This window comes from Leptospira haakeii, assembly GCF_002812045.1.
In the GTDB taxonomy this organism is placed as follows: domain Bacteria; phylum Spirochaetota; class Leptospiria; order Leptospirales; family Leptospiraceae; genus Leptospira_B; species Leptospira_B haakeii.
Genome location: NZ_NPEG01000003.1, coordinates 115,343 through 230,685, shown reverse-complemented (window position 1 = coordinate 230,685; position 115,343 = coordinate 115,343). Strand labels below are relative to the sequence as shown.

Genomic DNA, 115,343 nt, shown 5'->3' with positions numbered 1-115,343 from the left:
CTTTTTCCGGTTTTAATTTCCCATTACGAATCGCTTTTAAGATAAGCTTTTCAGTTTTTGCCCAGATCTCTTCAGGATCGTGTTCCACCCAACCTGGTTTAGGAAAATGTTGTTTAAATTCGGAATATGCGCTTGAGACCACTGTCCCGGATTTACTAAAACAAAAAGTACGTATACCTGTGGTACCAGCATCAATTCCGATGATATATTCACTCATTCGATTACTCCCTGATCGATTGAATTAAAGATTAAATTTGGATTTCCAGACCTTCTCTTGCCATGATGATCTCTAATTGGTTATCCGGATCAAACATTTCTTTGTATTTAATCGCGCGCAGATAAACTGCATCCAATTTTTCGTCATCATAAGAAGGATCATGGTGGAACATTACTAATTTTTTAACATTCGCTCTTAGAGCGATGTCTGTCGCCATGGAAGCAGTACTATGCCCCCAATCGATTTTCTGTAAGGACTCTTCGAAAGTATATTGAGTATCGAATACCAGAACATCTGCTCCTCTGAAATAGTTCAGATAATCTTCTATATTCTCCATCTCGTCCAGATTGAATTCTGCATCTGAAGCAAAAATAAGAGCTTTGCCATCTTCTTCAAACCTATAGGAAAAACTTCCGCCTGGATGGCGGACTGCTTTAGAAATGGAAGTTATAGAATCTGTTACTCTGAATGCCCTACCTTCCGGAACATGGCGGAAAATTTTCTCCGCTTGGAAACCGTCGAAAGGAACCGGGAAATGAGTGAAGGTGTGTTGGTATCTCAATCTTTCTTCTAAATTTTCTACAGAACTTACGAATTCGAATTTATTGCCCGGAGTATACAAAGGAACGAAAAATGGGATTCCTTGGATATGGTCCCAATGAGTATGAGTGAAGATCCAAACCGCCTTCCCTTTTCCGGAAGCGTAACCTTCGTGCAAGATGGAGTTTCCCAGTTCTCTTAAACCGGTACCTCCGTCTATGATAACAAGTTTATCGTCTTTATCTCGGATCTCTATGCAGGTAGTATTTCCGCCATAGGTGCTCCAATTGGAAAGAGCCAAGGAGTCTAAAAAATCCTCGATTGCCTCCGGACTTTGGAGGTCGGACGGAGATGCCAAGCTTAGTATCCTAAGAATTTTAGATCGAATCAGGTCTCCCTGAACGGGGGAAGAAATGGAGCCCCGCACTCCCCAGAATTTGATCCGCATACAGTTTTAAATATCGTCCGAAACCTGTAGTTTCGGTAGAAAATCGAGCACTCAGTTTTACTGAATCAGTAGTTTTTGCGAGCGATTTCTTATTTTATTTGAAATAGATTTAGATCAGTTTTTGTTCTAAAAAAGAGTTTACCTCCTCTTTGCCACAAATTAGTCTATTGGATCGGGTTCCCTCCCGGTTTAGAAATTAATTCCGAGAATTCTTTCGGAGATCCGTTGTTTTCTTAACCCGAGGATAGTCAGAGAAATAGAGATCGGAGCCACTCATTGGAAGGTTTTCAAACAGACGTATCCCTAGAACAAGGATCTTGTGTAGTTAAGATCCAGGGCAATGTAAGCCTGAAAAACGCATTTGCGTTAAAGGAACTCATCATTCGCCAGTTCGACGAAGGCCATAAGGATATCATCCTGGACTTTGAGGGGGATGTATACCTAGACTCTTCCGGGATCGGTGCCATCTTCAATACACAAAAGTACGTCACAGAAAGACATGGTCATCTGAAGCTTAGAAACCTAAGCAGAGACGTAATGACTATTTTAAGGATCGCAAATCTAGATAAACATCTGGATATTATCCAATAACAAACCTAGTTTCCCTTTTCAAAAGCCTATGTTAGAAGTTCTTAGGATCTATACGGATAGTCCTCTCAGAAATTTTACTTACCTGGTCCGAGAACCAAATTCTAAAAAAACACTTTCTATAGATCCGTATGATCCGGACCAAATTTCTCAGGTTTTGGAGAATAAGTCCTGGGGCCTTGACTATATTTTAAACACACATGAGCATAATGATCATACCTGCGGGAATGATGGTCTTGTTTCCAAATATAAAGCTAAGGTTTTAACCCATCCTGCTGGGCTTGGAAAAATCCCTCATGCTTCTCATTCCCTGACAGAAGGAGAAAAAATTTTAGAGAGTCCTGACGGAAATTCTTATCTGAAAATAATTTATACACCTGGTCATACATTCGCTCATGTTTGCCTTTTGCAGATTGAAAATGGATCTACCTATGCAGTGTTCACCGGAGATACTATCTTTAATTCAGGTGTGGGAAATTGCACCAGAGGTGGGGATCCTAAAACTCTATATGAAACCGTTCTCAAAGAATTTCAAAATCTTCCGGGAAACGTTAGACTATACCCTGGGCATGATTATCTCAAAAACAATCTGAAATTCAGCCTTTCTATTGATCCTAAAAATGAGGCAGCAATCAAAGCCTTATCCAAAGTGGAAGGTATGAAAGAAGACCGAGAATTTTGGACTACAAACTTCTCGGAAGAAAGGACATTCAACCCATTCTTTCTTGTTTTTGATCCGAAAGAAAATTTGGTGTCCGGTATTAGGGAAAAAATGCAGGACCAATCCATGTCGTCGGATCCTCAAACTCTATTTATTGCTTTAAGATCTCTCCGGGATAAATGGTAGAAGAGCCCCATTCCTTCTCCTTTTTATTTTCCCGAAATCAGTACAAACAATATCTAATATTTTGTGAATAAGAGAGAATACTATGGTAAATTTTTGAGATTTATCTGAGGCTCTCTCCAAAAGAATTCTTTTCGTTTAGAAGTATCCCATTCTCCATTGAATTAACCGCATGAAAAAGTATGATATTTTAGTAATAGGCTCTGGAGGAGGAACAAAGCTAGTCACTCCTCCTTCAAAACTTGGCTATAAGGTAGCAATTTTAGAAAAAGATCGTTTGGGGGGAACCTGTTTAAATAGGGGTTGTATTCCTTCTAAGATGCTCATCCATCCCGCGGAAATTTTAGCACAAGCAAAGGATGCCTCCAAATTTCAATTGGGAATCCCAGGCCCTTTCTCGGTCGATTTTAAAACTTTGGTGGAAAGAGTTTCTGCAACAGTAGATGCGGACTCCGACAGTATTATCCCTGCTTACGAAAAAAACCCGAATATAGACTTTTATCCTTACGAAGGTAGATTCGTAGAGAACAAGGTAGTAAAAGTAAACGGTGAACTACTCACTGCTGATCGTATTTTTATCGCTGCTGGATGTAGGCCTTCTATCCCAAATATTCCCGGGCTTGCAGGAACTCCATATATGACCAGCAGAGAAGCACTTAGAAGGACCGAACTTCCTAAAAAACTTTTGGTCATAGGTGGAGGATATATTGGTCTGGAACTTGGATTTGCATATTCCGCATTCGGTTCTAAAACCACTTTTATCGTTCGAAACAGAATGCTTTCTCATGAAGATAAGGATATTATAGACGGTTTCGAAAAAGCATTTTCGAAAAGGGAGGATGTTCGTTTAGGAACAGAAGTGACAAAGGTAGATTATAAAGATGGAATCTTCCGCCTTGAGTGTAAAAATTCTTCGGAAACTTATACATTAGAAGGGGATGCGTTACTTGTCGCCACAGGGATCAAACCGAATACGGATTGGTTGGACCTCCAACACACTAATATCCAAACGGATGAAAAAGGTTATATAAAGACAAACGAGTATTTCGAAACTACTGCTGACGGTGTTTATGCCTTGGGAGATATTATTGGAAAATATTTCTTCCGACATTCAGTAAACTTTGAGGGAGAGTTCCTATATAACTCCTTATATGTGGACAAACATAGAACTCCGGTCGAATATCCACCTGTTCCCCATTCAGTATTTACCCATCCTCAAGTAGCAGCTGTGGGCAAAACAGAGCAACAATTGAAGGAAGAAGGGACCGAATATCTCTCAGTAATACATCCTTATTCAGGAAGTGCCACAGGAATGGCTAGACTATCCGAAGACCAATTCGTCAAAATATTAGTAAGCCCAAAAACCAGGAAAGTCCTGGGAGCCCATATCATAGGCGATGAGGCCTCTAATCTCATTCATCTTTTTATACTCCTGATGACCATGGGTGGGACTCTAGATGACTTGCTAAAGATGATTTATGTTCATCCCGCTTTGCCTGAAATCGCAAGAAATGCAGCCAGGAAAGCAAGAGAAATCTTAAGCTCTTCCTAAAGCCAAAAGATTGTCGAAACAGGGCTTGTTCAAAATCATAGAATTGGAGCGATTTTTCAGGAATGAACAAAGCCTTAGAGATAAAAAATTTGGTGAAGACCTATGCCGGGGGGGTGCAGGCCTTAAAAGGGATTGATCTGACTGTGGACGAAGGGGACTTTTTTGCCCTTTTAGGTCCAAACGGTGCGGGAAAGTCCACTACGATCGGTATCTTAAGTTCCCTAATAAATAAAACTTCTGGAGAAGTGAAAATTTACGGGGCCGACATAGACAAAGAACTTACATTAGCAAAATCTTATATTGGTGTGGTTCCGCAAGAATTCAATTTTAATATTTTCGAAAGAGTAGAACAGATAGTCGCCAACCAGGGCGGTTATTACGGTCTTTCTAGAAAAGTGGCTGTAGAAAGAACTCATAATTATTTAAGCCAATTAGGTCTCTACGAAAAGAGAAAGGAAGGCGCAGGCAGACTTTCCGGTGGAATGAAAAGAAGGCTGATGATCGCTAGAGCCTTAGTTCATAATCCAAAAGTTCTGATCTTGGATGAGCCAACCGCGGGAGTGGATATAGAGTTTAGAAGATCTCTTTGGGACTTCTTAGTTAAACTGAACGAATCAGGGATCACGATCATTCTCACCACTCACTACTTGGAAGAAGCCGAAAATCTCTGTAAGAAGATAGCAATCATAGACCAAGGAAAGATCGTAGAGAACACTTCTATGAAGGAACTTTTGGTCAAACTAGACAGCCAGACATTTATACTGGATCTAAAACAACCTGTATCTTCTACTATCGATCTAAATGGCTTCCATTTAAATAAATTGGATGACCTAACATTAGAAGTGGATATAGGTAAGAATAATTCGTTAAACGAGTTATTCCGACTATTAGATAAAAGCGGAATCCAAATATCAAGTATGAGAAACAAGTCCAATCGATTGGAGGAATTATTTTTGAAATTAGTGGAGAAAAAATTATGAACTTCCAAGAAAAATTAAACGCGTTCTCCACAATCGTTCGAAAAGAAACTGTTCGTATCCTAAGAATTTGGATCCAAACATTGATCCCTCCAGGCATTACAATTTCATTATATTTCCTTATCTTTGGAAAATTAGTAGGTTCTCAAATTGGGGACGTAGGTGGTCATACCTATATCCAATTTATAGTTCCTGGACTCGTGATGATGTCAGTGATACTGAACGCTTATAATAATGTGGTATCTTCCTTTTTTGGAGCAAAATTCGGAAAGAATATAGAAGAACTATTAGTTTCCCCTACCCCAGCTTATTTGATCGTTCTTGGATATTCCATCGGAGGAGTCGTCCGAGGAGTTTTAGTCGGTTTTATAGTAACACTTGTGTCCCTATTTTTCACTGAAATAAAATTATATGATGTAGGGATCGTAATCATCACAGTGGCACTTTCCGCTTTGATGTTCTCTATGGGAGGATTTTTGAATGCGCTTTACGCTAAAAAATTCGATGATGTAACCATCATTCCAACATTCATACTGACACCTCTTACCTATTTGGGTGGAATATTCTATTCTATCAAAATGCTTCCGGATGCATGGCAAATCGTCTCTAAGTTTAATCCTATTTTATATATGGTGAACGCTTTCCGTTATGGATTTTTAGGAGTCAGCGATATTGATCCAGCAGAGGCGATCGGACTTTTAGTGGTAGGGACAATTTTCCTTTATTCCCTCTCCGTATTTTTGCTCAGCCGTGGTTATGGAACAAGGACCTAAAATGCAAGATATGTTTATAGAAATGGAAAGGCTTTTAAGAAATGGACTATCTCCTTCCGAATTAAAGATCGAAGATTTTTCAGAACAACATGCAGGACATTCTGGGAACCCTACCCGAAAAAAAAGAGGGACCCATATTCGGATCTTTATCACGAGCCCAGAATTCCAAGGAAAATCACTTTTAGAACAACATCGTTCCGTTTACCAGATTATGGATCCATTCCTAAAAGAATGGGGTGTCCATGCGCTGGAATTAAAGACCTCCACCCCTTAGAAAAAAGATTGTCCGGGAAGAGATTCTAAAAAGTGCTGATACTATAAGAGTCTAAGATATAACAGATGACTGTCCAAGAAATTCAGGAAAAAATCCAAACGGGACTTCCAGGCTCGGAAGTAGAGATCCAAGATCCGTACAATGACGGAGTACATATCAAAGCGATTGTAAAATTTTCCGGATTTGCCGGAAAGTCCATCGTGGAACAACACAGAATGGTGTACGCCACATTAAAGGACGAACTAAAGGCAGAAGTCCATGCATTAGGACTGGAAACCAAAGTATCATAATTATCAGATAGGAACAAGTATCATGGATAAAGAATTACAAGATAAGATAGAAGGATTGATCGCTTCTAAAAAAATATTTCTGTTTATGAAGGGAACTCCTGACGCTCCAATGTGCGGTTTTTCCGCAGGAGTAACCAATGTTCTAAGAAGTTTAGGTGCAGACTACAATTCATTCAACGTTCTTTCCGACATGTCTGTCAGAGAAGGGATTAAAGAATTCGCGAACTGGCCAACCATTCCTCAGTTATATATCGACGGGGAATTTGTCGGCGGTCACGATATCGTTGTAGAAATGGCAAGAAGCGGAGAACTTCAAAAAAAGATCGGCGTTTAATATGATGAAACTCTTCCAATACGATACCTGTCCATATTGCGCCTTTGTTCGCGGTCATTTTTCCGAAATGGGTCTGAAAGAAGGTAAGGACTACGAATTGGTTGAAGCCAGTCGAGGAACCCCTGGCAGAGAGGAGGTCCTACGTTTAGGAGGACTCTCCCAGGTTCCTTTTCTGGTAGATGGTGATATCAAAATGTATGAGTCCAGAGATATCGTGGACTATGTAAAAAGTAAAATTCAAAAATTAGGAACTGTAACCTAATACGTCTAAAATCCTCTCTCCTACCTTCCTATTCTTCCCTGAATAAGGATAATTATGAATATATAATACAGGATTAAAGTTTAATTCTAAGATCCTGTATTCTCCTGCGGACTCCAATTCTTTTACTATAATATCCACACCACAGATCTTTGCATCAACCGCTTTTGCGGCTTGTACAGCCAGTTTTTTATAAGAAGAATGTGCAATATCCGTTACATCTACTGAGTCGCCACCAGTACTGATATTCGAATTTTTGCGAACAAAAACCTTTTCACCGGAACCGGGAATAGATTCTGGAGTTTTGCCAGATTCTTTAAGAACGTTTAGCTCTGTATCATCTAATCTGATCTTTTCCAAAGGAGTCACATGCCCTACTCCTCTTCTTGGATCTGAATTTTTTTCTTCGATCAGTTCACGAATGGTCTTTTTGCCGTCACCTGTCACGTTCGCGGGAATACGATTGCATACTGCTACACATTCATCACCGATCACTAAAAACCTATATTCGTTTCCTTCCGCAAATTCCTCAACAATTGCAGTTTCAGAAAATCCAAGTGCAATTTCTAATGCCTTCTTCTTTTCTTCATTTGAAGAAGAAGGAGGAAGAATGCTGATCCCGATCCCGAAATTAGTAGTAACAGGTTTTACTACCATCTTCCTATCAGAGTTTTTATTTAAGAAATCTAAGCCGGAGTTGAGATCCGAAACTGCCGTTCCTCTCGGAACTAATATATTCGATTCTTCTAAAATACGCTTAGTGATGGTTTTGTTTTCCATTACTAAGAAGGTCATATAAGAGTCCAGTTCCGTTTTGGAGGCCTCTTTTACGAGTCTTATGATCCCTTTACCTGAAAGTCTAATAAAATGGCTTGGACGGTCTAAAACTTCTACTTCCAACCCTCGATTGAGCGCATCTCGGATCACTATTTGAGTGGAAATTTCTAGATCTTCGAATCCTTTTAAGATAAATTCATTCGGATCTAATTTTTGCCCAGCTTCCAGTTTATATTTCAATGGTTGCAGATCCTTGCAGTCGGGTTCTTTTTTACTTTTTCGGATTCTTCTATTTTGACTCTTTCTGCCAGAGACTTTTGCACTTCTTTGGCAAACATAGCGAATTTACCAGGTGTAAGCTCCATCTGGGATTGATTCCTATAATTTTCTTTAGCTAAATGGATTCCCAGATCCCTAAACTCCCAGCCCTCGTTAATGATCCGGTCCATTAGTTTTCCGGAAGGAGTACACGAAGCGTCTTCCCAACGTTTATTCATGATATTCAAAATTTCTTGGTAGAATCTTTTTCCAGTGTGACGATCCAATTCCTCCGCAATAGGTAAAAGGTTCTGGGTGAATTCTTTTCCTCTAGTTAGAAAATCCTGCTCTTCTCCATCTTCTCCCAAAACTTTTAAACTTGGTCTTCTTCCTTCCCAGATAATCCGCTTTGTATTTTCCCTGATCCTAAGTTTTTCTTTTTGATCAATAGATTTACTTTCTTTTAATAAACCATCTATAAGAACCATTTGAATATAACCAAGGCTTGGCTTATGAATTCCGGTTGGAGATTCAGGTTGAAGGTCTAAACAACGGATCTCAATGTATTGGATCCCTCGACTTTGGAGCGCATCCAATGGTCTTTCATCATTTTTAGGTATTTGTTTAGGCCTAATAGGAGAATAAAATTCGTTTTCTATCTGAAGATAATGATCATTTAACTGGTTTGGAATTCCACCATAAGATTGGTATTTGGTATAAGGAGTGCTGACAGCATAACACATTCCATCTATATATTCCTTTAAAGAATTATAATTGATCGGAAGCTCATCCTGAACCTTGCTAGTATATCCTATCTCGCTCATTCTTAAAGAAGTAGCGTAAGGAGCGTAATAAGTATGGTTTTTATGTTTTACGAAAGGAAAATCACTAGGCACAGGTAAGAATGTTTCATCAAAAACCGGAGTCGCACCCGTTAAATAAAGAATTTCAGGAACTCTTCTCATAAAATTGCGAGTAACTGAAAGATATAACTCTGAAATTTCCTCTTTAGTGAATGAATGTATCTCTTTCCCTAAAATTTGTTTTAAGAACAGATTGGAAAAAGAGAAATTATAATGAACTCCGGAAATTGTCTGCATCCTTCTTCCGTAACGAAGACCTAAACCGTTTCGATAGACTGTTTTCCATTCGCCCGAAAACGAATGACCATACTGTCCCAAAGGAATATCCTTATCTTCTTTAGGAAGAATAGGAGGCATACTAAAAGGCCAAATCCATTCTTCTTTTAAATGTCTGGAAGTAAATATATGCAAATCTTGCAATTCTCTTACTATCGCTTCAATACGAGGACGAGGGTTCGTTGCGAATTCAAGTTGAGGTTCCGAAAAATCAGTCTTAATGAAATGGTTTGTAAGACTGGAACCTAAGGATTCCGGATGAGGAGTAGTAGCAATTTTTCCGTCGAAAAATATACGCATACTTTCCTTTTCCAAACCATGTTTTGCTTTTACAGCATGACGCAGATTTGGAAATACCGGAGATTTGGCGGATCGATTCATTTTATATTCCTAATTCTATTTTAATATTATTCCCCCAGAGGGATTCCATCTCCCCTTGGGTCTGCCGCGCCATACAATGTACCATTCTCTCTTTTAACACAGAATAGTTTTGCCATATTATTACCTAGTCTTACTTCGTGTTTTTTCGCCTTTAATTGATTGAAAGTCGCTGTATCAGTCGCGGGACCTTCAATAGAAAGTGCATCAGGAAAGAATTGATGATGTATCCTTCCCCTCGCTACAGATTCGTATAGAGTGAGATTTAAGTCCAAGGTAAACAATATGGATTGTAAAACTGCATTCACTATATAAGAGCCACCCGGTGCGCCTGTGACCAAAAATGTTTCTCCATTTTTTAGAACGATAGTAGGAGACATGGAGCTGAGAGGTGTTTTTCCAGGCTGAATGGAATTTGCCTCAGCACCGATAAGCCCGTATACATTCGGCTCTCCTGGAGAACGACTGAAATCATCCATAGTATCATTCAGAACGAAACCATATCCGTCCAACACGACTGCAGCACCAAATCTATAATTGATAGAATGTGTGGTAGAAACCGCATTTCCTTCCGCATCCACAACCGAAATATGAGTGGTCTGAGGAGATTCAGCTTTTAGGTTCAATCTGCTTAAGTAAGTGGAACTCGGAGTCGCTTTCCCAGGATTAAAGTCGGAAATTTTCTCTTTTGCATAGTCGGAAGAGATCAAAGTTTCCACTGGAATTTTGGTAAATCCAGGATCTCCGCCTAGAACCGCACGATCAGAATATCCTCTTCTCATGACTTCTGCCAAAAAATGATAATAATCACTTTGAGAAAAATCGAACATAGAATGCAGTTCTTTTGTTTCTAACATCTTTAACATCGTAAAAAGATGAACTCCGGAAGAAGGAGGAAACATAGTTCGAATATTATAATTTCTGTAATTGATCTCTAAAGGTTTTTCTTCTCTTACCTTATAGTTTTTTAGATCGCTCGAATGAATTGCTCCACCGTTTGCGGAAACTTCCTCCGCCAGAGCTTTTGCAATTGCTCCAGTATAAAAATCCTTGTCTCCTGTTTCGGAGATGATCTTAAGAGTTTTTGCCAGATCTTTTTGGACAAATACCTCACCTGACTCAGGGATTTTTCCTCCTGGCACAAAAATCTTTTTCATTCCAGGACTCATGTCCTGTTCTGATTCCTGGATTGCCTCCGAAAGATCCGGATAAACTATAAATCCCTCATCCGCCAATCGAATCGCTGGAGCCAGAACCTCCTTTAAAGGAAGTTTTCCGAATTTTTTATGGATCTGTACAAGACCCGCCACCATTCCAGGAACTCCTACCGATTTGTATCCGAGCAAGGATTCTTCCTTGGGGCGTCCCTTATACATATTACGACTTGCTAATAAAGGTGCTCTTTCTCTGAAATCGAAAGCGTATGACTTTCCGGACTTAGCATGATGATAGACCAGAAACCCTCCACCACCAATACCCGTTGAAGAAGGTCGAGTAACGGAAACTGCAAAGGAAGAAGCGACTGCAACATCAATCGTGTTTCCCCCTTTTTTATAAATTTCCAGACCTACCTTAGAGGCATCTATAGAATCCGTAGAGATCATGATCTTTTTGGATTCCGCAAATAAAGTATTTGGGTCTATTCCGAATTTAGGAGCTACCAAGTTCTGGGTAGAAACTTCTCTACCTTCGATGAATAGTATGTTCTTCTTGCAGGATCCGAAAACAAGAAGAATCAAAATAGAATATAGGAAGAAACTTTTGGGACTAGGTCTAACCGTTCTAAAAGACATTATTTTTCTCTAGAACGGAAGACTAATTTAAGTTCCTCGTTTTGTATTTCCAAATTCACATCTCCGCCGTTTTTTAATTCTCCGAATAAGATCTCTTCGGATAGTTTTTTGGAAATATTGGAATCTATCCACCTTTGGACAGGCCTTGCCCCGAAAAGTGGATCATAGGATTTTTTAGCGATCCAGATCAGAACATCGTCTCCATAATGGAGCTGGATATTTTTCTCCTTCAGTCTCACTTCAAGAAGCTCCAGCTGTTTACGGACCACCTTGGAAACAGTCCCTTCATCCAATGATGCAAACTCGATCACTGCAGTTAACCTATTTCGGAACTCAGGAGAGAACTGCTTTTCGATAGCTTTCAGGCCTCTATCGGTCAAAGCAGTATTATCAAATCCTAATGGATTGGAAGCCCTCTCTCTGGCACCGGTATTAGTGGTCATGATCAGAATGACCTGTTTGAAATCAGCCTTTCTGCCATTATTATCCGTGAGAGTAGCATGGTCCATAATCTGGAGAAGAATATTATAAATATCCTCATGCGCCTTTTCGATCTCATCTAATAGAAGAACACAATGAGGTGTGCGAACTATCGCATCCGTCAACTGCCCTCCTTGTTCAAAACCTACATAACCTGGAGGAGAACCGATTAAGCGAGAAACAGTATGTTTTTCCATGTATTCACTCATATCGAATCGGATGAATTCCACACCTAGTATTGCGGCGAGTTGTTTAGATAATTCCGTTTTTCCAACACCGGTAGGCCCTGCGAATAGGAAAGATCCAACAGGTTTTCCGGGTTCAGAGAGTCCACTTCTAGAGAGTCGGATTGCTTGGACTAGCTCAATTACGGCTTTGTCTTGGCCGTAAATTTTGCCTTTTAATTCTTCGTCCAAGTTCTTAAGCTTTTCCCTATCATCCGCTTTAACGGTTCTTGGAGGAATTTTAGAAATTTTAGATACTAATTCTTCAATTTCTTTTACACTCACGATCTTTGATTTGGAACTTTCTCTAAGTTTTACTTTTGCTCCTGCCTCATCTATCAGATCAATTGCTTTGTCTGGAAGTTTACGATCTAAAATATAACGTTCCGCGAGTTTTGCCGCTTCTTCTACTGCTCCAGCAGAATATTTTACTGAGTGGAATTGTTCGTATTTTGGAAGAAGACCCTTTAAGATCTGAATAGTCTCTTCTACACTTGGCTCATTTACTTCTAATTTTTGGAATCTTCTAGAAAGTGCATGGTCTTTCTCAAAGATCGCTTTGTATTCTTTATATGTTGTAGTTCCAATACAACGAAGCTCTCCATTAGAAAGAGCAGGTTTCAGAAGATTAGAAGCATCTAAAGATCCCCCTGACACCGCGCCCGCGCCAATAATAGTATGGATCTCATCCACAAAAAGTACATTGTCCGGATCGGAAGAAATAGCCTGCACTACATTCTTCAGTCTCTCCTCGAATTCTCCTCTGAACTTAGTCCCTGCCAAAAGTAATCCCATATCCAAAGAATATACTTTCGTATTTTTTAATACATCTGGGACTTTTCCATTTACTATTTGAAGAGCGAGCCCTTCTACAATAGCGGTTTTTCCAACCCCGGCATCTCCCACAAAGATAGGATTGTTTTTACGGCGTCTTGCAAGAATATGAATCGTCCGTTCAATCTCTTCTGCTCTTCCTACCAGAGGATCTAATTTACCAAGACTTGCTTTTTCAGTCAAATTTACGCAGAAATCCGCTAGTGCATCTCCACTTTGTTTTTTAGAAGTCTCGTCACTAGAATTCCCTTCTCCGACCTTCTCCCCTGACTTTTTAATTCCATGAGAAATATAACGAACCACATCGAAACGGGAAATATCCTGTCTTCCTAAAAAGAAAACTGCATGGGATTGATCTTCTCTGAATAGAGAGGCTAATACATAACCTCCATCTAATTTTTTCTTTTCCGTAGACTGGACATGGAAAGCTGCTAATTGCAGAACTCTTTGAGCACCAATTGTATATTCAGGCTCTATCTCGCCAAAGGACTCCGGAACCGATTCCATCTCAGTATCTAAGTATTCTTTTAATTCGGAGCGTAACTGATCCAGATCGGCACCACAAGCAAGAAGGACTTCCGCTGCAACAGGATCATAAGTTAAGGAAAGAAGAATATGCTCAAGAGTGATGTATTCGTTTCTTCTTTTGAGGGCTTCCGTTCTCGCTTGGTTCAGTGATTTCTCTAGTTCTTCGGATAATGTCATGATTCTTCCCCCTCTTCAATTTCCATCTGGCAATGCAAAGGATGTCCATGTTCCTCTGCAAGCATATGAGTCTCATTCACTTTCGTTCTGGCAACGTCATGAGAATAGACTCCACAAAGTGCCTTTCCGGTTGTATGCGCTTGCAACATTATTTGTTCACTCTCGACCTGAGTCCGATAAAATACCACGCGAAGTATCCAAACCACAAACTCCATAGGAGTATAATCATCATTCAAGATCACTACCCTATACTTGGCTGGTTTTTTAAGTTTCAGTTTCTCTTTTGTGAGAACCTGCTCTTCTGTTTTTAAATCGCTCATTGGTCTTCGGATTCTCCCCTCACGGCCTCGTCCTTAAGTGGGGAAGATAGATTTGTTTCCCTTATCATCTCTTGCATTTGCATTCTTTCGCTTTCTAAAAAACGTTCAATCGCATTTCGAGCCTGGTCATGGAAAATAAAATGGGAGCTATAAGTTGGAACGGCAGGAAATCCTCTTAAAAACTTCTGCTCTCCTTGGGCCCCTGCTTCAAAAATTTCGAAACCATTCTTGATCGCGTATTCAATCGGAGCATAATAACAACATTCGAAATGTAGAAACGGATAATGTGAAGAAGATCCCCAGTATCTTCCATACAACTTCTTTCCCTTTTTCAAGTTGAATGTTCCGCCTATCGTGTCCCCGTCTTTTTGAGCTAAAAATAATACCAGATTTTGGGAAAACTTCTCCAAAATGATCTTAAAAAATTTTCGATTCAAATATGGAGATCCCCATTTTCTGGAGTAGGTCTCCGTATAAAAAGAATAGATAGAATCCATATCTTTCTCGGAAATATCTTTGCCTTCTTTACATAAGATTTGGATGCCCGATTCTTTGATGGTCTCTCTTTCCTTTTTGATCTGTATCCTTTTTTTGGATCTGAAATCCCCTAAAAAATTTTCGAAATCTGTATAAGCTCTATTCTTCCAATGGAATTGGTGGGTGATCCGAGTGGAAAATCCCTTTCTTTCTAATGCTCTCGCTTCTTCTTCCTCTAAAAACAGAAAATGGATACTGGAGAGACCTTCTGTTTTTGCATTTTCTAATAACGGAGGAAGTAGGATATCCAACGCTTCTTCCGCTGAGACATTCTTTCTTCTTAATATTTTTTTACCGTTCACAGGAGTGAATGGATACGCAACAAGCCCCTTAGGATAATAAGAAAGCCCGTTTTGAGAGAAAAAATTGGCCCAGGAATGATCGAAAATATACTCACCATAAGAATCGTATTTATAATAAAAAGGAAGAGAGGAATGTATTCCAACTTCGTCCTCGGCCACCCAATACTCGGGATGCCAACTGGTCCTTCCACCTACACAGGAAGAAAGTTCCAGAGAATGTAAAAATTCATGATTGGAAAAAGGATTTTCAGGATCTCCCAGAAGATTCCAATCCTCCGCTGAAATTTCTTGGAGAGAGGATATCCTGGTGATCTTTGTTTTGCCGGGCATTTTCTATTTCTTGGACGTTTTTGAGCCTTCTATCGTTCTCTCAGACTCGGAAAAAAATCGTTTTAACTTTTCCAGAGAACGATGGACGATCACTTTTACATTGGATTCTGAAAGTCCAGTGGTTTCCGAAATTTCCCTGACCGACTTCCCCTCTAGCTTAGCCATCGTAAGAATCCGTCTCTGTCTAGGTTCTAATACATTTAGCCAGGATTCTAGTCCTTGTTGGACCTCCCACTTATCCTCTACAGAAGTTTTTTCTTCCTGGGCAAATCCTTCCATCTCCGTAGAGACTAGCCTATCCCTGGTTCCTTTCCTGCGGATATAGTCTATGGTCTTATATCTGGCAATGGAGAAAAACCAGGGTGCAAACGGTTTTTCTTTCCGGTACGTAGCCCTGGCTTTGTGGATTCCTATCAGAATATCCTGGATCAGGTCCTCCCTATCTTCCTTGTCACGAACCTTTGAGCTCAAATGATTGTTTAAGATTTCCCTACATTTGGAAAGTAGGAGTTCGTATTGTTTGGAATCTCCTTCTTGGGCTAAGCGCATTCTTTCCGAAAGAATTTGCCAGATTTCTTGCTTTTCCGCCATGTAACCTTATGCAGTTTGACTCGAATGAATCAATGAGTCGTATAAAGAAAAGCTATTGGACTGGATTTTTTAAGGATGTCCAATCTTTCTTACTTTAAAGCGGAAAATCTAAACCAGGAGGAAGAATGTCAAATTCAGAATCGGACAAGACAAAACAACTGATCCAAACCTTGAGTTCCGACCTGGAAAAAGGAAGCCTAAACATTTATACCCTCTTCCTTTCCTGTTTGGGTTTAGTGATTTTCGGAATTATCTTGGGCTGGTCCGTTTCCAATCTAATAGGCAGAACGAACGCATTTCCTGGCTGGTGGCCGGAACCTACATTATTGCTAATTTGGGGAATTGTATCTGCTTATCTATTCTGCAGACTAGCCTTTCCCGAGGAGAGATCCGCTTGGGCATTCTGGGGGGCAGGAGCTTTTCTATTTATTTGGATCGTATTTATACTAACTAGGTTTTTTACGGAAGAAGCTCCGGGCCATGTTCATGTAGGACTTTGTTCTGTAATAATAGCATCTAGTTCTATCTTATTTGGAGCTGGGTCCTGGTTTCTTTTAAAAAATACCGCAAGTTCCAGGCCAGGACTTTCAGGTTTTCTATTTTTAAACCTTTTATTAGCAAGTTCTAATCTATGTTTGAAGTTTGTATGCTCTGTCCAAGATCCTTCTCATATTCTGATCTCTCATTTGGCATTTACATTGGTTTGGATTGGGGTTTTATATATTCCAATCCGGAAAAAATTCAGTTGGTAAGTTTAGTCTAAAAACTCCCAGGCAGTCCTAAGTTCTCCTGCCAATTCCACAGTCTCAAGTAGATCTTTAAAAAAATCATTTTGCCCTAAGGTGGAGCCGTCGCCAACCATCACTAAAAGTTTTTTGGCTCTGGTCATTCCCACATTCCATCTTCTTGTTTCAGACAAAAATCCAATCTGACCTTGCGGATTGGAACGAACCAGACTAAATATCACTGCATCTGATTCTCTACCTTGGAAAGAATCCACCGTCTCGACTTCCAACTGGGAAGAATGTTCCGGAAGTATTTCCTCTAATTTTTGTTTCAAAAGATACCTTTGGTATCTGTATGGAGAAAGAAGGATCAGATTTTTAGGATCCCATCCTGAATCGATAATCCTTTTTACAATGTTTACGGTGAATTCAGCTTCCCAAGGATTTCCTAAACTTCCTTCCGAATTTTCTTCTGCAGTATCCGTCCCCGAGCTATCTAAAAATACCAAACTGGAACCGAATGGTTCTCCAGAATCAAAAGGGATTTTTTCTCTAAGATTTTCCTCTAATCCTGATTTTAGTCGATTATCGTAAAATTTCAAATTTGGGAATGTCTGGATCGGATCGGTCATTCTATACTGAGTATCTAATAGAAATACCCTTTCTTTCTCTTGGAATACGGGAAGAAGTCTCTCCATTAGAGAAACCTTAAGCAATGGATCTTCCGAGATCACAGTCGGAGGAAGCTGGAATGGATCTCCTGCGATCACAAACTTCTCCGCTTTTAAGATCGGGATCCAGGAAGAAGGTTCAATCGCCTGGCTACCCTCATCTAAAATCGCATAATCAAATTCTAAATTATGAAGTTGGTAAGAAGAAGCCCCAGTATGTGTACAAACGATCACAGGGTGGGATTCGAGTAGATATCGGATCAGCACCTTTTGTCTTTCTTTAATACTTTTTCGCAAAGAGTCCGCCTCTTTATAAAGACTTCTTCTTTCTTCTGCTTCTTCTTTCCCAAAACTTCTTTTGTATTTGCGAGCCTTCTTCAATAATTCTTGGACTTCTTTTCTGTCTCTCTCTATCAGCTTAGCTTCAGGAGAATGATTCAATTTCATCTCCAAGGAATTTTGGATAATATCAGGATGCATCCGAGCAGGATGGCCAATTCTCAAAACAGGAACTTTGAGTTTTTCCAAAGATTCTACGAGAAGATCAGAAGCGGAATTAGTAGGAGCAGAAGCGAGAATTCGTTTACCCTCGGAAGCTAATAGTCGAATCGCTTCTACGATTGTTTTAGTCTTACCGGTTCCGGGAGGCCCATGTACTAAAATAAAATCTTCCGTTTGTAAAATCGCAGATACTGCCTTTTTCTGAGAATCGTTCAGGATCTCCGGAAGATTGGTGAGAGGTTTAAAATTGGGTTTAGAAACTTCTAATTGATTGGAAAATAGATCCGCAAAATATTTTTCTCTGGAACCTTTTTTAGCGGAGATTACTTTCTCTAAGGCTCTGTCCCATTCTTTAAAGCTTGTCTCGTCCGGAAGGATTTCTAGCGCGAGTTTCCCTTCTTCTACCCAGTCAGGAACTTCTTCCATATAAACTAAGTATGAATCTTCGTTTGCTTTGAGTAAAACTGAGATATATTCTTCTGATTCTTTTATGATCCGAACTGGTGTTCCTGGTCGGAATAGTTCTGGAATATTTTTGGATTTTGTGGGTTTAAGTAGGACTTTCCAGTTTCCATCAGCACTTAATTCAGCATCTTCGAATACTAATGGAAATACGGTGAATCCGTCTTGGATCCTTTGGTTAAGATCGGAGGAGGAAATTTCTTCCTTATACTTATCCAGCTCCGCCTTTCTTTCTTTTTTTAAAGATTCACGTAAGGCGGAATAATAAGATCCTTCCATTCCAATTAAAGTCGGTCAGGAGAAAGTACTACGATCTTATAGCTAGGAGTTTTCTGGTCTTCGCGAGTAGGAAGACTTTCCGCATAATGGATTGCGGAAGCCAATGTGGTTCCAGTAGTCAGTCCCGCAAAAATTCCTTCTTTTTGGTAGAGTTCAGATTGATAACGAAGAGCCTCATCTCTATCCACTCCAATGTATTGGTCAGTCACTTTCGGATCAAAAGATTCAGGAAGTCGGATACTGGAATCACCTTGGATCATTTTGCGGATGAAGCGAGAATTTTTACTTACTCCCATGATCACTCTAAGAGAAGGTTTTTTGCTTTTTAAATATCTTCCTACACCGGAAAGAGTTCCACCAGAACCTCCACCTGCAACGAATGCATCTACATTCCCAGCAAGATCTCTCCAGATCTCGGGTCCGGTAAATAAGAAGTGTGCATTTGTATTTGCCATGTCCTTGAATTCATTCAAGATCACGCTGTTTTTCTCTTTGTCTTTGGCTGCTTTTGCAGTTTCTAAAAGGGAATCATCCCAATTACCTTTTGCAAGTTGTACAACTTCGACACTAGCACCGTAGGATTTTAATTCTTTGATCTTTTCCTGATCCGTATCAGGAGCTAAAAATACTTTGAACTTGTATTGGCGAAGAGTGGAGATCCAAGCCAAAGAGATTGCAGTCGTATTATAACCCGCTTGGAAAATAGAACCACCTGGTTTTAATTCCCCTCTTCTTTCTGCAGCAAGTATCATAGAAAGTGCAGTTCTATCTTTTACACTTCCAGTTGGATTACAGAATTCTGCTTTTAGATAAATTTCCACATTCGGAATATGAGAACCAATCTGATTCAGTTTGATAAGAGGAGTATTGCCGATCATCTGGAGAACATTCTCCTTGATCGGTTTGGCTACGCTTAGCTCTCTTCCGAAAGCGTTTTGGACATTATTCAAAGCCCCAAGAAGGCTATTGCCGAATTCATCTATGGAGCGTGAAATTTCGTCGAACATAGTCTTCTAGAGTCCTGTATTTAGAAAATTACTTATGAGAAGCGTACAACCAAGGAACATCTTTTCGATTTTTCTCTTCGTAAGTAGAGATCTCTGCAGCGTGTTGCAGAGTTAAACCGATATCGTCCAAACCATTGAACAAACAATACTTACGGAAAGAATCCACTTCAAAATTGTAAACGTTTCCGGAAGGACTGATCACATTCTGTTTGTCCAGATCGATCTTAATTTTGGCTCCCGGAGTCTTATCTACGATCTTGAAAATTTCGTCCACTTCTTCCGGCTTTAGAACAACTGGAAGCATGCCGTTTTTGAAACAATTATTGTAAAAAATATCAGCGTACGAAGGAGCAATAATCGCTCTAAATCCGTAATCTTCCAATGCCCAAGGAGCATGCTCTCTGGAAGAACCACATCCAAAATTGTCTCTGGTTACAAGAACGGAAGCTCCTTTGTATCTGTCTTGGTTCAGACTGAATTCAGGATTCGGTTTAGTGCCTTCATCGTCCAGATATCTCCAGTCATGGAATAAATGGATCCCGAAACCGGTACGTTCAATCTTCTTTAAAAACTGTTTAGGGATGATTGCATCCGTATCTATATTTGGGCGATCAATTAGGACCGCTAAACCTTCGTGTTGAGTAAAGGGTTTCATGAGTCAGTATCCTTATTTCCAGTTCCGAATATCTACAAAATGTCCTTCGACAGCAGCAGCGGCAGCCATTGCAGGACCGACTAGGTGAGTTCTTCCGCCTTTTCCTTGTCTTCCTTCGAAGTTACGATTGGAGGTAGACGCGCATCTATCTCCTGGTTGTAAAACGTCGTCATTCATAGCGAGGCACATGGAACAACCTGGTTGTCTCCACTCAAAGCCCGCTTCTATGAAAATTTTATCTAGTCCTTCTGATTCGGCTTGGCGTTTCACTCTTCCCGAACCAGGAACAACAATTGCTTGGACCTTGCTGGAAACCTTCTTACCTTTTACGGTCGTGGCTGCCACTCTCAGGTCTTCAATTCTAGAGTTTGTACAAGAACCGATGAATACCTTGTTCACAAAGACATCTTCCATCTTTTGTCCAGGTTTCAGGTCCATATACTTAAGTGCGTTTTCGATACTGATCTTTTCTACAGCATCAGGTGCATCTTTTGGATCAGGAACAATCCCTGTTACAGGAACTACTTGTCCTGGAGAAGTTCCCCAAGTAACTTGAGGAGCAATCTCTTCCGCTTTTAATACAATACTAGTGTCGAATTTTGCTCCCTCGTCTGTCACATAACGTTTCCATCTTTGGACAGCGAGATCCCATTCTGCGCCTTTAGGTGCGAAATCTTTTCCTTTCAGATAATCAAAAGTGGTTTGGTCTGGTGCGATAAGCCCTGCTCTTGCACCAGCCTCGATAGACATATTACAAACAGTCATACGAGCTTCCATACTTAAGGAAGAAATTGCAGAACCTCTATATTCAATTACGTATCCGGTCGCACCATCTGTGCCGATCTTTCCGATGATCGCAAGAACGATATCCTTAGCGGTTACATGAGGAGAAAGTTGACCATCTACTCTGATCTCCATGGTCTTAGCTCTTCTTTGCAAAAGAGTTTGAGTAGCAAGCACATGTTCTACTTCGGAAGTTCCAATTCCAAAAGCGAGTGCTCCAAAAGCTCCATGAGTAGAAGTGTGAGAATCCCCACAAACGATAGTCATACCCGGATGTGTGAGTCCCATCTCAGGAGCGATCACATGGATGATCCCTTGGTCAGGATGGTTTAGATCATAAAGAGTAATTCCATTCTCATTACAATTCTTGATAAGAGTTTTCATCTGGTTTGCAGAGATCGGATCTCCCAATTCCAGGTCACGGATCCGAGTGGAAACGTTATGGTCCATGGTAGCAAAAGTAGCTTCCGGACGGCGGACCTTTCTTTGCGCCATACGAATGCCGTCAAAAGCCTGGGGACTAGTTACCTCATGGATCAGATGCCTATCTATATAGAGTAGATAAGACCCTCCTTCCAATTCACCGACCAAATGGTCTTCCCAGATTTTTTCGAACATCGTTTTCATGGTGCGCAGATCCCCCAGGGGGTAATTCAAGAGTAAAGATTAGACTTCCTTACGGAAGCTCTCTTCCATGCTAAAAATCAGGTGTTTTTCGTAAAGAAGGTTCCGAGAAGAAGGCCCCGAATCTATCATTTGCCTCGGAAAACGAGTAAAGCCTTACCGATTCCGATCTCGTCAAAATCGTACAAGATCCTTGGTCTCAGAATTTTTTTACCGTTTAAGAAGGTCCCGGATTCCGAAACCAGATCGTATAGAATATAGCGGTTACGAACCTTTCTGATCCTTGCATGATTTTTACTGACAGATTGTTCATATAAAACCAGATCACAAAGGTCTGAATTTCCGATATTGATCTCTGCTCTTGCAAGTGAGTATTGTTTACCTGGATTTCTTCCTTCTTTAAAAACAAGTGTAGCCTTTTCGTACGATTCACCTTGTTCGAATTCTTTTAGAGCAACGGGAGCCGCCCTTTCGGTTTCGATCCTGTCTTCTTCCGAATAAACGAGCTGGTACTGGTTTCCGTACATTTTACGGTAAGCGTCTTGTTCGAATTCTATGGTATGAAGTCTCTCTTCCGGGCTTACAGTCCCTTCCGGATTCTGTTTTTTGCCTTTTTTCAAAACTACGATCAAAGCTACCAGAGTGAGAATTAATAGAAAAGTAAAACTAGGAAGAAAGATTGAAGGATGTAATAAGAAAACGAGTAGCCTAGTTCTAAATGGAAGGTCATAAGAAAAACTAAGTCGCCTGGAATTTTTAGTTTCCAGTTCCACTTCTAAATTTCCATTTCCTTGGAATTGCCATTCATCTTGGAAAGGAGAATCATAAACCAAGGACCAAGGTTCCTTTCTGAAATAATCCAAGTCTCCGAACGCTTGGGTTCTAAAATCAGGACTATTTAAGGAGTAGAATGTTCCGCCATATCTTTTGGCCAAAAATTTTGCACCGTTAGAAGGAAAAGAAAGAACATTGATCGGAATATTCGGAGTATATTCTCCGTTCTGTGCTTCATTAGAAGGGATTAGATCTTGGTCATAAAATAAGGTCAAAATATAATCGGTCTCTTTCAAACGAGAAGAAATCTTTTGGAAAACATAGTCCAAATTTGCGGAAGTATTCCTGTTGGATTTCCCACCCGGGACCTTAGCTTCTTTTAAGGCATCCGACTTACTCAGATCATATTTTGAAAAAAATACATCATCCGTAAAAAATACAAAACTGAATCTGTCGGCTGAATCCGCTCTTTCGACAATCGTCTTTAAGATCTCTGTGGCTTGCACATTATGATCAAATGAATTCGTCATCTGTGTGATGAGATAAATATGGACTGGCCTTGTGCCTTCCGGTCTATGAATCTTTAGAGGACCTACTCTTCTGGAACGATTTTCTTTTTGTTCCGAAACTGTGAGTATCTCCTGGTCCAGAGATACGTTTTTTCCCGCCCTCAGCTTCAATTCTACTTTAGGATATTTGGAAATATCATATTCTTCTAAATGGATACTTTCCGCCCCGATAAACGTTGGATATACGAAAGCCGCAAAGATCAGAAAGTATAAGTAGAAGGAGCGGATCATAAGGTTTTGCAATTTAAGCGGGATTTTCATCCAAAGTAAACAGTTTTCTGGAATACTCCAAATGAGGATCCCAAGACCCAAGTTTTTTTACGGTCTCAAGTTTCTCTCCGCTTCTCATTACAGTTATAGTATCGGCTAACTCCCTGGCAGAACTAAGATCATGACTGATAAATAGAAGCCCGGCTCCGAGGTCTTTGACCCTGGATTTCAAAAGATCCAGAATCGATTTCCCTGTGATCGGATCCAAAGCGGAAGTGGGCTCATCTGCCAGAATGAGTTCTGCTCCGGAATACACCGAAAGTAGTATTAAAATCCGTTGCCTTTCCCCTCCGGAAAGTTGGTGAGGCCTCGCCTTCCAAGCCGCATCCGGATCGGAAAGTCCAAATTCCTTTAAGAGTCTAATTCCAGTTTCTTGATTTGCAAGCTCCGGTTGGATGAGAGAAAAATATTCCATGATCTGAGATCCAATACTTAAAAATGGATGAAGACCAATTGCTGCTGTTTGAGGAATCAAACTGATCCTTTTTCCTCGCCAATTTTTCCAGAGAGAAAAATCGCCACTTGGTATGTCTTGGGAGAAGATATGAAATTTTTTCCAGGTTACGGAAGCTTCTTCATTTAGAAGTCCGAGAACTGTGCTTGCAAAAGTGGATTTTCCGCTCCCGGATTCTCCCACGAGTGCATGTATTTCTTTTTTAGAAATTTGAAAATCGAAGTTTTTAAGAATATGAGAAGACCCGATTTTTACATTCAGGTCTTGGATACAAAGAATTATTTCTGAAGAATCCCTCTCCAAGTTTTATCCTAACTGAAAGAGTTCGTATTCTACAATCGAACAAAGAATATGACCGACCAGAATATGCGATTCTTGGATACGAGCAGTTTCTTTTCTTGGAATGATCAGATCCAGATCTGCCATTCCCTTCATCTTTCCACCATCTCCGCCTAAAAAGGAGATTGTTTTCATTCCGATCTTTTTAGCGGATTCCATGGCAGCGATCACGTTTTTGGAATTCCCACTAGTCGAAAGTCCTACAAGTAGATCACCGGGTTTTCCAAACGCTTCTACCTGGCGAGAAAACACAAACTCGTATCCATAATCATTGGAGCAAGCAGTTAGAACTGCTGAGTCAGCATTCAACGCTAATGCAGGGAGTGCTCTTCTTTCATTTCCCGATTTATACCGAACCACAAGTTCTGCTGCAATATGAGATGCATCGCAAGAAGAACCGCCGTTTCCACAAAAAAGGATCGTATTTCCTTTTTTTAATACTTCAGAAGCAATTTTTCCTGCTTCTTCAATTTCAGGAAGAAGTGTATCCAAGACCGCTTTTTTGGTCTCAATTGAGTCCTGGATCTGTTTGGATGCGATTTCTCTTAAGTTCATTCTCATTTATCCTTTTTAGACCGAATTTTAGAGAGCACTGACTCAAAATCCTTTTTAGCAGAATCAAATTCATACAGTGTCAAATTTTCGGAATGCGGAGAATTCCGATTCCCGCTTACGTTTAAAAAATACAATTCTTTGGAAACGATCTGTTTCACTCTTTCAGAAGAATTTGCCTGGAAAACATCTTCAAATTCTTTTCCTAAAAATACCAATAACACTGCAATTGTGCTAGGCCTGAGATTAATCAATATCTGTTGTTTCCAAATCGGATCCCATATTAAGATCTCTTTCCAGGAATCAGCAGAACGTTTTAAGTCTGGTTCTTCTTGTAGAACGGCCCAAGATTCTTCGTCCCAGTTTGGAGTATTGATCCCAGATAAGATACTTTTTAGACTCTTATGATCTCCGCTCAAAAGCCTGTTTAAATCAGCCTCTCCTAAAAAAATTACTCCACTGATCTTATCACCTTGTTCGGTTAGATAATTTCCGGTGGATACTACCAAAGAATATTCCCTTCCTGATTTTTCTTTACCTTCTAAACGAAATAAATTGCGATTATTTTTAGTAAGTTTGAGAGAAGAATTTTCAAAAATTACTCCGGAAGGTTTTTTTCGGGTCACAAAAAAGCGGTCTGCTTTTTCTCTTAGATCTTTTAATTCCCAGGTATAACCTCTACTATCTCGAACTACTTCTTTTTCTGATCCCGTAGAGACAGTCTTTTTCTTTCTCCAGAAAAAGAGCTTATTCCAAAAACTTGATTTTTGTTTGCCCTTGGCCATCTTATTTCCCGTAATCTTTTCGGAGATTTGAAGGGCGTTCGATCAAATTTTTCCCCAATTCATATACCTTTGCTTCTTTTAGGAAAGTGGAATATGCAGATGAGATCGCGATCGTAAATCCCGGAAACCCATCTAAGAATCCAAGTTTGAAAAAGTAAATTTCTATAAATTTGCCGAAAGGTTTAGTGATTGTTCGAGCCAGGGAGAAGTTTTTATTTTTCTTCCAACGGGTCCAGGAAACAATAGAAGAGAATTTATTAATGGTATCTACTTGTTGTGCAAGATCGGCAAAACTATAATGTAGGATATCTCCTTTTATCTTTTTGCCCTTTCCCTCTACCACTAGATAATCATGAGGATTTTCTCCAGTCCATTTGGACTTGGATTTTCGGATGATACGATACTTGGTTTGAGGATACCATCCTGAAAAACGTATAAACCTTCCCATATGAAATGTAAGTCTGGAGACCTTGAGTCCATTCAAGGAAGGATCTTCTGGACTTTCTAAAAATGCACGGATTGAATCTCTCAGTTCCTCACTCAGACGTTCATCCGCATCCAGAGAAAGTATCCATTCATTCTTACAGAGCGAGATTGCATCATTTTTCTGTTCTACATGCCCCTTAAAATTCTGGGAAGAAAATCGAACTTCCGGAAAGGATTCACTGAGCTCTTTAGTTTTGTCCGTGCTATTTGAATCTAAAACTATAATTTCATCAGCGATATCCCTGCAGGATTTGATACAATCCCCGATATTCGCTTCTTCATTATAGGTGATGATAGCTACTGAAAGTTTTTTTAGAAATCTTTCCCGGACCTCGTTTCTGCTTAGAGGAGCCTTAGCTTTCGATTTCTTTTTTTTGGGAGAAGAAGATTCCTTGGTTTTAATGGATTCTGCCATATATTCGAATATCGCAAAGAAGCGAATGAATTCCTAAAATAGTAGGTTTTCCTTCTTTGTCAGCGGTTTTTTCTGGAAATCTGAGAGGAAAAGGAAAGTCTGGGGACCGGTGAAACCTAACCTTTATTCTCAGATCTCAGAGACCTCCGGAAAGATCTCCCTATATTCCTTATTATTATTTCTTGTAGCGTTTCCACTTTCTGTTTCTGCCTCTCAAATCCTGGCAGGCCTAAGCATTTTCTGTTTTATCTTTTCCCCAAAAGAGAATTTCCAGAAGATCAAAACTTATCTTCTACCCTGGGGATTCATTTTAGGAGCCTACGCACTCGTATTCATTTCATCTCTGTATCATTGGGAAGAATATTCCAATTTCTGGAAAACGTTTACAAGGCAATCCGAGGCGGGTGATTTTTGGCTTTCGATCTTATTTCCGATAGCGGCAGTACATTCTTCAGAGGAAAAAAATAGAAAGCTGATCTATAAATATCTTTGGATCTCTTTTCTTTTCGTTTTGATTTCCGGGATCGCATCCGTTTTCAGTGAATATAGACTCGGAAAATATATCTCAAACGGGTTTACCCCAGCTCCAGGAGATAGAAGGCAACATCCTGCTGGACCACTTTTCGGTTTAGAAACTTACCTTCCAATCGGGTTAATGAACACTCATTTGACTTATGGTGGGTTGATCTCTTTTTATATTCCAGGTGTAACACTTCTTGTTTTACAAAAAATAAAGGAGAAGGACCTAAAGAGCACAGTCGGATTCGGCATTCTTCTTATGTTAGCGCTTTGGGTATTTTTACTCAACCAAAGTAAATCAGCTTGGCTTGGAGTCCTTGCTGTAACCGTTTTTTTTATTCTGAGCAAATGGAAAGACTTCTCCGGCAAATTTCCAAAGATTACTATAGGACGAGTTTCGATACTGATCGTTCTTTTGATTACTCTTGCAGGAGCCGTTCGATTCTTTTACCAAAAGAATTGGCTATTACAAAGAACTCTTGCCCAGCTAACAGAGGTCCAAACTCCCGAAAACCAGAGATATTGGATCTATAAACTAAGCCTTCCATTACTTGCAGAAAACTCGATTTTAGGAACAGGAGGAGGAAGATTTAAAGAAACAAGTTCAGAAGTTTCTAAAACTTTCATAGAGAAGAATGAACAACTTTGGTATGAGTTATATATCACTCCAAATAAACATGCCCATAATGATATATTAGAATTTGCGATCGTAGGAGGCTGGCTTTCCGGAATTCTATGGATTGGATTTTTCTATCTTTTATTCAGGAAGATCTCTGATTCTAGTTTAGAAGAAAGGAATTTTCCTTTAGTTGGGATCGGATTTATCTGGGTGGCTGGATTTTTCCAATGTTATCTTTTGGATGATGAGGTCGCACTTCCCTTCTTCGCTTTGGCAGGACTTTTGTGGGGACGAGAGAAGGAAACTTCCCCTCAATTTTCTAAAACCTCCGCTATTTTTTTAGGTATTACCTTAGTTTTAAATACTTCTCTTTGGATTTGGAGACTTTCGATCCCACCAGAACTTGCATATGGAAGGCAGGTATTTGCTTCTTCTTCTACACTTGCTAAAAAGATAGAAAGACGTATCCTTCCTTTTAGAAACCAAATGGAAGAAAGAGAAAAAAGAATTTCGGAAACTATTTCAGTTTCTGCTTCCGAAGGAAATTCTGAATTTTCTCTAGAAGGTTGTCTTACACATAGGTATCCAAATCCGGCAAAACTCAGAGAAGAAGATTATTCTTTAGGAATTTATATTTCTCCTGATTGGAAAAACCCGCCTACCAAAACTAGCGTCACAGTTTTCTCAGAAGAATCTTTTGATGAGGACAAACTCTATTGGTCTCATCGAAAATATGATTTAGGGACCTATGAATTGGATCTAAAAACTGGTTGGAATTCTTTCGTTTGGAAAGAGACCATGGGACTTTCTAAAATTACGATCTTTCCTGATATCGTATTTTTTAGGAGTTTTAAGATCCGATTTGGAGGTTTCAATCCGGAGAAGCAGATGGATCTTCCTGTCCTAGACTTAGGAGATCTCTGCGATTTTAGATTGAAGTAAGTTGGTACCTGGAGCGGGACTTGAACCCGCACGAGCGTGAACTCACAGGATTTTAAGTCCTGGGTGTCTACCTATTCCACCATCCAGGCGTTTTGAAGACTCTGCCAGGCGTCGCCCGGATTCGAACCGGGGATCAAGCTTTTGCAGAGCCATGCCTTACCACTTGGCCACGACGCCGATATGAGGTATGATTTTGTGTGTGGGCAAGGTGTCAATAGAAAAGTGGAGGAAAGACTTTGAGGATCTATTTCTATCGAATCGACTCGAATTCTAGACTTTTCCATGAAGACTCAGAGCTGACGGATAAAAAGTTTCTAGACTTCTTTTTCACTCATCTAGAAAAAAACCGGACAGGTAAATATCCCGAATGCGCCTATATCTCTCCTTGTGGAAAAGAAATGAATTTTGTCCAAACGGAACATTATCCAGTTCTGTTTAAACATAGAATTGGAGATAAACTCTATTACGGAGGAGAAAAAGGGATCTTATTCCAGCCTGAAAATTTGAAATTTGATACTTTTGGAAATCTACTCCACCCTTTTCAGAAAGAAATCTGGGGAAGAATCTCTGCCGAAATCCTATTAGATCCTGAGTTAGAATGGAGAGAAAACTCTGAAAATTGGGATCTGATTTGGGGAGAAAAAAAATTCCAGATCCCAAAATTCAATCCAACTGATCTTTCTGATTAAGCTAGGACCCGAGTGAAATTTATTCCCACTCAATTGTGCCGGGAGGTTTGTTCGTCAGATCAAAAAACAAATATTCAATTTGAGGAATTTTTAGAACTTCTGAAACCAGTTCCTCCAAAACAACCTTTTCCAAGCGGAAGAAACTAGCGGTCATTGCTTCTTGAGAATCCACAGGTCTAAGAACGATACTTCTTTTCCCGGATTCGGAGCCCAAAGGAAGAAGTACCACAGGCATTTGCCAGATTTGGTCGTATATCTTTCTTTTTTGAAGAACCTTTTCCACTGCCGCGTCTGCTTCTCTCAAAATATCAGAATCTTTTTTATCCAAGTCGATTGGTTGGAATTTGAAATTTGCTTTTGAGAAGGACTCAAGGCCACCTAAGAATAGAACGACTCGATTGACTGAAGAGATTTGATTTGTGATCGCAGTGGAAATTTTATCCAGCTCATCCCAGGTTTTGTCTCCGGAAATTGCAGCACAATGCGCGTAAGACCTTTGGTCCCCTTTTACTCCCACGGAAGCTACAGGAAGAAGTTTTGCTTTTAGAGACTGATCGGAGCTTACTAATTCATCTAATTTTTTCTGAACAGCTTCTTCGACCGGTTTTTCTTGTGCGATCATCCGAACCACAAGTCCGGGCCCTGGGAAAGGATGCCTTCCGGTCCATTCCTTAGGAAGTCCTAGGTAATTCCCGAGTTCTCTAACCTCGTCTTTGTAAAGATCCTTGATAGGCTCTACTACCTTACCTTCTTCCATTAATTTTTGGATGGCTTCTACCCTATTATGATGGGTTTTGATTGTATGAGAATGTTTTGTTCCACCACTTTCTATCGTGTCCGGATAGATGGTCCCTTGTCCGAGCAACCATTCGTCTGCATTCAACCCTAAACTTTTAGCACAATCTGCCTGAGCTTGTAAGAATAGATTTCCAACAATCTTACGTTTTTCTTCCGGATCTTTTTTACCTTTTAGAGCGGAATAAAAAAGTTCAGAAGAATCATGAACATGCAACTGGATCCCTTGTGGAGAGAGTTTTTCCTGCAAGCTTGCAACCTCGTCCTTTCTCATAAATCCGGTATCAATTAGAACACCCTTAACTCTATCTTTTCCTAAAGCTCGGGAAAGAAGGAGGTACGAAACAGTGGAATCTACTCCTCCGGAAACGAGTAAGAAGATTTTTTTGTCAGCAGGAACGATTGAATGTAATTCTTCTTCTTTTAGATCTAAGAATTGTTTTAGGTTCCAGGTGCCTTCTGCCCCTGAGATTTTTACAAAGTTTTCGAGAAGGACAGAACCTTTTTCAGTATGAGTCACTTCCGGGTGAAGCTGGATCCCAAACCATTTTTGGGTAGGATTTTCAACCACCGCATATTCACAGTCTTGGCTGGAAGCTGTGCGAGTAAAACCTTCCGGCAAACGAGTCACCTCGTCTCCATGGCTCATCCATACAACTTCTCCGCCCGCAAAACCTTTGAGCAATTGTGTTTTAGGAGTATCAATAAAATCTAAAGCGGCTCTTCCGTATTCTGCTATACCCGCTTTTTTAACTTCTCCACCTAAAAGTTTCATCATGAGTTGGTGGCCGTAACAAATCCCTAAAACTGGGATTCCTAATTTTAAGACCTCGACAGGTAGAGAAGGAGAATCCGGTTCGTATACACTTTCAGGTCCTCCTGAAAGAATAATGCCAGAAAGTTTGGAATATGTTTCAATAGGTTCGTCGTTACCTAAAATTTCGGAATAAGCCCCCAAACGACGAATTCTGGACGCGATCAAATGGGCGTACTGCCCTCCAAAATCCACAATCCCAATTACATTTTGGTGCTTCATTCCAAGGTATCCTTAACGTTTCCTTTATGTGAGTTGTAAAAAGATTCCCAGAGACAAAGTCCGGAAAACTCTGGTTTAAAGAGGGAATCATGAGCCATCAACAAGAGTCGATAGGAATTTCCGCTTATGAGGGAAGACAGGACCATATCCCCAGTCTGAAACTTCCCGAGATAGAATCTTTCGCCAATGTGTACGAAGGTAAGGATTACACAATCGATTTTACCATTCCAGAATTCACTGCGGTTTGTCCTAAAACCGGACTGCCGGATTTCGGAGTGATAGAGATCAGCTATATACCAAAGGCAAAATGTATAGAATTAAAATCCCTGAAAGAGTATATTCTCGCCTACCGAAACCTTGGAATTTTTCATGAGAATGTGGTGAATCGGATCTTAGAAGATCTGATCCAATCAGTGGATCCAAAATACATCAAGGTCAAAGGTGATTATAACCTAAGAGGTGGGATCAAAACTGTAGTTTCAAGAGAGTACACAAGCAAATGATAGATCCGATCTCCTTACTTGGATTTATAGCTTGTACATTGACTACTCTGGCATTTCTTCCCCAGCTCATCAAAGTGATCCTGGAAAAAAGAACCAGGGATATTTCCAGGAACATGTATCTTGTTCTTTCTGTGGGAGTATTTTTCTGGCTTTGTTATGGGATCTTAAAGAATGATTTTCCGATCATTCTCGCAAACGGTTTCACCTTAATTTTTACCACCACAATTCTCTGGTACAAACTTCGTTCAAAAGAAGAAGAATAAAAAAAGCCGCTTCCTTATGGAAACGGCCCTTCGTTTTTTAGAATAGAAGCCTTAATTATTTAGGAGCTGCTTGGTCTTTTAAAGACTTACGCTGGTTCTCCAATTCTTTCTTGGCATCATCCATAGAAGATTTTACTTTTTCTTTCTCTTCTTTACCTGCCTTTTGGATGGCTTCCTTTTCTTCTTTTCCGGCACTCTTAGCTTCTTCTAGAAGTTTACGATTTTCTTCTTTTGCACCTTCGATCAGTTCTCTATTTCTTTGCTTTTGTTCTTCCAAACCTTGGAGGATTCGAGCCTTATTCTCTTGGAAATCTTTTAAGATCTCTTGGATACGAGCTCTTTGTTCTTCCGTAATGGATTGGATGGTAGCGGAATCATCTTTTAATTCTTGGGCTTCATCCTCGGTTAAAGGTTGTTCTTTAAATGTATCTCCATTAGAACTAACATTTTCACCTGCGTCAGCAATAGCCTGGTTTTCAGGGTTATCAGCGTCAGCAACTTCAACAGATCCATCGGATACTCTTGTGCTTGTTCCTTTACCAGACTCTTCTACGATGAACTCAGTTCCTCTAACAGAAGCTACGACTGTAGGAGTAGAAACTGTAAATTTGGAAGTTTTCGTAAGTTTACCCGCAACCTTGGTGAAAATTTTTCCCTTGATCAAACCCATGTCCGCGTAGGTTTCCCCATTTGCGGAATCGACAAAAATTTTCTTTAGAGTGAGGCTTGTGTTTTCTTTGATCCTAACAAGAACTCCTTCAGTCAATTGAAGGTCTGCATAAGAATCTTTCCCGGTTTCTATCTTATCTTCCGGTAAAAGGAAAGTATCAAGTGCTACTGCTTTCTCTTTTCCGGCTTTATCAAAAATTTTTACTGTTCCCTTGGTGAATGTGATCACTCCACCTTGGAGATCTTCTTTGGCTTTCTTACAATCTACAATTACAATACTGAGGGCCAAAAAGAAGGTTATGGCAATCCGTTTCATTTAGTTCTGATTCTCCCTTGGATTAAGGTTTGAGAAGAATATCGATGAAAGAAATTTCCGTCCACATTTTTACTCCAGCCCTTCGAATTATTCTGGAAGGATATTGTCTAATAGATACAAGGCCAGAAACCCATTGAGACTGGCAATCAGTGGCGGAATCTGAAACGAAAAGGTATTGCGCCATAGCCCTAGTCTAGAAATTGTAGCCCTAGACCGCCAAATCGAAGAACTAAAAAAGTTCCAAAGGAGTGACAGAATGAGCAAAATAGCCTATGTAGATAAGGACAACTGTACTTCTTGCAACCAGTGTGCAGACAATCTACCTAAGTACTTTCAAATGGACGATAACGATACTTCCGAGACTCATATCGGAGGAGAAAATGTTAACCAAGCTCAGATCCCTGAGGAAGATTGGAAAACAGTTCAGAAAGAAATGGATGAATGTCCCGGTGAATGTATTCACTGGAGAAAGTAATCGTTTTCCGATTTCTATATTCTATAAAAAACAAAAGCGGGAATCTTTCCCGCTTTTTTTGTGTCTTGTGAAAACTCTTGATCTGGATCAAAAGTTTTTGTTAGAAATAATTCCCTCAGTATTCTTGTTCTGATCTAGTAGAACCAAGTAATTCGTCAGGAATATCTTCTACCCTGTCTCCGATCTGGATAGCGAGCCTATTCCCAACACGTCCTGGAAGACATTTGAACTTCTTACGTTCCCCTACTTTTACAAGCATATCGGACCTAGTAGTGGTGTTTTCTAATTTAACAACATCGCCTACGGTTAAGTTCATAAAATCTAAAATAGAAATATCTACTGAACCAACTTCTGCGATTACAGGAATTTGTACCTGATCCAAACGTTCTTGGATGATTGCCCTGTTCTCGTCCAACTCACCTTTACGGATAGAGGAATACCAATACTGAGCAGAAAGTTTATTAATGATAGGTTCAATTGTGATATATGGAATACAAAGGTTAGTAAGACCTTCTACCTCCCCGATCTTGGTCTCTAAGTTGATCAAAACCACCATGTCATTCGGAGGTACAACCTGAGCGAACTGAGGGTTTGTTTCGATATTACCCAGACGAGGCCTAAGGTCTATCACTGTTGACCACGCTTCTCTCATGTTCCCTAAGATACGAACGATAATCCCTTCCATTACGCTCATCTCTATCTCGGAAAGTTCTCGAGAAATCTTTGCAGTCTCTCCTTTACCACCGAAAAGACGGTCAATGATCGTAAATGAAATAGAAGGATCTATTTCTAAAATTGCGGAACCCCTAAGTGGGTCCATGTTAATCACAGCAAGTGTGGTTGGGTTCGGAATGGATCGAATAAATTCTTCGTAAGTTAACTGGTCCACAGCCGCTACGTGAACGTGAACGAGAGCTCGAAGCTGAGCAGAGAGTCCCGTCGTTGCCAAACGAGCAAATGTCTCGTGCATCATCTGTAGAGTACGGATCTGGTCTTTAGAAAATTTGTCGGGGCGTTTGAAGTCGTAAATTTTGACCTTCTTTTGTTCCCCTACGGAAGAATATTCATCCTCCGCTACCTCTCCACTGGAAATGGCGTTTAATAATGCATCTATCTCGTCTTGGGATAAAATTTCCGTCATTTTCTTACCTTCGCTAATAGATTAGCCACTTTCCAAAACATTCCGTTTTCTTCAGGCATTCTTCTTAAAGTAAATTCGTATTCATATCGAACAGGGACTTTATTCACTCTTCTTTCCACAGCAACTCTTACTTTGGAAAGATTTGAATTCACCTTCTCCGTTCCCAAGATCTTATAGTATTGTAACATACCTGATCTGTTTTCTGCCAGATAATTCCTGAATTCTTCCAGAACAAAATCTTTTTCGGCTTCTTCTGATTGTTGCCAATCTCTGGCAAATCTGTCATATGCTTGTATGTATTCCGGGAAATGGATCCATTTAAAATGGAGCTTCCAATTTTTTTTCTTTTCAGCTCCTAAGAATAGATGGATTACTTCTTCAGGTTCAAGTCCGTCTGTCGCTGGATCTTGGTAAGGAACTCCAGGAAGGACCCAATCTTTTTTACGCTCTTCTACGCTGAAATAAGGATGGCTTTCTGATCTTACAAAATGGTCCCCGTATTCCGAGATATTTGGATAGAAGTAAGCGGTTACGAAATATTTTTTACCTGGTTCTAACTCATACAGATGATCGATCCGGATCTCTTTGGAGAATGTCTCATCCTTATGAAGAATGATCTCTTTGACCTCGTCTCCGACTAAGTTCTCAACTTTATTTCTTCTTCTTAAAACGGGATCCTGTTTTCTTTCTTCTTCTATTCTTGTTACGGTTCTTCCGTCTTCATCTCTTACGATTACTTGGAAGGAACGTAGATCTTTTCCATAAGGGAAAATTCTTAGGACCTCATTCCCTGTGTTCCGCACGGAAAGTACAGCGGAAATCGGTTCCTTTTCTCGGAACTGCATTTTAGGAAGTTTGATATCCACTATGCCTTGGGCTTGGATATAATTTTCGGAAACTTCTCCCCTTGCATTCCTGTTTGGATATGATCCCAAGCTGAATGCATTCAGAAGAATTAGTATGATCAGAATTCGTTTCATTCTAAAATTTCAATCCGGTTTTCCAGGTTTCGACACTTCGGACCTAGAGAGCTTTATTCAGCTCTACATTTTAGATTTCGGCAAAAAGAGACAAAACCTACTAAAAAATACGGGAAATTATGTAGGAAAGGAGAGCCTTTCAGCCTTCTGCGTCTTCGATAATATAGTCTGCGATCCGGATCAGTCTCCCAAGCACAGGTTTCAACTTACTGTATTCCTGGTAACATTCCTCGTATTTTTCCAAAATTGGCCCGATCTGAGCCACAGATTTAGGAGATAGATTCAAACTGGAAATATTGGATTCCGAGAGTTTTTCCGCAGATTCCAAACTATCGAAAAAGCGGGTAATCTCTTTTAGAATGGATTCATCCGCCCTATCATTCTTTTCGAAATTGGATTCTATTTTTAGAATATAATCCGTGAGAGTTTGTTTGAGTCTGACTTCTTCTTCGTTTGCTTTTCGTTTTGCAGTTAGGTTGTTTACCTTACTGTAACGAGCCATCGCTTCTTCATAGGAATGGCTGACGGACTGCCTGTTTTGTTGGATAAGGCGGACCAGTGAAACTACCGATCGGAAATCCCAAGCAGTGTCTTTTTTGTTCCGGATCTCAGGGAACATTTCTCCACCTTTGGAGTCATCTACCTGTAATCCGGAAAGTTTTTCTAATATTCTTCCCGTGGAGCCAGAGCCCTGTATCTCTCGAGCCACCGAAAGAAAAATGGGATTTTGGTCCAGGGAAGCGCTCATTATTTTGCCCTCTTATCGTAGATGGACACTTTGCGAATTGTAGTTTTGCCGTTTCCGGAAGCGATGATCTTATCAACTATATCAGCACCTTGGATGATCTGTCCGAATACTGTATGTAATCCGTCCAAATGAGGAGTATCTACTTGGTTAATGAAAAATTGAGAACCGTTTGTATTCGGTCCTGCATTTGCCATTGCCAATGCGCCTTTGATCGCCTTCTTACTTTTGACTACGTTATTATATCGATATCCTAATCTGTAGAGGATTTCCATAACGGAAAGATTTTTAGCCTTCTCCAAATTACTTTCTAGCTCTTCTCTTCTTTCGTCTGCTTCTCTTTGGCTACGGATACCAAGTTCTCCACCAATGTATCTGTAAAGGTAACCGGTATAATATTGTGACTGTCCGATCTTAGCTTGGTCTAAACCTAAACTTGCGGCATTGATCTCGTCAGCAAATCTGTATCCTGGAGTTCCGGATCCGTCTCCATAAGGACATCCACCTTGGATCATAAAACCTTCGATCACTCTATGGAAAGTTAATCCATCATAGAATGGTCTTTTCTGAGGTTGTCCATTTCTAAGAGTGAATTCTTTCTCACCTTGTGCAAGATCGATAAAGTTTTGAACTGTTTTAGAAGCATCCTTATCATATAGCTCAAAAAGCATATTTCCTTGGGTAGTTTCTATTAAAGCATAGATAGCAGGCTTTTCAGGAAGGGCCGCACGAGGTTTTTCCTCTTTCCTAACGATCACTTCGACCGGGCTATATGTTTCCGGAACATATCTTTGTTCCGCATATGGATTTGCCTTACAGGCAAAAGAAAATAATAAAACCGTAAACCATACTAAGGCACCAAAAATTCCGGGCTTAGAATTCGATTTTACATTCAGATAATTCATTTCGTTTTCCTTTGGATTGAGTTGATAGATTGTTTCGCGAGTTCTAATTGTTCTAACTGTCTGGATTTAGAAGTCCCACCATAGCTAGATTTTTTATCTGTAGAAAGTTCAAGACTCACTGCTTTGGAATATTCTTCTCCTATAAAATAGGGAGAAATTCCTTTTCGAACTTCTTCCGGGATTGTGAATAAGTTCTCTTTTTTTTCCACACATTCGGATACAAGTCTTCCTACCAGTTCATGTGCGGTTCTAAATGGGACTTTTTTCTCTCCCACTAAAAAGTCAGCCAAATCGGTAGCGGTTGCAAATCCTTCTTTCAAGGATCTTTCTCCTCTTTCCGGTCTGAACTGCATTTCGGAAACCATTGCTTCCAAACCTTCCAGACTGAGTAAGACGGTCTCCACAGCATCAAAAACAGCTAACTTGTCTTCTTGTAAATCACGATTGTAAGTAAGAGGCAATCCCTTTATAAGTCCGATGAGATGATTCAAATTACCGGCCACCCTCGCGGATTTTCCACGGATTAGTTCCGCAATATCCGGATTTTTTTTCTGGGGCATGATAGAAGACCCAGTGGTAAGCGAATCAGGCAGTTTTATAAGACCGAATTCCTGGGAAGAATAGATGATAATATCTTCGCAAAAGCGAGAGGCATGCAACATGGTTTGGACCGCTGCAGATAAAAATTGCAAAAGATGATCCCTGCTTGCAACCGCATCCATACTATTCGGGGAAATTGAATCTACTTTTAGTTCAGAAGCCAAAAATTCTCTATCGTTTTGGTAATTCACTCCGGCCATCGCACCGGAGCCGAGGACTAGAATATTTGCAGTCTTCTTAGCAAATTCGAAAAACTCCAAGTCTCTAGTGAACATCCAAAAATAGGCCAATAAAAAATGAGAAGCACGGATCGGCTGCGCAACTTGTAAATGAGTGTAACCTGGAATGATCGTATCTATATTTTTAGAAGCTTGTTCATAAAGGGCTTCTCTCAAAGAATCTAAACGGAGTAAAATTTCTTGGATCCGATTTCTCACATAAAGCCTTGTGTCTTGTGAGACTTGGTCGTTTCTAGATCTGGCTGTATGTAATTTTTTCCCCACTTCTCCTTTCAGTTCTGTGAGTCTGGATTCCACATGCATATGAATATCTTCCAACTCGGAACTGAATTTGAAATTTCCGGATTCTATTTCTTCTTCTACCTGATTTAATCCATCTAGTATGTCTTTTAATTCTGTCGGGTTTAAGATGCCCATCTTTGCAAGCATCTTGGCGTGAGCCCTACTTCCTTCTAGATCTTCTTTGTACAATTTTTGGTCGAAGGAAATAGATTCTCCTATCCTTTCCATAATGGAAGAAGCTTTTTCTTTAAATCTTCCTCCCCAAAGTTTAGAGTTCTTGTCCTCAGATGTGTTCATTAAAATGATTTAGATGCCTTATTGATTTTCCGCAAATGTTTGGAGCCAGTCTCTTAATATCTCTATTTCTTCTTGGTCCAGTTTAGAGTTAGAATGTAAGAAAATATAATCCTTAGGAGGCATATGACCTTCTTCCACTTCTTCCAATATCTCTTCCGCTAGATCCGCTTTTTTTTCCTGTTTTAAGCTTTCCCATTCGGAAAAATTTAATTCTTCCCGGCCTTCTTCAATATGATGAGAGATATATAAAGAAACCGGAAAAACCTTAGAATACCAGGGCCATTCCACTAGATCCGAATGGCAGTCATAACAAGACTTTCGAAAAATCTTTTTGACGCGTTCTTCCGTTTTGATTTCATTAGCATTCTTTCCCAACGGAGGTTGTACGGGGATTAACTGTAGAGCAAGGAATAAGACTAGTAATCCAATTCCGAGACGAATCCAAATTTTTCTCATCACTCCCGCTAAGAATATGGACGGGAATGTTTTTGAAAATAGAATTTTTCCCCTTTCTTCTACCTAAAAACCATGGACTTTTTACAAGACGGACATAACCTCTCTTATCTCTGGATCGCCTCCGGGATCATTCTTATGGTGGCGGAACTTTTTGTCCCTGGAACCTTCGTATTCTTTTTAGGACTCTCTGCTACAATTGTAGGAAGTATTTCCTATTTTTATGAAATAGGATTTTGGCCCCAAGCAATCGTTTGGGCCGCACTTTCGGGAATTCTGATCTGGATAGGAGGAAGTTTCCTTAGAAAATTTTTTCCTTCTTCTTCCGAGACAGCAACGCTTAATCCGGAAGATGGTCCAGGACGTATTGTTCTAGTTTCCAAGGACATTCTTGTAGAAAGGAAAGGTGGCAGGGTCGTATTCCAAGGCACTGAATGGGATGCGATCAGCAAATCCAAACGTATTCCGGCCGGAAAAAGAGCTAGAATATTGGAGAGAGAAAACCTTACGTTCGTTGTGGAGCCGATCGAGCTTCCTGAAATATAATCATTTTTGAATAGGAGTTAGAAACAGACAAAATGGACCCATTTCTATTTTTTACGCTGATATTTATCGCGACCATCTATCTCATTATGAAAACCTGTATAGTGGTTCCCCAAAACTATTGTTTTGTAGTGGAAAGACTAGGAGTGTTCCGCGGGGCGCTCGGTGCAGGTTTTCATTTTCTCATCCCGATCATTGACCAGATCAGATACAAACAACTTTTGAAAGAGATCGCTATCGATATTCCTCCTCAAACTTGTATCACTAAGGATAACGTTTCCATCTTGGTAGATGGTATCCTTTATATCAGAGTCATGGATGCTTATAAGGCTTCCTACGAGATCGAGAATTTTAGGAACGCGACCATCCAATTAGCACAAACAACTCTCCGTTCAGAGATAGGGAAACTTGTATTGGATCATACATTCTCCGAAAGAGATGATATCAATGCAAATGTAGTGCGCGCATTGGACGAGGCAACAGATCCGTGGGGAATCAAAGTAACCCGTTATGAGATCAAAAATATTTCTCCACCTAAAGAGATCCTTCATGAAATGGAAGAACAGGTAAAAGCAGAACGTGTAAAACGTGCCGAGATTACAATTTCCGAAGGCGAAAAGTCTGCTCGTATCAATCGCTCTATGGGCGAAAGACAGGAAGCGATCAATCTTTCCGAAGGCGAAAAGATCAAAAAGGTAAACGAGGCAGAAGGTAAAGCTAAGGAGATAGAATTTATCGCCAAAGCAAAAGCAAAAGGGATCCAACAAATCTCGGATGCAATCGGAAACGATGGTGGAACAGAAGCAGTCAATCTTCAGATCACAGAAGATTATCTATCAGGCCTAGGAGTTATTCTGGAAAAAGCAAAAACCACAGTTCTTCCTACGGAAATGGCAAACGTAGTCGGTTTCTTTGAGGGAATCTCCAAAGTGACTAACAAATTCCCAGGACTTGATTCGGAGAAGGAGTAATATTCAAGATGTTTGTATCAGTATTTTTATGGATATTTTGGCTCGGGTTTTTACTCTACTTTGCCTATAAACTATATCGTTCCTTAAGGATTGTTTCCGCTCAGGAATGTATCATTGTAGAAAGACTCGGAAAATACAGCAGGACCCTTCATGCAGGGTTTCATATTCTAATCCCTTTTATTGATTATGATGCCTATTATCATACTTTAAAAGAGCAAGCCATAGACGTTCCTCCTCAAACTTGTATCACCAAGGACAACGTTAAGGTGGAGATGGATGGTATTCTTTATTTGAGAGTACTCGATCCTCAAAAAGCTAGCTACGGAATAGAAGATTATAGATTCGCAGTGACCCAACTTGTACAAACCACGATGAGAGCAATCATCGGAACCATGGATCTGGATACAACTTTCGAAACCAGAGAAGTGATCAATAGCAAGATTTTAGAAGTTTTAGACCAAGCGGGTGAACCTTGGGGAGTCCGAGTAAATCGTTATGAGATCGTGAACATTGCCCCTCCTAAATCTGTGATCGAAGCAATGGAAAAAGAGAAAAAAGCTCAGATCTCTAAGAAGGCTCAGATCTCCCTTTCAGAAGGAGATAGAGATTCTAGGATCAACCGATCTTTAGGTATTAAAGAAGAAGCGATCAATAAGTCTGAGGGTGAAAAACAAAAAAGGATCAATGAAGCAGAAGGACAAGCTGCTGAAATTGAATCCATTGCAACTGCAACTGCAAAAGGTATTGAACTACTTGCTGCTTCTATTAAAACAAAAGGTGGAAAAGAAGCAGTTAAACTCAGGATTGCTCAGAGATTTATCAAAGAGGTAGAAAAATTGGGACAGGATGGAACAGAGCTTGTTCTTCCATTAAATCTATCTAATTTTAAATCTGTAATGAAATCAGTGCTCGGAAGCGAGGACAAAAAGGTTTAAAAGTCGAAAGGTTCGTATCCGGAAAAAACTTCCGGATACGAATATTCACCTTAGATCATTCTTCTAGATGGATCTACTATCTCGGTAATTCTAATCCCGTAATAATCATCTAATAAAACCAGTTTTCCCTTTCCAACCAGTTTGCCGTTTGCTAAAATATCTAGATCTTCGCCAACTGCATTGTCTAATTCTACAACTGCGCCTTCGTTCAGACCTAGGACATCTTTAATGTACATATTGGTCCTACCTAATTCCACAGTAAGAGCCACATTTACATCTAATAATAGATTTAAGTTTGCGGTATTAGAAGAAACAGAACTAGAACGAGCACTTGCTTTTGGTGGAGCCGGGGTAGAAGAAGGTCCCAAAGCCGCAGCAATATCCGCGAAAGATGGAGCTCCTCCAGATGCCGGAGAAGTTGAAGCGCCCGCTCCACCACCGGAATCTCCTAATAGTGAATCCAATTCTCCGCTCAGATTAAAATCAGCAGAGCCACCGCCCCCACCTCCCGGACTGGACCCGGTTAGTAATGCGTCTATATCGTCTTGTGAAAGGGAGCCTTCACCCATTAGGACTTGCCTCCAAAGGTTCTTTCTAAATTCTTCGACAGAACCGAAAGATTATACAAGAGAAATTCTAGGGAAGAAAGAATGAAACCTGAAGATTTGACCAGCGCCCCCCCTCGAAATTCCGGAAATATTCTGGATTTTACCCAGGCTAAAAACCTGCTTTATTCGGAGCTAAAAGGTCTAGGAGTTAAGGACTCCGAACTTCCCGCGTTTTTACCCGACAAAAAAGATCTCAGGATAGAATTCCCGATCCCAGGAGCAGACAAAAGCCAATTATTGGACTGCATCCAAATTGTTCGAAATCATATTGAAAACCTAAGGATCCATACATTTGAGCCTGGATATGTTTGCCTCCAAGCCTTGAACGAGAATTTATTCGAAACCAAAAACATTCTAGACAATGCAAAGTTCCGTTTTTATTCAGGGAGAAACCAAAGCAAGGTAGAGATCACTAAAAAGGGAGATTTCCATAGAGAGGAAGTTTTTTCCGCGATAGATCTATTCAAATATCTCAGACTTTCCAAACAAGAGTCTGTCCAGAATCCGAAGGAACTTTTACTTAGACTAGGAATCGATGTATTCGATCCGATGGAAGCAAAGAAGAAGGGAGACTGGATGACATTCGAGACCATAGCAGGTTACGAAGATGTCAAAAGACAAATATTAGAATCCATTATACTTCCTCTAAAGTCTCCGGAGACCTTAGAAGAACTTTCCAAACTCACCCGAAAGTTTCCAGGCAGGACAAAACCTAGGGCAATTCTTTTAGAAGGAGAACCTGGTGTAGGAAAAACCACCATGGCAAAGGTAATTTCCTGCATGACCGAGATCCCTCTTATCTATGTGCCGGTGGAATCTATTTTAAGTAAATATTATGGGGAAAGCGCCCAGAACATGGCTTATGTCTTCGATGTGGCTTCCCTATTCCCTTCTTGTCTTTTATTTTTGGATGAAATCGATTCCCTGGCTGGGTCCAGGGACGACGGCCTATTCGAGGCCACCCGGAACATTTTATCCGTATTATTACGAAAACTGGATGGTTTCGAAGGGGGACAAAAATCAATCACCTTAGGCGCCACAAACAGAAAACAGGACCTGGATAAGGCTTTGGTTTCCAGATTCGACAGATCAGTATTCTTCCCGCTGCCTAATGAAAAAGAAAGGGCTGCGATATTAGGAAATTATGCTAAACATTTACAGGATTCAGAGCGTTTAACAATTTCACAACGATTGGGATCGCATTCTGGACGGGATTTACGGGATTTCTGCGATTTTGTAGAACGAAGATGGGCGGCCAATCTGATTGAAAAAGGATTGAAACCGACTCCTCCCCCCTATGAACTGTATCTAGAAACCAGTTCGAAATCCGGAAAATAAATGTTTTCGGTGCGAAAATGTAAGTCTTCGATTTAATCGGGAGTCTATTTTACCGATACTAGAGACAGGGTATTCTCGACTTTCGGGAGACCCAAACGCAGAAGAGACCAAGGAAATAGGGTACAATGAAACGCAAAATCGCATTTTGCCTGGCAATTTTTTCAATCGCAGGCATACTCAACGCTCAAGACAACCAAGCCCAAAAGAAGGAAGATCAGCAAACTGGTGCTGCCATTTTGGATACTGAAAAAGGTCTGGATCAGAGAGCTTCCGCTCTTAACGAAAGACTAAAACGTCATACCGTACTCATGAAAATGAAAGTACGTATTCTTCCATTCAGAACTGTTCTTTTCAAAGGAAAAGCAAACAACGACGAATGTGTGCCTGCTAATAGCAACGCACAAGAAGATGCAGCAAACAACTGTATCCGTGTAGAAGTTTACGATTTCATTAAGGATGAGGAAAGAGGACAAGGTAAGATCGTTCAAGGTGGACTTTCCAAGTTTATGGAAATCTACTTCGAAGGACCGAACACCAACGATCCGGATCCTAGAATGGAACCTCCTCGCAAAATCAGCAAAATTATAAGCAAAGTTTATAAGAATAACTTCCTAATCGAAGATAAATCGGTTTCCGAGATCATCGACAGGGCTCCAAATGATCAACCAGGACATAACGACAAGATCGAACTATTCTATCAAAAGAACGGTTATCCTGAAGGTGGTCGCCCTGAAACTCCTAGTGAAAAAGGTGTTGGTAAATATGTTCTTGCTAACGTAGAGAACACTAAGACCCACCCTATCCGTAACTCTTTCAAAAAGACTTTCTACATTAAACATTTGGATTCATTCGACAGATTGTTTACCAAAATTTTCGATTATAATGATCAATTGGGTAATGAGAACTACAAAGAGAACGTAAACACGCTCAAGGAATCCCTGAAATACTAAGCTAAGTGCGGTATATTCTTCCTTGTTCTTCCTGCGGCACTGAACTCAGGATTCCCATGGATTTGGGAAGACTGACTGTTCGGTGTCCTAGATGTTATCATTCTTTCGTTTTTGATCCGGAAGACCCGGCCAGTTTTAGAGGCGGAAGATACGATCTCCCCGGAGGAGACTCCGGCATTAAGAGTCCCCGTTCAGTACGGGGATTTTTTCGTTTTTTAGAAGATAAATTCGAATCCATCAAATCCAGATTTAGTCGGAATAGATCCTATGGTTGGCAAAATCCTGGAGAACGTTCCCAATCATTCGAAAATTATAATGATGATCCGAATCGTACAGGATTCGGCCCACTTCTCGCAAAATATATTCTATTCATTTTGATCCTAATCGGGATCGCAAGGGCCTGTTTCTTTTCTTCCCAAAACTGGAATGAATCTATTCCAAATTGGAATTCTCCAGAGACACAAGAACCTTCTGTTCCGAGTCCTAATGAAGAAGATGATAAAGCTCCTCAAGTAGAAATTTAGACTTATGAATTATCTAATATTGGATCCCTCTCAGAAAACAAATTCTGGGGAATTCAAGATTATCAATCAAGATAAGATCATTCATATTCTAAAAGTTTTACAGAAAAAAGAAGGAAATAAGATCAAAGCCGGTCTCCTAAATGAAAGTTTAGGGATTTTTAAAATTAGAAATATATCTCCTCAAGAAGTTTTAGGATCATACACTCCGATTATTAAGCCTAAAAGAAGAAGTCCCGGTATAAATCTAATCGTCTCCGTCCAAAGACCTCCTACAGTAGAGAAAATCCTAGAACTTGCCGGTGTCTGGGGAGTACAATCCTTGGAATTCAGACTTGCTACACTTTCCAGAACTGAATATCTCACCTCCCCCGTTTGGAAAGAAGAGAATATAAAAGAAAAACTGATTTTAGGAATGGAACAAGGTGGTAACGTTTTTCTACCTAAATTAGAACTTGGATTTGTTCCTCCAGGTAAAAAAACAAGTTTCGAAAAGAAACAGTCCATTTCCGAAATAGTGTCTTCTTCCCGAAAATTTTTCTATTTGGATAAAAAAGGAAAATTTATCCAAGAGATTCTTCCTTTGGATGAAAAAGAATATTTTATCTTATTAGGCCCTGAACCGGGCTGGACAAAAACGGAATTGGAAGTATTCAGAAAATCAAATATTCCAGGAATCAGACTTTCTTCTTCCGTTTTAAGATCGGAACAGGCAGTATCTTTCTTCCTTTCCCAATGGGAAAAACTCTTTGCCTCATATTAGAAGGACAAAGAGTTAGAGAATAAAACCTTTTGCTCGTCCTGTGCTACGAAACTATTAGAGGTGCTATCGTAAACCCATCTACGAATATCCTGCACTCTGATCGAAATGAATCCCAAATTGAGAGCCGCTTCTATCGCTCCGACTGAATTATCATCTACCTTGAATGCATCTTTATTCTGATCAAAGTTTTTACGTGTATAATACCCGGAAATCATGAATAATGAACCGATCGGGAAATATAAACCTACGAAGATCCTTGAATTATTCGGTCCGGAATAATTCTCATAGTTTGCTTCCAAAGAAATTCTATAAAAGCTTAATACTACCGATGTGAAATAACCTTTCAGTCTTGCAGCATCCGGATCCATCAGTTTAGCAGCTTCCAATTTTGTCATTGGAAGTTGGGAGTTCACATTAGCTTGGTATCTTTCCAATTCATAAAAGCTATCAAAATACATTGGAATATAGTTCGCGTCCATATTCCTGTATTCAGGTTTAATCTTAGCGTAAATATCTTTTCCACCAAAACGGAACATAGCGCCTGTATGAGTTCCTTTGGAATTCAATATTTTAATGGTATTAACATCATAGTAAGGGGTGATCTCCACATACTTTGAGCTGATCAATTTGTATTCTGCATCCATACCTTGGATGACCAATTTTTCAGACTGTTCTACAAGTGGATTATTATTAGAATCCAAACGTAAACGACCGGTGGTATCAAATGAAAGCTGAGTCGGTGCTTTTGTATCGAAAGCCGTTGTATATCCGATAGAGAATCTATTCGCGAAATTGTCCTGATTGAAAAACTCTTTTAACTTTTCCTTACGAGATTCTGGCTTTTTCTCGATCGGAATCATTTCTTCTTTCATCTGGTGGGTCTTTTGATCTTCTACTAAAGCCCTGTATTTCTCCCTGTCTTCCGGATCTACTCCGGCTTCTTCATAAACTTTTCTTCGACCGGCTTCGTCCGCTACGTTTCCTTGTCCAAGCTGCAACATCCCGAATAACTGGGATCTACCTGTAAATAGATCGAATAATTTGAATGCGATCGCAAACGGACGAACATATCCCCGAGCGGCACCTATCTCATGAGTATAGACTGAGTTTGTGAATACCTGCACACCACCATAATCATTATTAAAATCAGCCATAAGACCCACATTATAAATGTCTATCCTTTGGTTGTTCACATAACGGTTTACGATTGTTCCGTGTCCGATATATCCATCAAAAAGTTTTCCTGCATAAAAGGAGAAGGTTGTCTCCCCAGGTTTATATAGTCCGTAGGTCCCGTACCAAATATTATTAATCAGCCTGAGATAATCGCTCTTCTGGTCATAGTCAATTTTACGGATACTTCCTACCTTTAAGGTTGGGTCTTTTGGATCTTGGTCATAGGCGAGAAAGTTCATCGGAGCTGTGATTGATAGCCCGAATTCCCCGCCAAAATTCAAATTTAAGGTAGGAGCAAGATATAGATAATAGTCGTTATTAAACTTGTTTACCCCTGCATCAAATGTGAATGGATCAGGAGGTTGCATGAACTGTCTTCCTGGAGGCATCCAGAGTTGGGCTTCAAGTTCCTCCCCTGGTATTATATAAAGGGAGAGAAGGATAATTCCCGGAAGTAATATAGATCTTCTAAATAAATTCAAAAAGTTTAATTTCATATTTCAGCCGGAATGTTTCCGGGGACCGTATTTCAATTCATCCAAAAATAGTACCACTAGTATCGTATTACATACGTGGAATCTAAATGACTTACCGATTCTATCAGAACCTTGCGTTGAAAAACCAATAAAACAGGAACATTTCTCGTATTTTAGAAAATATTTTCCAAAATTTAATGAATTTTACTTCTTAAGGGATGAATTTCAGAAAGAATTTTCAATTTATTCCTTTTTTCGCTCTGTTCGTTATAACGATTATTTTATCCTATTTATTAAATTTTAGATAGACATTGTGGAGTAAATTTCTACGATCAGTAAAAAGGAGCCCTAGCGATGGCAAGAAACTATAAACCAGAAACAATCGTTCTTCACGGAGGACAAGCCCCGGATCCAACAACCACATCCAGGGCAGTACCTATCTACCAAACTACGTCCTATGTTTTTAAGGACACAGATCATGCAGCGAGATTATTCGGTCTCCAGGAATTCGGTAATATTTATACCAGGATCGGTAACCCAACTACTGACGTTTTAGAGCAAAGAGTTGCGGCATTAGAAGGTGGAGTTGCAGCGCTTGCGACTGCTTCCGGCCAGTCCGCTGAAACATTAGCACTTTTGAATATAGTAGAAGCTGGACAGGAGATCGTAGCATCTTCTTCCCTTTATGGTGGAACTTATAACCTTCTTCACTATACTTTCCCTAAATTAGGGATCAAAGTTCATTTTGTGGACCAGTCCAATCCTGAAAATTTCAAAAAAGCGATCAACGACAAGACTAGAGCTATCTTTGCCGAAACCTTAGGAAATCCTAAGTTGGATACTTTGGATATTGAAGCGGTTGCAAAAGTTGCTCATGATGCAGGAGTCCCACTGGTAATCGACAATACCTTACCTTCTCCTTATCTGATCCGTCCGATTGATTTTGGTGCAGACATTGTGGTTCACTCACTCACCAAGTTTTTGGGCGGTCATGGAACTTCCATCGGTGGGATCATCGTAGATTCGGGTAAATTCAATTGGGGGAACGGAAAATTTAAGAACTTTACCGAGCCTGATCCAAGCTATCATGGCCTGAAATTCTGGGATGTTTTCGGTAAGTTTGAACCTTTTGGTGGAGTAAATATTGCATTCATCATCAAGGCTCGTGTCCAAGGGTTAAGAGATTTAGGACCTGCAATTTCTCCTTTTAATGCGTTTAATATCCTACAAGGTATTGAAACTCTTCCTTTGAGAATCACTCAACATTCCCAAAACGCTCTGAAAGTTGCGGAATATCTTTCTAAACATCCTAAGGTTTCTTGGGTAAACTACCCTGGTCTTCCAACTGATAAAAACTATGCTCTGGCTAAAAAATATCATACCAGAGGATTGTTCGGAGCCATCATAGGATTCGGAGTGAAAGGTGGAATTCCGGAAGCTAAGAAGTTGATAGACGGACTGGAATTATTCTCCTTGCTCGCAAACGTAGGAGATGCCAAATCACTTGCAATCCATCCGGCTTCTACTACTCACCAACAATTGAGTCCGGAAGAACAATTGGCTGCGGGTGTGACTCCAGAGTTTATCAGACTCTCGGTTGGTCTGGAACATATAGACGATATTATTACGGACCTGGACGAAGCACTGAAAAAGGTGTGACTTCCGACTCCGTCCAAAAAATCGTCTAATAATCGGCCACTTTCTCTTTTTAGTTTCCTAAGCTTGTTTAGGATCGTCTGAAAAAGGAAAGTGGCTTAGTTATTTGGAACTTAAATCATGGGATCGAATCAATCCGTCGGCATAGTTGAACCAAAAACCGCAGTGCTGGGAGATCTACGCCTGGACAATGGTTCCATTCTTTCCCCTACCGTAGTAGCTTTCGAGACCTACGGAACACTTTCTCCAAATAAAGACAATGCAATACTCATCTGCCATGCGCTCTCGGGCGACGCTCATGCGGCAGGTTTTCATTCTGAATCAGATAAACGTCCCGGTTGGTGGGATGAATATATTGGCCCAGGTAAATCATTTGATACAAATCAATATTTCGTAATATCATCTAATGTGATCGGAGGATGTAAAGGTTCTTCCGGACCTATGAGTATCAATCCTGTCAGCGGAAAACCTTATGGTTCAAGCTTTCCTTTCGTTTCCATCAAGGATATGGTAGCTGCTCAAAAACTTTTAGTAGAATCTTTCGGGATCCAGAGATTACTTTGTGTAGCCGGTGGTTCTATGGGCGGAATGCAGGCATTACAATGGAGTATTTCTTATCCGGATGCTTTAGAGAATTGTATAATTCTTGCCTCTTCCGCAGAACATTCCGCAATGCAAATCGCTTTTAATGAAGTGGGAAGGCAGGCAATTCTCTCCGATCCGAATTGGAATAATGGATTATATGAAGACACTGCAACTCCTAGAAAAGGTCTTGCTTTGGCGAGAATGATGGGTCATATCACTTATCTTTCCGATCATAAAATGAGAGAAAAATTCGGTAGGAAACCCCCTTTAGGTAACCTATTAAATTCCGATTTTGCAGTCGGAAGTTATCTAATCTATCAGGGAGAAAGTTTCGTAGATCGTTTTGATGCAAATTCCTATATCTATGTGACCAAAGCTCTGGATCATTTTAGTTTAGGAAAAGGCCAGGAACTTACTAAGGCACTTAGTCCTGCTCAATGTAGATTTTTAGTGGTTTCTTATAGTTCTGATTGGCTCTACCCTCCTTCTCAATCGAGGGAAATTGTAAAAAGTTTAGAAGCCTCCGACAAAAGAGTCTTTTATGTAGAGCTTACTACGAACGAAGGTCATGATAGTTTTCTTCTTCCCAATCAAAGACAAGAAGATGTGATCCGAGGTTTTCTAAATATGCCGGTGAATGAATGATAGATTCTAAAATCTTAAGTAGTACTACTTTGAGAGAAAGACCGGACTTCGCTTATATTCTGGATACGATCTCACCGGGTTCTAGAGTTTTGGACCTAGGCTGCGGTAACGGAGACCTTCTTTATCTTCTAAAACAAAAAGGGATAAGAGGACAAGGGATCGAGAAGGACGAGGATGCTATCGTAGAATGTATCCGCAAAGGTGTATATGTTCACCATGGGGATATCGACGAAGGTTTAAGCCATCATGAAGACAAACGTTTTGACTACGTAATCTTAAACCAGACCATCCAAGAGACAAGACATCCAGGTGATATTATCAAGGAATGTTTAAGGATCGCTAAACGAGTGATCATCGTTTTTCCGAATTTCGGATATTGGGAAGTTCGTTTTAGAATTTTATTCCAAGGAAAAACTCCAGTTACGGATCTTCTTCCTTATCGTTGGTTCAATACACCCAACCTGCACTTTTTATCCGTTCTGGATTTCCAAGAGTTCTGCGATATTCGAGGTTTCACCGTAGAAGACAGAGCATTCTTCACGGACCTAAAACAGATAAAATTCAGTCCGAATTTTTTTGCAAAGTTAGCCCTATTTCAAATTAGATAGAATGTAGGAGTTCCTACATGCGAAATCATCTTTAACCTACAGGGACCTTCCCTGCTCTTTCCAATGCCTGGTCGATCAAAGATTGGTATAATGTTTGGATCGGAATTCCAGCTGCCTTTGCCTGTTGAGGGATGAGGCTAGTCTCTGTCATTCCGGGTAACGTATTTGTTTCCAGGACAAATGGAATATCCCCTACGACTATAAAATCCGTTCTAGAGTAACCTTCGCATCCAAGTGTTTTATGAGCGAGAATGGATTGTTCTTGGATCTTAGAGATGATCTTTTCAGGCAAACGAGCCGGAGTGATCTCTTGGGAAAGTCCAGGTTTATATTTTGATTCTACGTCGAAAAATTCTCCGCCTGGAATGATTTCAGTAGGAGGAAGTGCTTCCAATATTCTTTTAGAACCTTCTTTCTTTTCCCAAACTCCACAGGAAACTTCTGTTCCTTTTAAGAATTTTTGCAAGATAGCATGTTCTTCTGCATCGAAAAATTCAGGTAATCTTTTGCGAAGATCTTCCGGTCCTTCTATCCTGAATGTGTGAAAACTAGAACCGCCTTCTACAGGTTTTAGAAAAAGTGGATATTCTAAACCGGCATCTTCGACCAAAGTCGGATTTTCAAAATATTCTTTCTTTCTCAATTCCCAAAACGGAGCTACAGACATTCCAGCTAGTTGGAATAATCGGTTCGCTCTGATCTTGTCCATTGCAAGCGCAGATGCTTTTACATCCGAACCTGTAAACGGAATTCCTAGAACTTTTAAAAATCCTTGGACAGAACCGTCTTCTCCGCTGGTTCCATGTAATCCTAAAAATACAATATCACAATCTAAGGAAGAGAATGCCCCTGCGTTACTAGAATGGAGTTCTGCGAATTCTTTTAGATACTCTTCCGGATTTTTGGAATTTCCTTCCGGAAACTCGGGTCGATACTCTTTAGGGACGACCCATCTACCATCTCTGGAAATGAGAATGGGTTTGACCGAATGTCCCATGGAAGACAAAGTTTTACTTATGAAAGTGCCTGTGCGCAGGGAAATTTCGTGTTCTGTGGAAGTTCCGCCGAATAAAACTGCAATTTTCAATGATCTAATCCCCTGTTGCTTAGGATTTTCTGGGAAGAATGATAAATAAGAATCTAGTACTGATCCTTTTCTTCCTAGTTTGTACGGAAAGTCTATTTTCGGAATACCCTTTCAAACCGGTTTCTCCTTATCCTTCCGAATACAAACAATTTTGGTTTTTATACCAATCCGAAAAAAGATTGGGAGAAGAAGAACAGATCTTCAGGCCATTCTTCTCCACTTATAAAGAAACTAAATCCAATTATAGATACGATACATTTTTATTCCCGATCTACTATTCTGAAAAGACGGACTATTGGAGAGTCTGGAGTTTTCTATTTTTCATTAGCGGAACAGAAACCTACCATGATGATATTGGTTGGGACGAGGACACTCTTTCCCCATTTCTGATCTGGGGAAAAGGAGAAACTGCCAGAGAGTCCTATTTCGGATTTTTTCCCTTGTTCGGAAGGCTCCGAGGAAAGGCAAGTTACTCGGAGCTAAACTTTACACTTTTCCCTCTTTATTCCAATTGGAAGTATAAAAATTATAACGCTCATGGGATCTTATGGCCTCTCATCATGTGGGGAGGTTCCGAAGTCAGAAATGATCTTAGGATCCTACCCTTTTATTCTCATAAGATCCATAAGGGAAAATATGAACGTTATTCTATCCTTTGGCCATTTATACAGTGGGGAAGTATCAACGAAGATAAAAGAGAACCTTTTACTTATAAAATGTTTTGGCCTCTGTATCTTGCCAAGGATTCCGAATTCGGGAATATGAAGGCCAGAGCATTTCTTTGGTTCCCTATTTTTGGTTCTCTATTTTCATACGGGTATGATAAAAGGACTCACGAAAAAGATCTAAACATCCTATTTTTCCTTTTTCAGTATGGTCAGAACGATGACGAAGATTACAGAAAGTTAATTCTATTTCCTTTTTATGGATATTATAGATTCGCGTATAAGGAGACCAGATTTTTCACTCCGTTTTATTTTCGCTTGAGCACTGATAGTTATCATCTCAAATCTTCCGAAACCTATTTTATCCCTTTTTGGTGGAGAACGAATAGGACTTATGTTCAATGGGGAAGAGAAGAAAATTACTACAAACTTTGGCCTCTCTTCCGTTGGCATGAGGACAGAGAAGGTAACCTGACTTGGAATCTTCTTTCTTTATTTCCGATAAAATCTGAACTTGTGGAAAGGATCTGGGATCCGGTCTGGTCCATTATCGAGTATCAAAAATTATCCAATGGAGAAAAAAGGCTCTCTTTTTTAATGAGGCTTTATACCCAGAGATGGAACGAAGAAGAACTGCATATCCATGTGCCATTGCTCGTGGAGTACAGCTCTACTCCGGAAAAAACATCTTATCAATTTTTATACGGTCTATTCGGATTAGAAAAAAACAAGGATAAGACCACTGTGCAGATTTTTTGGTGGATTAGGCTCTAATCGAAATGTTGGATACCTTTAAAGAAAAAGCGAATGATACTCTTTACGCCGCAGGTTATACTATCGTTCTGATTGCGGAAACTTTTCTAAACCTAAGATTCACCGTTGAAAAACGGAAAGAAATTTTAGACCAAATGTTTATCGCTGGTGTTGGAAGTTTATTCGTAGTTTCTGTAGTTGCTGTTTTTACAGGGATGCTTCTCACGTTAAACACAGGACTTGGACTAAAAGATTTCGGGGCGGAAGGTCAAATCGGACTTCTTCTTACAATCACTCTCACTCGAGAAATGTCTCCTTTTATGACTGCATTGATCTTAGCTGCTTCCATAGGTTCAGCGATTGCCGCTGAAATCGGAACCATGAAAGTTTCGGAAGAAATTGACGCTTTAGAAGTCATGTCAATCGATCCTGTAAGATTTCTTGTATTTCCGAGAGTATTAGGTTTTTCTTTAATGGTTCCGGTGCTTTGTGTGTATTCAAGCATATTAGGAATTTTAGGTGGAGCAATCGTAGGCCATTTCCAATTGGGAATCGAATATATAGTGTATTTCCAAGATGTGAATGAAAGGATCACTTCGATTCCGGGTCTCAAAGATCTTTACACAGGTTTATTCAAAGGTTACGTATTCGGTCTAATCATTTCGGCAATTTCTTGTTCTCACGGCCTTCGAACTTCAGGTGGAGCGATCGGAGTCGGTAGAGCCACAAGAGAGTCAGTGGTAACTTCTTTCTTAATGGTTATCTTTTTTGGTTATGTGATCACAGCGATCTTTTACAGGCAATAGATCATGGAAGAATATGCAATAGAACTGATCAATCTGCACAAGGCTTTCGGACAGAGAAAGATCCTGAAAGGAATGAATCTCCAAGTAAAAAAAGGAGAAACTATGGTGGTACTTGGGCCTTCCGGAACCGGGAAGTCAGTCACCTTAAAACATATCACAGGCCTATTAGATCCGGATGCTGGAGAATGTAAAATTTTCGGAGAAACAATCTCGGGTGCCGCAATTCCAGAAAGAGAAAGGATCCGGTCCAAAATGGGAGTTCTATTCCAGTCCGGCGCGCTTATCAACTGGATGACTGTTTTTGATAACGTTGCACTCCCCTTAAGAGAGCATAAATTATATCCTGAAGAGGATATCCAACGTATCGTCGCCGAAAAACTTAGATTAGTAGATATGACGGTTGCAAAGGATAATTTCCCGAATGATATCTCAGGAGGTATGAAAAAGAGAGCCGGACTCGCAAGAGCAATCGCTTCTAATCCCGAGATCATTTTATATGACGAACCCACATCCGGTCTTGATCCTGTTATGTCGAACGTAATCAACGAGCTGATTATTCGTATTAAAAAAGAGACCGGTGCAGCACAAGTGGTGGTTACCCATGATATGTCCAGCGCGTATATGATAGCCGACCGCATTTCATTTTTTTATGGTGGACAGGTATTATTTACAGGAACTCCGGAAGAGGTGCAGAATTCCCCGAACGAATTCATCCGTCAGTTTATCAACGGGCACACAAAGGGACCAATGATTCTGGAAACTAAGAATTGAAACCTGGGTCCTAAGAGAATATTCTGGATAAAAAGTCCGATATATATATAGTAAGAGTTTTGGATCCTAAATGAAATCCTTTCGTTATCTTTTAGTAGGTGCTATCTTTTCCGTTGCCTTGGTCGTAGTAGGTTATTTTACCGTTATGACTGAAGGTGGCCCCGTCCAAAAAAGGGGTGAATTCCTAAAGATCAATTTCAAAAACTCGGAAGGGATCAAGGTAGGAAATAAGGTCACCGTCCAAGGTGTTCCATTCGGCTATGTTTCCAATATTCGACTCATCCAAATAGATGAAAATGGAGCAGTACTTCCTGCAGGAGAAGTGGGAGTCGCTACCAGGGTAGAAGTTACCATCCTTTTAAAAGAGCCAGTACGTTTGTACGAAAATTATGATATTGCAATACGTAACGAAAGTTTGCTTTCCGGTAGGGTGATTTCCATAGATCCAGGAACATCTGAATCTACAGAAGAAGGCAAAGGTGCCCCAAGGACCTTCCAAGTTGTAGATTATAAATCTGGAACTTCTTCCTTAAAGGGAAGAGTTCTACAAGATCCACTTGTTTCTCTTTCTGAATTGATCGCAGAAAATAGAGGAGATATCCGAAAAACTTTCTCCAACGTAGCGGATATCACTACTAAGATCAATAGTGGAGATGGAACCTTAGGAAGGCTAATCAATAGGGACGATCTTCATACGAATGTGAATACCGTATTAACGGATGCGCAGATTGTTCTCCGGGAATTGAGAGAGGGTCTGGAAGATACCAGAGAACAAGCTCCGGTCACAAGCTTTATCCGCGCGGCGCTTTCCTCTTTCTAAAACCTTTTTCTTGCCAAATCCGGATGTATGCGGGAGACTTTCCCTATGTCTTCTCGTAAAATTGCAATCATCGGAACTGGTATCATGGGCAGAGGGATCGCAAATAACCTCTCTAAAGAAGGTCATTCTCTCCAATTATATGCCCGTACTCCTGAAAAGATCCAAGATCTAAAATCGGATAAAGTTTCCATTTACGGAAATATTCAAGAAACGGTAAAAGATTCTGAAATTATAATACTCTGTCTAACGGAAGATCATGTGGTAGAAGAGTCAGTATTCTCCTCAGGACTCTTGGAAACAAAAGCAAAATATGTGATAGATATGGGCACCACCTCCCCTTCTCTCACTTTAAAACTAAATAATACATTCCAAAAACAGAATATTCAATTCTTAGACGCTCCTATGACGGGTTCTAAAAATGCTGCCAGAGATGGTCAGATCCTATTCATGGTTGGAGCAAAATCTGAAGCAGAGATCCAAGATATCTCATTTATATTCAAGGTCTGCGGCAAAAATACCGTATATTGCGGAGAAGTGGGAGACGGACAAAAAGCAAAAATTGCTCTCAATATGGTACAGGCTGGGATTTTCCAAGTTTATATGGAAGGTTTTTTATTGGCAAAAAGCCAAGGTATAGATCCTTCTATTTTGAAATCTATCTTAGAACAATCGGCCGCTAAATCCGGAATTTCTGAGTTTAAATTTCCATTCGTGTTCTCAGGAAATTACGAAACTCATTTTGCTCTAAAAAATATGTATAAGGATCTCAAACATGCACTTTCTTTAGGAAAAGAATCCGGAACAAAGTTACCACTCTGCTCCGGATTGGATGAGATATACCGCACCGGCATGGATGCAGGTTTAGGCGAGAAGGATTACTGCAGCCTAAACGAAGTTACTGCGAAGATACTTCCGGCCAAATGATCTTTTCGATCAGGCCGTTTCCATCTTCATCCATTCTCAATTGAATTTTCGCACCAGGTTCTCTGAGTTTTTCCTCTAATTTTTGAGCACCTTCTTCCGGAATAAAGTATTTGCGGAAAGGATAATTGAAGTTTCCGTAATTACATTCTCCTTTGACGTAATTCCAACAGGTTGTATCGTTTTTTAGTTCATTACAATCAGAGTAAAAACGAATTTCATATTCGGAAGGCTCCCTGGAATCAAAACATACACAGGTTTCCTTTTTGGTTAATTTTGAACCGTCTGTAGTTGCACTCACCGAGTCTACTGCAGAAGAAACGTAATCTCCCTTTTGACAAATATCATCCGAATATTTACGATCTATCTGGAATCTTAGATATTGTCCGGAAAGTAAATCCCTAGGATCATATCCGGTAATCGGAAGGATTAGAATTTTTCCATTCCTAAGATCGAATTCTCTTTCTAAGGCTACGGAAGCTAAAACGATAATTGGTAAAAAAACCGCAAGAACTGAAATGCTAAACTTTTTCATATTCCTAATTCCTCTTCTTGAAAGAGCTGGTTCGCTGCATTTCTAATCTTTTCTCTCATCCTAAATACTAAGATGCTAAAACCTAAAATAAATGCTCCGGAAATGATCAGTCCAATTCCTGTTGCAAGTAAACTTCCGAATACTTCCAGATAGACGGATACAAATCGAAGACCTAAAATCAAAAGAGATAGATCGAACCATCTCCTGGATTCGAAAAATAAGAAAGTAAATGGAATCCAAGCCAAAAAGAAAAATATCATCGCAGGATATTTTCCATACCAATGGAAAGTTTGAGGATAATTCAGAAATCCTAAAAATATTCCGGAAATGGAAAGTAATATGATCTTTCTGCGAGAGAAACGTTTTCTGAAAATCTGAGAAACCGCAATTAGCAAAATTGGAAGAAGTAAAGGCCAATACCAAGAAAAAGGAAGATCATATCTTCTAGCAAATTCAGGATCTTGGTCTAAGTTCGGAATATCATGGGTTTCAAAGCTTCCCCAAATGGATGAAGTTAAGAAAAAACCGAAAGCCCAAAGTAAAAAAGGATTCACTAGGATAGAAGTTTTACTCTCTTTAGTTTCCAACCTCCTCTCCGTAAAGATCGCAATCCCTGCAAATAGCCAAGAAGCTACAAAGAAGAAGAGAGAGAAATAATGGCTTCTTTCTTTCCAACCGATATCGGGATGATTGTCTATCCAGCTTAAAAAAGAAGAACTGAATACTGCAATCCAAAGATGTTGTAATACCCTCCCAGGATACATGATCACGAGTAATATCGTAATTCCAGACCAAAGGAGAAGGGCCTGGTATAATTTTCCTTGAGTATGATAAATCTGAGAGACCAGACCAATATTCGCAAAAAATAATACACAAAGAAGTAAAACCAAAAGATAACGAATTGTATCGTTCCAAATCTCTTTACTTTGAGAATATAGGATCGCAATCCCTATTCCGGAGAGGAGTGTAAAACTTGCGATCAGTTTAACTGAATAATGGATCTTATCCCAATTAGCGGCCACCATTGCGATGACCCCAAGTCCTATCACTACGATCCCTAAAGCTAAAAAGGAATAGAATACGTAAGGAATTTTTTTGGAATCTTCGAATTTGAGAATGGACTCTGCCTGGGTCTGGCTAATGAGTCCGGAATCCACCCAAGTTTTTAATTTTTTCTTCCAATTCATAACGCGAAAGTTATCTAAATGGAATCGAAATCAGTCAATCTTTCTTTCTATATTTTACCGATAGAATCACCCGATCGGAACGATTGTCAGACGAAGAATCAGTCTTCTTCTTTGGTTCCCAAAGATTTTTCTATATTACTGCGGTATCTTTCTTTAAAATAAGACTTTGCGTTCGGGGCGCCGATCTTAGCATCTTTCAGCCTTTTTTCGTTCGCTGAAATTCTATCCTCATCCAGAGGGTGAGTGCTCAAATATTTTTCCAAAGGAATATCTGCACCCTTTAACTCAGGATTTACCTTCTTCTCTTTTTGGATATCTTTGAAAAAATCTGCGATTGCTCCCGGATAATAAGGAGTGGATCTCATATAATCAAATCCGTATTCGTCTGCTTCTTCTTCCATAGAGCGACTATTTGCAAGGCCTAATAGATTTGTAGAAAGACCAGCAATATCCGCTGCGTGTTGCGCCAAATCAGGGCCTAGTACATAAGAAAGCACAAAGTATAACGCAAAATATAAAGTAAGATTCGTAGATAATTGTTTGGTGGAATGCCTTCTTTCCGCATGAGCAATTTCATGAGAAAGAATACCGGCAAGAGTTGCCTCATTTTTTACGAAATGAAGAAGACCGGTATATACGAATATATAACCACCGGGTGCGCAGATAGCATTGATTACCTTATCATCATCTATTATGGTTACTTTATATTTGAATTCGTTTTTATATTGGATGGATTTGGATTTTAAGATACGATCCACGATAGATTGCAGATATTTTTCTAATGCTTTGTCTTTATATATTTCGCCATGAGCCTCGCCTGTTACAGCGGCCTTGTAAAATTGTTCTCCTAAAAACCGGTCTACGTCTAAAGGAAAAACAAGATCTACCATCCAGCCACAGCCTTGGAGGGAAAAAAGTAAAAATAGGACCAGGAAATATTTGCGAATAGAAGTTTTTTTCATAAGATAACTCACTCCGAATACAGACGTATTTCGTAACCGCCATAGGCGCGGATATTGATAACCACATCCTCGAACAAAAGATACTGCCCTTTGATACCGAGTAATTTGGAATCTATTTCCTTTTCTTTATCCGGAGAGAAGGATTTGGATTTTTTAGGATATTCTGAAATAGGATAACTTAATTTTGTAATATTCTGCTCATCGGACTCATTATAAGGAACTCCGAGGTCCCAAGAATCCAGAACTTCAAGCAGTTCTTTCTTTTTAGAAATTAGATCAAACGGAACCGAATCTTCCGTTACCATCTTTTGCCATTTGGTTTTATCATCAATAACGGTGGTAAATTGTTTTTCGATGAGACCTGCATCTCTTCTGGAAGTAACTTCTAAAAGCGGGATTGCTTCTTGCGCACCCTGGTCCACCCAACGATTGGAAACCGGTTTTTCACGTGTGATTCCCACTTTTAAGCCACTCGTATTTGCAAGGTAGACGGTATGTTTTTGGAAACAGTAACCTTCTCCCCATTCAGGTTCCCTACAAGTTCCCAAATGAAAATGGCAGGTTTCCGGACGAAGAATACATAGATCATTTTCAGCTAATGTTTGGAAGCAGTTAAAACAGCTTCCTTGGTTAAAACTTTTGCTTGTGACTTTTCCACAGTTCACACAACGGATCTTTCCGGTAAATTCCAGTTTTACTCTCTTACCAACGAGACTTCCGATCTTAAAATCTGCAGGAACGAACTTAGCCTCTTGTTTTCCGGATTCGGAAGATGGATAAGAAGCCACTACCCAGATATATTCTACCGGGTCTATACCTTCGTGGTCCATCATTCTTAAAAATCCGGAAGAGAGTTCTTTCATGGAAAAAAATATTCCTTACCGCCGAGTGGCCGCAGTTTTGGATCCACTTTTACAGTTAGAATAGTACTTAGCTCCTGACCTTTCCAGTCAAAAACCACTATTTTATCTTCGTATGAGTAATGACTTAACCTTCCATCCGTATGATAGAATAATTTCAAATCACTCTGCCCTTCTTTTCCCGGAAGAGAAAGTACTCCTTTGCCTGCGAGTGTTCTTCCTTCATACCATTTTGCTTTTACTGGGATAGGAGGTATCGTTTTACTAGGCGTCAAACCGTTAGTAGCGGATGCGGCACTTGGAGTTGTAGGCTCAGTATTTTGTGCTAGTTTATCTTCGAACGTGGAAACTTTTAATAAAGCACATTGGAAATTTCCCTCTAATACGGGAAAATCCTGAGCACAAGGAGTTTCTTTCACATATAATTCTTGGTCGAAAGAAGCGCCTGTGCGAACACTTTGAGCGATCTTAGCAAATGCATAAAATTTCAATCGGCCTAAAACTTCTTTTAAGCCGTATTCTTTCCATTCTCCAATTTCATTTTCTGCGAAAAGGGAAAAGGAAAGGCAAAACGATACTATAACAACGAATCTAGTTCTCATAACTTATCTTTCGAAATTTATCTATAAAACATTAGTAGATCAGATATTTCTGAATCAGTTTATTTGTAGAAGATTCAGATTCCGCATAAGAAGACCTAAATTGTTCGTATGTGAGACCTGCATCTACTGATTCTCTGAATTTTTCGGTTCCCCATAGAAAATCTATATTATGGGATCCGTCCGCATATTGTCTCCATTTGAAATCCTTATATTTCTTTTTCATGATGGTTGTTAAGTTATATGCCATTCTGATCGGATCATATTTACGATTTACAACAGTTAAACGAAGACCTCTACAAATTTCTCCTTTGAAAGGACCGAAAACAGGTTTAAAAAATACACTTTGGTAATAATAATCACCTTTGCTATCTTCATTTAATTCGTTGATGATATCTTCGGGTTCATTCATCCAAGGAGCACCGAAATATACGAATGGAGCCTGTGTTCCTCTTCCTACGGAAACATTCACTCCTTCTAATAAAACTAAACCTAGATAGTTTTTTGCAGAATCCAACATAGGAAGATTCGGAGAAGGCGTGGACCAAGGGATACCTTCTCTCTCCCAATCAAATCCTCTTTTTAGATTTTCAGGAGAAATAATATCTAGTTTCACTTTTCCACCTAAATATTCACCATTATAGAATGCAGCGGCTTCTCCCAAAGTCATTCCAGTGAAAAATAGAGAAGGAAATTCTCCGGCGAAGTTTAAAAACTTCTTCTGTATACCTTCTCCCCTTGCGCCTAAATATAATGCAGGATTTGGATGATCTAAAAGAATAAACTTAGTGTTTGGATCAGGCAAATTATCCATCAAACGTTTGAGAACGCTTAAGTATGTATAACAACGCATTCCCATATCAACAACATCGAACACAACTGCGTCTGCACCTTTCAGGATTGCAGGGATTTCCGAGTTTTTAACCTTATAAATATGATAGATAGGGAGTTGAAAAGTTTCATCCATTGTGACTGGAGATTTACTAAAGTCTTCCTCCAATCCTAAAAATCCATGTTCAAGTCCGATCAAATGTTTGATCTTAACTTTTTTATCCTTAAATTCTTTTAAGATTTTCTCAGGATGTCTGCCTATACCGGATGGATTTGTAACAAGCACAACGGATTTACCTGCAAGACTTGGAAGTACTTGCTCGTAAAAGGAAACTTCGGCCGGAATAATTTTAGATTTAGAAATATGACTTCTGGATGACGCTTCTACACAGGAGCCTGAGGAAATTGTCAGAAAAAAAATGAGTAAAGTTAGGATTTTTTTGTTTCTTTCTTTGAACCGCATGTAAGATACCTTATTTGTTCAGTAAATAGACAGAATTCAATACATCAAGGAGAAAAAGGAAGCGATATGGCAAAGCTGTCCGTCCTGCGGTTAACCGCTCTCACACTGATTTTAGGTTTCACTTTTGCATGCGCTACGGGAGACGGATCCCGCCGCAAGAAAAAAGAAGAATTCACTAGAGAAGGAAATACCATCACCGTGATCGGAGAAGCTCCGATTTACAATGGTGATATAGCGAACGCAAAACAAAGAGCGATCAAAGACGCTAAAGTTAATGCGGTACGTAAAGTAGTTGGTGAAGAAATTTCCAACAAAAGCCAAGCTTCCGATGGAGAAAGTTTAGGCTCTAGTCTACTTTCTAAAACGGATGCATTCGTTAAATCTTATGACATCGTTGCAGAAGACCAAGGTAAGATCGATACACAACCGATCTTAAAACTTACAGTTCGTTGTACGATCGAAGAATCTAAACTTTCTACTGCAGTCGAAGGTTTACTTGCTGATGTAGGAAATCCTAGAATCGTAGTTTTAGTTCCTTCTAAAGTTGGAGGAGCTCCAGTTGCTCCTTTAAGCAACGGTAATATTGCAGAAGCTGAGATCATCAAAGGACTTAAAAAAGCAGGAAACAAGATCGTAGATCCTGGACAAGCCTCTAAAACAGTTAAACCATCCGGCTTGAATGCGGATGCAGTAAACTCTTTAGATGCTGGAGCTGCAATTCTAATCCAGGCTCAATCTTCCGGAGCAGAAGTACTTGTAGTAGGATCTGTTGAAACAGAAGACCAAACTCCTGTAACCGCAATCGGTGGAAAACAATTAGACAGACCTTTATTCAATACAGCGGCTACCGGACCTTATAAAGTAATCTTACTTTGGGGAGACGGGAAAGTGGTAGCATCCGGAAACGGCGACGCTCGTGGAGCGGACATCACTCAAAAAGTTTCCAGAGAAAAGGCACTTGCTGGTTGGGCAGAAGACGTAACCAAAAAAGTAAACAAACAACTTAAGGAAGAATGGTTTAATCTCACTGAGAACAATACCATCATCTTAAAGTTTACCGGATTGGATGCTGATGAGTCCACTAAATTCAAAGATGATCTTGCGGAATTGACTGCTGCAAAAGACATCAATGTTAGAACTAGCAATGTAAGCGGTTCAGAGTGGGAAGTTACCTATCCAGGAAAAGACGCACTGTTTATGGACGAGTTAGTCTATAAAAAAGACAGAGGATTCACTTTCTTAGCCACTAAGAAGATGAATGTTAAGTCTGCGGTAAGAGGTGTGGTTACTTTGGAGTTCACTCCAAATAAATAATCGGTTTTTATAATCGATCCAAAGGAAAGCCGGCGAAAATTCGTCGGCTTTTTTATTTTAAGTTCCTATTTCTTAGAGAGACTTTTCAATTTTTCCCCATAAGCAGCTTCATGCTGGGTAAATGTTTGCCAGAACTTAGGAACCGATTCCTTATAAATTTTAGAAACTAGAATATCCAAATGAGTATGCCAACCGGAAGAAACCATAAGTTTACCGAACTCATCTGTGAGTTTATAATGTCGGAGAGTTAAAAGAACATCTTCTCCCTTCTCCTCTAATTCGAAACTAACTTCTGAATCAGGATGCCAGGTAAAACTTAAAAACCGAGGAGCGTCTATTGCGGTTATTTTTTCTACTCCACTAATACCGTTTTCCATTGCCTTAAATTTGTCTGGATAACTTTTTTCATCAGAAAGAGAAGAATGCAAAAAGTTTAATTCTACTTTTCCATCTACCTTTAATTCCATAGTTCCGGAAGCGAGCCAGGTGCCGCGTTTTTCTGAATCGGTTAGATATTCCCAAACAGTTTCGATCGGCCCGGGTAATAATCTTTGGAAACGAACTTCTGCCTCCGAAGTAAAGGTCCCATACGTTTTGTTTACAGATAGATCTTTCATCACTATCTTCTCCCCTTTCTCATTTTATTGGCTTTCAATTCCTTTTCCAGAAGATCTAGTCTTCCTTCCCAGAAAGTTTTTGCTCTATCAATCCAGTCTTGGATCTCTTTCCAACCTTTGTAATCTAAAGAATGGATCCTTCTTTGCCCATCCACTCTAACTTGGATCAGATTACATTCTTTCAAAACCTTAAGATGTTGGGAGATGGCAGCGGCACTTATATCAAAATGTCCCGCTATTTCTCCTGCTCCCATTTCACCTTTGAATAGCAGTTCTAAAATTTTTCGTCTGGTCGGGTCCGCAATTGCATCTAAAGCCTGCATGATCAAATATTTAAGCATTTACTTAATTAAGTCAATACTTAAATATTAAATAAAACGATTCTTAGTTAAAATTATTCTAAAAATCGAATGGATACGGATAAAAGATAAACCCCGATCTAACGAAGTAAAAACTGAAACGCGTAGGTATTTTTAGGATCGAGTTGTAGAGTTTTACAAAGATAAAAACGATTCTTATCCTTATCTTTTAGATAATAAGCGGTTTCTGTAAGATAAGCATAGTTTTCGATCACGGATGGATGCGGACCTTGGCTTCCGTCAGTGGTCATAGTTCCGCCGAAAAGAGATAACTCCAAGTATGATTCGGCAGTTTGCCACTCTGCTCTATCTAAATAGATCGTAGCAATCTTCCACTCCACATCATTAAAGCCCAAGACTATAACTACTTCGCCTGTTTTTCGGATTCCATCTTGCACATCAATTTCATGCTGGATACGCTTATGCAGATCTAAATAGAATGCAAGTAGCTTGTCTTCCTTTCCTCTATTTTGCAGACTCCAATACCAGGATTTGGCGTATAATTCTCGAAGACTTAAATCCTGGTCATACTTAGAGAGAAAGGGTTCTAATAAAAGTTTTACTTCGGAAAATTTTCTGGCTTGGTAATCAAGGAGCGCCTTGTCCCAAACTTTTTGATTTTGGTTTAAAAAGTTTTCATGAGCACTGGAGGGTATAGAATATTCTAAAAACCTTGTTACCGAAAAGTTTCCCTTCCCTTTCATTGCTGAGAAGTGATACGGATTTTTAGTATCGGAACAATCTAAGGTAAATGACCCAGCCCCGGGCTTTTTTCCCGAATTAGTAGTCGCACAATTTAAACCTAATAATATCGCAAAGATAAGTAAACTACGGAACATTCCATTCTACCTAAAGGAAAAGATGTTCGAAAATTTCCATAAATCAACGAAAAGAGTCAAGCGAAATCGTTCAATATTTAGTAGATGATTATTTCCTGCGCGAATATAAATTTTTTTAAGGCTACTTGTTTAGAAAAATCGAATTTAGACGAATAAATAAATAGAAAGGATTCATAAAGGGATCTCGAATTATAAGATAAAAAAAGCCACCGGAGTTTCCATCCGGTGGCGCCTGTTCCCGAAAACTACATTTGTAGAAGTTTGAGGACCGAATTCGGTTTTAGGTTTGCTTGCACTAACATCGCCGTACCACTCTGCACGAGTATTTGTTTTGTAGTTAGAGCAACCATCTCCTCCGCCATATCAGCGTCACGAATTCTGGACTCGGAGGCTTGCATATTCTCATATGCCGCCATGAGACCTTTTGCGGAATGTTCTAGCCTATTAAAATAAGCTCCCATATCCGCCCTCTGCTTCATGATCTTTCCGAGCGCAGCATCGGCTAGGCCGATCACTTCATTCGCTTCTCCAGGAGAAGAAACCGCAATCGGTCTACCATCTGCCTTGGTCAGCTTTAAAGCTCGGGAAGTCATAGTTCCAATGAAGAACCTTTCCCTTTGGTTCTGGTTCGGTCCCATATGGAACCACATAGAAGCTCTTTTGGAACCTCTAGCGAAGTCACCTTCGAACAATTTGAATCTATTGAACTCTGCTTGAGAAGCAATACGATCCACTTCGTCGACAAGCGCGGAAACTTCCACCTGAACCAATTGTCTGTCTTCGGGGCTGTAAATCCCATTCGAGGTTTGGATGGCCAAAACCCGGATCCTTTGGATGATATCCGAAGACTGTTGAAGGAATCCTTCTGCAGTCTGGATGAAACTCATCCCATCTTCCGTATTTCTCTCCGCTTGTCTCAGCCCGTTGATCTGCGTTCTGAGTTTTTCGGAGACAGCCAAACCCGAAGCATCATCACCGGCAGAATTGATCCGCATGCCGGACGACAAAGCTTTCATGGTTTTATCCACAGCTAGCTCGTTGAACTTCAGAGAGCGGTGAGAATTCACCGCACTCAGGTTGTGATTGATAATCATCCTACACTCCTTGTAGAGAGTTTCCGGAGGATCTCCCTATCCTCCGATCGGACATGACCTGTCCGGTGCTCCGGGATGGACCCGGTCGGACCACCCGACAGGTCATTTTCTCCCGAGGAGAATGGATGTTTTTCAATCAACACATAAGCGCATAACGTTACAGATATACACTTACACTCAGTTCAATAAGCTTTAGGTTATTACTAACCCGGTTCGGTTTCTTCGGAATTCCTCCTTGGAAAAGGAACCGGAAAAAAATTGGGGAAAGAAGAATGTTAGACCCGACGTTTTTCCTGTACCTTTTCTTAGGTCTGTAGACAACGATAGCCGCATACGCGGCTTCGGAGTTTTACAGAAAAGTTCCCGGTGCGGGAGCATCACTGCTCCCGCTGCCGGAAAGTCCTAATTACCTAAGTAACTGGAGGACAGACTGAGGTCTTACGTTAGCTTGTGCTAACATTGCAGTTCCTGATTGAACCAAAATTTGGTTCTTAGTGAATGCAACAGTTTCCTCTGCCATATCCGCGTCCCTGATTCTCGACTCTGAAGCTTGGATGTTCTCGTAAGCTACCATTAGGCCTTTAGATGCATGCTCTAAACGGTTATAGTAAGCTCCAAGATTTGCTCTTTGTTTGTTGATTTTCATTAAAGCATCGTCAAGAAAGCCGATTGCTTCGTTAGAAAGTTCAGCAGTAGAAAGAGTCAAAAGTGTTCCGTCAGACTTGATTAAGTTCAGAGCCTTAGCGGTCATAGTTGCGATATAAACTCGTTCCCTCTGATGCTGGTTCGGTCCGATGTGGAACCACATAGAAGCGGTTCTTGATCCACGAGCGAAATCGCCTTGGAGCAATGCCATCTTGTTAAACTCTGCTTGGGAGGAAATGCGATCAATTTCGTCTATGAGCTGAGAAACTTCTACTTGGATCATCTGACGGTCTTCTGCACCGTAGATACCGTTGGAAGATTGGATAGCAAGTACACGGACCCTCTGGATGATATCATTAGTTTCCTGCAGATATCCTTCAGTTGTTTGGATCAGGGACATGCCGTCCTCAGTGTTTCTCTCCGCTTGGCGAAGTCCTTTCACCTGAGTTCTCATTTTCTCGGAAACGGCTAGACCGGATGCATCATCCCCGGCGCGGTTGATACGCATACCGGAAGAAAGTGCCTCCATGTTTTTCGCCACTTCGTTGTTCTGGAACTTCAGAACGCGGTGGGAGTTAATCGCGGCTAAGTTATGGTTAATGATCATTTGTTTCCTCCTTGAAACTGAGATCATGAGCCCGGCGTCCGTGCCGGGATCTGTGCTGGTTTGGTTTTGGTCTTTTTTCTATATGTTTAAATGAAGGCTGAGATCTGGGATAAACCTAGAAATTCAGGGTTTCCTTCAGATATATCTTCGGTGAAGCACTGGGCCTAGATTAATTTTAACGAAAATAGAGTTTTTCGCTAATTTTAGCTATTTTTTAATGATTTTTAGCGATTTTCGGAGAAAGGAGGGAAAAGGATTTGAAGAATTTTTTCGAAAAATTTTCCTTTTTTGGGCTCATCTAAAAGTTCGAACGAATTGGAAATTTCCATAAGCATTTTTTTAGAAAAAGAGCCTCCCCCTTCTCCGCATTTAAGCATTTTTCAAAAAATTTCGGAAATCAGTTTGCATATCCTAGTTCTAAGAAGATATTTTGCGATTGTTTTCGTATTTCCTAAAGTACTATGAGCCAACCTAAAACAAAAAAAGAAACCGAAGATCTATTAGAATTATACAGACAAATGCTTTTGATCCGTCGCTTCGAAGAAGCTTCCGCAAAAGCATATAGCATGGGCAAAATCGGCGGCTTCTGCCATTTGTACATCGGTCAAGAGGCAGTGGGTGTAGGAGCAATCTCCGCTCTAGAACAAAAAGATTATATAGTCTCCACCTATAGAGATCATGGCCACGCACTCGCCAGAGGATTGGAGCCCAAAGCTCTCATGGCTGAACTGTATGGGAAGAAGACCGGGATCGTATCCGGAAACGGAGGCTCCATGCATTTCTTCGATAAAAAGAAAAACTTTATGGGCGGACATGGGATCGTAGGTGGGCATATCTCCCTCGCGGCCGGAATTGCATACGCCTCCAAATACCGCGAAGACGGCGCGGTTACATTATGTTTTTTTGGAGAAGGTGCAGCTAATATCGGGTCCTTTCACGAAGGAATGAATTTAGCCGCAATCTGGAAACTTCCATTAGTTATGATCTGTGAGAATAATCACTACGCGATGGGAACTCCTGAATACAGAGCTCTTTCAGTCAAAGATGTTTCCGTAAGAGCTGCTGCTTATGATATCGCAAGAGATCATATAGAAGGTGATGAGGTTCGAAAAGTTAGAGAACATGTAAGGGTCGCAGTGGAAAGAGCAAGAAGAGGAGAAGGCCCTACCCTTATGGAAATTTCCACCTACAGATTCAGAGGCCACTCAATGTCGGACCCTGCAAAGTATAGGACCAAAGAAGAATTAGATAAATATAAACAAGGTGATCCTCTTATCAAAGCAGAAAGGGACCTACTCTCCGCAGGCTGGGCCCAAGAAGATTTAACCAAGATGGATGAAATCATTCTTAAAACAGTAGAAGAATCCGTAGATTTTGCTGAAAAAAGTGAAGAGCCCCCTCTTGGCTGGTTGTACAAGCATGTTTATGCGGAGAACGTATAATGGCAGTACTCACTTATAGAGAAGCGCTCAATCGAGCCATGACGGAAGAAATGGAGAAGGATCCGAATATCTTTCTCATGGGAGAAGAAGTAGGACATTACGAAGGAGCCTATAAAGTTTCCCAAGGAATGCTCGCTAAGTTCGGAGAAAAAAGAGTCATCGATACTCCAATTTCAGAGAACGGATTTGCTGGAGTAGGAATTGGAGCGGCTATGGTGGGACTTAGGCCAATCATAGAATTTATGACCTGGAACTTTTCGCTTGTTGCCATCGATCAGATTATCAACTCCGCAGCTAAAATGAACTATATGAGCGCAGGACAATTTCCTATCCCGATCGTTTTCAGAGGAGCCGGTGGTGCCGGAGGAAGACTTGCGGCTCAACACTCTCAGTCCTTCGAAAGTTGGTATGCACATATCCCAGGCCTAAAGGTTCTCGCACCCTACACTCCTGCGGACGCTTACGGACTTTTAAAAACTTCCATCCGAGATAATAACCCGACCATTTTTATAGAGAGCGAGGTATTATACGGATCCAAGGGAGAAGTTCCCGAAGGAGAATTTTTGATCCCGATGGGAAAATCGGATATTAAAAGAGAAGGCACACAACTCACGATAATCAGTTGGTCCAGAGCACTTATGTATGTTCTTCCAGCAGCAGAAAAACTGGCAAAAGAAGGAATTTCTGTAGAAGTTCTAGATCTAAGAAGTATAAGACCCTTAGATGAAGAAGGAATTTTGACTTCTGTAAGAAAGACTAATAAGGTACTTATAGTAGAAGAAGGCTGGAATGTGGCAGGATTTGGTGCTCAAGTGGCTTATCTAATCCAAAGAGAAGCGTTCGACTATCTGGATTCTCCGATAGAAAGGATCACCCAGGAAGATGTACCAATGCCATACGCAGCAAACTTAGAAAAATCCTCGCTCCCGAGCGAAGAAAAAATAATCAAAAAAGTCAGAGAAATGATTAAGTAAATCATAATATTTGAATATTATTATATTATAAATAGGAAAAATAGATGGCAAAAATTTCCGAAATGACCCAACTTTCTCCGACAATGTCGGAAGGTGTTTTGGTAAAATGGCTAAAGAAGAAGGGTGACTCAGTCGCTCCTGGCGAAATATTAGCCGAGGTCGAAACTGACAAAGCGGTCATGGAAATGGAAGCTTTCGATTCCGGGGTCATTCTGGAAATTTTAGCTCAGGAAGGCGCCAAACTTCCTGTTGGAGCCCCGGTTGCGATTATAGGAAAAGCAGGAGAAGATATCACTTCCCTACTTTCAGAAGCAAAATCCAGGTCTTCGGCAACCACCTCGACGGCTCCGACCCAGAACTCGCCAGAACCGACGCCATCCCCCTCACCTTCGCCGGGGCCTCGTCCTAAAAAGCAAGAAACTGTAGTAACTTCGACGGTTTCGGAACCAGAGGAAGAGGAGGTTTCCTCTCCGAAGGAAAACCCAGTTTCAAGGGGACTTTCTCCTTCGGCATTGGAAGGTAGGATCAAGGCCTCTCCTTTGGCAAAAAGACTAGCAGAGGAAAGTGGCATAGATCTTTCTAAGATCAGAGGAAGTGGACCTGACGGAAGGATTATCAAACGGGACATTGAAAACGGGATCTCTGCATTTTCATCCAGCGGAACTTCTCCATTTGCTGGAGAAATTATGCAGGAAGAGAAACTTCCGATCTCAGGAATGAGAAAAACGATAGCGTCCAGGCTAGTTCACTCTAAAACCCATCAACCTCATTTCTACTTGGATATGGAAATTGATGCAGATGCACTTGTTCATCTAAGAGAAAACTTTAACTCCGATCTAAAAGAATCTGGAGAAGAGATAAAACTAAGCATAAATGACTTTATCATAAGAGCTTCTGCGCTTGCGCTTCTGAAAGTACCCGAAGTAAATTCCTCCTGGAGAGAAGATCATATTCTTAAACATGGAAGAGTGGATATTGGTGTAGCAGTTTCTATCGAAGGTGGTTTGATTACTCCTTATGTAAGGAACGCGGATAAAAGGTCTGTTTTAGAAATCGGTAGAACGGTAAAAGAGCTTGCTTCCCGTGCAAGGGAACGAAAACTCAAACCGGAAGAGTTTTCAGACGGAACCTTCACTGTTTCCAATTTGGGAATGTTCGGAGTGAATCGTTTTGCAGCGGTGATCAACGAACCTGAGGCAGCAATCCTCGCAGTTGGAAACGTGGTATCTAAACCGGTAATCAAAAACGGAAACATAGTCCCCGGAAAAACTCTTTCAGTCTGCCTTTCCTGTGATCATAGAGTGGTAGACGGTGCGGTGGGAGCCGGTTGGTTGGAAGTGTTTCGAAATTTTCTGGAACATCCTCTTCGGTTACTTGCCTGATTTTTTAGTGGGCTAAGAAGCAGTGGATCAGGATTCCAATCTTAAAATAAGAGACCAAAAAGTTAAAAAAGCAGCAATGCTACTTCTATCCTTAGATAAGGATGCTGCTGCCAAGGCATTGGCTCAGTTAGACGAGAAGTTGATTGAAGAGATCGTCCAGGAAATGGCAAAAATCAAAACAATCAGCAAATCCGAAAAAGAAGAAGTTCTTTTAGATTTCCAAGGTTCACTCAAAGATCTGGCAGCTGAATCCAGAGGCGGAATCGAAACCGCTAGAGAATTACTACAAAAATCCCTAGGTAAAGAAAAATCCGAAAATATATTAGGAAAACTAGATAGAAAGGACACAGAGGAAGATTTTTCTTTTTTGAATGATGCTGAGCCACAAACACTCGCTCATTTACTCGCCCCTGAACATACCCAAACTATCGCAGTCACACTTGCATTTTTACATCCTAAAAAAGCCGCCGAAACACTTAAGTTTTTACCAAAAGAACTTCAGAGTAAGGTAGCACTTAGGCTTGCGAATACCACCAAAACCCATCCGGATGCAATCCGACAGATCGCAAAAGTCCTGAAGAAAAAATACGAACAAAGAGATAAATCCGAATTCAGTGAAGCAGGAGGAGCGGAAGCTCTCGCAAATATCCTGAACCATATGGATAAATCTTTGGAAGAAACAATTCTAAAAGAATTGGAAGAGCAATCCCCTGAACTCGCCTCTCAAGTCCGTGAAAAATTATATACATTCGAAGATGTACTTCTTCTTAACTCCAAAGAGATGAGACAGCTTATCAATCGTATTGCTGATGATGATCTAATCGCAATTGCACTCCGAGGAGCTTCCGACCAAATCAAAGTCCATTTCTTCGAGGCAATGTCCAAAAACAGAGCCAATGATATTTTAGAAAGTATGGATATCCGAGGAAAAGTGACTCTGAAAGAAATCACCGATGCAAGGAACAGTGTTCTCACCGCTTTGCGCGATTTGGAAGAAATCGGGGAAATTATTATTAAAAAGGACTCGGAAGAGTTTATCTAATCCGGAGCTGACGGGACTCGCCGTTACGCAGTTTGCCATCCTGGCAAACTTGGCTCCACGGCGTCTTTTGCGCTCGCTTCGACATCCTGTCTCACGTCGCAATCGTTTACGCTTCCTATAGGTCGCTACGATTGCTTACTCGCAAAAGCTTCGAGTCACAGTCTAGTTGATTGTTGGGAATTTCGGAGCTGACGGGACTCGAACCCGCGACATCCTGCGTGACAGGCAGGCACTCTAACCAGCTGAGCTACAGCTCCTTTTATGAAGAACATGATTTCTTAGAGAGCTCGGGGGTCAATTCGTTTATCTGAAAAAGGGATGAATTTTTAAGTCCCTTCCATAGCCTTTCCAATAGCGGAGTTTTTCCGACCGACGGCTTTCTTAGATGCTTCACGAAAAAAAACCAAAGGATCTACTCGAAGAGAGGGTGTTTACTCTTTCAAATTTTCTATCCGTCTCTAGAGTTTTACTTCTTCCTTTTTTTATCCAATTCACTCGCAAACATATCGAGTCTCCTCGTAACGGTGAATATTTATTTTTAGCGATAGGCACCTGTGTTCTTGCAGTGCTTACAGATTTCCTAGACGGTTTTCTAGCCCGACTACTCTCTCAAGAATCAGTCTTAGGAAAATATCTGGATCCTATCTGCGATAAGTTCGTCACTATCGGCGGACTCTCAGTAATCGTTCATTATTATCAGTTTCCTCTATGGATTCTTCTCATCTATATCCTAAGAGAAATTTTAGGAGTTTGGTTGGGAGGATTCTTATATTTAAAAAGAGGGATCCAAGGAAAACCGAATTGGTGGGGAAAGATTGGAGTTGGTCTTGTTGCAGCCGCAGTCCTATGGTATATGACCTTACCTTTGATAGGCCCTACTTTACCTGAAAATCATTTCTTCCAACATCCTGAATATTCAGGTTATGTATTGGTCCTGATCTTAAGTATTGGTATAGTAGCTTATTCCAAAAGATATTGGAATATAGTGTTCCATCCGGAAAAATTCATCTTGGATCCGGAAGATAAAAAGCAGAAGAAAAAGTACGAATTGGTCTAATCCCAGTCTTGGTTGAATTTCCTTGACACCGGAGCCTAGCCACCCATTCTGTCAATCGCGACCGCTCGGGTGGTGGAATTGGTAGACACGCAAGCTTGAGGTGCTTGTGCCGGTTCGGTGTAGGGGTTCGAGTCCCCTCTCGAGCATCGTCCTACCTAAAACCTTTCCCCATTTCGAAAAACCAACCCTCGGTAAAACTATGGCATCGGGTGCTCTCTCCGTTAAAGATTTCTTAGATAAAGCCAAACTTGTTTCTTATGGCTTTTTCGGATTATTAATCCTATTTCTGATCTTATTCTTCTCTTCTCCTTATCTTTTAGTTTCAAAAGCGGATCCCAAAAAATCGGACGCACTCGTATTAGAGGCAATCGAAACAGGCAAAAAGGATAAATTCAAACAAGCGGCCGCTTTATGGAAGAAGGGTCTGGCTCCCGTAATCGTAATTCTACATTCTCCACCCAACCAAGATTCTGATCTAGGAATTGTAGGAGATCCTACTGCCTCTTTACAATCTTATCTGACTTCCCTAGGAGTGGATGAAACTAAGATCTTAGTTTATACCGTAGAATCCGGCGCTCAGGAATTCCCAAAAACTCTCTTAAAGATCGCACTGGATCGTCAGTGGAAAACTTTTCTTTTGATAGGAAAAGAATACGATTCTGCAACATTGTTAAAATTATATAGAAACGTTCTAGAACCTGCGGGAATTTATATCGCTGTCTCCAAAGTAAGCGAAGGGATCGGATCCTGGGATTGGTTTACAAAACCGAAAAGCCTGGAATCCATCTTAGGAAGACTCTCGAAACATTTATATTTGATACTATTAGGAAATTAAAATGTCCCAAGACTTAAAAGAAACAAACGAACTTATCCAACAACGAATCGAGAAGATCAAAAATCTAAAGGAGAAGGGTGTAGATCCCTACCCTATTAGATTCTTCCCTGATTCGGATTCAGCATCTTTAATTGAGATGTATTCTAAAACTCCTAGCGGCCCTGAAAAAAAATTTTTATTAGGCGGACGTTTGCATTCCAAACGTGTGATGGGAAAAGCAAGTTTTGCTCATTTAAAAGATAAGTCCGGAGTCATCCAACTTTATGCAACCAGAGACGATCTGGGAGAAGAGAATTATACTCTTTTCAAAAGTTTAGATTTAGGAGATCTTATCGGGATAGAAGGTTATCTTTTCCAAACCCAAAAGGGAGAGACTACTCTTCATTTAACTTCCGTTACATTACTCGCTAAATGTGTACGCCCTCTTCCTGTTGTAAAAGAGAAAGACGGAGTAATTTACGACGCTTTTGCTGATGTAGAACAAAGATATAGAATGCGTTATGTAGACTTGGTAGTTAACGATAACGTCAGAGAAACTTTTATCACTCGCAGTAGGATCGTATCTGAGATCCGTAATTTCTTAACTTCCGAAGGATTTTTAGAAGTAGAAACTCCAATGATGCAACCGATTGCCGGTGGTGCAGCGGCAAGACCATTCGTTACTCATCATAATACATTGGATATGCAATTATTCTTAAGGATCGCTCCTGAATTATATCTAAAACGTCTGATTGTCGGCGGATTAGATAGAGTATTCGAGTTAAACAGAAACTTTAGGAACGAAGGTATTTCTACCAAACATAATCCGGAGTTTACCATGATGGAAGCGTATATGGCTTATGGTGATATGGGAAAAATGTTAGAGCTGACAGAAAAACTCATCACTACAGTTGCTCAAAAGATCTGCGGAACTCTTAAGATTAAATATGGAAACGATCTAGTGGATCTTAGCCCTCCTTGGAGAAGAGTAAAATACGTGGATATTATCAAAGAATATTCAGGGATCGATTTCTCTCAGGTAAAAACTTTGGAAGAGGCAAAAGAAAAAGCAAGTTCCGTAAAAGTAGACGCGGGTAAATGTACTTCTATCTGGAAAGTTGCAGACGAGGTATTTTCCGAGAAAGCGGAACCAAATCTGATCCAACCAGTATTCGTGACCGATTATCCTAAAGAACTTTCTCCATTAGCAAAATCAAATCCTGAAAATCCAGGTTATGTAGAAAGATTCGAGCCTTATATCGTAGGTAGAGAGATCGGAAATGCATTCTCAGAGTTGAACGATCCATTCGATCAAAAAGAAAGATTCGAAGATCAGGTAAAACAAAGAGAAGCGGGAGACGACGAGGCATTCATGATGGACGAGGATTATATCCGAGCGCTTGAATATGGAATGCCGCCGACTGGAGGTCTCGGGATCGGGATAGACCGTTTAGTGATGTTACTTACAAATTCTCAGTCTATCCGAGATACCATTCTATTCCCGCTAATGAGACCGGAATAAGAACTTGCCCGAGATTTGTTCGGGTGTAATCTTAATGATTTGTGATCGTTAGTTTCGCTTGAGAATCTAACTTTTCTTTTAGTTCCTTCAATAAAGATTTTAAACTATCTGTATTGGAGGAACTTAAAGTGAATGTGCTCGTATTATCTCGAGATGAAAAACTGAACTGAACTTCTTTCGCGGAGAGTAATTTGTCGGCTACATCTGTAGGAAGAATAGAGACTACACGAACAGTATCTCCGTAATCCGTAGAAGTTTTTCTGAGGTTATGCCAGGTTTGATCCAACTTCATTGAAATCCCGATCGGAAAACTTTCCTCGAAAGAGCTCATATAGTATTCCAAGAAGATTGGCTTCTCCCCTGTCTTATTTACCAGAATCCCTTTAAAATTCAAAGATCCAGGTTTTCCCACACTGCAGAAAATTGCTCCAGGACAGATAGGGCCACTTCTGAAAAGTGTCTGCTCCACAACTGGTTCCGGAAGGACTTGGACCCGAGCCGAGCAGGAATTGAGTAAAACGGCAAAAAATGCGACGAGGATAGAAATTTGTAAAACAGAGAAATTAGAACGGATCATTAAAAGGTGGTCTCCTTTGTGATTTCCATTCCATTCTTCTCACGATCCCCCAAAGGTGAAGTAAAAAATCCGTTTTCAGAGAAGCCGAGGATACGTTCCATGGTAATAGAACTATGATTTCCTACCCGAAAGAAAAGATAAACGTCCTCCTCTTAGAGAATGTACACCAAGACGCATTCCAACTCTTTCAAAAAGACGGTTTTAATGTCCGCCTTCTTCCCCAAGCGCTGGGCGAAGACGAACTTTCGAAAGAAATCGAGAACATTCATGTTCTAGGGATCCGAAGTAAAACCAATCTAACCGCACCAGTTTTAGCCAAGGCAAAACGACTTATGACGGTGGGTTGTTTCTGTATTGGGACAAACCAAGTGGATTTAGCCGAAGCGGAGAAAAAAGGGATCCCAGTATTCAACGCACCTTATTCCAACACTCGTTCGGTTGCAGAACTTGTAATTGCAGAAGTTGTAATGTTAGCAAGAAGAGTTCCTGACCATATCAGAAATACTCATGCTGGTATCTGGAATAAAATTTCTAAGAATTGTTTTGAAGTTCGGGGAAAAACTCTGGGAATCGTAGGTTACGGTCATATCGGAAGTCAGGTTTCCGTACTTGCGGAAGCAATGGGTTTGAAAGTGGTCTATTATGATACTCAAACCGTTCTTCCTTTAGGAAATGCAACCCCTCTTAATTCTTACGAAGAACTACTTTCAGCTTCTGATTTTGTTACCTTTCATGTGCCTGAACTTCCTGAAACCACAAATCTTTACGGGCCTAAAGAGATCAAGGCTACAAAAAAAGGAGCTTATATCATCAACCTTTCCAGAGGGAAGGTTGTGGATTTAGAAGCTTTGGCTGAAGCAATTAAATCAGGCCATATCGCAGGCGCAGGTGTGGATGTGTTTCCTCAAGAGCCTGAATCCAATAGCGATCCATTTATCACTCCTTTACAAAATTTGCAAAACGTAATATTGACCCCTCATATCGGTGGTTCCACCGAAGAAGCTCAGAAAAATATCGGGACAGAAGTTGCATCTAAACTTTTGAAGTTTGTAAACAATGGTTCCACTACTTTTGCTGTGAACTTCCCCCATCTGGAGTTAAACCCAATTCCTCAGGGAATGTACAGAATTCTGAATGTTCATAAAAACCAACCAGGGTTCTTGAAGGATATCAACAGTATGGTTTCCGAGATCGGAGCAAATATCAGTTCCCAACATCTAGGAACAAGCGCAGAAATTGGTTACCTCTCTATGGTAATCAATATGAGCGTTGGTGATGAACTGAAAGAAAGAATAGAGAGACATCCTGGATCTCTTAAGACCAGAATTCTTTACTGAGTTATTTTTAGACCAAAAACTTCAGTTTATATTCTCTTGGAGAAATGATTTCGATTTTCTGAAACTGCCTTAGTTTGAGAAGATCGGAATCTCCGCTCAAGATCCACTTCCATTCTGAAAACTCAGTAACTATCATCTCTGGAATAAAAAATTTCCAATTCGCTTAATAAATTAGCAATAAAGAAGAATATTCTGAATCCTTATAAAAATCTGCCATGTAGTAACTTCGACTAAATAGCAAGATTTGATGCTCCCATCAACTGGAGATATGGCTCCTTCTCCGCTAAACCTTGACTTTCGTTCGTTATATTAGAAAGTGACTTAATATTTTAGTGCAATGCACGATTTTCTCTTTGTCCGGGGATGAATATATGATTACTGGTATAGAACTTGCTTTAAATAGAGAAAGCGCCTTGTGTACCGTTTTTTTCAAGATCGTAAAAGGATCTTAATCGGAACGTAAGCGACTTAATCTATGCTCTTTCCAAAAAACTAGGAGGAAAACCGCCATGAAATACAATAGAATCCCCTCCACTCTCAACGTAGGCTTTCAAGTGTTAGAAAGTTCTAAGCTGAGGATCGCTGAAAACGTGCTCGTAGGAATCGTCCATAGAACGGAAATCCCTTGGGAGCCTGGGACCAACCTGGCTTTACAAGTAGGAACAATCAGTGTTTCCGGTTCCATCGATATACCGATGAAGGTGATCAAGTGTGATCGTGTTTCCGACGCGGAATATGATGTATTCTTGAATTATACTGAAAAGGATTTCGACAAGATCAAAGAGATAGAAGAATTGATCCAAACCTTAGCTTAAGGTTTTTATAAACAAACACCGGGTAAAACCCGGTGTCGTTTTGGTCATATTAAAGGGATTCGTCACTTTGGTTAGGCGACGAATAGATCCGCCTTTTGGATCATAGTAAGAGAAATTTTACTAGGATTCGCTTTTTGTGGAAAATACACTATCTCTTCACCTACGAGTCTTCTGTTTTTATCCAATTCGATGATAGAGCCGTCTTTTAAATGAAGAATGATGTCTATCCCTCGGTAGTTTACGTATCTTTCCATTTGCTCTTTAAATTTGCTGCTTACCATGTTCGCCCCTAACTACAAAACGTTGGAGGAAAACTATTCCGGTACTATAAAAGTACAAGTTTTTTTTGAAAAAACTCAGTAAATTTTTTTATGTCTCGGAAGTTTGCGTACTAAACATACGTGAGTAATAAATACATTATCCGACACAGCAATATATTTAAAATTCGTTTACTTTAAATTTGTTACGTAGAATTCCTCAAGCAGGGCCTCGAGAATTTCGGGACGATCATGATGCATATTATGGCCGGCATCTTCTATTTCAATATATTTTAAATTTCTAATATGTGAGAATACTTCCTTGCTATCATCAAGTGCAAGATGAGTTTTCTGTCCGTAGACAACTAGAACATTACAAGAGATAGTTTCCCAAAGATGTCTGGTGAATTGAGGGCTCAAAAATACGGGAGGACCGTTTTTATAGGAAGGATCACTCTTCCACATATAACCTCCCTCCTCTGCCGGCCTCGTTAATGTTTCGGTGATCTTTAAAAGTCTTTCTTTAGGAAGCCTTGGATAGATAGGCGCAAGTCTTGCAGCTGCATCTTCTACCGATTTGAAATTTTTTTGGCGTTTTCTATCTTTCCCAGCTAGACTTATTTCCCAATTTTCCAACCAGCCAAGAAACCTTCTTCTTTCCTTTTCAGGATCTTGGAGTGAACTAAATCCTTCTAAAGATACTAGGCTTTCGACCCTTTCCGGATAGAGGCCCGCAATCCTAGAACCGAGACCTCCTCCCATGGAATGTCCAAGTATATGGAATTTTTCAGGAAGAAATTTTTGGATGAATGTTTTTGTATCCACCAAAGGGAGCATGAAATGGTAGAAACCTTCTCTTAACCATTCGGAATCCCCATGTCCTCTATAATCGAAACGATAAAGATCGAAATGTTTGGATAAATATTCTTCCTGGAACAAAAAGGTTTGGGAAGAATCCATAAATCCATGCAGTAGAAGTAACGCTCTACCCTTTCCATTATCTCTTTTTGTATAATGGAGTTTATATCCGCCGGATTCGAAAAATCCATTTTCTTGTTTTTTGTTTTGAGGATCGGAAACTTCCATCAGGTCATTTTGGTGGAAAAACGGAACTTGAAAACAATTCCTTTACGTTTTCTTTCATTTCAGGTAAAGAAAGTTGTTTAATTCGTTCGAGATCCCAACTTTCTTCGCTTTCAAAATTGTTTAATAGTTCGTTTAAATAGTAGATGATAAGGGCGTTTTCCTCCACTCCGAAAGAAGAAAGCTCTCCCGTTTCAGCAAGTTTTAGGAACTTCTCCCTGGACTTCTCTGCTTGCATTTTAGATCCGCGTATATTCGGTTTTACGAAAACCTTATTCAAAGAAATAGCAAGTTGGATCCATCCATGTAATAGAAGCCTTCTTCCACCGGTTTCCTTTTTCCACTGGAATTCGAATACTTCGTGTAATTCGAAATATCTTCCTTTTAAATAGAGCTTTCTACCTTCTCCCCAAGCATAGTCAAAGCTGGAATCGGCATCTCCTTGTTTCACTTTTTCTAATATGGAAAGTATTTCAGGATCGAATTCCATTTTCTCCCCATTCTGATCTTGGAATTTCGGGCAGCCCGTTTTTGAAGATTGGAAGAATATCCCTGACATACTTTCTTTTTCTCATTCCGAGAAGCACTACACCCTTTTCCAGGAGAGAAGCCAAATGAAATACCATAAGAGAAGATAAACTTTCCGGAGCATTTCCGTTTGGATGGTATTTGGAGACCAGGCTTTCGTACAGCCCGGATAAATTTTCAGAAGAGCGGATCCTTATTTGTTCTTCCAATAATGGAAGTGCGGTGTTCAAAACTCGTAGGTATTCTTCTGCGGATTCTTTTCCTTTTTCTGAATATATTTCATCGATGATTCCTCTCAAAATAGGGATCCAGGATTTTTGGAGAAGGACCTGGAATTGTTCTTCCGAGCGAACCTTCTCCCCATATATTTGCCAAAGTTTGGAAAGAGAATTCCGGTTCGGGTTGGGAGATAGAGGTTCGAGGAAAGAAGATTCGAGTTCGAGGATTTGTAGTATCTTCGACTGATCCGGGGCTTGGCTCTGATGAGTGTAAGAAAGTCGGACCATTCCCTTTCCAGCTTGGAAGGAATTGAGTGGTCGGTTAATCAAGGGAAGAAGGTCGAAGTTACTACAGATTTCGAGAAGAGTTTTTCCTTGCGACCGATTTCTAAGGAACCCGTCCTCATACCAATTCGCAGGGAACTGGATAACTGCGAATCCGTTTTCCTTTCCTGCAATTTTCTCTGCGATTTGTAGGCACTTCGACAAAGAAGTATGAGTATATTCCTCTTCGGACAAAGGAAATGTATTACTGGAAATTCCATAAAACTGAATTTTTCCTTCTTTTCTCGCCTTCTCTAAGAATTGAAAGGCCTCTTTGATCCTACGGTAGTATTCTGCTTGGGCTTCTTCTTTTGGAACTCCCTTCTTTTCAGAATGACTTAGGAAATATTCAGGATTATGTAATAGGAACGCGTCAATCGTAGAAAGTCCGAGGCGTTTTCTTGATCTTTCCAATTGGTCTTCTAAAAATTCAGGAGAGATACAATGATAGCAGCCGGGTTGGTAGTACGTAATTTCCGGAAATTGGTCCTTCTCCTTTTCTTTGGATTCAACCAACTTCATATTTCGGCCTTGGATATATCCTGCTTTGGTGACTAAAAAAATTTCCTTTCGATGCAAGTGCCTTTTTTTGAAATTTTCATCCAGCACCTTGCCTACTAAACTTTCCGCTTCCCCGTCTCCATAATTGGCGGAAACATCAATGACGTTCACTCCGGAATGTAGAGCAAATTGGAGTGCTTCCTTATGTTCCTGATCTTCCAGTCCGATCCTGTATCCACCGAACGCGATTCGGGATAGCCTGATTTCTCGAAATAGAAAATAGCCAAATTCTCCTCCCTTCTTTCCAGAAGAGAATTTTTCCTTCCTCCCTTGGTGAAGGGGCTCTCTGTACAAAGTCTGAAATGGATCCTTAGAAATCATTTGCGGTTTTTTGAATTTTCGCGTCGCACAAGCGGACTAAATGAGACCAAGTCTAAATATTCCTCAGCAAATGTCCATTTTTTGTCTTTTAGTTTAAAAGTGCTTTTCGTCTGGACCTGATTTTTTATCCTACTTTGTAGAGGGATTCTAAATTCGATCTTTCGTTTTTGCTCCCTTCTTCAAACAAATCGATGACTTCTTCCCATGATCCTCACAGGAGATTTTGAATGGATTTTCAAGCTGGATATCTAAGGTCGTCCATCGGTAGAAAGACTATCGTTGCGATTACCGGAATCATTCTCTTCGGCTTTGTGTTTGTACACATGCTGGGGAACCTCCAGATCTTCCAAGAACCGGATAAGATTAATACTTACGCTGAGTTCCTACACAATTTAGGCGGACTATTATGGCTGGCCCGCGGAATTCTTTTGTTAGCATTCGTATTACACGTTTACTACGCCCTTAAATTGTCTCTTGAAAACAAGAAGGCAAGACCGGTTGCTTATGTAAAAGAAAGTACGATACAAGCTACTTTGTCTTCTCGCTATATGGCTTTGACTGGTTCCGTATTATTAGCTTTCGTAATATACCATTTGCTTCATTTTACTATCGGTAAGATTCAGCCTGAAAACTTCGCCCTCCAAGAGACCATCGGAGATAAACAGAGACATGATGTTTACTCTATGGTGATCTTAGGATTTAAGAACGTTTACGTTTCTATTTCTTATATAGTAGCGATGACATTGCTTGCGTTTCATCTTCGTCATGGAGTTACGAGTGTTTTCCAAACTCTTGGTTTTAACACTAGTTTCTGGGCGCCAAAGACGAACGCATTTGCAATCCTCTACGCCTTGACCATCTTTATCGGCAATGTTTCTATGCCGGTTGCCATTCTTCTCAACTTCGTGAAAGTTCCAGGAGCGCAATAATGAGTTTAGATTCCAAAATCCCATCGGGTCCCTTGGAAAAAAAATGGGACGATTATAAATCCCATATCAAATTAGTTAACCCGGCTAACAAAAGAAAATATACAGTTATCGTAATCGGAACTGGTCTTGCAGGTGGTTCCGCTTCTGCTACATTAGCAGAATTAGGATATAATGTTAAAACATTCTGCTTCCAAGATAGCCCACGTAGAGCTCACTCAATCGCAGCTCAAGGTGGTATCAATGCCGCTAAGAACTACCAAAACGACGGTGACTCAGTTTATCGTTTATTCTATGATACTATCAAAGGTGGAGACTTTAGGGCGAGAGAAGCTAACGTATATCGTTTAGCCCAAGTTTCTACTAACATCATTGACCAGTGTGTGGCTCAAGGTGTTCCATTCGCAAGAGAATATGGCGGACATTTGGATAATAGATCCTTCGGTGGAGCCCAAGTTTCCCGTACATTCTACGCGAAAGGTCAAACAGGACAACAGCTTCTATTAGGAGCTTACTCTGCACTTTCGAGGCAGATCGGTTTAGGAAATGTGAAGATGTATCCTAGAACTGAGATGTTGGATGTGGTTGTAATCGACGGCCATGCAAAAGGTGTTGTGATCAGAGATTTAGTAACCGGCCAAGTAACAGTCCATTCTGCGGATGCAGTGGTTCTTGCTTCCGGTGGATACGGTAACGTATTCTACCTTTCCACAAACGCTAAAGGTTCTAACGTTACTGCTACATTCCGAGCTTACAAAAAAGGTGCCTTCTTCGCTAACCCTTGTTACACTCAGATCCACCCTACTTGTATTCCAGTTTCAGGAGATCATCAGTCCAAATTGACTTTGATGTCTGAGTCTCTCCGAAACGACGGACGTATCTGGGTTCCTAAAAAACAGGGAGATACCCGTAACCCTGCGGATATCCCTGAGAGCGAAAGAGATTATTATTTAGAAAGAAAGTATCCAAGTTACGGAAACCTCTGTCCTCGTGATATCGCATCCCGTTCTGCAAAAGAAGTTTGTGATGCTGGATTCGGCGTAGGACCAGGTGGCCAAGGTGTATATCTGGACTTCTCCTCTGCTATCAATCGTTTGGGAGAACATACAATTGCGGAAAGATACGGTAACCTCTTCCAGATGTATGAACAGATTACCGGAGAAAATCCTTATAAAGTTCCAATGAGAATTTATCCAGCTGTTCACTATACAATGGGCGGACTCTGGGTAGATTATAATCTGATGAGCAACCTTCCTGGTTTATTCGTGATCGGTGAGGCAAACTTCTCAGATCACGGAGCAAATAGATTGGGAGCTTCTGCACTGATGCAAGGACTTGCTGATGGATATTTCGTTCTTCCTTACACTATAGGAAATTATCTGGCAGAAGTTGGATTCGGAAAAACTCCTTCTACTGATCATGCCGAATTCAAAAAGGCAGAGACTGACGCAAATACTCAGCTCAATAAATTCCTTAACATCAAAGGTAAGAGAACAGTTGATTCTTTCCATAAAGAACTTGGAAAGATCATGTGGAATAATTGCGGAATGGCAAGGACCGATAAGAGCTTAAAAGAAGCTCTCGTGAAAATTCCTGAGATCAGAGAAGAATTCTGGAAAAATGTAAACGTTCCAGGCTCAGGTGCTGACCTAAATCAATCCTTGGAAAAAGCAGGAAGAGTTGCGGACTTCTTAGAATTCGGAGAACTTCTCTGCTTAGATGCTCTTACAAGAGAAGAATCTTGTGGAGGCCATTTCCGTACCGAACATCAAATGGACGACGGAGAGGCAAAACGTGATGACGATAAGTTTTGTCATGCGACCGCCTGGGAATGGAAAGGTGTAGGTGCAAAACCTACAGAGCACAGAGAAAAACTGGAATTCGAGAATATTAAACTCGCAACGAGGAGCTACAAATAATGGACCTCAAACTAAAAGTCTGGAGACAGAAAAACGCAAAAGAGAAAGGCAAAATCGTAAATTACGATGCCAAAGGGATTTCTCCCGATATGTCTTTCTTAGAAATGTTGGACGTAGTTAACGAGGACCTGATCGTAAAAGGAGATGATCCGATTGCGTTCGAGCATGATTGTAGAGAAGGTATTTGCGGTTCTTGTAATATTATGATCAATGGAGAGGCGCACGGCCCTCTCCCTGGTGTAACCACCTGCCAGCTTCATATGAGAAGTTTCAAAGATGGAGACACGATCTTTTTAGAGCCATGGAGAGCGAAAGCATTCCCTGTATTAAAAGACCTGGTTGTAGATCGTAGCGGTTTCGATAGGATCATCCAAGCTGGAGGGTTCGTTAGTATCAATACAGGAGGAGCTCCTGACGCGAACGCATTGCCTATCCCTAAAAAAGATGCGGACGTTGCGATGGATGCGGCAACCTGTATCGGTTGTGGAGCTTGTGTAGCTTCTTGTAAAAACGCTTCTGCTATGTTATTCGTTTCTGCGAAAGTTTCCCATCTTGCACTACTGCCTCAGGGTCAGGTGGAGAAAAAAGAACGTGTGAAAAACATGGTAAACGCAATGGATAAAGAAGGTTTCGGAAATTGTACCAACCAGTATGAGTGCGAAGCAGCTTGTCCTAAAGATATCAAACGGGATTTCATCAGAGTTCTGAACAAAGAATATATTCTTTCTTAAGAATAAGAATAAAGATTTACCGACTGAAAAAAAGGCCTTCGAAAGAAGGCCTTTTTTGTTTTTAAAGCGAAATGAGGATCATTTAGCTTCCGCTTCGAGAAGATATTCGACTGCAGTGATCATTTTATTCAAAAGAATTTCAGAGCGATTTTTGCCTTTGTTAGCGGACATTGCAACATTCTCCGCCTTTAATAACATTTCCTTTGTATAAGAGTCCAAGGAACGAAATGTAATTGGGCTGATGTTAGTCCCAGGATTTAGGATATTTTCTTTTTTTCTTTTACGGAAAGAAGGTTTCCCAGTTTCTGTTTCCGAAATCAGGATATCTGGTTGGATCCCTCGGCCTTCAGCCACCTCTCCTGTCGGAAATGTGAACTGACCAGTCAATATTATAAAACGATAATTCTCATCCAGAGGGTGTAAACTTAACCTGTGGATTGCTGCGGATCCGTAACTAGGTTCTCCGATTAGCACCGCTCTATAATTTGCTCGTAGCGCCCCAGCAACCAATTCTGCGCCTACGGCTGTCTTGAAATCAATAAGTACAAATAACGGGATATCGGTAATTTGATTAGGATTTGCATAAACAGTATCTGGACTGCGATTTTTTTCCTTTTTATCCGTAATTATCCCGGATTTTAAAAAAAGATCCGCAACAGAAATACATAAACTTATAAGCCCACCCTGATTTTGTCGCAAATCCAGAACGATACCTTGGATTTTATTTCCTTTAATATTGGATTCTTCTAATATCTTTTTTAATTCTTCTGCGACAAGTACATCCAGTGATCCTTTACCCTCTGGTATGCTGACAAAAGATAAAATACGTATATATGCGATTTGGGATTTTTTTCCGAATATCTTGCTCTGTAAATTCTTAGAAATAACGGGTTTAGGTTCCGTAGTAATAGTAATTATTTTCTCAGAATTCAACCCAGGTCTCGTGAATCCGAGTTTTAATTTCGCTCTCTCCTTTCCGTTCAAAAGATCTTGAACAAATTCAGGGTTACGACCGGTTACTCGGACTTCGTTTATACTTAGGATTTGATCATTGATTTCTAAACCTGCCTTTTCGTCGGGAGAATTTTCATTAAAGCTATCTATAAATATTCTTCCGACTGAATCGGAACCAACGTTGATTCCCACTCCAAAATCTGAATCTTCTAGTTGATCGGATTTAAAAATCTTGGAATTCGAATCGTAAGAAGCTAATAAACCGTTGATCGCTAACATGGTGATATTGCGATAATTCTCTGGCTTATTCTTTTCCAATACCGTCTTGAATATATTAGAAAAATCTTCTTTAGAAAATGGGATATCCGCCCATTGGATTCCGAAAGGCGTTTCGTCCGGTTGATCCGACTTTATATAAGAAGTAGGTAAGGAATCTAGAACCTTGTAAGTATGTTCAGAAGGCAGTAAGAACATGGGAGGATCCAAGGAAGCTAGTATTTTTCGAGAAGCCTTGATATACCCTAACCTTTCATCAAATTTTTTTGGATCAAAACTCAATCGCTTGGCTTCCTTTAAGGAGGCTTCGATAAATTTTAACTCTTCTGCAAACTTGTCTTCCACCACAGGAGTTGAGAGCAAACCGGAAGTCATAAAGTAGAAAAAAAAGGTAGATAAGGTTAAAAGTCTGTATTTCATAAACAATGCCAATATAGTTAAAGCAGTTCCAGGAAAATTAAAAGATAGAATAATTTAATAAAGCTTTTTTTGATCAACAACTACAGATTTCATTAGATTTAACCAAGAGAAACAGGATCGTAATATAATCTATTAAAGGAAAACTTTAAATTCCAAAAGTAATCGATCAGAAGGTGTTTTTTATTTTTGTAAAGTCAGGTGATCGAAGAAATTCCGGACTGTAAAATTCCACCTTGGTAAATATATAAATTCCTACCTTTAAGTTCTCCGTTCTTCATCATACATTCTATGATAGAAACAGACTTAGAAGCATATATAGGTTCTAAGTATAGACCGAAACGTTTTTCAAACTCCTTGGATTTTTCAGACCAATAATTCCCCTTCTCACCGTAGGAAAAATTTTCTGAAAGCTTCTCATTCGGATCGATCAAATTCTCCCAAGGCAATTCGATCAGGTTTTGTCGAAGTGACGACAGGTGAGCTCCTATCCAGGAGATGAACTTCCCCTTTTGTAATCCAAGGCAGATCCCAATCACTGGAAGTTTCCCCCAAAGAAGAGCAGAGATCCAAGTAAGACCGGAACCTACATCCAGAATGATCCGATCGTAAAGTGTAGGATCTACTTCATCCCAAAGAGATCTCAAACCGTCCAAGGCTTCCGCACAGAATAGAAATTCCGGAAGAAAAATATCTCCAAAATTTGGATTCTCATACGAATTTCGAGATTTTGTAGTAACTTCGACGATATTCCCCCACTCCCTCCTCGTAGGATACAATTCCAGCTCTGAAAATCGCTTAGAAATGATAGAAGCAGGAGTAATTAACTCTGGATCTCTGGCGTATCCTAGGATTTTTGTAGGCACTTCGACAAACCGAAAGAACAAACTTCCAGCCAGGATCGCATTAGAATGCAAATTCCCTTGTAGAATAATCTTTTCGATTTCACCGGAACGGAGTTTCGATTCTAAACTTTTATAAATCCCTTGTAGCTTTCGGATCTTTGTGCCTTGGGAAAAGAAGATCCGATCTTCTCTTTTGATAAATAGTTCTGAAGAATTTACTTTGAGAACGGAATCTACTCCTGTTCTGCGGACACGCAAAACGGAGTCTTTCAAAAATTAATCCCCGGTTTTTAAGACTGCAAGGAAAGCCTCTTGCGGGATTTCAACGTTTCCGATCTGTTTCATCCTCTTCTTTCCTTCTTTCTGCTTCTCTAAAAGTTTTTTCTTACGGGTGATATCCCCACCATAACATTTAGCTGTTACGTTTTTACGAAGAGCAGAAATACTTTCTCTTGCGAGGATTTTTCCGCCCACAGCAGCTTGGATCGGGATCATAAATTGGTGTCGAGGAATGATCTCTTTCAGTTTTTCGATGATCTCTCTACCGCGGGATTCCGCTTTAGAAGTATGGACAATCATGGAAAGAGCATCTACAGATTCACCATTTACCAAAATATCCATCTTAACAAGTCTGGACGCCTTATATCCGCAAGGCTCATAATCCAAAGAAGCGTATCCTCTGGTCAGAGATTTTAGTTTATCATAAAATTCGAAAATTAGCTCGGCGAGAGGGATCTCATAAGTCAACTGCACCTTATCCTGAGAAAGATAAACTGTGTCTAACTGGACTCCCCTTTTATCAATCGCCAAGGACATGATATTTCCTACATATTCATTCGGAGTAATGATAGAAGCTTTTACATAAGGTTCTTCCGTAGCTTCTATAAAAACAGGATCAGGGAATTTAGAAGGGTTATCTATATCAAAAACTTCTCCGTTTTTCATTCGGATCGTATATTTTACGGAAGGCGCAGTTGTGATCAGGTCAAGATTAAACTCCCTCTCTAATCTTTCCTGTACGATCTCCATATGGAGAAGTCCTAGATATCCTACCCTGAATCCAAATCCTAATGCAGCAGAACTTTCCTTTTCATACACAAGAGCCGCATCGTTCAGTTTCATTTTTTCGATCGCATCTACTAGTTCTTCGAATTGTTCCCCCATAATAGGAAACAATCCGGCAAACACCATAGGCTTTGCGTCTTTATAACCAGGAACAGCTTCTGCACTCGGATTGGAGAATAATGTAACTGTGTCTCCAGTTCTTGCATCAGAAACTTTTTTGATACCTGCGATTATATATCCCACTTCTCCAGCTGTAAGAGAATCAGTAGGAGTTAAACCGATTCCTTTGATACCAACTTCGTTGACTGTAAAATCCTTTTGGCTACTCATCAAAAGGATACGGTCCCCTTTTTTCACGGTTCCGTCGAATACTCTGATCTTGATCACAACACCCATGTATGGATCGAAATAAGAATCATAGATAAGCGCTTTAAGTGGACCTTTTGGATTTCCTTTAGGAGGAGGAATTTGTCTAGTAATTTCTTCCAAAACTGCTTGGACGTTCAATCCTGTTTTTGCGGAAATCGCCACTGCATTCTCCGCATCCAAACCTAAACTATCTTCGATTTGAAGTTTGGTCTTCTCCACATCCGCTGCGGGAAGATCCACCTTATTCATAACTGGAATGATTGCGAGATCCTGCTCCATAGCAAGATATAGGTTCGCTAAGGTTTGGGCCTCTACTCCTTGGCTAGCATCTACAATAAGAAGCACACCTTCGCATGCTTTTAAGGATCTGGATACTTCGTAGGTAAAATCCACGTGGCCAGGAGTATCGATCAGATTCATTGTATAAGTATTACCGTCAGCAGCAGTATAATTGAATGTGGCGTTGTTCGCCTTGATCGTGATCCCTCTCTCCCTTTCTATATCCATGGAGTCCAGGATCTGATCTTTTTTTGTCCGATCATCAGTGATCCTGCCTATTTCCAAAAGTCTGTCAGCTAAAGTAGACTTACCGTGGTCAATATGGGCGATAATTGAGAAATTGCGGATGAATTGTTGGCGATCGGACATTGCTAAAAACAAAGTCCAGCGAGACGGACCCCCTGAAAAGCCTTTTACTGAGGGAAATTTGTCCCCGATCCCTTTCAGGACCGAGGAGAATAAGATAAGAAGGAAATCTAGTTTACATTTCCATACACATTATTATCAGGCTGTAGGTTTGAACATTGCCCGAATAAAACGCCTATTGTGGGAGCAAGACCCAAAGCACCAAATAATTTGATCTCATCCACGCAAGCATTTACATCGTCCTTTGCATAGTATTCACCAGGCTTGATTCCTGCCAAAATAGGAGGAAGAACGATATTATTCACATAAGTAGTTCCTGTTAAATCACCTGTAGAAATCGCGTATAATTGAGCGGCAACGGTTGCCGCATCCGCAATTTTATCCTTCGCCTCACTTCCTTTATAACGATTCGTTAATCCGGTTGTGTTTAACGCTACGCAGTTTACAGCGATCATTAGGATAAATAAGAGCGGTAATATTCCGATCCGCATTGGAAACCTCTTTTGAGAAAATTTTGGACTCTGTTTTGATTTTTTAAAACGAAACCGTTTCTATTACAAGTAGTTTTAGGCTTTTGGAAATCATTTGCTCGAAATTAATTTCCGATCCTAATCCCATATTTTTCTAATCCATCCGGATCACAAGAAAATTGAGCAATATCTATCTGCTTGTGATGATCAAAAAGAAAAGTTGTCATCTTTCCGAAAAATTTACCTTCATATTTTTCTTCTACAAAACGTAACCAGGAAATGATATCTATTAACTCGTGACAGATGAATTCGTAATTATAATCTGATCTTGGATCCTTAAATTTTTCTCGAACATTATAAATTTTATCTTCATCTAAAAGTAATACGTTCTCTAAAGTGAAAGGATAATCTTTTAATCCTCCGGCAAGTCCTATTTGATAAAAACTTTCTGCGTCTTTTTTGTTACGAAATGCAGTGGTTCTTGCATCTCCGAAATAAGAAAAATTCTCGGCAGTAAGTTCAGCTACTATCCTGGACTTTCCCACTGTGCTTCCAGGGTATTCCACTTGGTGATCTATCAAAAGACCTTTTGATTCCTGGGCCTCCGGCTCCAAAACACAATAACCCTTCTCCCAAACTAAAGCAAATGGAGAAGATACTGAAATTTTCTTTCTTTTCTCCAATCTTTTCAAATTCCCTTTAGCTTGGTCCATATAAACACGATCGCAAAAATCGAAAGTAGGAAAACTGGATTCACTCAAAGTAAAATCGGCGTATACTCCAAAAGCCAACATCCAAGCTAACGGATGTTCTATTACCTTAACTTCTCCCAATTGTATATTATGATTCCCTTTAATACATTTCTGGCTATCCAGATCATATCGAATCCCATTCCAACTAAATCCGGACCTTCCATTCTGAATTGGACTTACTTTAATTACGGATTCTTTATTCTCAAAGGTGGCCTTACCTTCTACCTTGAATTCCTTTTGGATCGTATATGAATAAAAGGGATCTACATCCACCTTTTCCGTGAACTCCGGAGGAAGATGGATAATTTCTGGATTTCTATCAGAGAGCAAGTCCTTGATTTCTGAAATTTGGGTCAGGACTTTCATTCTTTCTTAGACTTTCCAAACACCTTCTACAAATAAATAACTAAAAGAGAGCGCTCCCAAATATACGGACATGGTTGGAATTGCCCAAAGTAATTTTGTTCTAAATGGTTTATGCTCCGTATGAAAATAAGCAAATGTGGTAAATATTCCTAAAACGAATTCAGGAAAAAGAACGTAAATCGCCGTATGTCCAACCATAGAAACATTCTGCGCATACCAAACAGGAATCAGTCTCATAAATTCTTCGGATAAGAAGAAGATCACAAATGCACTTCCTCCGGCTAACAGATATTTGCTGATCGGATTTGCGTCAGGATACCTTTTTTCGAATCTTGTAGAAACATACACTATGATAAAAAGTGGAATGGTCCAAAGCCCTGCCATGTATGCCGAAACAGTTCCTAACTTATAAAATCCGTCAGGAGGAAATACCAAAACCCCAAGCACCTTGGATAAGAACCAATCCGGGACAACTTGCAGAATACTTACAGGCAAAACAAAAAGGAAAATATCCATCCAACGATCATGCTCCCAAACTTGGGCCACGATCGGCAGAGAGATATTATAAGCTAATACCAGGAAAAACATCCTCCAACCGGTTGTCGCGGGGATCGGAAGTAATAGAACTATGATACATAGTATTGCAAAGGAGATATGAAAGAATATAGAATGTTTTTCTGTCGTTTTCATCGAGGGATTTCTATCTTTATAGCCGGTCCAGGCAATCTTTTTTCCTCCTTTTCCCGCTTGATTTATTTCCCCTTATCAAAAGGATTTCAGGAAAAATCTATAAGAGATAGGTATTATAAGAATCACATGTCCCAATCCTCCAAAATTTCGGCGATCCGCGCCCGCGAAATCATGGATTCCAGAGGAAATCCTACGGTAGAAGTAGATGTTAAATTGGAAGACGGCTCCTTCGGTAGAGCTGCAGTCCCTTCCGGAGCCTCCACAGGAGAATACGAAGCAGTAGAATTAAGAGACGGAGATAAATCCCGTTATTTAGGAAAAGGTGTCCTGAAAGCAGTCGAGAACGTAAATGTAAAGATCAAAGATGTTCTGATCGGAGAAGACGCTTTAGACCAAAACAGAATTGATTCCCTGATGTTGGATAAGGACGGAACCAAAAACAAATCCAAATTAGGTGCAAACGCGATCCTCGGAACTTCCCTTGCAGTTGCAAAGGCTGCCGCTTCTCATACAAGACTTCCACTTTACAGATACATAGGTGGAAACTTTGCAAAAGAACTTCCTGTTCCAATGATGAACATCATCAACGGTGGAGCTCACGCGGACAATAATGTGGACTTCCAAGAGTTTATGATCCTTCCAGTTGGAGTAAATAGTTTCCGTGAAGCTTTAAGAGTTGGGGCAGAAGTTTTCCATAGTTTAAAGTCAGTTCTTAAATCCAAAAAACTCAATACTGCGGTCGGAGATGAGGGCGGATTCGCACCGGACCTGGCAAGCAACCTGGAAGGATTAGAAGTGATCCTCCAAGCTATCGAAAAAGCAGGTTATAAACCTGAAAAAGACGTATTATTGGGTCTGGATGCTGCTTCTTCCGAGTTTTTCGACAAAACCAAGAAAAAGTACGTTCTGGGTGGAGAAGGAAATAAAGAGTTCTCTAGTGCAGAATTGGTAGAATACTATTCAAATCTAGTCTCAAAGTATCCGATCATTACTATTGAAGACGGTCTGGATGAGAACGACTGGGAAGGTTGGAAACTTCTAAGCGAGAAATTGGGTAAGAAAATCCAACTCGTAGGTGATGATTTATTCGTTACCAATATAGAAAAACTTTCTCAGGGAATTTCCCAAAAGGTGGGTAATTCCATCCTGATCAAGGTGAACCAAATCGGAAGTTTATCCGAAACATTGGCATCCATCGATATGGCTAAAAAAGCCAAATATACGAATGTGATCAGCCATAGATCCGGAGAAACTGAGGACGTAACTATTTCGCATATCGCGGTAGGTACGAATGCGGGCCAGATAAAAACTGGTTCCCTTTCCAGAACCGATAGGATCGCTAAATATAACGAACTTTTGAGGATTGAAGAAGAATTAGGTTCTTCTGCGGTTTACAAAGGGAGAAATACATTCTATAATCTCTAAACTTCTTATGGGTATGAATCTGGCGAACAAACTGTTTTTACTTCTGCTCTTCCTTTCCGGAATGTTTTACTTCACGGTATTGGGAGAGTCAGGTTTGGTCGTAAGGTCCACCCTAGAAACCAGTCTTTCCAGCCTTCGTTTGGATGTGGAAAGACTGGAGTATGAGAATAGACAATTAGAAGAAAGGCAAAAACTTCTACGCGATGATAAGCTTGCCTTGGAGAAAGAAGCCAGAAAATATTATCTTCTCTCCGAAAACGCACAAATTATCAAATTTAGGGAGCCAGAACCAAAAGCGGAGAATCGTCCGGTCCTTGCCTCCCGTCTAATTGCTTTAAGAGCGGACCGTGATATGCCGGTCCCTCCGATCCAGTTACTTCGCTTTTTTTACGTTTCCTTTGTAGCTTTCGTATTTATTGGAGTTTTCAGGAAATTACGGAGGAAGAAACTGGAAGAACGAACCGCTGCTTAAGGGAGCCAGAATGTCTGAGACTGAAAAAATCACCGAAGTAATCGAAGAATTAGCCGGTAGCAAAATTTCCAAAAAGTTCATCGACCATAGAAAAATTTTCTTATGGGGCGCGGTTACTGATGAATCCGCAAAAGACATCGTAGGCAAACTGCTCTATCTGGAAATGGCTGACCCAGGAAAAGAAATTACATTCTATATCAATAGTCCCGGAGGAGTTGTTACTTCCGGACTTACCATCTACGACACAATGAAGATGATCACTTCCCCGGTTCATACTGTATGTATGGGACTTGCGGCTTCTATGGGATCTGTTCTTTTAGCTGCCGGTGTAAAAGGAAAAAGATCTATTTGGCCTAACGGCAAAGTGATGATCCACCAGCCAAGTATCGGTGGGCAAATCGTAGCTCCTGCAACTGATCTACAAATTCATGCAGAAGAGATCCTAAAAACAAGAGCAAGATTGAATCAAATACTTGCGGAAGCTTGTGGTCATCCTGTTGAAAAACTGGAAGAAGATACGGATAGAGATTATTATATGGATGCGGATGAAGCGATCAAGTACGGTATCGTAGATTCACTCGCTACCACAATAGACTTCCCTAAACCTTCCAATTAAGGTCATTCGTTTGTCGGGACTTCCCTCCGTAGAAGAAACCGTTCGCTCCTTTCTGGAAACAATTCAGGAAGGAGCTCCTTCTTCCGAAAAAGAAATGCCTTCTCTATTTCTGGAATTCTCCGAGTTATTATTTGAGAATCCAGAACATACTTCTGAAAAAATTTTAATCACTGACCTAGGCGGTTTCGAGCTGGATGAGTTCTTGAATTTTTATCTGGAAGATATGTTTCCGGACGATCCAAAGATCAGAGAAAAGGGAAAAACATTTCTAAAAAAATTCAGAAAGTTTTTAGATAGAAAATTTCCTTTAAAAAAAGAACAAGAAGAAGAGTGGAAAGAGTTTTTTAAAGAAAACGAGATCCGTTGATCTATGGAAGCTTCTAATTTCCGACCTAAAAGATTCGTTTCGGGCAAACACGCTCAAACAATTTACAGCACTCTTTTCCCTCCTGAAAATCCTCTAAGGACTTCTTATTACTGTGAAGACATCCTTCTCACTGTAAGCGGAGAATCCGAAGATAAACTCTGGTTAGAACATAACCCTCCTGTTTCTTCCTATCGTAAGAGTGCAATTCCTTCCAACGGGACTTATATACTTATGATCCATGGGATGGAAGGTAATTCGGAAAGTTCCTATTTAGTTTCTCTAGCTACTTCTGCTCTGGAAAGAGGATACGGAGTCATTCGTATGAATTTGAGAAACTGTGGTAGAGGAAGAGGTTTCGCTAAAAAATCGTATTACGCGGGTCAGTCTGAAGATTTACAAGATGTTATAGATTATATCCATGAGTACTTGAGTAAAAAGATCTATGTGTCCGGATTTTCTCTCTCCGCAAATCTTGTCTTAAAATTTTTTGGAGAATCCAGAAACCATAAGTCGCTCGCATTCTCTGCAGTCTCCCCTCCTCTGGACCTTGCAAAAAATTGTGATTTTATAGATTCACTTTCCGGAAGATTTTATAGAAATCATTTTATCAGTAGTTTTAAGAAGAAGATTAAAGAAGGTATCTTGGAACTGACTCCATTGCAGTTAGAAAATTCCAAGAAAGTAAGAACATTTTTCGACTTTGATGATATGATCACTGCTCCTTCTTTCGGATATCCGAGTGCTATGGAATATTATAAAAAGAACTCTTGCATCAATTATATACAATCCATCACTCATTCTGGAATTCTAATCCATGCCGAGGATGATCCGGTAGTTCCTTTATTCGAATGGAATTCCATAAACTGGTCCAAACTTCCTAATTTAAAAACGATTCTGACTAAACAAGGAGGGCATGTCGGGTTTGTGACTGATTCGAATCCTGATCTTCCGGATGGCCGTTGGCTTACTAAAATTCTGCTGGATTATTTCGATTCCAAATTATAATCTGCTGCTTGAAACCAGCTTAGACAAGTGAATTCCAAACAAATATCTTCCAAACCCAAAAAACCTCTTCCAGCTTCCTTCTTCCTAGTGGTTTCCTATGAAAATGAAGAGGCCTATTATCGTTTGAAAGAAAAAGCGGAAGACTCTTTCTCTCAAACTTTATACGAATCCAAACCACTTCCTAAATGGACCCACCAATTTGAGAATTTCTTGGATTCTCCCATCGGAAGGTTTACTCGTGTACTTTCTTTAAAAAGAAGGATTTCCAGGGAAGAACTTCCCAGTCTTCAAAAAGAATGTACCAAATTCCAAACTCATTTGCATAAATCAGATGAATCTATTAGAGTATTTCCGGGTTACCTAACTCCTTATAATCTGGTTTTAGCATCTTTGGAAGAAGATCTGCATAGGATCTATATGTTCCATGGAGTATTCGCAGAAATCATATATACTTACCAGGGACAAAAATGGATCCCTCAAAATTCCGCCTGGGAATTTTTCAAACATCCTGAAGTTCTATACTTTTTTACTAATTTACGAGAATCTTATGTTAGCTCTTTGGAAAAACGTTAAACTTATATCATTATCTCTGCTTGTATTTGCGGCCTGCGAACCAACTGTTCTCTCCGTTAACAATGTGGAACTTTGCGACTATTTTACGAGAGATGGGGTCTGCAGAGAACCTTCTCCATTGAATAAAAAATATTCAGTGGATATTCCAAATGCCAAAAAGCCGAATACCTGGGAAGAATTAGGGAACTATCTTTATTTCCATGCTCGTGAAACTCCAGGTTTTGTACTTAGAATGAATCGCAGGATGAGTCCTGAAGAAAGGAAACAGATCCAAGAGACCTACTTTGCCATGTACGAATTTGCAGGTGTAAAAGGCAAAATGGAAGGTTTCGAAATCGGAGAAGATTGGATCGGTTCTTTTAATTACCTAGGTTCTATGGTAAAGGAAAAACAGAAAAAGGAAAATCGTTTAGGCCAATACCCTTACGAAACTTCTATTTTCCCTACAGATTTAGAATTTACCTGGTCGGCAAAAGGGATCAAAGGAAACACAAAGACTAAAATTGACTTCGTATATCATGTTCTCCCCGCGGAGAAAACTCCTTAAACTTTTCCGCAATTAGAAAATTCGATTTTCCTAATATGTTTCGAAGATCTGGGCTGGGTTTAAAAAGATCTGACCGATGCTCAGATCTAACGTAAAATACGCAAAAAATCCCAAAACGATCGCAGATACAACCGGGATAAGAAGATTATCATCTACAATCCCGTTCCAGTACGTCCCACTATAAAGTTCAGTTACAGCAGCGGCAATCACTGCCGGTAAAACTAAGATAATATTCTGCCAAAATTCTCCGGAGGAAAATTGATAAATTCCTAATTCTCTCGAACCTGACTGAACCACATAAATAAACCAAAGCCCTACGATAGTAGAAGATAGAATGAATGCTAAAATCCCTTCTTTAGATTTACCGTTTGAGAATCTGTTCTTTCCGAAATGGGTTCCAACCCAAGCAGCCATCGGATCTCCGATCACTAAGAACAATAGAGAAAGAATTGCTATATCAGGAGGAAAGAAAAAGACCACGAATGTAATGGAAAGAAAATAAGGGAATGTCCCGTTGATCCTGGACTTTTCTTCTTCTTTTAATAAAGGACCGGCTAACTTTACAAATACTGTTTGAACGATTGGAATATGGAACCTTGCCCACTCCAATAAGACTAAAAGTACAAGACAAAGAATGAGTAAAATTGTAAGAATAGCGCGGGTTGCATATACCAACAAAAATTGCCCATGGAATACATCGAAATAGTAGAAGGCAGGTATGATCAGCCCAAGTAAATGCCAGGCCTTTCTAAAATAATTAAAGGAAGAAGTTTTTTCAGATTTCATTTTCTATTTCCGAGATTGCCCATCTTAGATCCGAGAATATCAACGTTTAGAAGCCATCTTTAAGGCAGCTTCTTCGTCATTTGCGATTAGGAAAAATCCACTTAAACCCGCCATTTTAAAAACATTGATCACGGCTTTGGAGATATTTACAAGGACGAGTTTGTTCTTACTGGAAAAACTGGATTGGCTCACTTCCTTTAAGGCCTGGACCCCAGTGGAGGATACCAAATGTACGTCTTCCATATCCATGATGACCGGTCCCTGGCGAACCGCCAAGGAAAGCACATCCTTAAATTTTTTCTCCGTAAAGGAGTTGATAGAACCCTGCAATTTCAGAACTTGAACGCTGTCTATCTTTTCCGTTGAGATGATAATCTCGTTCAGGATCATAACGGTTCGATTCGTCAGGATATCGGAATTTCATAATAGATACAATGGTTTTTCTATTCTTCACCTCAGCTTATCTCTTTTTCAAAACCTATGGATTTCCATTCTCCGGTTCCTTGGTGCTTTGTCTTACGATCGCATTTTCCCAGTTCCATTCTTCTAAATCGCTCAGACCCAATTTCAATTTTTTAATATTTCCAGCTTTGGTATGTGCAGTTTCCTTTTGGGACGGTACGGCTGCAGAATCCATATTAGATTTAGTCTGTTTGAGTCTTGCGGGTATGATCTCTTCGGGAGGGTTTTCTTTTTTAGGAAGTCGTTCTCCTGCGTTTAGGGAAACTTTAGGAGTCCTAATATTGGCAGGTTCTTGTATCCTTTCTTTTTCCAGGAGGGAACTTTCTCCATTTCTAATCCCTGCACTTTCCTTATTTCTAATTTTATCCATTCCGAAACAGATCCGTATTATTATTTTAGGACTTTGTGTTTTACTTTCTGGAGTTTGGCTCTTACATGAGCCGGCTCATCCCGGTTTAGAACCTTCCCTATTTAAATCAGTACTGCTATTTTTAGGAATGTTCTGGGTCCTTAGGAAGGGAAAGAAGGATCTTCTTAGCGGTCTCTTATTTTCCACCTTCTTCTTTCTTATATGCCTATCCAAACCGGGAGAGGAGTTGATGATCCTCACCTGCGGACTCTTTTTTTCCTACTTGCAAGAAGCAGCCTGGGGCCTAGACTCAGGAACTGAAGTTTAAAGTTCCAGGTCTTATTCCATGAAAATTAAAGTGGCACATCTTTTACGCAAAACGGAAGAAATAGATAGGGACCTGACCGAACTAGGCAAGATCAAGGATAGAATTTCAGCAGACCGGGATTATTCCGAATCTTTAAAAGTATCTATTGGAGCGGAGATGGACAAACTCTCTTCTCAAAAACAAGAGATGCTTTCTATGAAGACAAAGGAAACTCCATCCGATTGGAATTCTTCCGGCAATCCTTCAGGTGCTAGGGCAGCCGAAGGACTTTACCAAGACAACGAAAAACGCCTAACTCGCGAAATATCCGTTGAAATCCAAGGTAAGAAGCAGCAACCTGCCCGAAAGACCATTCATAAATACTAGTCTTTTCGAGATCCGAAAAGAACAGGTTATATAAAACAACATGAACAAAAAAATAATCGTACTCTCCTTCCTGGCGGCATTACTCTTTCAGTGTAATTCAGACTCGGATGTATTAGCCTCTTTTAAAGGAGGAACAGTTACCAGAAAAGAACTCAGGAACTTCTACCAACTAAATACAGGCGGCCGCAAACCAGAGCCGAATCATCCAACCAAAGAAGAGCAAACTCAACTTCTAGAAACTTTAGGTCTTTTCAAATTGATCTCTTTATACAATACAGAAAAGAAACTTGTATCCGAAGATGAATTAGCGGTTTTCCTAAAATATTCCAAACCACAAATGGCAGCTTCCTTCCTACAAAGAAATTTAGCGGAGAAGTTGGAGCAAGTTGGTAAATTAAAATTCGCTTTTGTTCGAGTAATCGCAGTTTTCTCTTTCGATCCTAAAGAGGAAGAAGTCACAAGACAGAGAGCGGCGAGTATTTTTGAAGGAATCCAAAAACTTTCCTCTAAAAAAGAAATCATTCAATACGTTGTAGATCATACGGATCAACCCGCATACAAAGCAGTGGGCGGATTATTAGAACCACAATGTTTGAATTGTGGAAATGATCCTAATCTCACTTTTTACAAAGAAGCTGCTGAGAATGAAGGGAAATGGATCTTAAAAGAGATCGATGACCAACTTCCTCCAGGAGCAGATCCTAAAACTCCTAGAAAGAAAAAATTCCTAATTTTAAGAGTAGAAAGAGTAGAGACAATCTACGCTTCCAGAGTAGGAAAATTTTTCTCAAAAGAATTCGGAAAACTAAAAAGCCTCGCTAAAAATTATATTGAGACTCCAGGAATTTCCGACCAGATCAAAGCGGATGTAAAACGTAATTATCTGGATCTGAAAGTAGATGATATCGCTCCTCGTTACGAAGACTTCATGAAAAAAAGATTCTTGTTCAGCGCAGTTAGCGAGCAAGAAGAACAATTAGTGAAAAATGCAGGTTTCGAAAAGGCAAATATCACTCAGGACAATCTGAATACTTTCAATCATGAATCTGTTCTATTAACGAATACTAAAACAGGTGAAACTGTTAAGTTCAAAGATGTTTTGAGCGAATTGGAACAATTGGCAAAACAAAGCGGTTTAGATTCTTCTAAACTAGACGATAAAGCGAATGTGCTCCAATTTTTCAGACAACAATATATTTGGTATAAAATAGCGGATCATTCCACTGAATTGAAAGACGCTTTAGAATCTAAAGATTTCCAAGACATGTTCAATGTAATGAAACTATATATTGTGCAACCATTGGTATTCAAAAGAGAACTTCCAAATGATGTAACTGTTTCAGAAGCAGAAATGAGAGAGCAGTACGAAGCTGCCAAAATGTTCTCTTACTCTAAGTCAAATCCGAATAATCCTCAAGACAGAACTCCTATGCCTTATGGTGAAGTTAGAGAGAAAATTAAAGAAGATTTGATTCGTGCTAAGAAACAAAATTTCGTTAGAGAGCTTACCCAAAAGCTTAAAACAGATTACCAATTCATTCTGGACTCTAGCAGATTGAAAGAAGGTAAGATCTAATCGTATATCCTAGGATAGCTTAGGTATCCCTTAAACCAGTAGTCCGAAGAGGTTATAAACCTTTATACTTCGGACTACTGACCGTGTTCTACGTTTCTATACAGCCTAACGCCTTTTTTTATAGAATAAGATTGCAAATGCTTGATTCTTATTCTTATCTCTCTTAGTATTAGCCGACTTTGGAAAAAATTTCTATACTTAAGTGCCCGTTGAGCTTGATGGAAATTTATTCTTGAGACAAAGTAAGGTCGTTTTAAAACGGTTAAAAAGGGGAAAAGAATGAACAACCACATCTATATGCTCCGTAAAAAACGGGGAATCAAGCAATATGATATGGCAAGGGCTCTGGGTGTATCCCCTAGCTACCTTTCCAAAATTGAAACCGGTAGCCAAGCTCCTACTGAAAAATTCAGACAGGCTTGCGCTAAATATTTGAAAACGACATTAGATAAGTTATTTAACGAAAGTCCGGTAGAAGAAGTTTATCCTGAATTCAGCCAAGGACTCACCAATAAACTCTGGGCAAAACGCAGAGAATTGGGAATCAAACAATATGATATGGCTAAAAAATTAAAGGTCTCAACTCCCTTCCTTTCCAAAGTGGAGTTAGGACTATTAGAGCCGCCTGAAGATTTCAAGAGCATGGCTTCTAAAGTTTTAAAAATGAAAAAAGAGGAATTATTTCTACATAAAGTAGAATTCTAAATCGAACACGGGAGGTAAAACTCCCGTAAGCAATACTGCACATTCTTTTTCCCTTACTATGTGTTGTATCTTAGTGAAACCCCAGGTTTGTTAAACCCGGGGTTTTTTATTGGATGCTACTTAACGAGCACAGTTCCACCGGAATAATCCAGAACGATACTCTGCCCTTCCTTGAATTCACCCTTCAGTATAAAATTACTAAGAGCGTTTCCAATTTCCCTTTGGACTAGTCTTTTCAAAGGCCTTGCTCCGTATTCAGGATCAAAACCTGCCTGCACTATATGTTTTTTTAATGCAGGAGTAAAGTTAACTGTAAGTCCATTCTCTGCCGCTTTCTTAACCATGATCTGCAATTGAAGTTCCGCAATCTTAGCGATCATTGTTTCATCTACGGATTTGAATAGGATTACTTCGTCCAAACGGTTTAGGAACTCAGGTTTGAAATGTTTTTTCAATCTTTGCTCCACCATTCTTTCTTTTTCCTCTTCCGAATATTCCGCAGAACCCAAAACATCAGAACCTATATTAGAAGTAAGAATGATGACAGTATTCTTGAAGTCCACATTCCTTCCTTTAGAGTCGGTCAACCTACCCTCGTCCAGTATCTGTAAGAAGATATTGAATACTTCCGGATGAGCCTTCTCCACCTCATCGAATAAGAGCACAGAATAAGGCCTGCGTCTTACTGCTTCTGTCAATTGTCCGCCTTCGTCATGACCTATATAACCTGGAGGAGCACCTATCAGTCTGGACACAGAATGAGCTTCCATATATTCGCTCATATCGATACGAAGCATCGCATTCACATCATCGAATAAGAATTCGGACAATGCTTTTGCAGTTTCCGTTTTACCAACACCTGTAGGTCCCAAGAATAAGAATGTACCGATGGGGCGATTCGGGTCCGCAATTCCTGCTCTGGATCTACGGATCGCTTCGGATAATAATCCTAAAGCATGATCCTGACCGATTACCTTAATCTTAAGTGAATCTTCCATTTTGAGAAGTTTTGCCTTCTCTCCTTGGAGCATCTTAGATACAGGAATTCCAGTCCAACGAGAGACTATATTAGCAATATCTTCTTCATCTACTTCTTCTTTTAGAAGTCTTCCTGAGCCTGAGATCTTTTTTAGTTCCGCGTTCGCCTTTTCCATTTCTTTGGAAAGTTCTATTAGTTTTCCATAACGTATTTCCGCGACTCTATTGATCTCCCCTCTTCTTTCTGCCTCTGCTTCCAAAACCTTGTATTTATCCGTTTCTTCCTTGATTTCCTTAATTTTAGAAATTTTGGATTTTTCAAGATCCCAACGAGCTTTTAGATTTCTAAAAAGTTCTTCTTGTTCGGAAAGTTCTTTTGCAATATTCTCTACTCTTTGTTTAGAAGCGGGATCCGTTTCTCTTTTCAGTGCTTCTTTTTCGATCTTCAAAGACTGGATCTTTTTGCTTAGTTTGTCCAATTCTTCCGGCATAGAATCCATTTCTATCCTCATCTTGGAACTTGCTTCGTCTATCAGATCCACAGCCTTGTCAGGAAGGAAACGATCCGCAATATAACGATTCGATAAACTAGCCGCTGCTACGATCGCGGAATCCAATATTTTGATCCCATGATGAAGTTCATATCTATCTTTCAAACCGCGAAGAATTGTAACTGTTTCTTCCACACTTGGTTCTTTTACATAAACCGGTTGGAACCTTCTTTCTAAGGCCGCATCCTTTTCTATATACTTTTGGTATTCCTTTAAGGTAGTCGCACCTATACAACGGAGTTCTCCACGTGCAAGCATCGGTTTAAGCATATTAGAAGCATCCATTGCTCCTTCTTGTGCGCCTGCTCCCACGAGTGTATGGATCTCATCTATGAATAGTATGATATTCCCATCACTGTGTTTTACTTCGTCGAGTGTCGCTTTTAGCCTTTCTTCAAATTCTCCCCGATACTTTGCACCTGCAATCATGGCGCCTAGATCCAGCGCATAAATTGTTTTTGTTTTAATTCCTTCCGGCACTTCCCCTTGGATGATCTTACCGGCGAGTCCCTCTACGATTGCAGTTTTACCGACCCCAGGTTCACCGATTAAGACCGGATTATTTTTAGTCCTGCGAGAAAGTACTTGGATGGTCCTTCTGATCTCTTCGTCCCTTCCGATGACAGGGTCCAACTTGCCAAGTTTTGCGAGCTCATTTAGATTTTTTGCATATTTTTTCAAGGCATCTGCCTTGTTTTCAGGTGTATCATCCATGATTGGTTGTCCTTTTCTGAGTTCTAGTACTACTTTTAATAATTTAGGATAATCGAGTCCTAATTGAATGAATTCTTGGCGAAGTGAAGATGTACCATTCTTCAAAAATGCCAAAAGAACATGGTCCGTAGAAAGATACTCATCCTTTAGCTCTGCCCGAACTTTGTCGGAAGATTGTAAAAGAGAGATAGCGGCTCTAGAGAATCCCTTCTCCGAATGACCTTCTACCCTTGGTAGTTTTGTGATCGATTCTTGCGTTTTGCGTTGGAATGAAGATAAGTTCAATCCCAACTTGGAAAACAAAGGAGGAGCAAATCCATCTCCTTGGCTTAAGATCTGAGCAATGATATGTTCCTCTTGTATCTCTGGGTTCTTATCATAAGAGCTTTGGGCACCCGAAAGCGCTTCATTCAATTTTAATGTGATCTTATCTAGTTTCATTTTTATACGAATCCATTCTATATTCGAGTTGGTACTTAGACTGGAGTAGTTACCCTATTTCTCAATTTTTCTGCCATAAAGTCAGAGACGATTTTAAGCCCATTATGTCCCGTTTTTTTCCATTCCTAAATCCGAATTCGTTTTGACAAGGAGGTATGTTCTACTGGGATTATAGTCCATTCCCTTTTCGGACAGGTATTAAGTCCGAAATCCCTAAAAGTCGGAACAACCCTAGATGACTAAAGAACCGCCCAAGGAAAGTTGGAAATCCCGTACTGGACTAATATTAACCGTTGCCTCTGGAGCGATCGGACTCGGAAACTTCCTCCGATTTCCAGGACAGGCAGTACAAAATGGAGGAGGAGCTTTCCTTCTCCCCTATATCATCAGCTTTATCCTAGTTGGAATCCCAGTTTGTATCACCGAATGGGTGATGGGAAGAATGGGTGGTGAACAGGGGCATAGTTTTCCGAATCTATTCAGGGCATATCTTTCCGGTGTTCCTCTTAGACTCCTCGGAACAATCGGTGTTACCATTCCTTTATTGATATATGTCTATTATGTTTTTGTAGAAGCTTGGTGCCTAGCGTATGCTTTCGATTTTGTAACCGGAAGTATCAGTTTGAATTCAGGAAATGGGGATCTGAATTCGCTTATCCAAAATTCTTCCAATCATTTCCATACATTGGTTGGTGCTAAAGAAAATGGAAGTGCTGTACAAGGTAAAATTTTTTACGCCACACTCGCCTGCTTTCTAATGAATTTCATTTTAGTATATAGAGGAATCGCAAAAGGTCTGGAAGTATTCGCCAAGATCGCAGTTCCTGCAATGCTCATCTGTTCGGTCATCGTTCTGATCCGAGTATTAACTTTAGATAATATAGAATTAGGGCTCGCACAAATGTGGAACCCGAATTGGTCTGCATTAGGAGAGGCCAAGGTTTGGATCTCCGCCGCAGGCCAAATATTTTTTACCTTGTCCGCCGGTTTCGGGATCGCTTTGGTATTTTCCAGTTATCTCAAAAAGGAGAATGATGTAATCTTATCATCGGTTTCTGCGGCTTCTCTAAACGAATTTGTAGAAGTTGCATTCGGTGGAATGATCACCATCCCTGTAGCGTTTTTATTTTTAGGAGTATCAGCTACTTCTTTCGGGACATTCGGTATGGGATTTATCGCACTCCCTTCCGTGTTTGCTTTGATGCCTGGTGGATCTTTTTTCGGAGCCATCTGGTATTTCGTTCTATTCTTAGCGGCACTCACCTCTTCCGTTACGATGTTACAACCTGTAATCGTATTCCTGGAAGAAGCTTTCCATATCAGAAGAAGGACTTCCAGTTTTGTACTTTTCCTTTTCACATTCGGACTTTCTTTCCCGATCTTATATTTTAATAAAAACTTCAATGCGTTAGACCAAGCAGACTTCTGGGTTGGAACAGTTCTCATTTATATCCTCGCAACTTTGCAGATCGTAATTTTCGGTTGGGTAATCGGAGCCAAAAAAGGTTTAGAAGAAGGTCATAAGGGAGCACATGCCCACCTGCCTAAGTTTTTCTGGTGGGTAATCCAATATGTCACACCTGCATTCTTATTGATCGTATTCGGAATGTTCCTCTACCAAAACCTGGGATCTTATATCAATAAGATGGATGTGGATTGGATGATTGCAAACGCTCCTGCCGGAACCAGCGCGGAAGAAGCAAAATTCCAGGCATTGATCTCTCGTTATGTATTTCTGGCAATTATCGCGGTTTTTGGATTCGTCTATCTACTCGTACATCTCAGCTTGAAAGGTAAGGAAGAATCTAAGAACAAATCCACAAACAAAGTGCTACCAATCTTTTTGGGAAGTTTTATACTGATCCTTGCATTCTTTATGAATATTTTCCCTTACAAAGAAACATCTTCTGTCAAGGCAACATTCGGTTCCGTTTCTCCAGAATTAACATTGGATGGGGCTCTGATCATGTGGGTTTCTCTCGGTTTAGTAGCCCTTCTATCCTTATATTGTATAATCAAACTTTTCCGAACCAGGGAAGCGTGAGTCGCTTTGAGTAGAGTAGAAGAACAATTCAAAAAACTTTCCAAACTCTGGCCTGATTTCGAATCCAGATCGGGCCAGATCCAAATGGCAAATAGTGTAGAACAAGCATTTGCCAGCTCGGAACATTTGATCGTAGAAGCGGGAACCGGTGTCGGAAAGTCCCTAGCATATTTGATCCCAGCGGCAATCAGCGCCTTAGAAGGAGAAGAAATTGTAGTCATCTCTACAGAAACTAAAGCTCTACAAGACCAGCTTATCCGAAAAGATATCCCCCTTGTTTCTCAAATTTTGGGACAAGAAGTGAAAGCTGAAATTGCAATGGGTGCTTCCAACTATGTTTGTAAAAGAAAATTAGGAAATGTTCTCACCCAAGGAACCTTCGGTCCTGAGATGATGGAACATTTGAATTCTTTTAAGGATTGGGTTAACCAATCCGAATCAGGAAGAAGGCAAGAATATGACGGATATGCTTCTCCTGATTTTTGGTCCAAGGTAACAAGAGAAGCAGATTCTTGTTTAGGAAGAAGTTGTCCTAACTTCTCCCATTCTTTTTATTTTTTAGAAAGAGCTAAATGGCAGAAATCAAATCTATTGATCGTAAACCATTCTTTACTCGCGGCTCATATAGCATCCGATTTTAATATTCTTCCCGATTTCAAAAAGATCGTAGTGGATGAGGCTCATAATTTTCCTGAAGTTTTAGGAAACGCATTCAGAATAGAATTATCCTCTTTAGAGATCCAAAAACTTTTACAAGGTGTCTGGAACTCATCTAAAAAATCCGGATTAGGAGCAAGACTCAATTCTCCTAAGATCAATGATCTTACAAATCTTGCAGGAGAAAAACTTTTCCTCTGTTTCAATAAGGTAGTGGGAGAACTTCCGCTTAATTTCTATGGCTCACAAAGAATACGTAGACCATTAAAAATGGACGGAGGAGAATTAGAAGCAGCCTTAGATTCTCTTCAAGAAGCACTACTCATAGAATTAAAAAAGTATTCTAAAGATAGCGATGAGATAGAAGAAAAAGAAATCGCGATGGAGATAGAAATGTCTTCAGGTCGTATCGGACAAATCGCAGAAGGTTTACATCTTTTCCGTACAATGGATGAGGGAGAAAGAGTATATTGGGCGGATCCTCCTAATACTAAAACAAAGGAGATGTTCCCAAAACTCCTAACCCAACCTTTAAAGTCTGAAACAATACTTCGAGAAGTTTTGGAACCCAGAACCGAAAGTATAATATTCACTTCCGCTACACTTTCTACCAATAAGGGTGATCTAAGTTATTTTGCAGATAGGATCGGAAAATTACCTTCTCGTTCTAAGTTAGTGGCTTCTCCTTTTCCTTATGAAAAGAATGCACTTTTGTTTTTGCCTAAGGATATCAAGGATGCTACTGAATCTGCGGAGAGAAATGCGGCAGATCTTTCTCGCTATATTTTAAAACTGATCGAGCTGACTAAAGGTGGAGCATTCGTTTTATTTACTTCTAATAAATCCTTGAATGAAATTATAGAAACAATCCGCCCTCTTACTGATCTACCGGTGATCTCTCAATTGGAGATGGGACCGGAAGCCGCTAAAAATCGCTTTTTAGCGGAAAAGGATGCGGTCCTTTTCGGAGTATCTTCCTTCTGGCAGGGTGTGGATATCAGAGGTGATAAGCTCAGATCAGTGATCCTGACTAAACTTCCTTTCCAACCACCGAATGATCCGGTTCTGGAAGCAAGAAGTGAGAAGTTGAAAGAGAAAGGTGGAAATCCTTTTAAGGATCTGCAACTTCCTTATGCAACCACTGTGCTTAAACAAGGTTTCGGAAGATTGATCCGTTCAGAAAGAGATACCGGAATTGTAAGTCTTTTGGATTCTCGTATCTGGACCAAGTCTTACGGCACTGATCTGATCAATTCTCTTCCGCCTGCAAAACGGATCTCTGAATGGAACCAACTAAAATTAGAATATTCTAAACTTCCCAATTATTCTTCCGGAGAAGCGGTATGAAACTTAGAACTCTGGCAATCTTTTTCATCTCTGGAATTTCCCTTTTTGCTTGGGAATCCAAGGACAAAACAGAGACGATCGTAAATTGGAGAACCGGGGAGATTAGTAAAACGGTGGAAGTCAAACTTCCTAAGATTGTATTCCATCCGGATGATCCAGATTATAATAAGATCGGAACCGCAAAAAATATCACAGAAGCCAGAAATATCGCCAAAGAGAACGCTAAAGAAGAGATTAAGAAATACTTATATAGAAGTATGGAAAATCTAAAATTAGATTCTAACCTTCTTCTTAGAGAAAAAATAGCTCAGGATGAATCCTTTCGAGAAATTTTCCAAGAGATCTACGAGAAGGAACCTATCGAGATTCACAATCAATTCAAAGGAAATCATTTAATCGCTACAGGAATTCTTTCCTTAAAGGGAAAAAAAGGAATTCTATCTCATATTACTCTACCCTATTCTTCCGAAAGTTTTCCGGAAGCCCATCCAATCCATAATCCTGCGGATTCTTATACAGGTTTAATTGTGGATGCGAGACATTTAGAAGTTGTGCCTGCTTTATTTTCCGAGATCAGAGACGAGGACGGAGTCGGGATCTATTCTCCTTTATTCGTTAAAAAAAGTTCCATAGTCAATTACGGATATATTCGTTATTTTTCTAAAGTGCAGGACGCAATGAAAGAAGATATAGCAGGGTATAAACCTCTTTTGACTACAGCTTTAGGTGTTTCCGGAAAATTAGGAGCGGATCTTGTAATCTCCAACGAGGATGCGGAGAAGGTCTTGGCCTCCCCTAAATCCAGGGAGGCCCTCTTGAAAGGAAGGGTTATCGTGATTCTAAGGAAACCAGAGAAGTAAAAACTTCTTCCGCTTTTTTATAAGACTCAGAGAATAGATACGCATATCCCAGATCCAAAAGTTCTGTTCTAGAAAGTTCTTTTTTTCTGGCTTCGTATTTAGGGATGTTTTTGATCCTGTCTGAATACTCAGTCACCTTATCTTCGAAAGAAGGGATCTCACCTGCACCCGGAAGTTTTTCCAGAATATTACAGGCTTCTTCGAATTTTCCAATATGAACAAAACATAATCCTAAAGCAGCCAGAACATCTCTGTCTTCTTTTAGGCTTTCTGAATTTTCTTTGAATACTTTAAGAGCTTCTTCAAATTTTCTCAAATGATATAAGGAGAAAAATTCAAGTTTGGAAAAATACCCATCCGTCCAGAGTGCCTTATATCTTTGGATAAGATCTGCACATGCTTTATGGGCTCCCACTTCTTCACATGCTTTAATCCCAGTGGTTAAAATAGAATAAGATACTAGGCTGGAAGATGCCTTGAAGTATTCGTGAAATAATACTGCGGCCTCTTTTGCATTTCCTTTCGCTTTATGCAGATAAGCGCCAAGCAAAGGTGTAAGGACCGTTTTTCCTTCTAAAGGAAAATTATTGGCAGTATTCGTTTCCGTTTCGAATTCGCAAACCGCTCTTAAATGATTTAAGAACACGTTTTTCGGATTCTTCTCCGCTAGTTTGGATACTTCCTCGTACGCTCCCGTTTCAAAGAGTTCCCAAGCGGACTCTTCTAAGGAAAGCTGTGTGGAAAGGGCGGAACTTTTAGCCATACGATACCTCTATTTCTGGTATCGGTTGATATAGCTTTTTCTCTAGATTTTTTTTCTCACGCTGAGGCGCAGAGCCCTCAAGATTTAAGGGTATAATCTTTCCATCATACGAGGATAAGGGATACATTCTCGAACATGTTGTAATCCGCAGATCCATGCGATCAGCCTTTCTGTCCCGAGACCAAAACCTGAATGAGGAACAGAACCGTATTTTCTAAGCTCCAAATACCATTCGTAAGATTCTACGGGAAGGTTTTCTTCTTCTAGCCTTTTAGTGATATTTTCGTAACTTTCTTCCCTTTCTGAGCCGCCAATGATCTCCCCCACTCCGTCTGGCGCGATCAAGTCAGCGTTCAAAACTGTTCTTGGATCCTCCGGGTTGACCTTCATATAGAATGCTTTTGCTTCTCTCGGATATTTTTGGATAAAAACCGGTCCGCCGAATTTTTGGCAAAGCATCTGTTCCCTTTCAGAATTGATATCATCCCCCCAAGTGATGTCTTCTCCTTGGGATTGAAGGTATTCTAATGCTTCCTTATAATCGATAAGAGCAAATGGTTTAGAGATATAATCCAACAAAGGTGCAGGATCCCTTTCTAAAACTTTCAGCTCGGGACCGCAGGCTTTTACAGTTTCCCGGATCACAGTCTTAACAAAATCTTCCTGTAATTTTAGATTTTCTGCATGTGTTAGAAATGCAGTTTCCGCTTCGACCATCCAGAATTCCGTTAAATGCCTTCTGGTTTTACTCTTCTCCGCTCTGAATGTTGGGCCGTAACAATATACTTTGTTATGAGCAAATATTGCAGTTTCTAAGTACAATTGTCCAGTTTGGGCAAGATATGCATTCCCAAGATCGAAATATTCCGTAGAAAATAATGTTCCGGCAGATTCTCCAATGGAACCGGTTAAGATCGGAGTATCTATCAAAGTGAATTGATTGCTGTGAAAATATTTCCTGATCTGGTAAGAAAGTTCACTTCGTACCTTTATGATTGCAAGCTGCTTACTGGAACGTAACCATAGATGTCTTTGGGAAAGTAAAAAGTCTATCCCATGTTCTTTAGGTGTGATCGGGTAATTGTCTGATTCTCCTACCTTCTTGAAAGAAGAAAGTACAAGTTCAAATCCTATCGGAGACTTTTCATTCTCCACTAATTTACCGATTACCTCGACAGAAGTTTCCTGTTTAAGGTGTTTGATCTCGGAAAACAGATCTTCTCCCAAAATTTCTTTTTCTGCGAGCACTTGTAAGATTTTTCCGGAATTTCTCAGACTTAAAAATTGTCTGGCGTTAGATCCTCTCAAACCGTGAACCCAACCTTGGATTCGTACGGTCTGGTTTACATGTTCCGGCAAACGATTTAGGTCAATGGTAGAAACTTCGGACATGATCCTATTTTAAGCATTCTACCCGACTGAAAAGGATTATTTCGAATGACATTGGGACCTAAAGCTAAATCCTGAACCCATGACTGCGATTTTACTGGATGGCAAAAAACTTTCTCAAAAGATAAAAGATTCTATCGCCGAAGAGATCAAAACTCTTACGGCTTCCGGGAAAAAGCCCCCGAAACTCGCAACGATCCTGGTCGGAAGCGATCCTGCTTCTGCCACTTACGTAAATATGAAAGTCAAGTCCTGTCACGCGGTGGGAATGATCTCCGAAAAAATTGAACTTCCTGAAACGACGACCACCCAGGAATTACTTGCAGTCATTGATCGCCTAAACTCAGATCCAGATACCCACGGAATTCTACTACAGCATCCTACCCCTCCTCAAATAGACGAAAGAGCAGCATTCGATCGGATAGATTTGAAAAAGGATGTGGACGGAGTTACTACATTATCCTTCGGGAAATTGTCCATGGGAGTGGAAACCTATCTTCCTTGCACTCCATACGGTATGGTCCTTCTTTTAAAAGAATATGGGATTGATCCTGCTGGAAAAAGAGCGGTGGTTGTAGGACGTTCTCCTATTTTGGGAAAACCTATGGCGATGCTTCTCACAGAAATGAACGCAACCGTCACCCTCTGCCATTCCAGAACCCAAAACTTACCGGAAATCGTTTCCCAAGCCGACATCGTAGTCGGCGCTGTAGGAAAACCTGAATTTATCAAATCCGATTGGATTAAACCTGGCGCAGTATTATTGGATGCCGGATATAACGCAGGAAACGTAGGAGATATTGAAATTTCCAAGGCCTGGGAAAAATCCTCTCATTATACTCCGGTTCCGGGAGGTGTAGGACCTATGACAATTTCGGTCCTTCTTCTGCAGACATTGTATTCTGCAAAAGATCACTTTACACCCCCGTTGAAATGAAAACGATGTATCTCTGATGGCTATCAGTTTCGACGAGTGCTTCCAGACCTATCCACCCTTCTCACCTCCAGCGGATTTGGACGATTTTTGGGCGGAGTCGATCCGAGAACTCAAAGGTTTTCCGGTTAAAAACCAAACCAAGGCCCTACTCAAAGGGACTATCTTAAAAGAAACCATCTACGATATTTCTTTCCAATCTTATGGGAACGCAACACTTACCGGAAGTTTGGTGATCCCAAGAAAAAGAGGGGATCTTCCAGTTCTTGTCTATTTTCATGATTATGCAAAAGACAGACCTCAAATTATTAAGGGATTAACAGAAGCTGGAGTAGCACAACTCATCCTCGACCTAAGAGGTCATGGAACACAGCTCATCCGTCCGGTTCTGAAAGAAGGAGAAATTCCTGATCCCGATTGGACTCCTGGCTATTACAGAAAGGGATTAGAGGCGAAAGAATCCTTCTTCTTAAAAGCAAATTATTTAGATGTGATCCGCACGATCGAATTTCTAAGACTCACTGATGGGATTGATGGAGATAAGATCATCCTGGCTGGAAAAGGTATCGGTGCCTCTATGGCATTATTCGGTGCTGCGAATTCTCCGAGAGTAAAAGCACTTATATTAGAAACTCCTAATTTTTGCCATGTAGATGATACCCAATTAAAATTGGGAACAAGCTGGTCCAAAGAAGTTTCAGAACAGATCTCTAATGCAAAATCCAAAAAAGCCCAAGTAAAAAAGAACCTTTCTTATTTTGATAGTTTGAATTTTTCCAAAAAGATCAAGATCCCTACTCTAGTTTCAGTCGGGATGGACGATAAAGTTTCTCATCCTAAGTCTGTATTCGCATTATTCAATCATTTAGTCTGCGATAAAAGAATGCAAGTATACCCTACAGAAGGAAACGAAGCAGGTATCGCAGGGGACAAACAGAATTTGGCCAATTTGGAATTCTCGAAAGAGATCCTGTTCCCTGAATGAAAGAAATCCGTTTTCATAATTCTCTTAGCGGAAACAAAGAAGTATTTCGCCCTGAGTTTCCAGACAGGGTTAGAGTATATTCCTGTGGACCTACAGTTTATAATTTTGCCCACCTCGGAAATCTGCGCGCATTCTTATTCGTAGATCTTCTTAGACGTGCTCTTGTTGCATTCGGTTATAAACCGGATATGACAATGAATATCACTGACATTGACGATAAGATCATCCGAGAATCATTAGCACAAGGTAAAGGAATTAGGGAATTTACCGAACCATGGGTCAAGGCATTCCAAGATGATTTAGAATCTTTGAATATTCAAAAATTAGAACATTATCCTAGGGCAACCGATTCTATTCCTTCTATGGTGGAGATCATCAAACATCTTCAAAACCAGGGATTAGTCTATGAAAAAGACGGCAGTTTGTATTATTCCATTTCCAAATTCAAAAATTACGGAAAACTTTCCAAAATTGATATAAGCGGGATGAAAACAGGTACTCGTTACGATACCGACGAATATGACAAAGACGATGTAAGAGACTTTGTTCTTTGGAAATTCCCGAAACAAGATGGGGAACCTTCTTGGGAAACAGAGATAGGTTCCGGAAGACCGGGCTGGCATTTAGAATGTTCTGCAATGGTGCGTGATGTATATGGGTCCGGAGTAGATATACATACCGGAGGTGTGGACCTCACCTTCCCCCACCATGAAAATGAAATCGCCCAAAGTGAAGGGGCTTATCCAGAAGAATCTTTCGTAAAATATTGGCTACACTCTGAACATCTACTAGTGAACGGAGAGAAAATGGCCAAGTCCAAGGGAAACTTTTTCACCTTGAGGGATTTGATAAAAGAAGGGGCTGAACCAAGAAATATCCGGTTCCTTCTACTCTCCGCACATTATAGAAGTAAATTAAATTTCACTAAAGAAAGATTAGAAGAAGCAGCTCAGTCGGTCTCTAAGATCCAAAACTGCATCAATCGATTATTAGAAGAATTATCTAAGTCGGGAAAAACATTCCAACCTAAAGAGAAGGTAGATACGGAAACCTGGAATGAGTTTTTGGAAAGTCTCGCAGATGATCTGAATATTTCTAAATTTCTGGCATCCGTTTTTGAATTGGTAAAAGATTCAAATCAATATCTGGACCAAAACTCACCGAATGAAAACGAGATCATCCAAAGATTGGAATTGTTTTATAAAATAGATTCTATCTTAGGAGTTTTAAGTTTCGAAAGAAAAGTAGAAGTTTTAGACTCTGAGATAGATGAACTCGTAAGACAAAGGCAGGAAGCACGCAAAAATAAAAACTTTGCGGAATCTGACAGACTTAGGGATAAATTGAACGAACTAGGGATCATAATCGAAGACACCAAAGAAGGTCTTCGCTGGAAAAGAAAATGAGCCGCCAGGATTATATCTACGGAAGAAGGAATATCCGAGAAATTCTGGAAAGACATCTCGAAAAAGGTTCAGAACTTTCCTTCCAAGAAATTTGGCTAACTTCCGGCGCTAAAAAAGAATTAGAAGAAATTCTTTCCGAGTTAGGGGACAAACTCCTGATCAAAGAAGCATCTCCGAGTAAATTAGACAAAATGGCTCCCGGTGTAAATCACCAGGGTGTTCTTGCACTTAGAATACAACTCCACTCTGGAGATAAAAAATCATTCGATTCTCATCTGGAAGATTGTAAGGGCCCAATTCTTGTTTTGGATCGTATCCAAGATCCGGGAAACCTTGGAAATATTTTAAGAACGGCGGAATGTTTCGGAGTAGAAACAGTCCTTATCCCTGATCGAGATTCTTCCGGTATCACACCTGCAGTCGAAAAGGTGGCTTCCGGTGCACTCGCATATTTAAATGTTTTTAAAGTCGGGAACCTCGCACAAATATTAGAAAAATTGCAAAAACGAAATTTTTGGGTGGTTTCCACTTCTGACAAAGGAACGGAAGATTGGTCCAAAATCCCTCCCTGGAAAGAGTTAGTGATCCTAATGGGAAATGAAGGAGAAGGTCTAAAAAGGATCTTAATGGAAAAATCGGATTTTACAGTTCGTATCCCACTTCATGGCCATATCTCCTCTCTAAATGTGACAGTTGCCACAGGGATTGTACTGGATCGTTTGAAAAACCGACCGAAGTAAATCGTATTCAAACATTTATTTCCTTTCTGTTACGATATTAATGAAGGACATTCATTAAATTCTAGCTTGCGGTTTTTCAGGATTGATACCAAACTTTCTCCATTAGTATGAAAAGGTTTTTATCTTTCCGAACTCTCGTTTTATTTTTCACACTTCTATCCTTTGCAAACTGTGATTACGTTCAA

118 protein-coding genes and 4 tRNA genes (2 of these 122 running past the window's edge) are annotated in these 115,343 nt (G+C 40.1%); 63 read left to right on the top strand and 59 right to left on the bottom strand.

Annotated elements, in window-relative coordinates:
- Positions 1-217: the start of a glycerol kinase GlpK gene (gene glpK, locus CH377_RS08750; protein ID WP_100723437.1), read on the bottom strand. 1,277 nt of this gene lie to the left of the window's left edge; 217 of the gene's 1,494 nt are visible here — the first part of the coding sequence; it begins with the start codon at positions 215-217; its stop codon lies off the left edge, out of view.
- Between the two features lie 31 nt (positions 218-248).
- Positions 249-1,205 (bottom strand): MBL fold metallo-hydrolase, encoded by a 957-nt coding sequence (locus tag CH377_RS08745; RefSeq protein ID WP_100723436.1) that lies wholly within the window; start codon positions 1,203-1,205, stop codon positions 249-251.
- A 276-nt stretch (positions 1,206-1,481) separates the two neighbouring features.
- Here CH377_RS08745 and CH377_RS08740 point away from each other — a divergent pair, with 276 nt between their 5' ends.
- The 9 genes from CH377_RS08740 to CH377_RS08700 all read left to right on the top strand — a co-directional run bounded on the left by CH377_RS08740 (position 1,482) and on the right by CH377_RS08700 (position 7,099).
- Complete coding sequence (locus tag CH377_RS08740; RefSeq protein WP_020768055.1) at positions 1,482-1,796, top strand: STAS domain-containing protein; 315 nt, start codon at positions 1,482-1,484, stop codon at positions 1,794-1,796.
- 28 nt (positions 1,797-1,824) lie between these two features.
- Positions 1,825-2,640, top strand: a complete 816-nt coding sequence (locus CH377_RS08735; protein ID WP_100723435.1) for a hydroxyacylglutathione hydrolase — start codon at positions 1,825-1,827, stop codon at positions 2,638-2,640.
- A gap of 169 nt (positions 2,641-2,809) precedes the next feature.
- Positions 2,810-4,189, top strand: coding sequence for a dihydrolipoyl dehydrogenase (locus CH377_RS08730; protein ID WP_100723434.1), 1,380 nt, complete (start codon positions 2,810-2,812; stop codon positions 4,187-4,189).
- Between the two features lie 62 nt (positions 4,190-4,251).
- On the top strand, positions 4,252-5,169 hold the full coding sequence (locus CH377_RS08725; RefSeq protein ID WP_100723433.1) for an ABC transporter ATP-binding protein: 918 nt from the start codon (positions 4,252-4,254) through the stop codon (positions 5,167-5,169).
- Entirely contained in the window at positions 5,166-5,939 is a 774-nt protein-coding gene (locus CH377_RS08720) for an ABC transporter permease (RefSeq protein WP_100723432.1), read from the top strand. Before CH377_RS08725 ends, CH377_RS08720 begins: the two co-directional genes overlap by 4 nt.
- Position 5,940: 1 nt before the next feature.
- A complete protein-coding gene (locus CH377_RS08715; protein ID WP_100723431.1) occupies positions 5,941-6,213 on the top strand; it encodes a BolA family protein in 273 nt (90 codons plus the stop codon).
- A 65-nt stretch (positions 6,214-6,278) separates the two neighbouring features.
- Positions 6,279-6,503, top strand: a complete 225-nt coding sequence (locus CH377_RS08710; protein ID WP_100723430.1) for a BolA/IbaG family iron-sulfur metabolism protein — start codon at positions 6,279-6,281, stop codon at positions 6,501-6,503.
- Positions 6,504-6,525: 22 nt separating this feature from the next.
- Positions 6,526-6,837, top strand: coding sequence for a Grx4 family monothiol glutaredoxin (gene grxD / locus CH377_RS08705; RefSeq protein WP_100723429.1), 312 nt, complete (start codon positions 6,526-6,528; stop codon positions 6,835-6,837).
- 1 nt (position 6,838) lies between these two features.
- Positions 6,839-7,099, top strand: coding sequence for a glutathione S-transferase N-terminal domain-containing protein (locus CH377_RS08700; protein ID WP_086448863.1), 261 nt, complete (start codon positions 6,839-6,841; stop codon positions 7,097-7,099).
- Here the strand turns inward: CH377_RS08700 and gshAB are convergent.
- Genes gshAB through CH377_RS08665 form a run of 7 tightly spaced genes read right to left on the bottom strand, consistent with a single transcriptional unit; the run spans position 7,082 to position 15,764 of the window.
- Complete coding sequence (gene gshAB, locus CH377_RS08695; RefSeq protein WP_165780500.1) at positions 7,082-8,122, bottom strand: bifunctional glutamate--cysteine ligase GshA/glutathione synthetase GshB; 1,041 nt, start codon at positions 8,120-8,122, stop codon at positions 7,082-7,084. The genes CH377_RS08700 and gshAB overlap by 18 nt on opposite strands.
- The gene (gshA, locus tag CH377_RS08690; RefSeq protein ID WP_100723427.1) at positions 8,110-9,651 is read right to left on the bottom strand and encodes a glutamate--cysteine ligase; all 1,542 of its coding nucleotides are present in this window, start codon (positions 9,649-9,651) and stop codon (positions 8,110-8,112) included. Before gshA ends, gshAB begins: the two co-directional genes overlap by 13 nt.
- A 26-nt stretch (positions 9,652-9,677) precedes the next feature.
- Positions 9,678-11,441: a gamma-glutamyltransferase gene (gene ggt / locus CH377_RS08685; RefSeq protein ID WP_100723426.1), complete on the bottom strand. Its 1,764-nt coding sequence runs from the start codon at positions 11,439-11,441 to the stop codon at positions 9,678-9,680.
- Positions 11,441-13,684, bottom strand: a complete 2,244-nt coding sequence (gene clpA, locus CH377_RS08680) for an ATP-dependent Clp protease ATP-binding subunit ClpA (protein ID WP_100723425.1) — start codon at positions 13,682-13,684, stop codon at positions 11,441-11,443. The genes ggt and clpA overlap by 1 nt, the downstream gene beginning before the upstream one ends.
- Positions 13,681-14,004, bottom strand: a complete 324-nt coding sequence (gene clpS, locus CH377_RS08675) for an ATP-dependent Clp protease adapter ClpS (RefSeq protein WP_008590347.1) — start codon at positions 14,002-14,004, stop codon at positions 13,681-13,683. Before clpS ends, clpA begins: the two co-directional genes overlap by 4 nt.
- Positions 14,001-15,173, bottom strand: coding sequence for a GNAT family N-acetyltransferase (locus CH377_RS08670; protein WP_100723424.1), 1,173 nt, complete (start codon positions 15,171-15,173; stop codon positions 14,001-14,003). Before CH377_RS08670 ends, clpS begins: the two co-directional genes overlap by 4 nt.
- Before the next feature lie 3 nt (positions 15,174-15,176).
- On the bottom strand, positions 15,177-15,764 hold the full coding sequence (locus tag CH377_RS08665) for an RNA polymerase sigma factor (protein ID WP_100723423.1): 588 nt from the start codon (positions 15,762-15,764) through the stop codon (positions 15,177-15,179).
- Between the two features lie 125 nt (positions 15,765-15,889).
- On the opposite strand from CH377_RS08665, the gene CH377_RS08660 reads away from it, so the two are divergent.
- Positions 15,890-16,516, top strand: a complete 627-nt coding sequence (locus CH377_RS08660) for an NrsF family protein (protein ID WP_100723422.1) — start codon at positions 15,890-15,892, stop codon at positions 16,514-16,516.
- A 2-nt stretch (positions 16,517-16,518) separates the two neighbouring features.
- Here CH377_RS08660 and CH377_RS08655 read toward each other — a convergent pair whose 3' ends face one another.
- From CH377_RS08655 to CH377_RS08615, 9 genes are all read right to left on the bottom strand, one after another.
- Positions 16,519-18,402, bottom strand: coding sequence for an AAA domain-containing protein (locus tag CH377_RS08655; protein WP_100723421.1), 1,884 nt, complete (start codon positions 18,400-18,402; stop codon positions 16,519-16,521).
- A 5-nt stretch (positions 18,403-18,407) separates the two neighbouring features.
- Positions 18,408-19,409, bottom strand: coding sequence for a PLP-dependent cysteine synthase family protein (locus CH377_RS08650; protein ID WP_100723420.1), 1,002 nt, complete (start codon positions 19,407-19,409; stop codon positions 18,408-18,410).
- 28 nt (positions 19,410-19,437) lie between these two features.
- Positions 19,438-20,064 carry a 3-isopropylmalate dehydratase small subunit gene (gene leuD, locus CH377_RS08645; RefSeq protein WP_100723419.1) on the bottom strand — a complete coding sequence of 209 codons (627 nt, stop codon included), beginning with the start codon at positions 20,062-20,064 and terminating at the stop codon, positions 19,438-19,440.
- A gap of 12 nt (positions 20,065-20,076) precedes the next feature.
- The gene (gene leuC, locus CH377_RS08640; RefSeq protein ID WP_100723418.1) at positions 20,077-21,474 is read right to left on the bottom strand and encodes a 3-isopropylmalate dehydratase large subunit; all 1,398 of its coding nucleotides are present in this window, start codon (positions 21,472-21,474) and stop codon (positions 20,077-20,079) included.
- Positions 21,475-21,599: 125 nt separating this feature from the next.
- Positions 21,600-23,075 (bottom strand): FHA domain-containing protein, encoded by a 1,476-nt coding sequence (locus tag CH377_RS08635; protein ID WP_100723417.1) that lies wholly within the window; start codon positions 23,073-23,075, stop codon positions 21,600-21,602.
- On the bottom strand, positions 23,059-23,841 hold the full coding sequence (locus CH377_RS08630) for an ATP-binding cassette domain-containing protein (RefSeq protein WP_100723416.1): 783 nt from the start codon (positions 23,839-23,841) through the stop codon (positions 23,059-23,061). The genes CH377_RS08635 and CH377_RS08630 overlap by 17 nt, the downstream gene beginning before the upstream one ends.
- 3 nt (positions 23,842-23,844) lie before the next feature.
- Positions 23,845-24,432 (bottom strand): D-sedoheptulose 7-phosphate isomerase, encoded by a 588-nt coding sequence (gene gmhA, locus CH377_RS08625; RefSeq protein ID WP_100723415.1) that lies wholly within the window; start codon positions 24,430-24,432, stop codon positions 23,845-23,847.
- A 2-nt stretch (positions 24,433-24,434) separates the two neighbouring features.
- Complete coding sequence (locus CH377_RS08620; protein WP_100723414.1) at positions 24,435-25,214, bottom strand: LBBP_01157 family protein; 780 nt, start codon at positions 25,212-25,214, stop codon at positions 24,435-24,437.
- A 1-nt stretch (position 25,215) separates the two neighbouring features.
- Positions 25,216-26,115: a glycosyltransferase family 2 protein gene (locus tag CH377_RS08615; protein ID WP_100723413.1), complete on the bottom strand. Its 900-nt coding sequence runs from the start codon at positions 26,113-26,115 to the stop codon at positions 25,216-25,218.
- Between the two features lie 109 nt (positions 26,116-26,224).
- Here CH377_RS08615 and CH377_RS08610 point away from each other — a divergent pair, with 109 nt between their 5' ends.
- On the top strand, positions 26,225-28,195 hold the full coding sequence (locus CH377_RS08610; protein WP_100723412.1) for an O-antigen ligase family protein: 1,971 nt from the start codon (positions 26,225-26,227) through the stop codon (positions 28,193-28,195).
- 2 nt (positions 28,196-28,197) lie between these two features.
- Here the strand turns inward: CH377_RS08610 and CH377_RS08605 are convergent.
- Both CH377_RS08605 and CH377_RS08600 read right to left on the bottom strand, forming a co-directional pair.
- A tRNA-Leu gene (locus CH377_RS08605) sits at positions 28,198-28,284 on the bottom strand.
- A gap of 17 nt (positions 28,285-28,301) precedes the next feature.
- Positions 28,302-28,372, bottom strand: a tRNA-Cys gene (locus tag CH377_RS08600).
- A gap of 59 nt (positions 28,373-28,431) precedes the next feature.
- Here CH377_RS08600 and CH377_RS08595 point away from each other — a divergent pair.
- Positions 28,432-28,884: a DUF4505 family protein gene (locus CH377_RS08595; protein ID WP_100723411.1), complete on the top strand. Its 453-nt coding sequence runs from the start codon at positions 28,432-28,434 to the stop codon at positions 28,882-28,884.
- A gap of 19 nt (positions 28,885-28,903) precedes the next feature.
- Here the strand turns inward: CH377_RS08595 and guaA are convergent, their stop codons facing one another.
- Entirely contained in the window at positions 28,904-30,715 is a 1,812-nt protein-coding gene (guaA, locus tag CH377_RS08590) for a glutamine-hydrolyzing GMP synthase (RefSeq protein WP_100723410.1), read from the bottom strand.
- An 89-nt stretch (positions 30,716-30,804) separates the two neighbouring features.
- On the opposite strand from guaA, the gene queF reads away from it, so the two are divergent.
- Together queF and CH377_RS08580 are read left to right on the top strand one after the other, a co-directional pair.
- Positions 30,805-31,218 carry a preQ(1) synthase gene (gene queF, locus CH377_RS08585; RefSeq protein WP_100723409.1) on the top strand — a complete coding sequence of 138 codons (414 nt, stop codon included), beginning with the start codon at positions 30,805-30,807 and terminating at the stop codon, positions 31,216-31,218.
- The gene (locus tag CH377_RS08580; protein WP_165780499.1) at positions 31,218-31,481 is read left to right on the top strand and encodes a SemiSWEET transporter; all 264 of its coding nucleotides are present in this window, start codon (positions 31,218-31,220) and stop codon (positions 31,479-31,481) included. The genes queF and CH377_RS08580 overlap by 1 nt, the downstream gene beginning before the upstream one ends.
- A 55-nt stretch (positions 31,482-31,536) precedes the next feature.
- On the opposite strand, the gene lsa33 is transcribed toward CH377_RS08580, so the two are convergent.
- Positions 31,537-32,466: a surface adhesin Lsa33 gene (gene lsa33 / locus CH377_RS08575; RefSeq protein ID WP_100723407.1), complete on the bottom strand. Its 930-nt coding sequence runs from the start codon at positions 32,464-32,466 to the stop codon at positions 31,537-31,539.
- 256 nt (positions 32,467-32,722) lie between these two features.
- Between lsa33 and CH377_RS08570 the strand changes: the two genes are divergently transcribed.
- Positions 32,723-32,941: a ferredoxin gene (locus CH377_RS08570; RefSeq protein ID WP_100710041.1), complete on the top strand. Its 219-nt coding sequence runs from the start codon at positions 32,723-32,725 to the stop codon at positions 32,939-32,941.
- Between the two features lie 115 nt (positions 32,942-33,056).
- On the opposite strand, the gene fliM is transcribed toward CH377_RS08570, so the two are convergent.
- From fliM to CH377_RS08540, 6 genes are all read right to left on the bottom strand, one after another.
- A complete protein-coding gene (gene fliM, locus CH377_RS08565) occupies positions 33,057-34,082 on the bottom strand; it encodes a flagellar motor switch protein FliM (protein WP_020768525.1) in 1,026 nt (341 codons plus the stop codon).
- Positions 34,079-35,062 carry a hypothetical protein gene (locus CH377_RS08560; protein WP_100723406.1) on the bottom strand — a complete coding sequence of 328 codons (984 nt, stop codon included), beginning with the start codon at positions 35,060-35,062 and terminating at the stop codon, positions 34,079-34,081. The genes fliM and CH377_RS08560 overlap by 4 nt, the downstream gene beginning before the upstream one ends.
- Positions 35,063-35,201: 139 nt before the next feature.
- The gene (locus tag CH377_RS08555; RefSeq protein WP_100723405.1) at positions 35,202-35,810 is read right to left on the bottom strand and encodes a hypothetical protein; all 609 of its coding nucleotides are present in this window, start codon (positions 35,808-35,810) and stop codon (positions 35,202-35,204) included.
- Positions 35,810-36,712, bottom strand: a complete 903-nt coding sequence (locus CH377_RS08550) for a peptidylprolyl isomerase (protein WP_100723404.1) — start codon at positions 36,710-36,712, stop codon at positions 35,810-35,812. Before CH377_RS08550 ends, CH377_RS08555 begins: the two co-directional genes overlap by 1 nt.
- Positions 36,709-38,130, bottom strand: a complete 1,422-nt coding sequence (gene argH / locus CH377_RS08545) for an argininosuccinate lyase (RefSeq protein WP_100723403.1) — start codon at positions 38,128-38,130, stop codon at positions 36,709-36,711. The genes CH377_RS08550 and argH overlap by 4 nt, the downstream gene beginning before the upstream one ends.
- Before the next feature lie 18 nt (positions 38,131-38,148).
- The gene (locus CH377_RS08540; protein ID WP_100723402.1) at positions 38,149-38,586 is read right to left on the bottom strand and encodes a heme-binding domain-containing protein; all 438 of its coding nucleotides are present in this window, start codon (positions 38,584-38,586) and stop codon (positions 38,149-38,151) included.
- Positions 38,587-38,658: 72 nt separating this feature from the next.
- Here CH377_RS08540 and CH377_RS08535 point away from each other — a divergent pair, with 72 nt between their 5' ends.
- The 3 genes from CH377_RS08535 to CH377_RS08525 are packed head-to-tail and all read left to right on the top strand — an operon-like array spanning position 38,659 to position 41,032.
- Positions 38,659-39,129, top strand: a complete 471-nt coding sequence (locus CH377_RS08535; RefSeq protein ID WP_100723401.1) for an NfeD family protein — start codon at positions 38,659-38,661, stop codon at positions 39,127-39,129.
- 32 nt (positions 39,130-39,161) lie between these two features.
- Positions 39,162-40,097: an SPFH domain-containing protein gene (locus tag CH377_RS08530; RefSeq protein WP_100723400.1), complete on the top strand. Its 936-nt coding sequence runs from the start codon at positions 39,162-39,164 to the stop codon at positions 40,095-40,097.
- 8 nt (positions 40,098-40,105) lie between these two features.
- Entirely contained in the window at positions 40,106-41,032 is a 927-nt protein-coding gene (locus tag CH377_RS08525; RefSeq protein WP_100723399.1) for an SPFH domain-containing protein, read from the top strand.
- A 50-nt stretch (positions 41,033-41,082) separates the two neighbouring features.
- Here the strand turns inward: CH377_RS08525 and fliN are convergent, their stop codons facing one another.
- A complete protein-coding gene (gene fliN / locus CH377_RS08520; protein ID WP_100723398.1) occupies positions 41,083-41,601 on the bottom strand; it encodes a flagellar motor switch protein FliN in 519 nt (172 codons plus the stop codon).
- Between the two features lie 81 nt (positions 41,602-41,682).
- Between fliN and CH377_RS08515 the strand changes: the two genes are divergently transcribed.
- From CH377_RS08515 to CH377_RS08500, 4 genes are all read left to right on the top strand, one after another.
- Positions 41,683-42,978 carry an AAA family ATPase gene (locus CH377_RS08515; protein ID WP_207797650.1) on the top strand — a complete coding sequence of 432 codons (1,296 nt, stop codon included), beginning with the start codon at positions 41,683-41,685 and terminating at the stop codon, positions 42,976-42,978.
- 125 nt (positions 42,979-43,103) lie between these two features.
- Complete coding sequence (gene fcpB / locus CH377_RS08510) at positions 43,104-43,928, top strand: flagellar-coiling protein FcpB (protein ID WP_100723396.1); 825 nt, start codon at positions 43,104-43,106, stop codon at positions 43,926-43,928.
- Between the two features lie 56 nt (positions 43,929-43,984).
- Positions 43,985-44,452: a hypothetical protein gene (locus CH377_RS08505; protein ID WP_243402089.1), complete on the top strand. Its 468-nt coding sequence runs from the start codon at positions 43,985-43,987 to the stop codon at positions 44,450-44,452.
- A gap of 4 nt (positions 44,453-44,456) precedes the next feature.
- On the top strand, positions 44,457-45,212 hold the full coding sequence (locus tag CH377_RS08500; protein WP_100723395.1) for an RsmE family RNA methyltransferase: 756 nt from the start codon (positions 44,457-44,459) through the stop codon (positions 45,210-45,212).
- Here the strand turns inward: CH377_RS08500 and impL63 are convergent.
- Positions 45,209-46,885, bottom strand: coding sequence for a cytoplasmic membrane protein ImpL63 (gene impL63, locus CH377_RS08495; protein WP_100723394.1), 1,677 nt, complete (start codon positions 46,883-46,885; stop codon positions 45,209-45,211). The two genes, CH377_RS08500 and impL63, sit on opposite strands and share 4 nt — an antisense overlap.
- Before the next feature lie 333 nt (positions 46,886-47,218).
- On the opposite strand from impL63, the gene CH377_RS08490 reads away from it, so the two are divergent.
- The 3 genes from CH377_RS08490 (at position 47,219) to metW (ending at position 50,358) form a co-directional block, all read left to right on the top strand.
- Positions 47,219-48,523, top strand: a complete 1,305-nt coding sequence (locus CH377_RS08490) for an O-acetylhomoserine aminocarboxypropyltransferase/cysteine synthase family protein (protein WP_100723393.1) — start codon at positions 47,219-47,221, stop codon at positions 48,521-48,523.
- A 117-nt stretch (positions 48,524-48,640) separates the two neighbouring features.
- A complete protein-coding gene (gene metX / locus CH377_RS08485) occupies positions 48,641-49,750 on the top strand; it encodes a homoserine O-acetyltransferase MetX (protein ID WP_100723392.1) in 1,110 nt (369 codons plus the stop codon).
- Complete coding sequence (gene metW / locus CH377_RS08480; protein ID WP_100723391.1) at positions 49,747-50,358, top strand: methionine biosynthesis protein MetW; 612 nt, start codon at positions 49,747-49,749, stop codon at positions 50,356-50,358. The genes metX and metW overlap by 4 nt, the downstream gene beginning before the upstream one ends.
- A 31-nt stretch (positions 50,359-50,389) precedes the next feature.
- Here metW and CH377_RS08475 read toward each other — a convergent pair whose 3' ends face one another.
- Complete coding sequence (locus tag CH377_RS08475; protein ID WP_100723390.1) at positions 50,390-51,445, bottom strand: D-alanine--D-alanine ligase; 1,056 nt, start codon at positions 51,443-51,445, stop codon at positions 50,390-50,392.
- Between the two features lie 38 nt (positions 51,446-51,483).
- Here CH377_RS08475 and CH377_RS08470 point away from each other — a divergent pair, with 38 nt between their 5' ends.
- From CH377_RS08470 to CH377_RS08450, 5 genes are all read left to right on the top strand, one after another.
- The gene (locus tag CH377_RS08470; protein WP_100723389.1) at positions 51,484-52,884 is read left to right on the top strand and encodes a hypothetical protein; all 1,401 of its coding nucleotides are present in this window, start codon (positions 51,484-51,486) and stop codon (positions 52,882-52,884) included.
- A 5-nt stretch (positions 52,885-52,889) separates the two neighbouring features.
- On the top strand, positions 52,890-53,669 hold the full coding sequence (locus tag CH377_RS08465; protein WP_100723388.1) for an MlaE family ABC transporter permease: 780 nt from the start codon (positions 52,890-52,892) through the stop codon (positions 53,667-53,669).
- A 3-nt stretch (positions 53,670-53,672) separates the two neighbouring features.
- On the top strand, positions 53,673-54,440 hold the full coding sequence (locus CH377_RS08460; RefSeq protein WP_100723387.1) for an ABC transporter ATP-binding protein: 768 nt from the start codon (positions 53,673-53,675) through the stop codon (positions 54,438-54,440).
- Positions 54,441-54,510: 70 nt separating this feature from the next.
- Complete coding sequence (gene mce, locus CH377_RS08455; RefSeq protein WP_100723386.1) at positions 54,511-55,260, top strand: mammalian cell entry protein Mce; 750 nt, start codon at positions 54,511-54,513, stop codon at positions 55,258-55,260.
- A gap of 45 nt (positions 55,261-55,305) precedes the next feature.
- A complete protein-coding gene (locus CH377_RS08450) occupies positions 55,306-56,184 on the top strand; it encodes an NAD(P)-dependent oxidoreductase (protein WP_100723385.1) in 879 nt (292 codons plus the stop codon).
- Here CH377_RS08450 and CH377_RS08445 read toward each other — a convergent pair.
- The 6 genes from CH377_RS08445 to CH377_RS08420 all read right to left on the bottom strand — a co-directional run bounded on the left by CH377_RS08445 (position 56,156) and on the right by CH377_RS08420 (position 61,618).
- A complete protein-coding gene (locus CH377_RS08445; protein WP_100723384.1) occupies positions 56,156-56,716 on the bottom strand; it encodes a GDYXXLXY domain-containing protein in 561 nt (186 codons plus the stop codon). The genes CH377_RS08450 and CH377_RS08445 overlap by 29 nt on opposite strands.
- Positions 56,713-57,903 (bottom strand): DUF2157 domain-containing protein, encoded by a 1,191-nt coding sequence (locus CH377_RS08440; protein WP_100723383.1) that lies wholly within the window; start codon positions 57,901-57,903, stop codon positions 56,713-56,715. The genes CH377_RS08445 and CH377_RS08440 overlap by 4 nt, the downstream gene beginning before the upstream one ends.
- Before the next feature lie 98 nt (positions 57,904-58,001).
- Positions 58,002-58,865, bottom strand: a complete 864-nt coding sequence (locus CH377_RS08435; RefSeq protein WP_100723382.1) for a M48 family metalloprotease — start codon at positions 58,863-58,865, stop codon at positions 58,002-58,004.
- An 8-nt stretch (positions 58,866-58,873) separates the two neighbouring features.
- Positions 58,874-59,728 carry a DUF2797 domain-containing protein gene (locus tag CH377_RS08430; RefSeq protein ID WP_100723381.1) on the bottom strand — a complete coding sequence of 285 codons (855 nt, stop codon included), beginning with the start codon at positions 59,726-59,728 and terminating at the stop codon, positions 58,874-58,876.
- Positions 59,725-60,327, bottom strand: coding sequence for an LIC_11883 family protein (locus CH377_RS08425; protein WP_100723380.1), 603 nt, complete (start codon positions 60,325-60,327; stop codon positions 59,725-59,727). The genes CH377_RS08430 and CH377_RS08425 overlap by 4 nt, the downstream gene beginning before the upstream one ends.
- Positions 60,328-60,358: 31 nt before the next feature.
- Positions 60,359-61,618, bottom strand: a complete 1,260-nt coding sequence (locus CH377_RS08420; protein ID WP_100723379.1) for an exo-beta-N-acetylmuramidase NamZ family protein — start codon at positions 61,616-61,618, stop codon at positions 60,359-60,361.
- Between the two features lie 66 nt (positions 61,619-61,684).
- Here CH377_RS08420 and CH377_RS08415 point away from each other — a divergent pair, with 66 nt between their 5' ends.
- Entirely contained in the window at positions 61,685-62,932 is a 1,248-nt protein-coding gene (locus CH377_RS08415; RefSeq protein ID WP_100723378.1) for a lipoprotein LipL46, read from the top strand.
- Between the two features lie 65 nt (positions 62,933-62,997).
- On the opposite strand, the gene CH377_RS08410 is transcribed toward CH377_RS08415, so the two are convergent.
- The 5 genes from CH377_RS08410 to CH377_RS08390 form a co-directional block, all read right to left on the bottom strand.
- Positions 62,998-63,549: an SRPBCC family protein gene (locus tag CH377_RS08410; RefSeq protein ID WP_100723377.1), complete on the bottom strand. Its 552-nt coding sequence runs from the start codon at positions 63,547-63,549 to the stop codon at positions 62,998-63,000.
- 2 nt (positions 63,550-63,551) lie between these two features.
- Entirely contained in the window at positions 63,552-63,890 is a 339-nt protein-coding gene (locus CH377_RS08405; protein WP_279305810.1) for an ArsR/SmtB family transcription factor, read from the bottom strand.
- A gap of 98 nt (positions 63,891-63,988) precedes the next feature.
- The gene (locus CH377_RS08400) at positions 63,989-64,747 is read right to left on the bottom strand and encodes a hypothetical protein (RefSeq protein ID WP_100723375.1); all 759 of its coding nucleotides are present in this window, start codon (positions 64,745-64,747) and stop codon (positions 63,989-63,991) included.
- A gap of 245 nt (positions 64,748-64,992) precedes the next feature.
- The gene (locus CH377_RS08395) at positions 64,993-65,841 is read right to left on the bottom strand and encodes a flagellin N-terminal helical domain-containing protein (RefSeq protein ID WP_008590488.1); all 849 of its coding nucleotides are present in this window, start codon (positions 65,839-65,841) and stop codon (positions 64,993-64,995) included.
- Positions 65,842-66,247: 406 nt separating this feature from the next.
- Complete coding sequence (locus CH377_RS08390; protein ID WP_008591598.1) at positions 66,248-67,093, bottom strand: flagellin N-terminal helical domain-containing protein; 846 nt, start codon at positions 67,091-67,093, stop codon at positions 66,248-66,250.
- A gap of 461 nt (positions 67,094-67,554) precedes the next feature.
- On the opposite strand from CH377_RS08390, the gene pdhA reads away from it, so the two are divergent.
- Genes pdhA through fliG form a run of 4 tightly spaced genes read left to right on the top strand, consistent with a single transcriptional unit; the run spans position 67,555 to position 71,933 of the window.
- Entirely contained in the window at positions 67,555-68,535 is a 981-nt protein-coding gene (gene pdhA, locus CH377_RS08380) for a pyruvate dehydrogenase (acetyl-transferring) E1 component subunit alpha (RefSeq protein ID WP_100723374.1), read from the top strand.
- Positions 68,535-69,509 carry a pyruvate dehydrogenase complex E1 component subunit beta gene (locus CH377_RS08375; RefSeq protein ID WP_100723373.1) on the top strand — a complete coding sequence of 325 codons (975 nt, stop codon included), beginning with the start codon at positions 68,535-68,537 and terminating at the stop codon, positions 69,507-69,509. The genes pdhA and CH377_RS08375 overlap by 1 nt, the downstream gene beginning before the upstream one ends.
- A 44-nt stretch (positions 69,510-69,553) precedes the next feature.
- Entirely contained in the window at positions 69,554-70,891 is a 1,338-nt protein-coding gene (locus CH377_RS08370) for a pyruvate dehydrogenase complex dihydrolipoamide acetyltransferase (protein WP_100723372.1), read from the top strand.
- Between the two features lie 22 nt (positions 70,892-70,913).
- Positions 70,914-71,933 carry a flagellar motor switch protein FliG gene (gene fliG, locus CH377_RS08365; RefSeq protein WP_100723371.1) on the top strand — a complete coding sequence of 340 codons (1,020 nt, stop codon included), beginning with the start codon at positions 70,914-70,916 and terminating at the stop codon, positions 71,931-71,933.
- 183 nt (positions 71,934-72,116) lie between these two features.
- On the opposite strand, the gene CH377_RS08360 is transcribed toward fliG, so the two are convergent.
- A tRNA-Asp gene (locus tag CH377_RS08360) sits at positions 72,117-72,190 on the bottom strand.
- A gap of 128 nt (positions 72,191-72,318) precedes the next feature.
- On the opposite strand from CH377_RS08360, the gene CH377_RS08355 reads away from it, so the two are divergent.
- From CH377_RS08355 to lysS, 4 genes are all read left to right on the top strand, one after another.
- On the top strand, positions 72,319-72,990 hold the full coding sequence (locus CH377_RS08355) for a CDP-alcohol phosphatidyltransferase family protein (protein WP_100723370.1): 672 nt from the start codon (positions 72,319-72,321) through the stop codon (positions 72,988-72,990).
- Positions 72,991-73,053: 63 nt separating this feature from the next.
- Positions 73,054-73,136, top strand: a tRNA-Leu gene (locus CH377_RS08350).
- Between the two features lie 53 nt (positions 73,137-73,189).
- The gene (locus CH377_RS08345; protein ID WP_100723369.1) at positions 73,190-73,825 is read left to right on the top strand and encodes a hypothetical protein; all 636 of its coding nucleotides are present in this window, start codon (positions 73,190-73,192) and stop codon (positions 73,823-73,825) included.
- Between the two features lies 1 nt (position 73,826).
- Entirely contained in the window at positions 73,827-75,326 is a 1,500-nt protein-coding gene (gene lysS, locus CH377_RS08340) for a lysine--tRNA ligase (RefSeq protein ID WP_100723368.1), read from the top strand.
- 31 nt (positions 75,327-75,357) lie between these two features.
- Here the strand turns inward: lysS and CH377_RS08335 are convergent, their stop codons facing one another.
- Positions 75,358-75,903, bottom strand: a complete 546-nt coding sequence (locus tag CH377_RS08335) for a hypothetical protein (RefSeq protein WP_100723367.1) — start codon at positions 75,901-75,903, stop codon at positions 75,358-75,360.
- 113 nt (positions 75,904-76,016) lie between these two features.
- On the opposite strand from CH377_RS08335, the gene serA reads away from it, so the two are divergent.
- Together serA and CH377_RS08320 are read left to right on the top strand one after the other, a co-directional pair.
- On the top strand, positions 76,017-77,240 hold the full coding sequence (gene serA / locus CH377_RS08330; protein ID WP_100723366.1) for a phosphoglycerate dehydrogenase: 1,224 nt from the start codon (positions 76,017-76,019) through the stop codon (positions 77,238-77,240).
- A 509-nt stretch (positions 77,241-77,749) separates the two neighbouring features.
- Entirely contained in the window at positions 77,750-78,055 is a 306-nt protein-coding gene (locus CH377_RS08320; protein WP_165780498.1) for a PilZ domain-containing protein, read from the top strand.
- Between the two features lie 71 nt (positions 78,056-78,126).
- On the opposite strand, the gene CH377_RS08315 is transcribed toward CH377_RS08320, so the two are convergent.
- From CH377_RS08315 to CH377_RS08300, 4 genes are all read right to left on the bottom strand, one after another.
- The gene (locus CH377_RS08315) at positions 78,127-78,336 is read right to left on the bottom strand and encodes a hypothetical protein (protein WP_008590531.1); all 210 of its coding nucleotides are present in this window, start codon (positions 78,334-78,336) and stop codon (positions 78,127-78,129) included.
- Between the two features lie 168 nt (positions 78,337-78,504).
- Positions 78,505-79,398 carry an alpha/beta fold hydrolase gene (locus CH377_RS08310; RefSeq protein WP_100723365.1) on the bottom strand — a complete coding sequence of 298 codons (894 nt, stop codon included), beginning with the start codon at positions 79,396-79,398 and terminating at the stop codon, positions 78,505-78,507.
- A gap of 4 nt (positions 79,399-79,402) precedes the next feature.
- Positions 79,403-79,885, bottom strand: a complete 483-nt coding sequence (locus CH377_RS08305; RefSeq protein WP_100723364.1) for a DUF309 domain-containing protein — start codon at positions 79,883-79,885, stop codon at positions 79,403-79,405.
- Entirely contained in the window at positions 79,869-81,347 is a 1,479-nt protein-coding gene (locus CH377_RS08300; protein WP_100723363.1) for an aldo/keto reductase, read from the bottom strand. Before CH377_RS08300 ends, CH377_RS08305 begins: the two co-directional genes overlap by 17 nt.
- 227 nt (positions 81,348-81,574) lie before the next feature.
- On the opposite strand from CH377_RS08300, the gene CH377_RS08295 reads away from it, so the two are divergent.
- Genes CH377_RS08295 through CH377_RS08285 form a run of 3 tightly spaced genes read left to right on the top strand, consistent with a single transcriptional unit; the run spans position 81,575 to position 84,923 of the window.
- Entirely contained in the window at positions 81,575-82,276 is a 702-nt protein-coding gene (locus tag CH377_RS08295; protein WP_100723362.1) for a succinate dehydrogenase cytochrome b subunit, read from the top strand.
- Positions 82,276-84,192, top strand: coding sequence for a fumarate reductase/succinate dehydrogenase flavoprotein subunit (locus tag CH377_RS08290; RefSeq protein WP_100723361.1), 1,917 nt, complete (start codon positions 82,276-82,278; stop codon positions 84,190-84,192). The genes CH377_RS08295 and CH377_RS08290 overlap by 1 nt, the downstream gene beginning before the upstream one ends.
- On the top strand, positions 84,192-84,923 hold the full coding sequence (locus CH377_RS08285; protein ID WP_100723360.1) for a succinate dehydrogenase/fumarate reductase iron-sulfur subunit: 732 nt from the start codon (positions 84,192-84,194) through the stop codon (positions 84,921-84,923). Before CH377_RS08290 ends, CH377_RS08285 begins: the two co-directional genes overlap by 1 nt.
- A 78-nt stretch (positions 84,924-85,001) precedes the next feature.
- Here the strand turns inward: CH377_RS08285 and CH377_RS08280 are convergent, their stop codons facing one another.
- The 6 genes from CH377_RS08280 to CH377_RS08255 form a co-directional block, all read right to left on the bottom strand.
- Complete coding sequence (locus tag CH377_RS08280; protein ID WP_100723359.1) at positions 85,002-86,573, bottom strand: S41 family peptidase; 1,572 nt, start codon at positions 86,571-86,573, stop codon at positions 85,002-85,004.
- A gap of 194 nt (positions 86,574-86,767) precedes the next feature.
- The gene (locus CH377_RS08275) at positions 86,768-87,688 is read right to left on the bottom strand and encodes a PALP domain-containing protein (protein ID WP_100723358.1); all 921 of its coding nucleotides are present in this window, start codon (positions 87,686-87,688) and stop codon (positions 86,768-86,770) included.
- 3 nt (positions 87,689-87,691) lie between these two features.
- Positions 87,692-89,497: a translation elongation factor 4 gene (gene lepA / locus CH377_RS08270; protein ID WP_100723357.1), complete on the bottom strand. Its 1,806-nt coding sequence runs from the start codon at positions 89,495-89,497 to the stop codon at positions 87,692-87,694.
- 107 nt (positions 89,498-89,604) lie between these two features.
- Positions 89,605-89,985: a TIGR04452 family lipoprotein gene (locus tag CH377_RS08265; RefSeq protein WP_100723356.1), complete on the bottom strand. Its 381-nt coding sequence runs from the start codon at positions 89,983-89,985 to the stop codon at positions 89,605-89,607.
- 104 nt (positions 89,986-90,089) lie between these two features.
- Entirely contained in the window at positions 90,090-91,082 is a 993-nt protein-coding gene (locus tag CH377_RS08260) for a UDP-3-O-acyl-N-acetylglucosamine deacetylase (protein WP_100723355.1), read from the bottom strand.
- 6 nt (positions 91,083-91,088) lie between these two features.
- Complete coding sequence (locus tag CH377_RS08255) at positions 91,089-91,772, bottom strand: DUF6989 domain-containing protein (RefSeq protein ID WP_100723354.1); 684 nt, start codon at positions 91,770-91,772, stop codon at positions 91,089-91,091.
- A gap of 126 nt (positions 91,773-91,898) precedes the next feature.
- On the opposite strand from CH377_RS08255, the gene eno reads away from it, so the two are divergent.
- Genes eno through lcpA form a run of 7 tightly spaced genes read left to right on the top strand, consistent with a single transcriptional unit; the run spans position 91,899 to position 96,777 of the window.
- Positions 91,899-93,197: a phosphopyruvate hydratase gene (gene eno / locus CH377_RS08250; RefSeq protein ID WP_086448946.1), complete on the top strand. Its 1,299-nt coding sequence runs from the start codon at positions 91,899-91,901 to the stop codon at positions 93,195-93,197.
- 7 nt (positions 93,198-93,204) lie between these two features.
- Positions 93,205-93,669 (top strand): FtsB family cell division protein, encoded by a 465-nt coding sequence (locus CH377_RS08245; protein ID WP_207797649.1) that lies wholly within the window; start codon positions 93,205-93,207, stop codon positions 93,667-93,669.
- 10 nt (positions 93,670-93,679) lie between these two features.
- Positions 93,680-94,285 carry a ClpP family protease gene (locus tag CH377_RS08240; protein WP_100709990.1) on the top strand — a complete coding sequence of 202 codons (606 nt, stop codon included), beginning with the start codon at positions 93,680-93,682 and terminating at the stop codon, positions 94,283-94,285.
- A gap of 10 nt (positions 94,286-94,295) precedes the next feature.
- The gene (locus CH377_RS08235) at positions 94,296-94,652 is read left to right on the top strand and encodes a hypothetical protein (protein ID WP_100723353.1); all 357 of its coding nucleotides are present in this window, start codon (positions 94,296-94,298) and stop codon (positions 94,650-94,652) included.
- A gap of 3 nt (positions 94,653-94,655) precedes the next feature.
- Positions 94,656-95,657, top strand: a complete 1,002-nt coding sequence (locus CH377_RS08230; RefSeq protein WP_100723352.1) for a YheT family hydrolase — start codon at positions 94,656-94,658, stop codon at positions 95,655-95,657.
- Between the two features lie 27 nt (positions 95,658-95,684).
- Positions 95,685-96,230, top strand: coding sequence for a DUF4416 family protein (locus CH377_RS08225; protein WP_100723351.1), 546 nt, complete (start codon positions 95,685-95,687; stop codon positions 96,228-96,230).
- Complete coding sequence (gene lcpA / locus CH377_RS08220; RefSeq protein ID WP_100723350.1) at positions 96,205-96,777, top strand: complement regulator-acquiring protein LcpA; 573 nt, start codon at positions 96,205-96,207, stop codon at positions 96,775-96,777. Before CH377_RS08225 ends, lcpA begins: the two co-directional genes overlap by 26 nt.
- A 30-nt stretch (positions 96,778-96,807) precedes the next feature.
- Here lcpA and CH377_RS08215 read toward each other — a convergent pair whose 3' ends face one another.
- Positions 96,808-97,563 (bottom strand): diacylglycerol/polyprenol kinase family protein, encoded by a 756-nt coding sequence (locus CH377_RS08215; RefSeq protein ID WP_100723349.1) that lies wholly within the window; start codon positions 97,561-97,563, stop codon positions 96,808-96,810.
- Between the two features lie 39 nt (positions 97,564-97,602).
- A complete protein-coding gene (locus tag CH377_RS08210) occupies positions 97,603-97,953 on the bottom strand; it encodes an STAS domain-containing protein (RefSeq protein ID WP_008590048.1) in 351 nt (116 codons plus the stop codon).
- 44 nt (positions 97,954-97,997) lie between these two features.
- Here CH377_RS08210 and CH377_RS08205 point away from each other — a divergent pair, with 44 nt between their 5' ends.
- From CH377_RS08205 to CH377_RS08190, 4 genes are all read left to right on the top strand, one after another.
- Positions 97,998-98,702, top strand: coding sequence for a hypothetical protein (locus CH377_RS08205; RefSeq protein ID WP_100723348.1), 705 nt, complete (start codon positions 97,998-98,000; stop codon positions 98,700-98,702).
- Positions 98,703-98,720: 18 nt separating this feature from the next.
- Positions 98,721-99,068 (top strand): hypothetical protein, encoded by a 348-nt coding sequence (locus CH377_RS08200; protein ID WP_100723347.1) that lies wholly within the window; start codon positions 98,721-98,723, stop codon positions 99,066-99,068.
- Between the two features lie 40 nt (positions 99,069-99,108).
- Positions 99,109-100,644: an LIC12015 family putative lipoprotein gene (locus CH377_RS19690; protein ID WP_100723346.1), complete on the top strand. Its 1,536-nt coding sequence runs from the start codon at positions 99,109-99,111 to the stop codon at positions 100,642-100,644.
- A gap of 297 nt (positions 100,645-100,941) precedes the next feature.
- Positions 100,942-101,349: a helix-turn-helix domain-containing protein gene (locus CH377_RS08190; protein WP_010515694.1), complete on the top strand. Its 408-nt coding sequence runs from the start codon at positions 100,942-100,944 to the stop codon at positions 101,347-101,349.
- A 116-nt stretch (positions 101,350-101,465) separates the two neighbouring features.
- Here the strand turns inward: CH377_RS08190 and clpB are convergent, their stop codons facing one another.
- On the bottom strand, positions 101,466-104,033 hold the full coding sequence (clpB, locus tag CH377_RS08185; protein ID WP_100723345.1) for an ATP-dependent chaperone ClpB: 2,568 nt from the start codon (positions 104,031-104,033) through the stop codon (positions 101,466-101,468).
- A gap of 235 nt (positions 104,034-104,268) precedes the next feature.
- On the opposite strand from clpB, the gene CH377_RS08180 reads away from it, so the two are divergent.
- Genes CH377_RS08180 through CH377_RS08170 form a run of 3 tightly spaced genes read left to right on the top strand, consistent with a single transcriptional unit; the run spans position 104,269 to position 108,941 of the window.
- On the top strand, positions 104,269-106,077 hold the full coding sequence (locus CH377_RS08180; protein ID WP_100723344.1) for a sodium-dependent transporter: 1,809 nt from the start codon (positions 104,269-104,271) through the stop codon (positions 106,075-106,077).
- Between the two features lie 6 nt (positions 106,078-106,083).
- Positions 106,084-108,081, top strand: coding sequence for an ATP-dependent DNA helicase (locus tag CH377_RS08175; RefSeq protein WP_100723343.1), 1,998 nt, complete (start codon positions 106,084-106,086; stop codon positions 108,079-108,081).
- Complete coding sequence (locus CH377_RS08170; protein WP_100723342.1) at positions 108,078-108,941, top strand: hypothetical protein; 864 nt, start codon at positions 108,078-108,080, stop codon at positions 108,939-108,941. Before CH377_RS08175 ends, CH377_RS08170 begins: the two co-directional genes overlap by 4 nt.
- Here CH377_RS08170 and CH377_RS08165 read toward each other — a convergent pair.
- Entirely contained in the window at positions 108,910-109,704 is a 795-nt protein-coding gene (locus CH377_RS08165) for a hypothetical protein (protein ID WP_100723341.1), read from the bottom strand. The two genes, CH377_RS08170 and CH377_RS08165, sit on opposite strands and share 32 nt — an antisense overlap.
- 84 nt (positions 109,705-109,788) lie before the next feature.
- Positions 109,789-111,096 carry an asparagine--tRNA ligase gene (gene asnS / locus CH377_RS08160; RefSeq protein ID WP_100723340.1) on the bottom strand — a complete coding sequence of 436 codons (1,308 nt, stop codon included), beginning with the start codon at positions 111,094-111,096 and terminating at the stop codon, positions 109,789-109,791.
- Positions 111,097-111,175: 79 nt separating this feature from the next.
- Here asnS and folD point away from each other — a divergent pair, with 79 nt between their 5' ends.
- The 5 genes from folD to CH377_RS08135 form a co-directional block, all read left to right on the top strand.
- Entirely contained in the window at positions 111,176-112,030 is an 855-nt protein-coding gene (gene folD, locus CH377_RS08155; protein WP_100723339.1) for a bifunctional methylenetetrahydrofolate dehydrogenase/methenyltetrahydrofolate cyclohydrolase FolD, read from the top strand.
- 16 nt (positions 112,031-112,046) lie between these two features.
- The gene (locus tag CH377_RS08150; RefSeq protein WP_100723338.1) at positions 112,047-113,012 is read left to right on the top strand and encodes an acetylxylan esterase; all 966 of its coding nucleotides are present in this window, start codon (positions 112,047-112,049) and stop codon (positions 113,010-113,012) included.
- Positions 113,009-114,418, top strand: coding sequence for a cysteine--tRNA ligase (gene cysS / locus CH377_RS08145; protein WP_100723337.1), 1,410 nt, complete (start codon positions 113,009-113,011; stop codon positions 114,416-114,418). Before CH377_RS08150 ends, cysS begins: the two co-directional genes overlap by 4 nt.
- On the top strand, positions 114,415-115,158 hold the full coding sequence (gene rlmB / locus CH377_RS08140) for a 23S rRNA (guanosine(2251)-2'-O)-methyltransferase RlmB (RefSeq protein ID WP_100723336.1): 744 nt from the start codon (positions 114,415-114,417) through the stop codon (positions 115,156-115,158). Before cysS ends, rlmB begins: the two co-directional genes overlap by 4 nt.
- Positions 115,159-115,265: 107 nt before the next feature.
- Positions 115,266-115,343, top strand: the beginning of a protein-coding gene (locus tag CH377_RS08135; protein ID WP_100723335.1) for an alpha/beta fold hydrolase. It continues 1,104 nt past the right edge of the window; 78 of the gene's 1,182 nt are visible here — the first part of the coding sequence; it begins with the start codon at positions 115,266-115,268; its stop codon lies off the right edge, out of view.

Coding starts and splice junctions, on each gene's coding strand:
- CH377_RS08745 (WP_100723436.1), bottom strand. CDS start 1,205: ATGCGGATCAAATTCTGGGGAGTGCGGGGCTCCATTTCTTCCCCCGTT.
- CH377_RS08735 (WP_100723435.1), top strand. CDS start 1,825: ATGTTAGAAGTTCTTAGGATCTATACGGATAGTCCTCTCAGAAATTTT.
- CH377_RS08730 (WP_100723434.1), top strand. CDS start 2,810: ATGAAAAAGTATGATATTTTAGTAATAGGCTCTGGAGGAGGAACAAAG.
- CH377_RS08725 (WP_100723433.1), top strand. CDS start 4,252: ATGAACAAAGCCTTAGAGATAAAAAATTTGGTGAAGACCTATGCCGGG.
- CH377_RS08720 (WP_100723432.1), top strand. CDS start 5,166: ATGAACTTCCAAGAAAAATTAAACGCGTTCTCCACAATCGTTCGAAAA.
- CH377_RS08715 (WP_100723431.1), top strand. CDS start 5,941: ATGCAAGATATGTTTATAGAAATGGAAAGGCTTTTAAGAAATGGACTA.
- CH377_RS08710 (WP_100723430.1), top strand. CDS start 6,279: ATGACTGTCCAAGAAATTCAGGAAAAAATCCAAACGGGACTTCCAGGC.
- grxD (WP_100723429.1), top strand. CDS start 6,526: ATGGATAAAGAATTACAAGATAAGATAGAAGGATTGATCGCTTCTAAA.
- CH377_RS08700 (WP_086448863.1), top strand. CDS start 6,839: ATGATGAAACTCTTCCAATACGATACCTGTCCATATTGCGCCTTTGTT.
- gshA (WP_100723427.1), bottom strand. CDS start 9,651: ATGAATCGATCCGCCAAATCTCCGGTATTTCCAAATCTGCGTCATGCT.
- ggt (WP_100723426.1), bottom strand. CDS start 11,441: ATGTCTTTTAGAACGGTTAGACCTAGTCCCAAAAGTTTCTTCCTATAT.
- clpA (WP_100723425.1), bottom strand. CDS start 13,684: ATGACATTATCCGAAGAACTAGAGAAATCACTGAACCAAGCGAGAACG.
- clpS (WP_008590347.1), bottom strand. CDS start 14,004: ATGAGCGATTTAAAAACAGAAGAGCAGGTTCTCACAAAAGAGAAACTG.
- CH377_RS08670 (WP_100723424.1), bottom strand. CDS start 15,173: ATGCCCGGCAAAACAAAGATCACCAGGATATCCTCTCTCCAAGAAATT.
- CH377_RS08665 (WP_100723423.1), bottom strand. CDS start 15,764: ATGGCGGAAAAGCAAGAAATCTGGCAAATTCTTTCGGAAAGAATGCGC.
- CH377_RS08660 (WP_100723422.1), top strand. CDS start 15,890: ATGTCAAATTCAGAATCGGACAAGACAAAACAACTGATCCAAACCTTG.
- CH377_RS08655 (WP_100723421.1), bottom strand. CDS start 18,402: ATGGAAGGATCTTATTATTCCGCCTTACGTGAATCTTTAAAAAAAGAA.
- CH377_RS08650 (WP_100723420.1), bottom strand. CDS start 19,409: ATGTTCGACGAAATTTCACGCTCCATAGATGAATTCGGCAATAGCCTT.
- leuD (WP_100723419.1), bottom strand. CDS start 20,064: ATGAAACCCTTTACTCAACACGAAGGTTTAGCGGTCCTAATTGATCGC.
- leuC (WP_100723418.1), bottom strand. CDS start 21,474: ATGAAAACGATGTTCGAAAAAATCTGGGAAGACCATTTGGTCGGTGAA.
- CH377_RS08635 (WP_100723417.1), bottom strand. CDS start 23,075: ATGAAAATCCCGCTTAAATTGCAAAACCTTATGATCCGCTCCTTCTAC.
- gmhA (WP_100723415.1), bottom strand. CDS start 24,432: ATGAACTTAAGAGAAATCGCATCCAAACAGATCCAGGACTCAATTGAG.
- CH377_RS08620 (WP_100723414.1), bottom strand. CDS start 25,214: ATGGCCAAGGGCAAACAAAAATCAAGTTTTTGGAATAAGCTCTTTTTC.
- CH377_RS08615 (WP_100723413.1), bottom strand. CDS start 26,115: ATGGCAGAATCCATTAAAACCAAGGAATCTTCTTCTCCCAAAAAAAAG.
- guaA (WP_100723410.1), bottom strand. CDS start 30,715: ATGAAGCACCAAAATGTAATTGGGATTGTGGATTTTGGAGGGCAGTAC.
- queF (WP_100723409.1), top strand. CDS start 30,805: ATGAGCCATCAACAAGAGTCGATAGGAATTTCCGCTTATGAGGGAAGA.
- lsa33 (WP_100723407.1), bottom strand. CDS start 32,466: ATGAAACGGATTGCCATAACCTTCTTTTTGGCCCTCAGTATTGTAATT.
- CH377_RS08570 (WP_100710041.1), top strand. CDS start 32,723: ATGAGCAAAATAGCCTATGTAGATAAGGACAACTGTACTTCTTGCAAC.
- fliM (WP_020768525.1), bottom strand. CDS start 34,082: ATGACGGAAATTTTATCCCAAGACGAGATAGATGCATTATTAAACGCC.
- CH377_RS08560 (WP_100723406.1), bottom strand. CDS start 35,062: ATGAAACGAATTCTGATCATACTAATTCTTCTGAATGCATTCAGCTTG.
- CH377_RS08555 (WP_100723405.1), bottom strand. CDS start 35,810: ATGAGCGCTTCCCTGGACCAAAATCCCATTTTTCTTTCGGTGGCTCGA.
- CH377_RS08550 (WP_100723404.1), bottom strand. CDS start 36,712: ATGAATTATCTGAATGTAAAATCGAATTCTAAGCCCGGAATTTTTGGT.
- argH (WP_100723403.1), bottom strand. CDS start 38,130: ATGAACACATCTGAGGACAAGAACTCTAAACTTTGGGGAGGAAGATTT.
- CH377_RS08540 (WP_100723402.1), bottom strand. CDS start 38,586: ATGAGAAAAATTTGGATTCGTCTCGGAATTGGATTACTAGTCTTATTC.
- CH377_RS08535 (WP_100723401.1), top strand. CDS start 38,659: ATGGACTTTTTACAAGACGGACATAACCTCTCTTATCTCTGGATCGCC.
- CH377_RS08530 (WP_100723400.1), top strand. CDS start 39,162: ATGGACCCATTTCTATTTTTTACGCTGATATTTATCGCGACCATCTAT.
- CH377_RS08525 (WP_100723399.1), top strand. CDS start 40,106: ATGTTTGTATCAGTATTTTTATGGATATTTTGGCTCGGGTTTTTACTC.
- fliN (WP_100723398.1), bottom strand. CDS start 41,601: ATGGGTGAAGGCTCCCTTTCACAAGACGATATAGACGCATTACTAACC.
- CH377_RS08515 (WP_207797650.1), top strand. CDS start 41,683: ATGAAACCTGAAGATTTGACCAGCGCCCCCCCTCGAAATTCCGGAAAT.
- fcpB (WP_100723396.1), top strand. CDS start 43,104: ATGAAACGCAAAATCGCATTTTGCCTGGCAATTTTTTCAATCGCAGGC.
- CH377_RS08505 (WP_243402089.1), top strand. CDS start 43,985: ATGGATTTGGGAAGACTGACTGTTCGGTGTCCTAGATGTTATCATTCT.
- CH377_RS08500 (WP_100723395.1), top strand. CDS start 44,457: ATGAATTATCTAATATTGGATCCCTCTCAGAAAACAAATTCTGGGGAA.
- impL63 (WP_100723394.1), bottom strand. CDS start 46,885: ATGAAATTAAACTTTTTGAATTTATTTAGAAGATCTATATTACTTCCG.
- CH377_RS08490 (WP_100723393.1), top strand. CDS start 47,219: ATGGCAAGAAACTATAAACCAGAAACAATCGTTCTTCACGGAGGACAA.
- metX (WP_100723392.1), top strand. CDS start 48,641: ATGGGATCGAATCAATCCGTCGGCATAGTTGAACCAAAAACCGCAGTG.
- metW (WP_100723391.1), top strand. CDS start 49,747: ATGATAGATTCTAAAATCTTAAGTAGTACTACTTTGAGAGAAAGACCG.
- CH377_RS08470 (WP_100723389.1), top strand. CDS start 51,484: ATGATAAATAAGAATCTAGTACTGATCCTTTTCTTCCTAGTTTGTACG.
- CH377_RS08465 (WP_100723388.1), top strand. CDS start 52,890: ATGTTGGATACCTTTAAAGAAAAAGCGAATGATACTCTTTACGCCGCA.
- CH377_RS08460 (WP_100723387.1), top strand. CDS start 53,673: ATGGAAGAATATGCAATAGAACTGATCAATCTGCACAAGGCTTTCGGA.
- mce (WP_100723386.1), top strand. CDS start 54,511: ATGAAATCCTTTCGTTATCTTTTAGTAGGTGCTATCTTTTCCGTTGCC.
- CH377_RS08450 (WP_100723385.1), top strand. CDS start 55,306: ATGTCTTCTCGTAAAATTGCAATCATCGGAACTGGTATCATGGGCAGA.
- CH377_RS08445 (WP_100723384.1), bottom strand. CDS start 56,716: ATGAAAAAGTTTAGCATTTCAGTTCTTGCGGTTTTTTTACCAATTATC.
- CH377_RS08440 (WP_100723383.1), bottom strand. CDS start 57,903: ATGAATTGGAAGAAAAAATTAAAAACTTGGGTGGATTCCGGACTCATT.
- CH377_RS08435 (WP_100723382.1), bottom strand. CDS start 58,865: ATGAAAAAAACTTCTATTCGCAAATATTTCCTGGTCCTATTTTTACTT.
- CH377_RS08430 (WP_100723381.1), bottom strand. CDS start 59,728: ATGAAAGAACTCTCTTCCGGATTTTTAAGAATGATGGACCACGAAGGT.
- CH377_RS08425 (WP_100723380.1), bottom strand. CDS start 60,327: ATGAGAACTAGATTCGTTGTTATAGTATCGTTTTGCCTTTCCTTTTCC.
- CH377_RS08420 (WP_100723379.1), bottom strand. CDS start 61,618: ATGCGGTTCAAAGAAAGAAACAAAAAAATCCTAACTTTACTCATTTTT.
- CH377_RS08415 (WP_100723378.1), top strand. CDS start 61,685: ATGGCAAAGCTGTCCGTCCTGCGGTTAACCGCTCTCACACTGATTTTA.
- CH377_RS08410 (WP_100723377.1), bottom strand. CDS start 63,549: ATGAAAGATCTATCTGTAAACAAAACGTATGGGACCTTTACTTCGGAG.
- CH377_RS08405 (WP_279305810.1), bottom strand. CDS start 63,890: ATGCTTAAATATTTGATCATGCAGGCTTTAGATGCAATTGCGGACCCG.
- CH377_RS08400 (WP_100723375.1), bottom strand. CDS start 64,747: ATGTTCCGTAGTTTACTTATCTTTGCGATATTATTAGGTTTAAATTGT.
- CH377_RS08395 (WP_008590488.1), bottom strand. CDS start 65,841: ATGATTATCAATCACAACCTGAGTGCGGTGAATTCTCACCGCTCTCTG.
- CH377_RS08390 (WP_008591598.1), bottom strand. CDS start 67,093: ATGATCATTAACCATAACTTAGCCGCGATTAACTCCCACCGCGTTCTG.
- pdhA (WP_100723374.1), top strand. CDS start 67,555: ATGAGCCAACCTAAAACAAAAAAAGAAACCGAAGATCTATTAGAATTA.
- CH377_RS08375 (WP_100723373.1), top strand. CDS start 68,535: ATGGCAGTACTCACTTATAGAGAAGCGCTCAATCGAGCCATGACGGAA.
- CH377_RS08370 (WP_100723372.1), top strand. CDS start 69,554: ATGGCAAAAATTTCCGAAATGACCCAACTTTCTCCGACAATGTCGGAA.
- CH377_RS08355 (WP_100723370.1), top strand. CDS start 72,319: ATGCTTCACGAAAAAAAACCAAAGGATCTACTCGAAGAGAGGGTGTTT.
- CH377_RS08345 (WP_100723369.1), top strand. CDS start 73,190: ATGGCATCGGGTGCTCTCTCCGTTAAAGATTTCTTAGATAAAGCCAAA.
- lysS (WP_100723368.1), top strand. CDS start 73,827: ATGTCCCAAGACTTAAAAGAAACAAACGAACTTATCCAACAACGAATC.
- CH377_RS08335 (WP_100723367.1), bottom strand. CDS start 75,903: ATGATCCGTTCTAATTTCTCTGTTTTACAAATTTCTATCCTCGTCGCA.
- serA (WP_100723366.1), top strand. CDS start 76,017: ATGATTTCCTACCCGAAAGAAAAGATAAACGTCCTCCTCTTAGAGAAT.
- CH377_RS08320 (WP_165780498.1), top strand. CDS start 77,750: ATGAAATACAATAGAATCCCCTCCACTCTCAACGTAGGCTTTCAAGTG.
- CH377_RS08315 (WP_008590531.1), bottom strand. CDS start 78,336: ATGGTAAGCAGCAAATTTAAAGAGCAAATGGAAAGATACGTAAACTAC.
- CH377_RS08310 (WP_100723365.1), bottom strand. CDS start 79,398: ATGGAAGTTTCCGATCCTCAAAACAAAAAACAAGAAAATGGATTTTTC.
- CH377_RS08305 (WP_100723364.1), bottom strand. CDS start 79,885: ATGGAATTCGATCCTGAAATACTTTCCATATTAGAAAAAGTGAAACAA.
- CH377_RS08300 (WP_100723363.1), bottom strand. CDS start 81,347: ATGATTTCTAAGGATCCATTTCAGACTTTGTACAGAGAGCCCCTTCAC.
- CH377_RS08295 (WP_100723362.1), top strand. CDS start 81,575: ATGGATTTTCAAGCTGGATATCTAAGGTCGTCCATCGGTAGAAAGACT.
- CH377_RS08290 (WP_100723361.1), top strand. CDS start 82,276: ATGAGTTTAGATTCCAAAATCCCATCGGGTCCCTTGGAAAAAAAATGG.
- CH377_RS08285 (WP_100723360.1), top strand. CDS start 84,192: ATGGACCTCAAACTAAAAGTCTGGAGACAGAAAAACGCAAAAGAGAAA.
- CH377_RS08280 (WP_100723359.1), bottom strand. CDS start 86,573: ATGAAATACAGACTTTTAACCTTATCTACCTTTTTTTTCTACTTTATG.
- lepA (WP_100723357.1), bottom strand. CDS start 89,497: ATGTCCGATCGCCAACAATTCATCCGCAATTTCTCAATTATCGCCCAT.
- CH377_RS08265 (WP_100723356.1), bottom strand. CDS start 89,985: ATGCGGATCGGAATATTACCGCTCTTATTTATCCTAATGATCGCTGTA.
- CH377_RS08260 (WP_100723355.1), bottom strand. CDS start 91,082: ATGAAAGTCCTGACCCAAATTTCAGAAATCAAGGACTTGCTCTCTGAT.
- CH377_RS08255 (WP_100723354.1), bottom strand. CDS start 91,772: ATGAAAACGACAGAAAAACATTCTATATTCTTTCATATCTCCTTTGCA.
- eno (WP_086448946.1), top strand. CDS start 91,899: ATGTCCCAATCCTCCAAAATTTCGGCGATCCGCGCCCGCGAAATCATG.
- CH377_RS08245 (WP_207797649.1), top strand. CDS start 93,205: ATGGGTATGAATCTGGCGAACAAACTGTTTTTACTTCTGCTCTTCCTT.
- CH377_RS08240 (WP_100709990.1), top strand. CDS start 93,680: ATGTCTGAGACTGAAAAAATCACCGAAGTAATCGAAGAATTAGCCGGT.
- CH377_RS08230 (WP_100723352.1), top strand. CDS start 94,656: ATGGAAGCTTCTAATTTCCGACCTAAAAGATTCGTTTCGGGCAAACAC.
- lcpA (WP_100723350.1), top strand. CDS start 96,205: ATGTTAGCTCTTTGGAAAAACGTTAAACTTATATCATTATCTCTGCTT.
- CH377_RS08215 (WP_100723349.1), bottom strand. CDS start 97,563: ATGAAATCTGAAAAAACTTCTTCCTTTAATTATTTTAGAAAGGCCTGG.
- CH377_RS08210 (WP_008590048.1), bottom strand. CDS start 97,953: ATGATCCTGAACGAGATTATCATCTCAACGGAAAAGATAGACAGCGTT.
- CH377_RS08205 (WP_100723348.1), top strand. CDS start 97,998: ATGGTTTTTCTATTCTTCACCTCAGCTTATCTCTTTTTCAAAACCTAT.
- CH377_RS08200 (WP_100723347.1), top strand. CDS start 98,721: ATGAAAATTAAAGTGGCACATCTTTTACGCAAAACGGAAGAAATAGAT.
- CH377_RS19690 (WP_100723346.1), top strand. CDS start 99,109: ATGAACAAAAAAATAATCGTACTCTCCTTCCTGGCGGCATTACTCTTT.
- CH377_RS08190 (WP_010515694.1), top strand. CDS start 100,942: ATGCTCCGTAAAAAACGGGGAATCAAGCAATATGATATGGCAAGGGCT.
- clpB (WP_100723345.1), bottom strand. CDS start 104,033: ATGAAACTAGATAAGATCACATTAAAATTGAATGAAGCGCTTTCGGGT.
- CH377_RS08180 (WP_100723344.1), top strand. CDS start 104,269: ATGACTAAAGAACCGCCCAAGGAAAGTTGGAAATCCCGTACTGGACTA.
- CH377_RS08170 (WP_100723342.1), top strand. CDS start 108,078: ATGAAACTTAGAACTCTGGCAATCTTTTTCATCTCTGGAATTTCCCTT.
- CH377_RS08165 (WP_100723341.1), bottom strand. CDS start 109,704: ATGGCTAAAAGTTCCGCCCTTTCCACACAGCTTTCCTTAGAAGAGTCC.
- asnS (WP_100723340.1), bottom strand. CDS start 111,096: ATGTCCGAAGTTTCTACCATTGACCTAAATCGTTTGCCGGAACATGTA.
- folD (WP_100723339.1), top strand. CDS start 111,176: ATGACTGCGATTTTACTGGATGGCAAAAAACTTTCTCAAAAGATAAAA.
- CH377_RS08150 (WP_100723338.1), top strand. CDS start 112,047: ATGGCTATCAGTTTCGACGAGTGCTTCCAGACCTATCCACCCTTCTCA.
- cysS (WP_100723337.1), top strand. CDS start 113,009: ATGAAAGAAATCCGTTTTCATAATTCTCTTAGCGGAAACAAAGAAGTA.
- rlmB (WP_100723336.1), top strand. CDS start 114,415: ATGAGCCGCCAGGATTATATCTACGGAAGAAGGAATATCCGAGAAATT.